The sequence below is a fragment of the Pseudomonas sp. RIT-PI-S genome (genome assembly GCF_025642975.1).
Lineage (GTDB): Bacteria > Pseudomonadota > Gammaproteobacteria > Pseudomonadales > Pseudomonadaceae > Aquipseudomonas.
Genome location: NZ_JANZKJ010000007.1, coordinates 173,015 through 259,584, shown reverse-complemented (window position 1 = coordinate 259,584; position 86,570 = coordinate 173,015). Strand labels below are relative to the sequence as shown.

Here is an 86,570-nt window from a genome sequence, read left to right as displayed (position 1 = left end):
TCTGGGGTAAATGTACCGCCTAAACGGGTTAAAAACCCTGCCCCACAAACACCATCGCCCGCTAGCGCACTGCCGTCGACAAGCGGCGCGGGGGCCGCTGCTGCATCTACACGTGCATGGATGGAACTTCCACAGTACGTTCACGTTAATTTTAGGGACAACATACGATGGATCGACGGATTACCAGAACACGAGTTTAATGCTGCTCTGCAAATCCGTTCATAGAGCTAAGGTTGATCGATGGCGCATTTCAGAACCTGCCCAATGCCCATATAACTCCACTCTCACTAACCTTGCCCGCCCCACCAAAGCCCCGCTTTGGTGGGGCGTTTTGCTTTTAGGGCCACATGGTCCGTGCCCCTCCCCCTGCAAGGAGTCCTCCATGAAACACTACCTGCTCGCCCTGCCGCTGCTGGCACTGGGCGCCCCGGCGCTGGCCAACACTGGCGTTATCAACTTTACCGGCAGTATCACCGCCGGCACCTGCCCTATCGAAATTCGCGACCCTGCCGGTGGCACCGGCGGCGAAGTGAAGATGGGGGAAGCCTTGGCTGGCAACTTCGATCGCGCCGGGATCGAATCCAATCACCGCTCCTTCACCATCGAAGTGGCCGACGCGTCCCAATGCGCGGGCTGGAACAGCAGCAGCGGTGCCGCCAACGTGGCCAAGGTGCGCTTCTCTGGCATGCAAGGCGGCGCCGACAGCGGCAACCTGTTCGCCCTCAAAACCGGCGGCGGCGCCGCTACCGGGCTGGCGCTCGGGCTGCAGGATAAAGACAAGACCCAGATCGGCCACGGCGCGATCTCCGGCGAGTACCCGCTCAACAGCGGGGGCACCCAGAGCGACCTCACCTTTACCGCCTTCTACAAATCCACGGCCGCAACCGTGACTGCGGGCACCGCCAATGCAGACGTGCAGCTGGAGCTGGTCATCAATTGACCCGTGCCGGCCCATCAGCCCCTTCCCCTTCAAAGGACTTGACCATGAAACGCTACCTTCTCGCTCTGCCCCTGCTGGCCCTGGGAGCACCGGCAATGGCCAACACTGCCGTGATCAACTTCACCGGCACCGTGGTGGCCGGCAGCTGCCCGATCACCATCACAGATCCCGCCGGGGGAAGTTCCGGCACCATCGACATGGGTAACGCCATGGCCGGCAATTTCGACCGGGCCGGCCTTGAAGTGAACCATCGGGATTTCGCCATCGAGATCACCGATGCCACCACCTGCCCAGGCTGGAGCGGTGGTGGTACCAACGTCGGCAAGATCCGCTTCTTCGGCCTGGCCGGCGGTGCCGACGGTGACGAGCTATTCGCGCTCAATGCCAGCAACAGCCCGGCTACCGGGGTGGCACTGGGCATCAAGGACGACGACGGCACGCTGGTCGGGCATGGCGATGAATCCAAGGATTATCCCTTGAGCGGCCCTGGCCCGGAAACGCTGGCGTTTACCGCTTTCTACAAATCCACCGCCGCCACCGTGGGGGCTGGGCATGCCAACGCCGACGTCTCGGTGGAGCTGACCATCAATTGACCCTATGCGGGCCGCCCAAGGCGGCCCGCCCCTGGAGGTACGCCCATGGTATTTCGCATCAGCGCCGCGGTGCGGGGCGCTGGCGTGGCAACGCTGGCCTTCGCCTGCTTACTGCCCGGCCTCGCCAACGCCGCCCTAACCCTCAGCGCTACACGCCTGGTGATCGCCGATAACAAACGCAGCGCCTCCCTGGTAGTGCGCAACCCCGGCACCAGTACCTACGCCGCGCAAGTGTGGGTCAATACCGAAACCGACGACACCACCACTGCCGTGCCGTTGATGCCGTCCCCTGGCTTGTTTCGGGTAGGTCCTGGGCAGGAACAACTGGTAACGGTCAATCGCCTGCCCGCCGACCTGCCCAACGATCGGGAGTCATTGTTCTACTTCAACTTGCAGGAAATCCCGCAGAAAACCGACGCGGCAAGCAACACCCTGCAAATTGCTTTGCGCACACGCATCAAAGTGTTCCACCGCCCCAGCCAGTTCAAGGGCGACCCCACCCTGCGCCTGAAAGAACTGCGTTGGCACCGCGAACGCGATCAAGGGCGCGACTACCTGGTGGTGGATAACCCTACGCCGTTTCATTTTTCGTTCGTGACCCTGCGCGCGCAAAGCGCGGGCAAGACGCACGCGCTTACTGTGGCGCCGATGGTCGCGCCGCTGTCGCGGCAACGTTACCCGGTGGACATACCGCTGGGCACTGACGCCCGCCTGACCGTGGCTGCCATCAACGACTACGGCGGTTTCACCGAGCCACTGGACCTTGCGTTGCCCCTGGCCCCCTGACCTACCCGCCCCGCTGGAGTGATACATGACGAGGATCAAACCGCGCCGCTACCGGCCGGTGTTTCACGCTGCCTGGCTGGGCCCGGCCAGCGCCCTGGCTTGCGTGGTGCAAGCGGCCGAATTCGAGGCGGGCTTTCTGCGCAGCGACGCGGCCGCCAGCGCGCTGGCGGCCTTGAATGAAAACGCCGACCTGCCGCCGGGCGAGTACAGCTTCGAGGTTTCGCTCAATGGCCAAGCCCTGGGCGAGCATCGGCTGGCGCTGCAAAGGGTCGAGCAACGTTGGCAGGTATGCTTGCCCCTGGCACTGCTGGAGGAGGCTGGGGTCACGCGGGCGGCGTTGCAACTGCCCAACGAGCCTGCCGGGCCGTGCGTCGACCTGGAAAGCGCCCTGGACGGTAGCCAGGTTGAGGTGAACACGCGCCGCTTCAAAGTGGTCGTTTCGGTACCCCAGGTCGCCATACGCCGACGGTTGATTGGCGCCACCGACCCCGCCGATTGGGACAGCGGTATCACCGCGGGTTTCGTAAACTATCAAGCCTCGGCACGCCAGGGGCACAGCCGTTACAGCGGCAACGACGGCCAACGTGACCTGTACCTGAACGCAGGCCTGAACCTGGGGGACTGGCGCCTGCGCACGACCCAATCCTTGAGCGATGGCGACCGTATGGGCCGGCAATGGCAACGCCTGAACACCTACGCGCAACGCGATCTCCCGGCCATCCGTAGCAACTTCACGGTCGGTGAACTGTTCACCCAGGGCGAGGTGTTTCGCAGCATGCCGCTGCTAGGGGTGCAGGTTGCCTCCGACATGGACATGCTCCCCGACGTGTTGCAAGCGTATTCGCCGGTGATCCGCGGCGTGGCACAGAGCCGCGCCAAGGTGGAAGTACGCCGCGACGGCTACCTGCTCTACACCACCTATGTGTCGCCTGGCGCGTTCGAGCTTGATGACCTGTCGGTGAGTGGCAGCGGCGAGCTTGAAGTTTCGGTGATCGAGGACGATGGCCAGATCACGACATTCACCCAGCCCTATTCCACGCTCGCCAATCTGCTGCGCGACGGGGTGTGGCGTTACAGCGCAGCCGTGGGCCGTTACGACCCGGCCTATTCCGCTACACAACGCCCGTTGGTGGCACAGGCCAGCGTGGCCCGTGGCTTGCCGGGCAATTGGACGGTCTACGGCGGCGCCATGGGCGCAAGCTTTTACCACGCCGGCCAACTCGGGCTGTCGCGGGACTTCGGCGCCTGGGGCGCGCTGGCGGTCGACGCGACCCAAGCGGCCACCGCCAGCGACGGCATCAAGGCCGGCAGCCAGGGCATGAGCTATGCCGCGCGCTACGGTAAAGCATTCGGCACCGGCACCCAGTTGCGCTTTGCCGGGTACCGTTATTCGACCGAAGGCTATCGGGATTTCGACGAGGCCGTGGCCGAGCGGGGCAGCGGCTGGCTACGCCATGGTTCGCGCCGCAGCCGCCTCGAAGGGGCGCTGTACCAAAACCTTGGAACGCGCAGCAGCCTGAGCCTTTCGGTATCTCAAGAAGACTATTGGGGCTCCAGCTACCAGCGCAAACAGGTGCAAGCCACCTTGAGCACCGTGTGGCAGGGCATTGGTGCCAACGCCTATATGAGCCAGGCGTTCGATGAGCGCAATCGCCAATACCGCCAGTGGGGCTTGAGCTTTAACATACCGCTGGGCAGCACCCGCTCCAGCGCTACCTTCGATGTGCAACGCAGCGGCGAGCGATTGAGCCAGCGCGCCTCGCTGGCCGGCTACCATGAGGACCTCAGGCTGAGCTATCGCGCAGCCTTGGCCCAGAATGGCCAGCAGGACCGCAGCGGCTCACTCTCTGCGAGCTGGCAAGGCCCGGCCACCAACCTGGGCGTCGCCGTGAGCAGAAGCGATACCTACAGCAGTGTCTCGGTCAATGCCAGCGGCTCGCTGGTGCTGCACCCGGGCGGGCTGATCGCGGCGCCACAGGTCAGCGATACCTTCGCCATCGTCGAAGTGCCGGGGATCGAGAACGTCCGCATGCGCAACGGCGCCGGGCGCACGAACACCGATGGCTACGCCATCGCCAGTTCGCTCAGGCCCTACCGCGCCAACACTGTCAGCCTGGACACTAGCGACCTAGGCCCGGATGTGCTGATCGAGAACGGTACCCAGCAAGTCATTCCGCGCCGTGGAGCGGTGGTCAAAGCCACCTTCAGCGGACGCAAGGTAGTACGGGTACTGCTGACGGCGCGCTTGCCAGGCGGCGACAACCTCGCCTTCGGTGCCGAACTGCTGGATAAGAACGGCGACTGGGTCGCAACCATCGGCCAGGGCGGCCAAGCCTTGCTAGAAAGCAACGACCAACCGCAGACATTGATGGCGCGCTGGGGCGAGAACGGCCAAGAGCGCTGCCAGTTGCGGATCGACCCGCAAGCAGCCACCCCCAAGCAGGGCTATCACCTGCTCCACGCGGAGTGCACAGGCTGACCATGCGCATACTTGTTTGGCATCTATCGCCGCGGGGGGCGCATTGCCGTCTAACCCCGCTGCCCCCGAAAAAGGCACCCACCATGAAACACCGTATCGCAGCCCTGAGCCTGCTGGCCGTAGGTCTCGCGGCCACCCCTTCGAGCTATGCCGCCCCCAACGTTCTCGAACCTAATGGCTGTTATTGGGTGCCGGATCATCCAGGCCCTGCGCAGGTCGTTTTGAATGTCCCTGACATGCATATCGCCCAGGATGCTCCGGTCGGCACCGAGGTTGCGGTAGTGTCCGATTGGGGGGTTACTAATCCGCCCGCGGTGTTCGAATGCCAAAACAACAGCAGTGGCGGCCCCATTATACCCACCGATTACAACGCAGATAACGCAGCGCCCATCGCCCAGTTGGCGAGCGGCCTGCCCAGGGTCGCACTGTCAGTGCCGGAAGACAGCATCATCGAGACCAACATCCCGGGTCTGGGGGTAAGTGTCCTCATGACAGTCGCCATCGATGGCCGTGATCCGACAATGCCCGAATTCGTGCTACAAAAAGCCGAAGCCCGGGTCCCGTTCAGGTCTACCCGCGGTTACAACAACACCATCCTTCGGGTATCGGGGCATCTATATTTCCTCACGCTGGTCAAGACTGGGCCTATCCCGGCCGGGCTGCACAGCTTAGATCCTGGCCATCAGGTGGTATTGGGCAGGATCACTCAGTCAGTAGTGGGTGGGGTAGACACCGCGCTGAACTTTTCCCTGTCGGGGAACTTGACGTCCTCGGGCTGTAGCACCGCTGCAGATCCGGTGACCCCTAACCCGGTGCATCTGGGGGATTTCGAGGCCAAGGATTTTGAGCGAGCCGGCAGCGCTAGCCCCTTGGTGCCCTTCCAATTGAACCTGGTGGATTGCAATGTACCTCCGCCCGGTAGCACCTTGCCGCGCGTGCACTTACAGCTCGACCCCGCTAACGGCTCCGCCGCGATCGATGCCACCCAGGGCCTCTTCAGCACGGGTGCTGGCTCCAGCGGCGGCGGCGTGGCATTCCAGGTGCTGCGCCAGGATGGCATACAAGCCATGCCGCTGAGCACCAAGGAGCCGATCACGACCTTGCCCTCCAATGACACAAACTTGCCGCTCAACGTAAGGCTGGTCAAGCACACCGGGCCGGTCACACCCGGCACGCTCACGGGGGCGCTGAACTTCCTGCTCACCTATGAGTGACGCCCAGCCCTAACGCCATATAGCAGCTACAGTGCCCTGTTCGGTCCTTAGCTCTCCATCACAAGGCTAGCCCTCCTGGCCCCCAAGGAGGGTAACGCGGCCAAGGCTGGGAAAACCGTGATGGGACCTCCAAATAAGGTCTTATTTCAACAGCGCGGCCCAGCCCGACCTCTGCGGTAGCCTAACAGCTATCTAACCTACCCGGCATGTGCGGGCATTACCGGTTCGATCGACCTATTAGTACTGCTAGGTTACGTCGCCATCGATTCTTCGTATATTTTTTAATACCTCCTTACACAGCGCAACGCAGCGCAACTCCCCTTCATAGTTAAGCACTATGCGCGTTGCGATCTCACTGCCAAGGCTTTAAATCGACGATCACTTAAGGGCGACCGATATGAAATTTCCGCTACTTCGTAATTTCTGTTTAACTATCCCGCTATGCATTAACGCTTCCTTAGCATTCGCCGCAGCCTCCACGGGTACGATTCAACTCGCGGACGCGGATGGCAAATCCTGCCAATTGACGGCAAGCGGCGACGGTACAACACATTTGATCCGCAGCTGCGACCTAAGCGCCAGTTTTCTGCGAGTTATGGACGTACCTTCAACAACCACGATCACGCTGTCGGCGAAGGACTGTAGCGACTCGACCGAAAGCCAGAATTGGTGGGTACGCCTGCAAGCTACGGCGCGGAGTACGTCTACAGTTCCCGAGGGGGGGCTTAATGTTACCAACATCGTGAACGAGGCGGTGAAATATCTCGCTAATCCGACCGCCGATGTTTACGTTGGACCCAACCTAAAGATCACTGGCGCCGGTGTTAAAAGGGCTGCCGGCCCCAATGAGGTGTCGAAATGTGCAGTAATGCGCCTACCGGTAAGCGAGAGCGGGCGCGCGCAGCAGGTTAAGGTCCAGTTCCTGCCCGAACACTCGGGCCAAAGTAATCTACAAGGATGTAGCGACTCTGCGCTTTTCATGAATTACTTCCCCGCCAATAACGATTCGGGGGACCCATATAAATATGGCTGGATCCAACAGTGCATGAGGCTTACCGATGCCAATGACAACCCCTTCTATACGCATTACAGAGCAAACTACGATTTTAGGGAATCCGCGAAAAACCCTACCTACTGCCCTGCAGGCCAGTTGGCTACGGGCATAGCATACTGGTCCCCCTCTAGCAAATTCTTCCTCCAGTGTGCTGCATTCCATAATTCCAAAACCGATAAGCGACTAGATACTTCATCTAGGCCCCAAGCCGGGCGGTGGGTTGAGTCTAAAGATAATATTATGATTTGTGAAAAACCAAATACCGGCGCCCCAGAGCAGTTAATCTGGAACTCCAACTCAGCTATAACGGGCTGGCACGTCAATTCGAAGTCGAAGTCCCACCAGGCATGGTGCTCCAGCTACATCCAGGAATGAACGAGTTACGGGCGCCCTATTCCCATTAAATAGTGGCGCCCAAGCACCTACAGCACTGACTGCGCGGTTTGCTATGTCAACTCGGTGGAGCGCCAGGCCGCAGGTCCAGCCCAAAAAACGACATTTTCGGGCCTGAAGCAGGCTGCGTGTCTTCACTGAGCAACAATGAGGAAATAGCTACGGTACACGCGCGCTGAGGCGAAAACCGTCACGTTTTTGGGGGTTTATTAGGGAAGGTGGCAACCCCACCAGCCACACCCCGGCACACGATGTTCCCGCTGTGGCTGCTCCCTTCCGGGCCTGACCAGGTTGACGGGTAATCATTGCGAGGGGACCGATGGGGCCGCCATAACGCACGCTTGCCGGGTTGCCCGGTGAGCGGGGGCCATTGTACAGGCTTGACGCCCGGATACAACCGGCGCCCGGAAAAAAACAACCAATTCAGGTGTTAACGTCATCTAGCGCTCGCTCGGCGCCGCCCCCTGTCTCGCCGACTTCCAAAATGTCAGCGGCTTTAGCGCTTGCCCACCCGCACCACCCCAATCGTTGCGGCTTGGCGTTCAGTGCGACCGATCATACGAACGAGTGGCACTGCCGGTGTTCATTCCACGGTGCGCCGCGATCGCTCAACTATGCGGCTGCTTGACCTTCTTTGAAATGCATTTATCACAGGTGATCTGCAATTTTTGACACGATGTTCCAAAAAGCAAATGAGCTAACACTTACTGCAAGGGAGCACCCTAAACTGCCAGGCAACAGGGCAAAAACCTCGCAATAGTGCTAGGTACACAGAAAGAAGACAATCGAATACCTTGCCTTATACCTACTTGTGAAAACGGATAAACATCATGAAACCACACCATTGCAGCCCTACGCTTGCTTTACTGTTAGGAATTCTTGGATTAGCGGGCCTCTCAACCGCTCATGCGGCAGATCCGTTGGCTGAGGTTATCGGCGCCCTGCGTATTGAGGCACCCAATCAAAATAGTTGCTCTATTGTCGCCAACGGCGAAGGAACCTCGATTTTCACCAGAGACTGTGGCAACGACAGGTCTCAAATAACCCTCGATCAAATGCCCTCTACTTCGAGAATATTGATCAGCTCACTGGATTGCAGCGAATCGGTCTCTGATCACCAAGATTGGTGGGTGACTCTGGAAACCACAGCCAGGCAAACCTCGACTTTGCCACTGAGTGTAGATGCAATAGTTAAAAAAACCGAGGCTTGGCTAGCCAACCCAGCCGATCCTTACGTTGCCCCCTATGTGCGTATTGTAAATGGGCAGATTAGAAAGACCTCCGGCCAAGCACGCTGTGCGGCAGTAACGCTTCCCGTTTCCTCACCGGAAAAGAAAAAAAATTCATTTTTATTCCATGCTGAACCCAGCCAGGAAGCCGTTGAGCAAAACGGCATGTACCACGGAACCTGCAAGTACGGCGTGATGATGAGAATCTACTCTAAAGATCCTTATGACTTTAGCTTTCAATGCTTGTCATACATCGACGGCGAGAACAATCGCTACGTCCCGTACAAATATTCTGGTTACTTTTACTTCAACTCCGACACCAAACCCTTGAGCTGCCCTAAGGACATGGCAATATACAAACTACGCATCGGAGTTAGCAAGAACCCTAGCTACTTCCGATGCGTAAGTTACAAGCACCCGGTCACCGGCGCAATCTTACATTTAGAGCGTAACAATTACGAACAAAGATATATAAACAGGAATGGGCATCATATGCTATGCGAAAACCGAAATCAAGCCGGCCCTGAGGTACTGGTGTCCGAGCCTAACAATGTCATTACAGGCTACGACATAGAAAAGAATACTCAGCAAATACAGTGTTCAACTTATAGTAATCCTTCACAATAACACCTCACTGGCGGGCGCCTTATAGTTCTAGTAACTTAAGCACGCCCGCCTCATCCATCACGCCACCCCTACTGCGGCGCCCCCGGACACGCACCGTGGTCCGTAGCCACCACCGACTCATTCCCTCCCCCCTCAATGGCCAGCATTTCATCGGCCTTCCCGCCCGCGCCTTGCACCACTAAGTGAATGAAGTGCAGTTTGACGATAACCTCGGGCGGCAGGGCGAAGGGGTAAAAGTCCGGCTGGCCCATGGCGCGGGATAGCTCGTTGAGCATCCCGGCCAGCTCGATCCAGGCATTCACGAACGCCAGGAAAGCCGAAGCGCTGGTGTGGCTGGGGTCGTACAGGTTGTTCGGCGAGAAGGGCACATAATCGAGCCCGGCGTTGTGGCCGCTCATGCCGAAGCCTTGGGCCGTATCGACCGCGTCCATCATGTGCAGGTAGTGCGCCCAGGTTTCAGCCCAGTCTTCCCAGGGGTGCATGGTGGCGTAGGCGCTTACATACTGCTGCGCCCAGGCCGCCGGTGCGCCTTGCTGGTAATGGCGCTCGAGCGCGTCCGCATAGCTTTGTTGCTCATCGCCAAACAGCGCGCGGAAGGGTTCCAACCATGTGCTGCCGGCAATCAATCGGTCCCAGTAGTAATGGCCCACTTCGTGGCGAAAATGCCCGAGCAGCGTACGGTAAGGCTCTCGCATCGCCTGGCGCACCGCTTCGCGGTGAGCGTCGTCGGCTTCCTTGATGTCCAGCGTCACCAAGCCATCGGCGTGGCCCGTGGTCGGCCGCGTGCCATCCATGCTGGTGCCCACGAAGTCAAAGGCAAGGCCGGTGGCTTCATCTTCGATCTTGGCCACCAGCGGCAGGCCGAGGTTCAGCAGCTGAGCCACCAGGCGGCGCTTGGCGGTTTCCACTTTCAGCCAGTAACCGTTGTTTTCTGGCACGGACAGGTCCGGGATGGTGCGGTTCAGGCGGCAGGCGCGGCACAAGGGTTGAGGGTCTCCCGCGGGCACCAGCCAATTGCAGGCCGCGGCGGTGTCGAAGTTGGCGCAGCGGCGCACAGCGCCGGCCTCCGGCGCGCTGTCGAGGGTCCAGGTGCCTGGTGCCTGGCCAGGGCTCAGCGCAGACACCAGGTCGTTTCCCGGCAAGTAACCCAGCGGGGCCTGGCAAGTCAGGCACAGGCTGTTGCCGAAGAACACCGCCTGGCCACAGCGGCAATGCCACAGCTTGCCGTGCCCCGTTTCAGCCGGCGCCGGTGCGAGTGCGCGCGGGCCGGCGATGCGTGAACTGATGCGGTTGAAATAGCGGTACATAGGGCGTTCCTCGGCGAGCCTGCATCACTAGATTCACCCGGGGCGGCGCAGTTCCGGCCACAAGCCAGCCGGCGTTGATCCAGGTCATCTAGGCGGGTCCTCAGGCCCGCATAGGAGCTGGCGACAGCCTGCGAAGCGGTGCGCCGTGGTTCGCGGGCTTTGCCTGTTCTGGCTATGGGCCGTGAACACCAGGCGGCGCGGGGGTGCAGATCATTCCCGGGCTCTGCCCGGGCCCACAGGTTCCCGTGGCAGGTGTGGGAGCTGGCGCCAGCCGGCCATCGCAGGGTCGCGGGCAGGCCTGCTGCTACAGGCCGGAGGGCTCGGCCAGCATGGCGGCGAACTGCGCTTCGTCCATCACCGCCACCCCCAACTGCTGCGCCTTGGCCAACTTGCTCCCTGCCCCTGGCCCCGCCACCACCGTGTGGGTTTTGGCGGACACGGAACCGGCTACCTTGGCGCCCAGGGCCTCGAGTTTGTCCTTGGCCTCATCGCGGCTCATGCTTTCCAAGGTGCCGGTGAGCACCCAGGTTTGCCCGGCCAATGGCAAGCCTTCCACCACCTTTTTTACGCTAGCCCAGTGCATGCCGAAGTCGCGCAACTGCGCCTCCACGGCCAGGGCTTCGGCGCGGCGTTGTGGGTCGTCGAAGTATTCACGCACCGCCTTTGCCGTGCGCTCGGCCACGACCTGGCGCAGGTCGAGCCAATCGGCTTGGGCGAGGGTGTCCAGGGCGCCGAATTTCTGCGCCAGCTTTTGCGCGGCGCCGGGGCCCACGTAGGGGATGTCCAGTTTGGCTACCAACCCCTCGAAGCTGGTGGCGGCGGCGAACTCGGCATGCAGCTCGCCCTCCCCTTGCAACTCGATGCCCCGCTCGAGCAGTTGGGCGATCACTGTGCGGTTGTGTTCTTCCTCGAAGAAGTGGCCGATCTCATAGGCCACCTCGTTGCCGATGTCTGGCAAATAGGTGAGCACCAGGGGTTTTGCCGCCATGATCCGTTGCAGCGTGCCCAGGGAGCGGGCGAGCACCTTGGCGGTTTCTTCGCCCACTTCGGGGATCCCCAGGGCGAAGATAAAGCGCGCCAGGGCCGGCGTGCGGCTAGCTGCGATGGCATTGACCAGGTTGCGGCTGGACACCTCGGCGAAACCTTCCAGGGCCAGCACCTGTTCCTGGGTCAGGGTGTACAGGTCCGCCGGCGACCGCACCAGGCCGGTGTCTACCAGTTGCTCGACGATCTTGTCGCCCAGGCCGTCCACATCCATGGCCCGGCGCGAGACGAAATGGATGATCGCCTGCTTGAGCTGCGCGGCGCAGGCCAGCCGGCCGACGCAGCGGTACACCACGCCTTCGATCACCGTTTGCTTGCCTTTGCTGCGCTTGATCAGCTGCGTGCGTTCCACCTCCGAGCCGCACACCGGGCAGGCCGTGGGCACCGGCACCGGGCGAGCATCCGCGGGGCGGCGGTCGGTGACCACCTGCATCACCTGCGGGATCACGTCGCCGGCGCGGCGGATGATCACCGTATCGCCGATCATCAGGCCCAGGCGCGCGACTTCATCCATGTTGTGCAAGGTGGCGTTAGCCACGGTCACGCCCGCCACCTTCACCGGCTTCAAGCGCGCCACGGGGGTAACGGCGCCGGTGCGGCCGACCTGGAATTCCACGTCCAGCAACTCGGTCATTTCCTCGGAGGCGGGGAATTTATGCGCCAGGGCCCAGCGCGGCTCGCGGGAACGGAAGCCCAATTCCCGCTGGGCGCCGATACTGTTGACCTTGAACACCACGCCGTCGATTTCATACGCCAGCGCCTGGCGCCGCGCGCCGATGTCGCGGTAGTACTCCAGGCACTGTTCAACGCTGTTCGCCAGTTTCAGTTCACGGCTGATCGGCAGGCCCCATTGCTGCAATTGCTTGAGGTTGCCGATATGGGTGTCGGCGATGTCATGGCTGACCTGGCCGATGCCATAGCAGCAGAACTCCAACGGCCGGCTGGCGGTGATGCGCGAATCCAGCTGGCGCAGGCTGCCGGCGGCGGCATTGCGTGGGTTGGCGAAGGTTTTGCCACCGGCTTCGGCCTGGGCAGCGTTAAGCCGCTCGAACCCAGCCTTGCTCATGTACACCTCACCCCGCACTTCCAGCGTGGTCGGCCAGCCGCTGCCCTTGAGCCTGAGCGGCACGTTGCGGATGGTGCGCACGTTCACGCTGATGTCTTCGCCGGTGGTGCCATCGCCGCGGGTGGCGCCGCGCACCAATTGCCCGTCCTGATACAACAGGCTCACCGCCAGGCCGTCGAGCTTGGGCTCGCAGCTATATTCCACCGCCTGGGTTTCCAGGCCGTCACACACGCGGCGGTCGAAATCGAGCAGGTCCTGCTCTTCGAAGGCGTTGCCCAAACTGAGCATGGGAATCTCGTGTCGCACCGTGGCAAAGGCAGACAACGCAGCGCCGCCCACGCGCTGGGTGGGCGAGTCTGGCGTGACCAGTTGCGGGTTATCCGCTTCCAGTGCCTTGAGTTCACGGAACAGGCGGTCGTACTCGGCGTCCGGGATGCTGGGCTCATCTAGCACGTAATAACGGTAGTTGTGCTCGTCCAGTTCCTGGCGGAGTTCGAGAATGCGGGTTTGGGCAGTGGTCATCGGGCGTGGGTCCGGCGGTCGCGGTGTTCACAAAAGGGAGAAACGAAAAGGCCAGCCCGTGTTGACACTGGGCTGGCCTTTAAACCATAGCGGGTTAGCGCTTTTGAGTGAGCGCGCGGCGCTCGAATTCAACGATACGCTGGCGGTAGTGCTCGATGGTCTGCGCCGTGAGCACGCTGCGCTGGTCGTCCTTGAGTTCACCGTCCAGCTCATGCGCCAGCTTGCGCGCGGCGGCGACCATCACCTCGAACGCCTGCTTGGGATGTCGCGGCCCCGGCAGGCCGAGGAAGAAGCTCACCGCGCGGGTGGTGAAGTGATCGATGTCATCCAGGTCGAACACGCCCGGCTTGACCGCGTTCGCCATGGAGAACAGCACTTCGCCATTGCCGGCCATGCTTTCGTGGCGATGGAAGATGTCCATGTCGCCGAAGCGCAGGCCGCTTTCCAGGATGTTCTGCAACAGCGCCGGGCCCTTGAAGCCATTGGCGTCCCGGGAAATCACGTTGATCACCAGCACCTCTTCCACTGGCGCCGGCTCCTCGCCAAAGCCGGAGGCATCGTCGAGGTTGTAGTCTTCACGGGCGGACATCCGCGGTTCGTCCGTTGCAAGCTCGGTGGGGCGTACCGTTTCCTGGCGCTTGCGCCGGCTAGGCTCGCGGCTGGGCGCGGTCATCGACGGCAGGTCGGTTTCGTCCAGTTGCGGTTCCTGGTGGGTGTCCAGCACCCGGGGCGGGCCCAGCACTTCGGTGGGCCCTTCTTCATCGGGGAGGTTGGAGAAACTGCGGTCCAGCCTGAACTTAAGCTTGCCCTTGCCGCCGCGCATCCGGCGCCAGCCATCGAAGAGAATGCCGGCAATCACGATGATGCCGATGACGATCAGCCACTCGCGCAGACCGATTTCCATGTAGTCCTGTGCCTCAAAAAAATGTCAAAAATGAAATAGGGTAAAAAACCCTTTAAAACGTAGCCCCAAGCCGCTGTTCTGGTTGGTGTTTTTGCTACGCGTACAAAAATGTGAACAATAAACTAACACGACCAAAGGCAACTTTACACCGTCGGCTGCATGTGTTTCATGAGCGACCTCAAGCGTCGACCATCGCCAGCGCTTCTTCCACGTCCACCGCCACAAGCCGCGAGCAACCTGGCTCATGCATGGTAACCCCCATCAGTTGATCGGCCATTTCCATGGCGATCTTGTTGTGGGTGATGTAAATGAACTGCACGGTCTGCGACATCTCCTTCACCAGCCGCGCATAACGGCCCACGTTGGCGTCATCGAGCGGCGCATCCACCTCGTCGAGCATGCAGAACGGCGCAGGGTTGAGCTGGAAGATCGAAAACACCAGGGCCAAGGCTGTCAGCGCTTTTTCACCGCCGGACAACAAGTGAATGGTGCTGTTTTTCTTCCCTGGCGGCCGGGCCATGATTGTGACCCCTGTATCGAGTAAATCTTCGCCGGTCAGTTCCAAATAAGCGCTACCGCCGCCGAAAACCTTTGGAAACAGCGCCTGCAAGCCGCCGTTGATCTGGTCGAACGTGTCTTTGAAGCGGTTGCGGGTTTCCCGGTCGATCTTGCCGATCACGCTTTCGAGGGTGGCCAACGCCTCCACCAGGTCGGCGTCCTGGGCATCCAGGTAGCGCTTGCGCTCGGACTGCTGGCGGTATTCCTCGATGGCCGCCAGGTTGATCGCGCCAAGGCGGTCGATGCGCGCGCCCAACCCTTGCAGCGCCTCCTCGGCGGCGGCTTCGCTGGCATCCGCGGCAAGGGTTTGCAGCACACCGTGCAGGTCGTAGCCATCCTGCTGCAGTTGCTCTTGCAGCGCCTTGCGCCGTTCGTTCAAGGCCTGCCATTGCAGCCGGTACTGTTCCATTTGCCCGCGCAGCAGCTGCGATTGCTGCTCGGCCTGGGTGCGGCGCTTTTCCGCGTCGCGCAGCTCGCGGTCAGCGTCATCCAAGGCGGCGCGGGCGTTGCGCATGTCCTCGTCGACCGCCAGGCGTTGTTCGAGCAAGGCCTCGAGCTTGAGCCGCAACTCTTCGAGCGGCGCCTCGCCCTCCTCCAGGTTCAGGGTCAGTTGCTCCTGGCGCTCGGCCAGCCGCGCCGATTGCAATTCGAGCCGCTCCAGGGCCTGGTGGGTGGAATTGTGCTGGGCCCGCAGCGAGCCGAGGCGCAGTGCCAGCTGATGCGCGCTGTCCTTGTGCTGGCGGGCGTCCTGGCGCACCCGTTCGAGGCGCTCGCGCAGTTCCTCGCGGGCCGCCATCAGGGCTTCGCGCTGGCCGGTGTCCTCGGCCATGGCGTCGAGCGCTTCTTGCAGGATAAGCCGGCACTCACCGATGGCTTCGGTTTCCATGGCGCGCTGCTCGGCCAATTCAAGGGTTTCTTCGTCGAGCCGACGGCGACGCAGCGCCAGCTGCTCGGCACGCGCCTGGCTGGCCGAGCGCCGCGCCTTGAGCTCGCCCAGTTGCCGGGCTTCGTCCTGCAAGCGCCGGCGCAGTTGTTCACGCGCTTGCTCGCTGGCCTGCTGGCGCTGGCGCAGTTGCAGCATGCGTTCGTCCAGGTGCGCTTGCGCCGCCTCGGCCGCTTCGCGGGTGGCGTTGAGGGCATCCAGCTCCTGGGCCCGGGCGAGCATACCGCCCTGGGTGTCGTTGCCACGGCTGACCCGCACGAAATGCCGGCCCACCCAAAAGCCATCGCGAGTGGCCAGGCTCTCGCCGGGCGCCAGGCCATGGCGAGCCGCCAGCGCGGCATCGAGGCTCTCGGCGGGGCGCACCTGCCCGAGCCAGGCGGAGAGGTCCAGCGGGCCGCTGACTTTTTCCAACAGGCTGCCAACAAGCGCAGGGGCGGCGATCGGTTGCGCCAGGCGCAGGTCCCCGCTTTCCAGGCCGGCAAGGCTGGCGGCGCTGGGGTCATCGACCAGCACCGCTTGCAGGTCCGCACCCAGCACGGCTTCCACCGCCTGCTCCCAACCCGCCTCCACCCGCAGCCCCTGGGCCAGGCGCGGCTGCGCTTGCCAGCCGTGCTCGCTCAGCCACTCGCTTACCCCGCCGCCAGGGTTGAGGGCGGCTTGTTGCAGCGCCTCCAGCGAGGCCAGGCGACCGCCCAGGCGCTGCAGCTCCCCCTGCCCCGCTTGTTGTTCGAGGCCCAGCGCTTGCAGCTCGCCCCGCAGCGTTTCGAGCAGTTCGGCCTGTTCGTCTTCTTCGGCCTGCAGGCTGTCGATCAACAGCTCGCTCTCGGCGAGCTGTTCGTTGAGCTCGACGATGGCCGCGTCCTCAGGGTCCGCGGCGAGGGTGGCCAGCTCCTCGGCCAAGCGCCGCTGCCGCTCGGCCAGGCGCTCCAGGGTTTGTTCCAGCTGTTGCAGGCGCGCCTGTTGCACTTCGGCCTGGCGTCGCGGTTCGGCGGAGCGGGTGTTGAACGCGTCCCACTGCTCCTGCCAGCCCTGCATGGCGGTTTCGGCCATCTCCAGTGCCTCGGCGGCGTCCTCGGCGGCGGCGCTGGCCATGGCTTGCTCGGGCTCGAGCATGGCCAATTCTTCGCCCAGGGTCGCCAGCAGGGTTTGGTCGTGCCCCAGGTGGGATTCGGTTTCCTGGCGCGCCCGCTCTGCCTCGCGCAGGTCGTCCTGCAACTGCCGCAGGCGTTGCTGGCCGTGGGCGATGCTCTGCTCGACCCGGGCGATGTCGCCGCCGACCGAATAAAAGCGCGCCTGCACTTGGTTGAAGCGCTCGGACAGTTCGTGGTGGCCGTCGCGCAGGCGCTCGATGCTGGCATCGGCGCTGCGCTGGTCGGCCACCAGCGCCTCGAAGCCGATTTCCTGCTCGCCGATGATGCTTTCGCGCTGGGCGACCTGCTCATCCAGCGCGCGCCAGCGCAAGGCCGCCAGCTGCGCCTTGAGCTGGCGCTCCTCGGCCTTGTACTGCTGGTATTTTTCCGCGGCCTGGGCCTGGCGGTGCAGGCGTTCGAGCTGGCGGTCGAGCTCTTCGCGTAGGTCGGTCAGGCGTTCGAGGTTTTCCTGGGTGCGGCGGATGCGGCTTTCGGTTTCGCGGCGGCGCTCCTTGTACTTGGAAATGCCCGCCGCCTCTTCGATGAAGTTGCGCAGCTCTTCGGGCCGCGCCTCGATCAGCCGGGAGATCATGCCCTGTTCGATGATCGAGTAGCTGCGCGCGCCCAGGCCGGTGCCGAGGAAAATGTCGGTGATGTCCCGGCGGCGGCACTTGGTGCCGTTGAGGTAATAGGTGTTCTGGCCGTCGCGGGTGACTTTGCGGCGAATGGAGATCTCCGCGTAGGCGGCGTATTCGCCGATCAGCGTGGTTTCGCTGTTGTCGAACACCAGCTCGATGCTGGCCTGGCTGACCGGCTTGCGGCTGGTGGAGCCGTTGAAGATCACGTCCGTCATGGACTCGCCGCGCAGGTTCTTGGCGCTGCTTTCCCCCATGACCCAGCGCACGGCGTCGATGATGTTGGATTTGCCGCAGCCATTGGGGCCGACCACCGCCGCCATGTTGCTGGGGAAGTTCACCGTGGTGGGGTCCACGAAGGATTTGAACCCCGCCAGGCGGATGCATTTGAGGCGCATGCTAGCCCGCGCCCAGCGCGGCCAGCACCAGCTGGCAGCTCAGCTCGCCATAGGCCTTGAGCTGGCGGCGAATGCTGGCGGGGTCCCGCGCGCGCACGGCGACCAGCAACCCGTCGAACAGCGCCAGGTAATCCGTCATGGCCGCCTTGCGCTGTTCCAGGGCCAGGTAATAGTTACGGCTGATCGCCGGCTGCAGGTTTTCGACCGTCTCCTGCAGGTAAGGGTTGTTGGCGAAGGGGTACGCCGCGCGCATCACATTGAAGCTATCGTCCACGAACGCCTGGATGGCGTTGGCCTGGGCGCTTTCGCGCAGTTGCTGTTGCAAGGCCAGGAACGGCCGCAGGTCGGCTTCGCTGCGCCAGTGCTCGGCCACCGCGTTGCCCAGCAGGATATACAGCTCGCTCATCAGCGTGCACAGGCTGCGCACATGGTGGGCGTTGAGCTCGCTGACTTGGGCGCCCCGGCGCGGCAGGATCACCACCAGGTGCCGGCGTTCGAGGATCAGCAGCGCTTCGCGCACCGACCCCCGGCTGACGTTCAGCGCCTGGGTCACTTTCTGTTCCTGGATACGCTCGCCCGGGCGCAGCTCACCGCGCACGATACGGTCGGCCAGGTGGCGGGCAATCTGCTCGGCGAGGCTGTCCAAGGCCTTGAAGGTCATGATGATCTCTGCAGGTACGGGTGAATGCGCAAGGTCGCGATTGTATAGCAAATGTTGCCCGGCTGAACGAGGCGAACTGGCACGGAATAAGCTTACGTATCCCAGGGAGAAGTTCAGCGCACAAAGCTGACCCGAAAGTCAGAGAATTCTTGACCTGTTGGTCAAGCCACTACTACAGTCGGCGAGCCACTCCCGCCGCCGACTCACGCCTTTGCGAGGCCGCCCCGTGATCCAGTTCCTGCTTGACCGCCAACTGCGCACCGAAGACGACCTGGACCCGAACCTCACCGTGCTCGAGTACCTGCGCGAACGCCTCAACAAGCGCGGCACCAAGGAAGGCTGCGGCAGCGGCGATTGCGGTGCCTGCACCGTGGTGCTCGGCGAGCTGGCAGCGCAGCCCGACGGCACGCAGGGCTTGCGCTACCGCAGCATCAACGCCTGCCTGACCTTCGTTGCCAGCCTGCACGGCAAGCAGCTGATTACCGTGGAAGACCTCAAGCACCAGGGCCGCCTGCACAGCGTGCAGCAGGCCATGGTCGACTGCCACGGTTCGCAATGCGGCTTTTGCACGCCTGGTTTCGTGATGAGCCTGTTCGCGCTGCAAAAGAACTGCCCTGGCGCCGGCACCCCAGCCATCCACGAAGCCTTGGGCGGTAACCTGTGCCGCTGCACGGGTTATCGCCCGATCGTGGAGGCGGCTACGCAAGCGTGCGCGGCGCCGGCGGCGGATGCGTTCGACGCGCAGCGCGCCTCCACCGTCGCCCAGCTGCAGGCCATCGCCGCGCAAGGCCCGGGTGAATTGGGCGGCAGCCGCGCCCGCTGCCTTCTTCCTACCAGCGTGGACGCACTGGCGGCCGCTTATGCAGCCGACCCCGAAGCGCGGCTGTTCGCCGGCGGCACGGACCTGGCCCTGGAAGTGACCCAACAACACCGCCCGCTACGGTCGATGATCTACCTGGGCCAAGTGCCCGAGCTGCGCCAGGTGACGGTCAGCGAGCATTGCCTCAACATCGGCGCCGCCACCCCGTTGAGCGATTGCTACGCCGTGCTGGCCGAGGATTACCCAGACTTCGGCGCGCTGCTGCACCGTTTTGCTTCATTGCAGGTACGCAACCAGGGCACGTTGGGGGGCAATATCGGCAATGCCTCGCCCATCGGCGATGCACCGCCGCTGCTATTGGCCGCGGGCGCTTCGCTGGTGTTACGGCATGGGGATGAACGGCGGGAATTGCCGCTGGACGCGTTCTACCTGGACTACCGCGTGACCGCGCGGCGCCCAGGCGAATTCATCGAAACGGTGCGGGTGCCAAGGCCGGCCGAGGGGGCGCTGTTCCGTGCCTATAAGGTGTCCAAGCGCCTGGACGACGACATCTCCGCAGTCTGCGCCGCCTTCAACCTGACCCTCGAACAGGGTCGGGTCGCACAGTTGCGTATCGCCTACGGCGGCATGGCGGCGATCCCGAAGCGTGCCGTTGCCTGCGAGGCGGCCCTGCGCGGCCAACCCTGGGCCAGCGCCAGCGTGGAGGCAGCATGCCAGGCGCTGGCCGAGGACTTCACCCCACTGAGCGACCTGCGCGCCAGCAGCGAATACCGCTTGCTGGTCGCACAGAACCTGCTGCGCAAATGCTTGATCGAAACCCTCACGCCAGACCTTCACACCCGGGTGGCCGCTCATGTCTGAATCCCATGCCCCAGCGCTGACCGAGCAACAATTGGCCGAGGCCTTTCGCCAGGGCCTGGCCACCGGCGTGGGCCGCAGCGTGCGCCACGAAAGCGCGGAAAAGCACGTGAGCGGCGAAGCGCTGTACATCGACGACCGCCTGGAATTTCCCAACCAGCTGCATGTGTATGCGCGGCTGTCCGAACGCGCCCATGCTCGCCTGGTGAAGGTGGACACCACGCCTTGCCTGGCCATCCCCGGGGTGCGCCTGGTGATCACCCATGAGGACCTGCCAGCGCTCAAGGACATCGGCCCATTGGTGCCCGGCGACCCCCTGCTGGCCATCGACAAGGTGGAGTACGTGGGCCAGCCGGTGCTCGCCGTGGCCGCGCGGGACCTGCCCACCGCGCGCCGCGCTGCCATGGCGGCGATCATCGAATACGAAGACCTGGAGCCGGTGCTGGACGTGGTCGACGCCCTGCGCAAGCGCCACTTCGTGCTGGACAGCCATACCCACCAACGCGGCGACAGCGCAACGGCGCTGGCTTCGGCCCCGCACCGCTTGCAGGGCACCCTGCACATTGGCGGGCAAGAGCACTTCTACCTGGAAACCCAGGTCGCCTCGGTGATGCCTGGTGAAGACGGCGGCATGCTGGTGTATTCCTCCACCCAGAACCCCACCGAAGTGCAGAAGCTGGTGGCCGAGGTGCTGGGTGTGCCGATGAACAAGGTGGTGGTGGACATGCGCCGCATGGGCGGCGGCTTTGGCGGTAAGGAAACCCAAGCCGCCGGCCCTGCCTGCCTGTGCGCGGTCATCGCCCGGCTCACCGGGCAGCCGACCAAGATGCGCCTGCCGCGCGGCGACGACATGGCCATGACCGGCAAGCGCCACCCGTTCTACCTCGAATATGACGTCGGCTTCGACGACAGCGGCCGCCTGCACGGTATCGCCATGGCGCTGGCCGGCAACTGCGGGTATTCGCCCGACCTGTCCGCGTCCATCGTCGACCGCGCGATGTTCCATGCCGACAACGCCTATTACCTGGGCGATGCCACCATCCACGGCCACCGCTGCAAGACCCACACCGCCTCCAACACGGCGTACCGCGGCTTCGGCGGGCCGCAAGGGATGGTCGCTATCGAAGAAGTGATGGACCGTATCGCTCGTCACCTGCGCCTAGACCCGCTCGCGGTGCGCAAGGCGAACTACTACGGCAAGACCGACCGCAACATCACCCACTACTACCAGACCGTGGAGCACAACCTGCTCGAAGAAATGACTGCCGAGCTGGAAGCGAGCTGCAACTACGCCAAGCGCCGCGAAGCGATCCGCGCGTTCAATGCCAGCAGCCCGGTATTGAAAAAAGGCCTGGCACTGACCCCGGTGAAGTTCGGCATTTCCTTCACCGCCAGCTTTCTCAACCAGGCCGGGGCGCTGCTGCACATCTATACCGACGGCAGCCTGCAGCTCAACCATGGCGGCACGGAGATGGGCCAGGGCCTGAACACCAAGGTGGCGCAGGTCGTGGCCGAGGTGTTTTCGGTGGATATCAGCCGCATCGAAATCACCGCCACGCACACCGGCAAAGTGCCCAACACCTCCCCTACCGCCGCGTCCAGCGGCGCCGACCTCAATGGCAAGGCCGCGCAGAATGCCGCCCTCACCCTGCGCCAGCGGCTGGTGGAGTTCGCCGCCCGGCATTGGCGGGTCAGCGAAGAAGACGTGGTGTTCAGCAACGGCCTGGTGCGGGTGCGCGAGCAGCTGATGACCTTCGAAGCGTTGGTGCAGTTGGCGTATTTCAACCAGGTGTCGCTGTCGAGCACCGGCTTCTATAAAACCCCAAAAATCTTCTACGACCGCTCCCAGGCCAAGGGCCGGCCGTTTTATTACTTCGCCTTCGGCGTAGGCTGCAGCGAAGTACTGGTGGACGTGCTGACCGGCGAATACAAACTCACCCGCGTGGACATCCTCCACGACGTGGGCGCCTCGCTGAACCCGGCCATTGACATCGGCCAGGTAGAGGGCGGGTTTATCCAAGGGTTGGGCTGGCTCACCTGCGAAGAGCTGGTGTGGAACGACAAGGGCCGCCTGCTCACCAATGGCCCGGCCAGCTACAAGATTCCTACCGTCGCGGACGCCCCGGCCACCTTCAACGTGCGCCTGGTGGAGAACCGCAAGAACCCCGAAGACACCGTGTTCCACTCCAAGGCCGTGGGCGAACCCCCCTTCATGCTGGGCATCAGCGCCTGGTGCGCGATCAAGGATGCGGTCGCCAGCCTGGCGAACTATCAGGTGCAGCCGCCACTCGATGCCCCCGCCACCCCTGAACGCGTGTTGCGGGCCTGCCAGCACCTGCGCCTGGCCACGGTCAGCGCCGTTGCGGCCGAACAACCGGTGGAGGCCTGAGCCATGAGCGACTGGATTGGCGCGTTGGCGCGGCTGCACGCGGCGGGCGAAGCCTGCGTGCTGGTCACGCTGATCGAGGAACGCGGTTCCACGCCGCGCAACGCCGGGGCAAAAATGGTAGTCACGGCCAATGCCGCGTTCGACACCATTGGCGGCGGCAACCTGGAGTTCAAGGCTCTGGGCATCGCCCGCGAACTGCTCGCCGACGGCAGCCGCCAGTCGCGCCTGGAGCGCTTCAGCCTCGGCGCCAGCCTGGGCCAATGCTGTGGCGGAGCCGCCGTGGTGTTGTTCGAGCCCTTGGGCCAACCCCAGGCGCATATCACGGTCTTCGGCGCAGGCCACGTGGGCCGGGCGCTGGTGCCGCTGCTGGCCAGCCTGCCGTGCCGAGTGCGCTGGGTAGACGCCCGCGCGGAGGAGTTCCCTACAGCGTTGCCGCCGGGGGTGGAAGCGATCGTCAATGATGACCCGGTGGAGGAAGTCGAACGGCTGCGCCCGGGCAGCTACTGCCTGGTGATGACCCACGACCACCAGTTGGACCTGCTATTGAGCGAGGCCATTCTGCGCAGGGACGACGTACACTGGTTCGGGCTGATCGGCTCGCGCACCAAGCGAGCCCGTTTCGAGCACCGCCTGCGCGACCGCGGCGTGCCCCCCGAAGCGCTGTTGCGCATGCGCTGCCCGGTCGGGCTGGCGCCGGTCAAAGGCAAACTACCGATAGAGATCGCGGTCTCGATTGCCGCGGAAATCATTTCCATCTACAACGCAAGTTTCGGCCAAGACTGCCAGGGCAGCGAGGCCCTTACCCGCCTCACGCCACAGTCTCGGCGCAACTCCTCGGTACGACAGAGCATTCCATGAAGCCAACCCGCAAAGCCTACCGCGCCAGCCTGCTGCATAGCCTTGGCGATCCCACCGAGGTCGGCATAGAAGCCTCCTATGAATACATCAGCGACGGCTTGCTGCTGATCGAAGACGGCAAGATCGCCGCCCAGGGCGAAGCGGCGGCGCTGCTGCCCACCTTGCCGGAAGGCACGCCGGTCGAACACTTCGAACGGGGCCTGATCACGCCCGGGTTTATCGACACCCATATCCACCTGCCGCAGACCGGCATGATCGGCGCTTACGGCGAGCAACTGCTGGACTGGCTCAACACCTACACCTTCCCCTGCGAGCGGCAGTTCGAGAACAAGGCCCACGCCGACGACGTGGCGGCACGCTTCCTGGCCGAGTTGCTGCGCAACGGCACCACCACCGCACTGGTGTTCGGCAGCGTTCACCCGCAATCCGTCGATGCCCTGTTCGAAGCGGCGCAACGCCTGGACCTGCGGTTGATCGCGGGCAAGGTGATGATGGACCGCAACGCGCCGGGCTACCTCACCGATACCGCCGAGAGCAGCTACGCGCAGAGCAAGGCGCTGATCGAGCGCTGGCATGGCAAGGGCCGCCTGCACTACGCGGTCACCCCACGCTTCGCCCCCACCAGCACGCCTGAGCAACTGGCAATGGCCGGCCGCCTGTTGGCCGAACACGACGGCCTGTACCTGCAAACCCACCTGAGCGAGAACGCCAAGGAGATCGAGTGGGTGAAGGCGCTGTTCCCCGAACGCCAAGGCTACCTGGACGTCTACGACCACTACCATCTGCTGGGCGAACGCTCGGTGTTCGCCCACGGTGTGCACCTGTGCGAAGAAGAGTGCGCACGGCTGGCCGACACCGGCTCGGCCATCGCCTTCTGCCCGACCTCCAACCTGTTCCTGGGCAGCGGCCTGTTCAACCTGCCCATGGCCGAGCGGCACAAGGTCAAGGTCGGGCTGGGGACGGACGTGGGCGGCGGCACCAGCTTTTCGATCCTGCAAACCCTTAACGAAGCCTACAAAGTGATGCAGCTCCAGGGCGCGCGGCTCAACCCGTTCAAGTCGCTGTACCTGGCTACCTTGGGGGGCGCGCGCGCCCTCTCGCTGGACCGCCAGATCGGCAGCCTGGAAGTGGGCAAGGAGGCAGACTTCCTGGTGCTGGACCTCGCCGCCACACCGCTGCTCGATTACCGCCTGCAGCAGTGCAAGGACATCGCCGAAACGCTGTTCGTGCTGATGACCCTGGGGGACGATCGGGTAGTGCGGCATACCTTCGCCATGGGGCAAAAGGTGCATAGCCGTTAGCTACCAGGCGCCGGGGCCCGGGCGTTGCCGGGCCTTCGGGGGCACGGACCTGCGCCTACAGGCCCTTCACCTTGGAAAACACCTCTTGCAGGCCCGGCGCCGGCTTGGCCTGGAAATCGAGCTTGGCGTCGATATGGTCCATATGGCTCATCATCAATGCCACGGCCTGTTCAGCGTTCCGGGACTCGATGGCATCGATCAAGGCGGTGTGCTCGTTGAATGAGCAGTGGTTGCGCTCGCCGCTTTCATACAGGGCAATGATCAGTGAGGTTTGCGATACCAGGCTGCGCTGGAAGCTGATCAGCGGCTGGTTACCCGCCGCCTCGGCGAGCTTGAGGTGGAACTCGCCGGATAACCTGAGGCCAGCGCCACGGTCGCCGCGATCGAAGCACTGGTGTTCATCGGTGACCAGCTGGCGCAGCTCGGCCAGATGAGCCTCGGTGGCGTGCTCCACCGCCAGTTCCGTCACCGCGCGCTCCACCAGGCGCCGTGCCAGGCAAACCTGGCGGGCCTCGGCCACACTCGGGCTGGCAACGATCGCCCCGCGGTTGGGCCGCAATGCCACCACACCTTCATGGGCCAGCCGCGACAGCGCCCGGCGAATGACCGTTCGGCTCACGCCGAAGATCTCGCCCAGGCCTTCTTCGCTCAAGCGCGTACCCGGCGCCAGCCGTTGCTCGAGAATGGCCTCGAACACATGGGCATAAACGCGATCATCGCGGGTCGCGCCGCGCACCGCCTTAGCGGGGTGCCTGGGCTGCTTCAAGTCGGGCAACTGTTCGTTCATAGCCACTCGTAGCGCAAAAAAGGGAGGCGGATTGTACCTTAGCGTTGTAAGAAGCAGACGACGCAAGGGTTGCCAAACCTGTATGCGAGCGGATAATTCCTACACTTTCCGCCGCTGTGCATGAGCCTCGAAGCATGAACCCCAAAGCATGAACCTGGAAACCTGGACGTTGTTCGCCGCCGCCGCGCTTGTGGTGATCGTTATCCCCGGGCCGCTGTCCTTGCTGATGGTCAGCAACAGCCTCAACTTGGGGATCCGCCGCTCATGGCCGGCGTTCGTCGGCGGGGTCAGCGCCTCGCTGTGCCTGCTCAGTGCGTCCGCCTTGGGGCTCGGCGCCTTGCTGGCGGCGTCCGCCGGCTTGTTTCAGGCCCTGAAAGTGGCCGGCGCGCTTTACCTGTTCTACCTGGCTTGGGCGAGCTGGCGCCAGGCTCGCCAGCAGGCGATCCCCGCGTCGCTGGCCGCCCCAGGGCAGCAAAGCCTGGGCGCGCTGTTCGGCAAGGCTTTCGCTTTGGGCGCCAGTAACCCGAAGGACATTCTGTTTTTCGCCGCCTTCCTGCCGCAGTTCATCCGCGCCGATCATCCCCTCGGCCAGCAACTGCTGGTGATGGTCGCCACTTGGGCGGTACTGGACCTGTGCTGCAAACTGGCCTACGGCTTGCTGGCACGCGGCGCCGCCGGCTACTTGCGCAGCGGCCGCGGCCAGCGCTGGTTCAACCGCTCCAGCGCGGCACTGTTCGCCGGCGCTGGAGCGGCCGCGCTGTTAAGCCGTTAGCTGCCGCGGTAGGTCGAGTAGCTATAAGGCGACAACAGCAGCGGCACGTGATAGTGCGGTTGCTGCGCGTCGATGCCAAAGCGCAATACCACCTCATCGAGAAACGGCTGCTGCGCCAGGGGCACGCCTTGGGCGTGGTAATAGGCGCCGGCTTCGAAATGCAGCTGGTATACCCCGCTGACATACCTATCCCCCTCCAGCAGCGGCTGATCGCAGCGGCCATCGGCGTTAGTCACGGTACGCAGCAGCAGTTCCAGGCCCTCGCCCTTTACCCGGTAGAGCTTCACTTGTATGCCGCTGCCTGGGCAGCCTCGGCTTGCGTCCAATACGTGGGTGGTCAAACGCCCCATGAGGCCTCCTCTATGAACTCTGATGCACTGCTTTGGCGCGGCGCTCGCTTGGCCTGCCGCCCTGAGCCCGCCAGAGCGGCCAATTTTAAAAGCTGACCACCCAGGCAAGTTTCTTGCAACGCCGCGGTTGTCGAGGCAGGATACAAGCCAGCTAGATTGATGCCAATGCGATTAGTGCTTTGTATACAACCAACCAGCCCGCAATGCCTGCCAAAAGGAACCCGCCGTGAGCGACCATTACCCTCGCAACCTCATTGGCTATGGCGAACACCCCCCACATCCGCAGTGGCCTGGGCAGGCCCGTATCGCCTTGTCATTCGTGCTCAATTACGAGGAAGGCGGCGAGCGCAACCTGCTCCACGGCGACCAGGAATCCGAGGCGTTTCTCTCGGAGATGGTCGCCGCGCAACCGTTGCAGGGCGCCCGTAACATGAGCATGGAATCTTTGTATGAATATGGTAGCCGCGCGGGCGTCTGGCGGATCCTGCGGCTGTTCCGCCAGCAAGGCATACCGCTGACCGTGTTTGCCGTGGCCATGGCGGCGCAGCGCCATCCGGACGTGATCCGCGCCATGGTGGCCGCGGGGCACGAAATCTGCAGCCATGGCTACCGCTGGATCGACTACCAGCACATGGACGAAGCCCAGGAACGCGAGCATATGCGCCAGGCGATCGAGCTGCTCACCGAACTGGCCGGCGAGCGGCCCTTGGGCTGGTATACCGGCCGCACAGGCCCCAACACGCGGCGGCTGGTGATGGAGGAAGGCGGCTTCCTGTATGACTCCGACACCTATGACGACGACCTGCCCTATTGGGAACCCGCCACCCCCACGGGCAAGCCGCACCTGGTGATCCCCTACACGCTGGACACCAACGACATGCGCTTCACCCAGGTGCAGGGCTTCAACACGGGCGAGCAGTTCTTCCAGTACCTCAAGGACGCCTTTGACGTGCTCTACGAAGAAGGCGCGCAGGCGCCGAAGATGCTGTCCATCGGCTTGCACTGCCGGCTGGTCGGCCGGCCAGCGCGGCTGGCGGCGCTGCGCAGGTTCATTGAATACGCCAAGGGCCATGAGCAGGTATGGTTTGCCCGGCGGGTCGACATCGCCCGCCACTGGCACGCCACCCACCCCTTCCAGCCGGAGGTGGCGCAATGACCGTGTTCGCCACGCTGGAGCCCGCGACGCTGGGCCGAGAAGCCTTTATCGCGGCCTTCGCGGACGTCTACGAACATTCGCCCTGGGTGGCCGCGCACACCTGGGACCGCCTTGGCGGGCAGGGCTTGGAGAGCATCGAGGCCGTGCATGCGGCCATGAGCGCGACCCTGCTGAGCGCCGATCACGACCGCCAGCTGACGCTGATCCAGGCCCACCCGGACCTCGCCGGCAGGGCCGCGATCGCCGGCCAGTTGACCGCCGCCAGCAGCAGCGAACAGGCCGGGGCCGGCATTCACCTGTGCACGCCAACGGAGTTCAGCCGCTTCACCGAACTCAACGCAGCCTACAAAGCGCGCTTTGGCTTCCCCTTCATCATGGCCGTCAAGGGCAGCGACCGGCACCAGATACTCGCCGCCTTCGAAACCCGGATTCACCATGCCAGGGGGGTGGAGTTCCGCTGCGCCCTGGACGAAATCAACAAGATCGCACTGTTTCGCCTTCAAGCCCTTTAACCGTTCAAGGCCTACCCGATGAAAGCCTACGCCGCGCCCTTCGAAAAGTACCTCAACCTGGCCGACGCCCGCCTCGGCACCCGCGCCCTGTCGGTGAGCGATGACTGGTTCGCCGACGTCAACCGCCTGTTCCAGCCGCACCCGGCGGTGTGGAAAGAAGGCGTGTTCGACGACAACGGCAAATGGATGGATGGCTGGGAATCACGGCGCAAGCGCTTCGAAGGCTATGACCACGCAGTGATCCGCCTGGGCGTGCCAGGTACGCTCAAAGGGGTGAACATCGACACCTCCTGGTTCACCGGCAACTATCCGCCCTCGGCGTCGTTGGAAGCCTGCTACCTGGCCGCGGGTGACCCAGACGAGCACACTCAGTGGCTCGAAGTGCTACCGGCGGTGGAACTGCAAGGCAACAGCCAGCACTACCATGCCATCGAACACGACCAGCCCGTGAGCCACCTGCGCTTCAACATTTACCCCGACGGCGGCGTGGCGCGCCTGCGCGTGCATGGCATTCCCTTCGTCGAGTGGGCCGGCGCGGGCGATCAGCCGCTGGACCTGGCCGCCGCGCTCAACGGTGGCCGGGCCTTGGCCTGCTCGGACCAGCACTACGGGCATATGGGCAACCTGCTCAACCCCGGCCGTGGCGTGAACATGGGCGACGGCTGGGAAACCGCGCGGCGCCGCACGCCTGGCAACGATTGGGTGATCATCGCCCTCGGCCACCCGGGCACCGTGGAGCAGATCGTGGTCGACACGCTGCACTTCAAGGGCAACTACCCGGACAGCTGCTCGATCCAGGCGGCGTTCGTGAAGGGCGGCACCGACAGCCAGATCGAAACCCAAAGCCTGTTCTGGCGTGAACTGCTGCCCAGCCAAAAACTGCAGATGCACCAGGAGCATCACTTTGCCGAGCAGATCCGCGACCTCGGGCCTATTACCCACATTCGCCTGAACGTGTTCCCCGACGGCGGCGTGAGCCGGCTGCGGATCATCGGCCGGCCAGCGCGCTGAAATGAACGTGCCCCTCCTCCATTCATACGGGCTATCGCCATGCGCCAACTGCCTATCGAGCCGCTGAGCCGCGAGGCCTTCGCACCCTTCGGTGACCTGATCGCCACCGAAGGGCGCGAGCACTTTCTGATCAACAACGGCTCCACCCAGCGCTACCACCGCCTCGCGCAGGTGCAGCTAAGCGGGCCGGAAGACACCGGCATCATCAGTATCTTCCGCGCCCAGGCACTGGCCATGCCACTGGTGATCAGCATGCTCGAGCGCCACCCCCACGGCAGCCAGGCGTTCATGCCGCTGCTGGGGCACCCGTTCCTGATCGTGGTGGCGCCCCCCGCCGATACGCCAGACCCGCAAGCCATCCGAGCGTTTTTCAGCGACGGCCGACAAGGGGTGAACTACCACCGTGGCGTGTGGCACCACCCAGTGCTCGCGCTACAGCCGCAGGACGACTTTCTGGTGGTCGACCGCAGCGGGCCTGGCAATAACTGCGACGAGCATTTCTTCCCCGTGGCGCAGCAATGGCTGCTGAACCCAGAGCAGGCTCTGGCACACGCCGAATCTCGAGGTTAACGCGTGCAAGCACACCTGATGGAGTGGCTGAACCTTGGGGTTCGCTGGATTCACATGATCGTGGGGATCGCCTGGATCGGCGCGTCCTTCTACTTCGTGTGGTTGGAAAACAACCTGGACCGGCGCAACCCGAAAGAAGGGCTTGCCGGCGAGCTGTGGGCGATCCACGGCGGCGGCATTTACCACTTGACCAAGTTCAAGCTGGCGCCGCCGCAAATGCCGGAACACCTGCATTGGTTCAAGTGGGAGGCCTATACCACTTGGCTCTCGGGGGTGGCCCTGCTGTGCGTGGTGTTCTACGCCAACCCGGCGCTGTACCTGTTGCCGCCAGGCAGCACCTTGAGCCCAGCGGTGGCCGTGGCCTTTGGCCTGGGCTCGTTAGCGGTGGCCTGGGCGGCCTATGAAATCCTTTGCGACAGCGCCCTGGGCGAGCGCCCCGCCCTGCTCGGGTTGGTGCTGTTCGGGCTGATCGTGGCCGCCGCCTATGGCTTCAGCCAGGTGTTCAGTGGCCGCGGCGCCTACCTGCATGTGGGGGCGATCATGGGTACCATCATGGTGGGTAATGTGTTTCGGGTGATCATGCCGGCGCAGCGGGCATTGGTCGCGGCCATCGCCGAAGGCCGCACGCCAGACCCAGCCCTGCCCGCCAAAGGCCTGTTGCGCTCGCGGCACAACAACTACTTCACCCTGCCGGTGCTGTTCATCATGATCAGCAACCACTTCCCGAGCACTTACGGCAGCGCCTATAACTGGCTGATCCTCGCCGCCATTGCCGCGATCGCCGTGCTGGTGCGGCACTACTTCAATACCCGTCACAACAGCCAACGCTTCGCCTGGGCGCTGCCGGTGGGCGCGCTGGCGATGGTCAGCCTGGCGTACGTCACCGGCCCCGCGCCGCTCGCCACCAGCGCCAGCCTCCAGTACCAGCCGCTGCCGGAAACCGCCCTCGGTGGGCAGCGTTTCGACGACCGGCCGGCCACCCAGCCGGCAACGCCAGAGCCGGCCGCCAAAACCGCCACGCCTCCGGCAACAGCCGCCGCCACCCCGGCCGCCCAGCCAGGCACCGGGTTCGACCGCGTGCACGGCGTGATCCAGGAACGCTGCGCGGTGTGCCACTCCGCCCACCCCACCAGCTCGTTGTTCAGCAGCGCGCCGGCGGGGATTCTCTTCGATACACCAGAGCAGATCCAGCAACTGGCACCGCGCATTCAGGCGCAGGCGGTCAGCAGCCAGATCATGCCGTTGGGCAACATCACGCAGATGACGCCCGAGGAGCGCAAGCTGCTGGGGGACTGGATCGCCGCAGGGGCGAACATACGCGAGTAACCCTCGCCTGCGCTGCCCTGCCTATGGGCTAACCACAGCCTAACTTCTTCGAAATCGCCCCGTCCTGGGGCGATTGCCTTTCACATTGCGCCTCTTTATGCTGCGCGCCCTTTTGCGAGCTTCCGCTGCAAGCCTGGGCGTTTTCAGCCTCAGACGCGACCATTCAGGCCTCACGGCTTTTTTTGATCACTCAGACAGCTATTTATCGCTGGCAGCAGGCGGCTGGCGCAGCAATTGCTAAAGGGTTGTGGCGGCCAGCAAACCTGACCGCCCAGACAGCACTTTTTATCCAGGTAGCGCCAACGCAGCGCCGCCGTACTCACCAGGAGCTTTGAATGAACCGTACCTTATCCAGCCTTCTGGTCGCCGGCACTGCGCTGGCGGCAGGCAACGCCCAGGCCGCCGGCGATTGGCTGCAATGGCAAAGCAACAGCCTGACCTACCTGAACGGCCGGGACTTTACGGTCGATCCAGAAATTCAACAGACCTTCACCTTCGAACATGCCGATTCCTGGAAATACGGCGACAACTTCCTGTTCGTGGACAAGATCTTCTATAACGGCAAGGCCTCTTCCAGCGCAGGCAACAGTACCCTCTATGGCGAATTCAGCCCGCGCATCTCTGCCGGCAAGATCCTCGACCGCCCGATCAAGATCGGCCCGGTCAAGGACGTGCTGCTGGCCATGACCTACGAGTTCGGCGAGGGTGACAACGAGTCTTACCTGATCGGCCCAGGCTTGGATTTCGACGTGCCAGGCTTCGACTACTTCCAGCTCAACTTCTACAAGCGGTTCACCCGCGGCCCGCGCGCCGGGGACAACGTGTGGCAGATCACCCCGGTGTGGTCCTACACCATCCCCGTGGGCAAATCCGACGTGCTGATCGACGGCTTCATGGACTGGGTCGTGGGCAATGACAGCAACAACCGCGGCACCTATCACGCCAACCTGCACTTCAACCCGCAGATCAAGTACGACCTGGGCAAGGCGCTGAACATGACCGAGCGCCAGCTGTATGTGGGGATCGAATACGACTACTGGAAGGACAAGTACGGCATCAAGGACACCCCGTACTTCGATACCGACCAGAACACCGCCAGCTTGCTGGTCAAGGTGTTCTTCTAAGCCGATAGAGGTTGTGCCCTGCGGGAACGGGAAAAGCCCGCGAAAAAATCGCGCAGGCACAACCCTCGCGGCGTTCGGCAACACTGGGCAAACGCCTACCCAGCCCGGCACAATAGCCGCCATGACCACCCACACCTTTCACCCCGCCTGCTGCACGCCACTGGACTGGCACTGCCCGCTGCCGTTGCCGGTGGCGGGCAGCCTGTTCGCCAGCTGCAGCTTCCAGCCTTCGCGATTGGCCCCCGAGGACTTTCCCGGAACCGGCATCGCCAAGCCCGCGAGCATCGAGCGCTCGGTGGCCAAGCGTCAGGCTGAATTCCTGGCCGGCCGCCTGTGCGCCCGCTCGGTGCTGTCGCGCCTGGGGCTGCCGGAGTGCGAGGTGCCGATTGGCGAGGACCGCGCGCCCGTGTGGCCTGCGGGCATCCGTGGCGCCATCACCCACAGCGATGGCTGGGCCGCCGCCATTGCCGCGCCAGCACACGCCCAACGGGGGCTGGGGCTGGACGCAGAAACCCTGCTCGCCCCGGACCGCGCATTGCGCCTGGCCGGGGAGATCCTCACCCCCGCCGAGCTGGAGCGGCTGCCCGCCGACCCCGAGCGGGCGGCGCTGGCGGTTACCTTGACTTTCTCGTTGAAGGAAAGCCTGTTCAAGGCGCTGTACCCACTGGTGCTCCAGCGCTTTTATTTCGAGGCTGCGGAGTTGCTGGAGTGGTCCTGCGAGGGCCAGGCACGGCTGCGCCTGCTCACTGACCTGGGCGCAGGCTGGAAATCGGGTACGACGCTTGCAGGGCAATTCACAGTGTTGGAAGGGCATTTGTTGAGCTTGGTCAGCGTTCCGGCCTGACGTGACGAGTGGCCATTTCCTAGGGTAATTCCTACAACCCGCGAGGCACGGGGCTCTCAGGTTTACCCCACATTTTGCCCACACCTTATCCACATTTCTCGATGTTGCAATGACCAGCGAACCGCATTATCGTGTAGCCCGTCAGCGCGAGACCCACTACATGTAGTGGTTAGCTGCTTTAACGCAACACAATTCTCATAAAAACTTCAAGCCTTTTCGTTGGGAAGTTTTTATCAGCGAAACGGGCAGCCAAACGTCGTTGGCGCCTTGGCTATTCATGCCCAGCTATGCCATGGAGGCGCCCACCCGCGTCTCCCTTATTCGTCATGAAGTCGCTGTATTCCGGCCAAGCCGGCTGATGGTCGTCGTGGCCAGGTCGCCTTCGTCGGTTGTCGTGCTTCATATGGAACGGTGGCCACCCCTACCGCGCCTAAATACACATAGAGATCGTGGAGAACCCCATGCACATCGACACCACTCGCGAGAACCCGCAAGGCCAGGCGCCCCAGGGCGTGGGCTCCGCTCAGGAGCTGAGCGCCACCGCCCCCGGCCAGCTGCGCGTGATCAAGCGTAACGGTACCGTCGTCCCTTACACCGACGACAAGATCACCGTGGCCATCACCAAGGCGTTCCTCGCAGTGGAAGGCGGCACCGCCGCCGCGTCTTCGCGCATCCACGACACCGTCGCGCGCCTGACCGAGCAGGTCACCGCGACCTTCCGCCGGCGCATGCCGTCCGGTGGCACCATCCATATCGAAGAAATCCAGGACCAGGTCGAACTGGCCCTGATGCGCGCTGGCGAGCAGAAGGTCGCCCGCGACTACGTGATCTATCGTGACCAGCGCGCCAAGGAGCGTGCCAGCCGCAGCAGCGCCGGCCAGCCCGCGCAGCCGCACCCGAGCATTCGCGTGACCCGCGCCGACGGCAGCCTCGAGCCGCTGGACATGGGCCGCATGAACACCATCATTTCCGAGGCCTGCGAAGGCTTGCAGGAAGTCGAAGGCGAGCTGATCCAGCGCGAAACCCTGAAGAACCTCTACGACGGCGTGGCCCTCAAGGACGTCAACACCGCGCTGGTGATGACCGCCCGCACCCTGGTGGAGCGTGAGCCCAACTACTCCTTCGTGACCGCACGCCTGCTGATGGACACCCTGCGCGCCGAAGCCCTGAGCTTCCTCGAAGTGGCCGATAGCGCGACCCACCACGAAATGGCCGACCTCTACGCCAAGGCGCTGCCTGCCTACGTGGCCAAGGGCGTGGAATACGAGCTGCTGAACCCGGAACTGGCCAGGTTCGACCTGGCCAAGCTGGGCGCGGCCATCGATCACGAGCGCGACCAGCAGTTCACCTACCTGGGCCTGCAGACCCTCTACGACCGTTACTTCATCCACAAGGATGGCGTGCGCTTCGAGCTGCCGCAGGTGTTCTTCATGCGCGTGGCCATGGGCCTGGCCATCGAGGAAAGCAACCGCGACGAACGCGCCATCGAGTTCTACCGCCTGCTGTCTTCGTTCGACTACATGGCCTCCACGCCGACCCTGTTCAACGCCGGCACCCTGCGCCCGCAGCTGTCCTCGTGCTACCTGACCACCGTGCCGGACGACCTCTCGGGCATCTACGGCGCGATCCACGATAACGCCATGCTGTCCAAGTTCGCCGGCGGCCTGGGGAACGACTGGACCCCCGTGCGCGCGCTGGGCTCGTACATCAAGGGCACCAACGGCAAGTCCCAGGGCGTCGTGCCCTTCCTGAAGGTGGTCAACGACACCGCGGTCGCGGTCAACCAGGGCGGCAAGCGCAAGGGCGCGGTGTGCGCCTACCTGGAAACCTGGCACTTGGACATCGAGGAATTCCTCGAGCTGCGCAAGAACACCGGTGACGACCGTCGCCGCACCCACGACATGAACACCGCCAACTGGATTCCAGACCTGTTCATGAAGCGCGTGTTCGAAGACGGCAAGTGGACCCTCTTCTCCCCGTCCGAAACGCCAGACCTGCACGACCTCACCGGCAAGGCCTTCGAAGAGCGCTACGAGTATTACGAAGCCCTGATCGAGTACGGCAAGATCAAGGTCTACAAGACCCTTCAAGCCAAGGACCTGTGGCGCAAGATGCTCTCGATGCTGTTCGAGACCGGCCACCCGTGGTTGACCTTCAAGGATCCGTGCAACCTGCGCAGCCCGCAGCAGCACGTGGGCGTGGTCCACAGCTCGAACCTATGCACCGAGATCACCTTGAACACCAACAAGGACGAGATCGCGGTCTGCAACCTGGGCTCGATCAACCTGCCGAACCACATCGTCGACGGCAAGCTGGATACCGCCAAGCTTTCGCGCACCGTCAAGACCGCCGTGCGCATGCTCGACAACGTGATCGACATCAACTACTACTCGGTGCCGCAGGCCCGCAACTCCAACCTCAAGCACCGCCCGGTAGGCTTGGGCATCATGGGCTTCCAGGACGCGCTGTACCTGCAGCACATCGCCTATGGCTCGGACGCCGCGGTCGAGTTCGCCGACAAGTCCATGGAAGCGGTGAGCTACTTCGCCATCCAGGCTTCTTGTGACCTGGCCGACGAGCGCGGCGCCTACCAGACGTTCGACGGTTCGCTGTGGTCCAAGGGCGTGCTGCCGCTGGATTCGCAACAGATCCTGATCGAGGCCCGTGGAGCCAAGTACATCGACGTCAACCTGGACGAAACCCTGGACTGGGCGCCGGTGCGCGAGCGTGTGAAAAAAGGCATTCGCAACTCGAACATCATGGCCATCGCGCCGACCGCGACCATCGCCAACATCACGGGCGTGTCGCAGTCCATCGAGCCGACCTACCAGAACCTGTACGTGAAATCGAACCTCTCCGGCGAGTTCACCGTGATCAACCCCTACCTGGTGCGCGACCTCAAGGCACGCGACCTGTGGGACTCGGTCATGATCAACGACCTGAAGTACTACGACGGTTCCGTGCAGCAGATCGAGCGCATTCCGCAAGAGCTCAAGGACCTGTACGCCACCGCGTTCGAAGTGGACACCAAGTGGATCGTCGAAGCCGCCAGCCGTCGCCAGAAGTGGATCGACCAGGCGCAATCGCTGAACCTGTACATCGCCGGCGCGTCGGGCAAGAAGCTGGACGTCACCTACCGCATGGCCTGGTTCCGTGGCTTGAAAACCACCTACTACCTCCGTGCCCTGGCCGCGACCAGCACCGAGAAGTCCACCATCAGCACCGGCAAGCTCAACGCCGTGAGCAGCGGTGGCGACGGCGCCCTGCAAGCCGCCCCCGCGGCCGCCGCGCCAGCCGGCCCGGCCCCGGTGCCCAAGGCCTGCGCCATCGACGAGCCGGATTGCGAGGCTTGCCAGTAACACCGCCGCGCCAGGCGCCTGCCCCTTCAGGCGCCAAACCGGCCGGCAACGAGGCCCGACGGCCTCATTCAGAAAGGCTGCTCGCCGCCAGGCGGGCACCACTCACACCAAGTTCACTGGGCGCCTGCCTGGTGATCTTCAAAGCAGGAGATACCCACCATGCTGAGCTGGGACGAATTCGATAAAGACGACGGCGAAGCCGCCGTAGCGGGCATTGGCGCCCAGGCTGAAGCCACCGCCATGGATAAACTCGACAGCGCCGGTGACGCCGCTGCCCTGCAAGCCCGCGAAGTGACCGCTGACGACAGCGCCGCGGTAGCCCGCGCCAAGGCCGCACTGAACAGCCTGGACATCGCCGAGGGCCTGGCCGAGCTGGAAGGCTCGGCTACCCGGGTGAAGGTCGATGAAAAGCGCATGATCAACTGCCGCGCCGACCTGAACCAACTGGTGCCGTTCAAGTATGACTGGGCCTGGCAGAAGTACCTCGACGGCTGCGCCAACCACTGGATGCCGCAAGAGGTCAACATGACCGCCGACATCGCCCTGTGGAAGAGCCCGGAAGGCCTGACCGACGACGAACGCCGGATCGTGATGCGCAACCTGGGCTTCTTCTCCACCGCCGACTCGCTGGTGGCCAACAACCTGGCCCTGGCGGTGTACCGCCTGATCACCAACCCCGAATGCCGCCAGTACATCCTGCGCCAGGCGTTCGAAGAGGCGATCCACACCCACGCCTACCAGTACTGCATCGAGTCGCTGGGCATGGATGAAGGCGAGATCTTCAACATGTACCACGAGATCCCGTCGGTCGCGAAGAAAGCCGCCTGGGGCCTGAAGTACACCCGCGCCATCTCCGACCCGCAGTTCAACACCGGTACACCGGAAACCGACAAGGAACTGCTGCGCAACCTGATCGCCTATTACTGCGTGCTGGAAGGGATCTTCTTCTACTGCGGCTTCACCCAGATCCTCTCCATGGGCCGCCGCAACAAGATGACCGGCGTCGCCGAGCAGTTCCAGTACATCCTGCGCGACGAATCCATGCACCTGAACTTCGGCATCGACGTGATCAACCAGATCAAGATCGAAAACCCGCACCTGTGGGATGCCGAGCTCAAGGAAGAAGCCACCCAGATGATCCTCCAGGGCACCCAGCTGGAGATCGAATACGCTCGCGACACCATGCCACGCGGCGTGTTGGGCATGAACGCGGCCATGATGGAGGACTACCTCAAGTTCATCGCCAACCGCCGCCTGTCGCAAATCGGCCTGAAGGAAGAATACCCAGGCACCACCAACCCGTTCCCATGGATGAGCGAGATCATGGACTTGAAGAAAGAGAAGAACTTCTTCGAGACGCGGGTGATCGAGTATCAAACGGGCGGCGCGTTGAGCTGGGATTAACGTGTATCAACGGTGTTTCTCACGCAAAATTGAAAGCTTCTCGGATACCTTAAATACTTGCACCATAATCGTTCACAATAAGACTAGCTGATGCCGTCTGCGACTTGCCTTCGAACTAAGCCTTGGCTGCGCAGAAATGCCGCCCCGCTCATTTATCATGAGCGGGGCGCTTACCATAATTAACACGTCCACCTTTGCCGAGCGCCTTAGCGACAGCGTTCATGGTGCCGCTGACCTGATCACGGACTTCGATGTGACCCAGGACAAGATCGACGTGGCGGCCCTGGGCTATACAGGCCTAAGGGATGGCACCAATGGCACCTTGAAGCTGGTGTACGACACAGACCTGCACCGCACCTATCTCAAGGACTACGATCTGAATGCCGAGGGCCAGCGCTTCGAAATCGCTTTGGAAGGCGGCTACACCAGGACATTCACCGCAAACAACCTGGTCGTTGCGAGCACCGTTTCAACGGCTGAGCACTCCCCTGATACCGCTATTGAACTTGTAGGCGTTGCGCCAAGCGATGTCCACTGGCAGGCTAATATATTAATTCTACAGTGCCGCTCGCCTCGGTTTGTGAAACAGAAGCGAGCTAAATTGTCTAAATTCCGACTTTCTATTACCGTCTTTACTGCCAGCCATTAGACCTGAGCAGTGCGGTGCTATAGCATATCTAATATTTATTTTGGATTGATAAGAAATTATAAATAGTAAATAGAATGATTCAATAGCTTTAACATCAGTGTAAAATTATCGATAAAAATTCGCCACGCGTTAAGATTCGGCGCATCTAGTTAAATTATAATTTATTATACGGCCAGTTCGCCACGGGCATCTGCATCGTGACCACCCTGGATCCGCTGGGCCAGCCCACTGGGCTGACAGTCAGCAGTTTCAATTCGGTATCGCTGGAGCCCGCACTGGTACTATGGAGCCTTCGCAAGGAATCCTGGAGCGCAGCGGCCTTCCGGGCAGCCAGCGGCTTCGCCATCAATGTGCTTTCCGGAGGCCAGCGGGAGGTTAGTGACCGTTTTGCTCGGCCGATGCCAGACAAGTTTCATAACGTCGAATTCACCCTGGGCAAGTACAACATGCCGCTGATCCAGGGTGCCATCGCCCAATTCGAATGCCAGAAGTACCGTCAATTAGACGGAGGGGACCATTGGATCTTCGTTGGCGAAGTGCTTGACTTCCATCAAGCCCAAGGTGATCCACTGATTTTCCACGGTGGCCGCTACGCTACGGCTTACCCTGCAGTCACGCCAGCCTAAAACGTCCCCGGGGGTAGTAGATTGACCCCGCCCCCTTTGGCGTAAGCGGCCTGGACGTCCTCGCGGGCCGCGATGCGCGCCACGTAACTGGCCAGATTGGGTAATTCACGGATATCAACGTTGAATTGATCGTGGATGCGCAACCAGGGATAGATGGCCATATCGGCAATCGAGTACGCGGGGCAGATGAATTCGCGTCCGGCCAAGGCCTGGTCGAGTGTTTTAAACAAGTGAAGCGTCTATGCCTGATAGCGCGATCTTGCGTACTGGTTGCCTTCGGTATCTTGATGAATGAAATGATAGAGCTGCCCGGCCATTGGTCCCAAGCTGCTTACCTGCCAGGCTAGCCAGTGAAGCACTGCGTAGCGCTCGGCCCCCGTAGGCGGCAGGAACTGCCCGTGTGTTTCCGCGAGGCACTGAAGGATGGCCGCAGACTCGGGCAATGTCACCGCCTGCTCCTCGTCGATCAACAGCGGGATCTTTCGATGAGGGGTTAAGCGAGCAAACTGCGGTTGGTGTTGCTCACCCAGCGCGAGGTCAATCCGTCGAATCTGGTAGGGCACGCCGAGAGCTTCCAGCATAATCAGGATCTTGTGACCATTAGCCGTCGGCGCGAAATAAAGTGTGTACATGGCAGCGGCTCGCAGCAGACCGCGCATGGCGGAGGGGGAATCGGTGCGGTCGAGCTCGACTCGAACCGCCCCGAGGATCAGGCAATCGGGTAACGCTTGAATACGTCAGTCTGTTCCAAGCGAACTGCATGGGCCTTGAGGGCCGGGAAGTCATCGGCCTTGACCACATCGGGCAACATAAGCTGCATGAACGACCAAGCCACCGCATTTGTGATCGCCGCCTGGTCTGGTCGAGCGCCTAGGGACGGTTGCGCAGCCAATTGCTTGTCCAGTTCGGCACATGCTGCCAGCAGCTGTCCGGTGACGCGTTCGACCCATGGCAAATGAAGCTTTTCCGCCGGACGAAGATTATGTTCATAGACGATCTGAACGGTCTTTTCGCATGCGGCCAATGCCAGCCCCAGTGTACGCAAGGCGGTGGCCAATTCCTGGGACTTCTGGGGCAACAACTTGCTGGGGGGGGCGCTGAGAGTCTCGAAGTAATCAATGATCAAGGTCGAGTCCATGAGCACAGAGCCGTCATCCAGAACCAGAGTCGGCGCCTTGACCACCGGGTTGATCTTGGAAAAGGCCTCGAAAGCGCTGAACACCGACAGCGGCTCATGCTTAAACTCGATCCCCAAAAGGTCCAGGGAGATCGCCACCCGGCGAACATAGGGTGAATCCAGCATGCCAATGAGCTTCATCCATCATTCTCCTTAATCAATATTGATTTCCAGCACCGCTGGCCGACGCTTGTACATATCGCTGAACAGCCATGAAAGGGGCTGGCGCGGTTCCTTCGCTTTGGCGGGAGCAAGCTGCAAAATACCTTCACCATCAATGAGGGCCAGCCCGGGAGGCAGCTTCACACGCTCGCCAGGTCCAATCAAAAGGTCAACACCGTCCGAGCTGATCCAGTGCCTGCCACTCACTGCGCGAGCGTAAATGTCGCAGCCAAAGCGCACTGACAGCAACTGCGCCCTGAGCAACGAAACCTGCAACCATTTGCGATCGTCACGGGTAGGCCTGCTGAGGGTCATCTCTAGCGCATCTCCTACATTGCCCATGGCGCAGATCCTCTTGCTGGCTTACGACTTTACTATCTCTTACATTAATGAGAATCTGCGATCCAATATATCTATATTTTCTGAATTTATACGAAAGAAATACTTACATGTCGAGCATTCCCCCCATCACTTGCCTGCGCAGTTTCGAGTCTGTTGCACGGCTGGGTAGCGTCACTGCTGCTGCCAAGGAGCTGCATGTCACCCATTCAGCCATCAGTCAGCAGATTAAGGTGCTGGAGGATATGATCGGGGTTACCCTCTTCGTCCGCGAAGGTCGGGGTCTACGGGTGAGTGAAGACGGCCGGCTCTATGCTTTGCAGATCCGTGAATCATTGAGCGGTATCGCCGAAGCCACACGGCTGATCAAGTCTCAGCCCAAGTCAACTGAGTTGGTGGTAGCCGTTCTTCCTTCGTTCGGTCTCAGTTGGTTACTGACTCGCTTGCCGCGCTTCCAGCAATTACAGCCACACATCAGCATTCGACTGCAGGCCAGCTTGGCGGTGTCAAACCTGAGTAGAGAATCTGTCGACGTCGGTATCCGTATGGGCAAGGGTGACTGGGATGGAGTCGAAAAACAGCTGCTGTTTAACGACGAAACGCTCGTAGTTGCTGCTCCTCATTTCAATCAGGGGGGGCTGCCGCTCACCCCTGAGGAAATCATTGGCAGCAACATAATATTCAACATGGAGTCGTGGCAGCCCTGGTGCCAGGCCGCAGGGCTCGATATTGATGTCCCCCGCGTTGGCCTGTGCAGCAATGACTCCAATCTTGTCCTGCAAGCCGTGCGGCTTGGCCAGGGCATCGCGCTTGAGCGCCGTAGCCTTGTTCACGACGCGATCAATAGAGGAGAACTGGTGCAGCTGTCGCAGGTGACGGCGCCCTACCCCTACCCCTATTGGCTGGTGTTGCCCAATCGAGAGCGCTCGGAAGCCAAGCAACGTGTGTTCACCAGTTGGCTGACCGGAGAAGTCGCTGAGTATCTAAACGAATTAGATCAAGGCAACGAGGAAAAGGAGTGAAAATGGACCGGCATCTGGATGGCAACGCGTGATTATCACTGGTGGTAGCAAAGGCATTGGGCTGGCCTGTGCTAAGGCCTTCGCGGCAGAGGGCGCACGGGTGGCGATAATCTCCCGAGATCCCGCAAACCTTAGGGCCGCCCAGGTCAAGCTCGACCAATGTGGCTATTCAGTGACTGTGCACACACAGGACCTGGCCTCGGCCGAAGGTTGCGAACGAGCCATGGCCATTCTTAAGCGTGAGATCGGGCCGCTAGATATCCTGCTCAATTGCGCAGGAGCGGCGAAGAAGTACCCTCTCAACACCATGGTGCCGGCCCACTTTCTTGAAGCCTTGCAAGCCAAGTTCACCCCCTATCTCAACATGCAGCACCAAGCACTACGCTCGTTTGCACGCCAACGTGCCATATTCCCGCGGCAGGACAAAGCCATGTGAATATCATCGGCATCGGCGGTCGCCATGTCATGGCTAATCACCTGGCTGGCGGGCTGGCCAACGCTGCATTGCTGTTTCTCAATGCCGGCTTGGCCAATGCCCATGCAGGCAGCGGTGTCCGCATCAACGCCATTAATCCCGGACTGATCCTTACCTCTCGGACGGAACAGACGTTGGCCTTCGAGGCCGAGGTTAGCGGATCGACCGTTCAGAAAGTACTTGAAGCCAAGGAGACGGCACTGCCTATTGGACGGCTGGCCAAACCAGAGGAAATCGCCGACGTCGCCCTCTTCCTAGCCAGTTCCAGAGCAAGTTATGTAACCGGCGCGGTGATCGACATGGACGGAGGCCTGCACCCCTCCCTATAAAAGGAGTTAGGCGTAGTGGTCAACTGATCCCGGACACTGCGTTAGTTTTTCCTCGGTATCGGCTGGCGTGAATAAGTTGAACACTTTAAAAGCCGTCAGCGCTCCGCCTGAAGTCGCCTCGGGGTCAAGGCGGCTGCGCGCTCTGCCACTTCCAATCAGGTGGCAAGGTCACGCCAGGTAAGGTAAACCCGAAGGTCGAACTCTAATTGGTGATAACCGGGCTGCATATATTCGCAGAGCTTGTAGAAAGCCTTGTTGTGGTCGGATTCCTTCAAGTGCGCCAGTTCATGCACCACGATCATTTTCAGAAACTGTGGTGCGGCTTCCTTGAACAAGGAGGCGATACGAATTTCTTTCTTAGCCTTGAGCTTGCCGCCTTGCACCCGGGAGATCGCCGTGTTCAACCCGAGCGCGCGATGGGTCAGGTCGAGCCGGTTATCGAACAGCACCTTGTCGGGGCTGGGCGCGTTGCGCAGGTGCTCCTGCTTGATGTCCAGTACATAGCCATACAGCGCCTTGTCGCTTTGTATAGCGTGCCGCTCCGGATAACGCTGCTGCAGGTAATCGCCCAGGCGTTGCTGCTCGATCATCTGGCGCACCCGAGCTTGCAGGTCGGCGGGGTAGGCTTGCAGATACTTGAGCGGGGGCATGGCGGCAACACATTGAAAAAGGCGGCGGCCAGTGTATCTCAACCGTTCACGCCGCCCCAGTCGAAGCGCTTGGGGAAAAGCCCGGCACTGGCCAAGGCCACGGGCTACTGTGAAGCATGTGGCCTGGTCGAAAGGCCGAGGCTTTGTGTTTATGAGGTATCAATCGCTTCAGGCCGCGGCATCGGACCTGGAGCAAGCCAGGGCAACCTGCGCATGGACGGGGTACTACACACTCATCAGCAGTCCGTAGCTCGCTGGGGCTGACGCCCAAAAAACTGCAACGTAACTCGCCTTATCAGCCACCCATTACCCTTTTGGGCCGGGTGGGCGTCACCCGCATCCTGCAAGGCAAGGGCGCGGCCTGCGGCTTGGCGCAAGATGCCATCGAGCGCTCCATCGAAGCGTCGCGGATGGTGGCGTCTACCGGCTTGGTGGCTCATCCGCTGAATGAGCGCCTCGAAGACTTCTTTACCAGGATCGGATTTGAGCGCCTGCCTGAGCTGTCGCAGGCAACCATGCTGTTGAGTTTCTATTGAGTCACCGTTCCTGCCAGCGACCTACCTCCCCACATCCCGCGCCGCCTTGCACAGCAAATCCTCAAAACACTGCGCGGCCGGGGTCAGCAACACGCCAGCGCGGCGTACTACATAAATGGACGGCGCCACCATGGTTTCGCGCACTGGCGGCGCTGCGCTACCGCAATGTGCCACTGAACATCATCGGCATGTTCTGCATGCTCACCAGCCTGTTCGTGCTCAGCGTGATGATGCCCAACTACCTCACCGATTATCTGCACCTGGAGGTGCAGCAGATGGGCTTCGTGATGTCGGCCATTGGCCTGGTGGCTTTCTCGGCCAGCTGCTGATGCCGGCATTGTCGGACCGCATCGGGCGCAAGCCCGTGGTGGTGCTGTCATTCATCGCCACGGGGATGTCCATCTGGCTGTTAAGCCGCACCGGCGCTCAACCAATGGTGCTGTTCACGCTGCTGTTCGCCACTACCTTTTTCAACTTCAGCATGATCTGCATGACGGTCGGCCCGCTCACGGCCGAATCGGTACCTGCCGCTCTGACCTCCACTGCCACCGGCCTGGTGATCGGCATCGGTGAAGTGTTTGGTGGCGGCGTGGCACCGGCGCTCGCGGGCTTTATCGCCCAGCACCACGGTATCGAGAACACCTTGTACCTGGCGCTGGCAGGTGTGGCAGTGGGGTTGGTGGTGGCGCTGTTCCTGCGCGAAACCGCGCCGCTGCGTGTGCAGCCCAAAGCCCAGGCCAGCGCCAAGGTCGTGTGATGGCCTAGCGGCTGCCGCTTAACGCTCCAGGATCTGGAAGGCATCATCAAGCGGTGCATAGCCCACCGCTTGCTTGGTCTGCTCGATCGAAAGGCGTTTGTAACGGTTATCAGACACCCCATGCACAACCGTGAAGCCGGTCAATTCGGCTTCCACGCATCGGCCAAGCAACGCCGTCACATCCCGCTCGCTGATAAATGCCGCTACGTCCCGAGGGCTATGTCGTTCCCCGGGGCTGAACCGGGCAACATTGGCGATACGCACCGCAACAGTGACCATGCTGCCATCGTTGGCATGCAGCGAGGCGAGCGCTTCCCCGCAGGCCTTGCTCACCCCATAGAAATTTCCAGGCCTGGGGGGCATGTGCTCATGCACTTGAACATCGATTGGGTAACCCTCGATCGCTTGCGCGCTACTGGCCAGAATGAACCGCTTGCAGCCTTGCGCCTTCGCGGCCCGCAGCATGTTATAGGTGCCCACGATATTGACCGGCAGCAGTGAGGTCATGAAATCCGCATCGGGATTGGGGTCGGCCGCCAGGTGAATAACCGTATGGATACCTTCGCAGGCCGCTAGGCAGGCCTCCGGCTGGGTGATATCCAGCGCAACGCTGTCTGCCGATGCCGGTAGGTTTCGAGTGTTCACATCCGCCAGGCGCAGGTCCATCGTGGCCGCATAGGCCTGCCAGAACGCGGTGCCGATCCGGCCGGCGGCGCCCGTTACCAAGACTTTTCCCGCTGCCATATCCGTAGGCCTCATAGAAGAAACGCTTGAGTCTAGCCGGCGTAGGCGCTCATGCCCTCACCAACGCAACAACCGCGGCCCCAATGCTGCCCCTGTCACCGTAGGCACCAGCATGCCCAGCAGGTACCACACGCCCCAGAACGGCATGTCCATTTCCGGGCAATGCAGGCAATAGGCAACGGTAGCGGTGGCGCCGGCGAGCAAGCCGCCCGCGGCACCGGCCTGGCGCAGGTGGGTTGGGGCGAGGCCGCGCAGGGCCCAGAACACACCGGCGAAGGTAGGCACGGACAGCAACGTGATGTTCAGGGCACAGGTGTGCCAGGTGTGGCCGAGTACCAACCCAAGCCGCGCATCCGGCGGCGCATTGGCCAGCGCCAAGGCGCCACCCAGCCATACCAGCAGCAGCGGCACGGCCAGCGCCAGCCACACCGCGCCGCCGCGCATGCCCGGCCGTGCCAGGCGGCTGGCGAGCCATAACCCCAGCAGTGCGAGGCTACCGGGCAGCGCCACCTTGGCCCAGAACAGCGGCGTGCGCCCCACCACTGCGATGTCGGCGCGCACGCCGTATAGCGTGGCCATCAGCAGCACAGCACCCAGCCCGCCGGCAACCAGCGCGATCGTAAAGCGCCGACGCAGCGCCAGCCGATCTACCGCGGTGTCGCCAGCGGCCAGCAGGGAGATCAACTCATCGGTGTTCATGGTTTTGCTTTACCTCCAATCATGCCCGCCAAGGCTTTGAGCCCACGGTGGATGCCCACTTTCACCGCCGAACTGGACAGCCCGGTGAGGCGCGCGGTGTCCTCGACCGAGCGGCCTTCGAGCTTCACATGCATGATGGGCAAGCGCTGACGGTCCGGCAGCCGTTGCAATAACAGCCCCAGATCACGGCTGGCCTGGGCCGGCTCATCGTCGCTGAAGGCGAACAGCTCGGTATCTTCATCGTGGTCCAGGGGCTGATGCAGCGCTTCACGGCGGGCGAACGCCCGAAAATGATCGGCCAGCTTGTAGCGCGCAATAGCTTGGACCCAGGCCGTCAGCGGCTGATCGTCGTGGTAGGTGTGGCGGGCGTTATGTACCGCCAGCAGCACTTCCTGCAACAGATCTTCGACCTCGGCGGGCCGCTGTGCCAGGCGTCGGCGCAGGTAGCCGCGAAGGTGCGCGCCCAGGCTGGCAAGGAATTGGCGATAAGCGCCCGCGTCGCCCGCCATGCCGCGCAGCAGCAGCGCTCGCAGCTGCTCTTCACGTGCGTTCAACTGCTCCTGGCTGGTAGTTCGTTGCATGGGCCGCCTTGGTTACACGGAGAATCATTTTCCACGCCGCGCAGTGGCAGCGAGGGCCGCCATTGCCCCAGGAAGGCTGCACACCATAAGGCGCTACGAAATAAATCTCAAAAAATTTGTACTCAGGTGTAACCGGATCGTTGTAGTCGGCGAATTGGTCGATGAGCCGCTGCTGATTCACGAACGGCTACCCCTTATCCCTCTGGAGATCGCACCCATGAAAACTCTCGCTATCGCTACCGCCGCTATCGCCCTGGCCTCACTGGCCGGCGCCGCCATGGCCGACGACATGAACACCAGCAGCGGCGCCGCCATGGAGAAATGCTATGGCGTTGCCATGGCGGGCAAGAACGATTGCAAGGCCGGGGCCGGCACCACCTGCGCCGGTAGTGCCAAGATGGACTACGACGGCATGCACTGGAAGAACGTGCCGGCCGGCACCTGCACCTCGATCAAAACGCCCCACGGCATGGGTTCGCTCAGCCCGATGAAGTCCTGATCGAAGGCGCCGACCATGCATACCTCCAGAACACTCTCGGGCGCGGGGCTTAGCCTCAAGGCGCAGCACTATGCCGACGCTGAGCGCTGCGGCGCCAATGGCCTGTGGTTCGAGGTTCATCCGGAGAACTACATGGTCGGCGGGCCCCGCCTCGCCTGGCTGGAACGGGTAGCGGCGAACCACCCACTATCGTTGCACGGGGTTTCGTTATCCCTGGCGGCCGATGCCGAGCCCGACCAGGCTCACCTGCAACGGCTGCGCGGCTTGATCGAACGCGTGCAGCCGGTGCTGGTGTCCGAACACTTGGCGTGGTCTAGCTGGGGTGATCACTACCACCCCGACCTGCTGCCTTTCCCTCGCAGCCACGAGGCCCTGGCGCGGATCGCGGGTAATATCCAGCGCACCCAGGACGCCCTCGGCCAACGCATCGCCATTGAGAACCCCAGCCACTACCTGCGCCTTGATGACCATGACTGGGATGAAATCGACTTCCTCGCTGAGCTGGCCGGCCGCACTGGCTGTGGTTTGCTGCTCGACGTCAATAACGTGCACGTCAGCGCACATAACCTGGGGTTCAACGCGGCCAGTTACATCGATCGTTTTCCGGCCGCTGCAGTGCTTGAAGTCCACCTCGCCGGGCACAGCCAAGACGACGCTGGCGACCTGCTCATCGACTCCCACGACGCCAACGTCGCCGACCCGGTGTGGGCCTTGTATCGCCGGCTGATCCAGCGTATCGGCCCGCGCCCTACGCTGATCGAGCGCGACGATCGCATTCCCACCTTCGACGTGCTGCTGGCCGAGCGTGAAACCGCCCAGGCCGTGCTCGACCTGGCGAGGGCGCCCACATGACGCTGAGCCTTGGCAAGTTTCAGCAGGCCTTCATCAAGGCGCTCTATCGGCACGAAGCGCCCCAACTGGCGGCACTCACCGCGCAGCCTGGGTTCCAGGTGTATCGCAATACTATTCTGAAAGGCTGTGTCGATGCTCTTTGCGCGAACTTTCCCACCGTCGAGCGGCTGGTCGGCTGCGAATGGCTGGCAGCCGCCGCCAGGGTGCATGCCGATCACACGCCGCCGGCTGACGGCCGGCTGATTTACTATGGCGCAGCATTTGCGGATTTCCTGGAAACCTTCGAACCCGCCCGCCAGATGCCCTACCTGGCCGAGGTGGCGCGCCTGGATTACCTCTGGCTGGAGGCCTTCGCCGCATTCGACGAGCCCAGCCTGGCACTGGCCGAGCTGGCCGGCATGACCGCCGCCGACCTTGCCCGCTGTGGCCTGCGGCCACGCGGCAACGTGCGCTGGCGCTGGTTCGCCGGGCAGCCGATCTACAGCCTGTGGCGCTACAACCGCGAAGCCCTGGTGTTGCCGGACTCGCTGCCCTGGCAGGGTGAAGGTGTGCTGCTGGTAGGCGGTACCGAAGGGGTCGCCTGGCAGCAGCTGGAGCCAGGGGCCTGCGTATTCCTCGATGCCTGCGCTGCCGGCCACGACCTTGCCAGCGCCTCGGCCCTGGCTCTGGCGGCCCAGGCGGACCTGGATTTCAACGTTCTGCTCGGCCGCCTGCTGGCGGCCAGGGTTTTTGCCCCTCTTGCCCTGCCACACTGAGGCCCCCCACTATGGCCACGACCCACTCCAACACCGCCGAGCGCGGCCTGCGCCCACATTGGAACCGCCTGGCCGAACGGCTGCAGCGGCTGATCGGCGACCCCTTGCTCTGCTTGATGGCGCGCGTGGGCATCGCGTCGGTGTTCTTCCTCTCGGGGCGCACCAAGGTGGAGGGGTTGCTGACCATCACCCCCAGCACCTATGAACTGTTCCAAAGCGAATACGCCCTGCCGCTGGTGCCGCCCCATCTGGCCGCGCACCTGGCCACCTATGCCGAACACCTGTTCCCCATACTGCTGGTGCTGGGCCTGTGCACCCGCCTGTCGGCTCTGGCATTGCTGGCCATGACCACGGTGATCGAGGTCTTCGTGTACCCGGACGCCTGGCCAACCCACCTCACCTGGGCCGGGCTACTGCTGTTGCTGATCGCCCGCGGCGGCGGTGCTTGGTCGCTGGACCGGGCCTTGCGGCTGCGCTGACACCACCCCCCACATCACCCGCCTGATTTGCTTGCAAAACCCAGCACGTCCATACAAGCCCCTGCTGAACCCGAACCTTATCGTCGCCTCAGCCTGCTTACGCAAACGGCTAGCGGCGCGCCCCGGCTGTGGGCGCCACGCCTAAACACTCGGCGATCACTCAGGTACAGCGATGACCAACGTTCACTCCAGGCGGCACTTTCTCAAGGCGGGGCTGGTTCTGGTGCCTACCGTGACCGTGGCCGCTCATCATGTATTAGCCCCGCCGGCGAAAGGTGCGGCGTCGGACAACCCAGGCGCCGCCGACGGCAGTGCCTATGCGCCAAGGTTCTTTACCGACGCCGAGTGGGCATTCGTGCAGGCCGCCACCGCGCAATTGATACCCGAGGACGACCTGGGCCCCAGCGCTGCGGACCTGGGCGTTCCGGAGTTCATCGACCGGCAAATGGAAACGCCCTACGCCGAGGGCGCGCTCTGGTACATGCACGGGCCATTCTTGCCGGACCTTGGCCCGGAGCTGGGCTATCAACAGCGCTTCACCCCCCGGGACATCTACCGCTTGGGAATAAAGGGCTGTGATGACTGGTGCCTGAAAACCTACGGCAAGCGCTACCCCCAGCTGGACCCGTCGCTGCAGGTCGTGGTGCTCAAGCGCTTGGATGAAAACAGCGTGCCCATGGACGGCGTGGGTGGGGCGCTGTTCTTCGCCCAGCTGTTAACCAATACGAAGGAAGGGTTTTTCGCCGACCCCCAGTACGGCGGCAATGTAGGCATGGCCGGTTGGAAGATGCTCGGCTTCCCAGGTGCCCAGGCGGATTTCATGGACTGGATCGACCACCCGAACACGCCCTACCCATTGGGGCCAGTGGCCATTGGCGGGCAGCGAGGTGAAGGCCGATGAGCAGCCCGAAAGGCGCACAGGACGTGGTCATCGTCGGCTTCGGCTGGACCGGCGCCATCATGGCCATGGAACTGAGCAAGGCCGGCCTGAATGTGCTGGCGCTCGAACGAGGCCCTGCGCAAGACACGGCGCAGACGGCCACCTACCCCAAGGTCATCGATGAACTGGCCTACAGCGTGCGCGGCAAACTCTTCCAGGCGCTGGCCAAGGAAACGGTCACCATCCGCCACTCACCAACAGGGACCGCGGTCCCCTACCGCCAGCACGGAGCGTTCTTGCTAGGCACCGGCGTGGGGGGCGCGGGTTTTCACTGGAACGGGATGTCCTGGCGGGCGTTCTCGGCCGACTTTCGCTTAAGGTCCCATTACGAAGAGCGCTACGGGAAGAGCTTCATTCCCGCAGACATGACCATCCAGGACTACCCCGTTTCCTACGACGAACTCGAGCCGTACTTTGCCAAGTGGGAAGATGTGGCCGCGGTGTCCGGCAAAGCCGGCGTGCTCAACGGCCAGGTGGTTGCCGGCGGAAACAAATGGGAGGCCTCGCGCAGCAGCGAATACCCCACGCCGCCGCTCAAATCTGTGTACGGCGCGACCTTGTTTGCCGCAGCCGCCGCGCAAGTGGGGCTCAATCCGTTCCCGGTACCGGCGGCCAACGCCTCGCAGCCCTATACCAACCAGTACGGCGTGCGGCTGGGCCCCTGTAACTTCTGCGGGTTCTGCGAAGGCTATGGCTGTTACATGTATTCAAAGGCATCGCCGCAAACCTCCATCTTGCCGGCTCTTCGAAAACAGCCGAACTTCACCCTCAACACCAGCTGCTACGTTACCCAGGTCAATACGGACAGTTCCGGCAGCCAGGCGACTGGCGTTACCTATATCGACCCTCAAGGGCGGGAAGTCTTCCAACCCGCGACCATGGTTATCCTGTGCGCCTTCCAGATGCACAACGTGCGCCTGCTATTGCTGTCGAACATAGGCGCGCCCTATGACCCACTGACGGGTAAAGGCGTAGTGGGTAAAAATTACGCCTACCACATGAACAGCAGCGTCAACGTGCTCCTGCCCAAGGGCACGAACTTGAACCCTTATATAGGGGCCGGCGCTGCGGGTACTGCGGTGGATGACTTCAACGGCGATAACTTCGACCACGGCCCTTATGGCTTCGTGGGCGGCGCCAGCGTTTATCACCTGCGGCCCGGCGGCCGGCCGATACAGCAAACCCGAACCTTCGGCAAGGCGCCTACGTGGGGCGCCGGCTGGAAGCAAAGCCTGGCGGACGCCTACCAGCGGCTGCTGCCGGTGTATGCCCAAGGCTCCGTGATGGCCTACCGGGACGTATACCTGAGCCTGGACCCTACCTATAAAGACGCGTTTGGCTTGCCGTTATTGAGGATGACTTTCGACTGGCACGACAATGAATTCAGGATGATCAAGCACGCCATCGAAGGCGCCGAGAAAATAGGCAAGGCCATTGGCAATACCACGGAGGTGATACTGCGTCAGCCCGGCTCGCACTTCGATACCCGGGCCTATCAAAGTACCCATACCACCGGGGGCGCGATCATGGGCAGTTCCCCGGCCGATAGTGTTGTGAACCGGTACTTGCAAAGTTGGGACGTGCATAACCTCTTTGTAATGGGCGCCTGTGTATTCCCGCAAAACATCGGCTACAACCCCACCGGCCTGGTCGCGGCGCTCACGTATTGGTCCGTCGACCACATCATCAAGCACTACCTGAAAAACCCCGGCCCGTTGGTCCAGGCGTGAGGGCGTTCGGATGAAACCCTATCTCTTGGCGATGAGTTCAATGCTAGCGCTTGGCGCAGTCGACGCAGCCGCCGCGCAGGTCAGCGGGCACGGTGAATACCTGGCACGCGCGGGCGATTGCATCGCATGCCATACCGCACCCGGCGGCCAGCCCTATGCGGGCGGGCTTGGCCTGAAAACGCCGTTGGGGATCCTGTACTCGACCAACATCACGCCAGACCCGCAAACAGGGCTGGGCCAGTACTCGTTCGAGGATTTCGACAACGCGGTCCGGCGTGGGGTACGCAAGGACGGCTCATCCCTCTACCCCGCCATGCCCTTCCCTTCGTATGCCCAGGTCAGTGAGGCGGATATGCGTGATCTGTACGGGTACTTCATGACGGGCGTGACGCCGGTGGCGCACGCCAACCGGTCGCCAGACATCCCCTGGCCACTGTCGATACGCTGGCCGCTGGGCTGGTGGAGCTGGATGTTCGCGCCCAAGCCGGCCGTGGTCGAGGCGCCACCGGCGACCGAACGAGCGGCCCGCGGTGCCTACCTGGTGGAGGGGCTCGGCCATTGCGGTTCGTGCCATACGCCCCGGGCGCTCACGCTCGAGGAAAAGACCCTGGCCGACGACCGCAGCAAGGCCTACCTCTCAGGCGGTGCCCCTATCGACGGCTGGATCGCCAAGGACCTGCGCGGCAGCGCCATGACGGGCTTGGGAAAATGGAGCGAAGCCGACCTGGTGGAGTTTCTTAGAACCGGGAAGAACAACCAGAGCGCCGCGTTCGGAGGGATGAAAGACGTGATTGAAAACAGCCTGCAATACCTGAGCGACGAAGACCTGCACGCTATTGCGCAATACCTCAAATCCCTCAGCCCCGATGAGGCCCCGCTTCACTCGGGCGCCGACGCCCAGGCGAGCACCACAACGGCGGACCTGCACGCCCTGCGGGTTGAAAGTGACGGGGCACGGATATACGCCGATAACTGCATGGCCTGCCACCGAAGCGATGGCAAGGGCTATGAGAAGACATTCCCGGGGCTGTCCGCCAATACCGTACTCAACGACCCTCAGCCTGACTCGGTGATCCGGATCGTGTTGGCGGGCGCTACCGGCACGGCAACCGATGCCGCGCCCACGGCCTATACGATGCCGGCGTTTGCCTGGCGCCTGTCTGACCCTGAGGTCGCGGCGGTTGCAAGCTTCATTCGCAGCGCCTGGGGGAACACTGGCAGCGCGGTCAGCGCAAAGGACGTAGCGCACGTTCGGCACGACCTCTCCAGCGCGGGGCAGTAGCACAAGGCGTCTATCCGGGCCTTTCCATCCCCGTCACAGTGCTGATCGATACGCTTCATCCCAACGGAGCCCCCGATGGAAGTCTTGTTCAATGTTGTGCTGCCTGTATTCGCATTGGTGGGCGCCGGCTGGCTCACGCGAACATACGGGCTGCTCGGCGACGCAGCGGCGTTCGAGCTGAACCGCTTCGTGGTCTATCTGGGCATGCCGGCGCTGCTGTTCCAGGTGATGGCCACGGCCAAATGGGCGGATCTGCACCAGCCGGGTTTCGCCGCGGCGTTCGCCTTCGGCAGCGCGGTGGTGTTCGGCTGCACCGCCTGGCTGCGGCGGTTTCAATCATCCCACTTGGCCGATGCCAGCCTCGATGGCCTCAACAGTGGCTATGCCAACGTAGGCTTCATCGGCTTTCCGCTATGCCTGGCGGCATTTGGACCCGCCAGCCTGCCCCTGGTGACGATCTGCGCCATCATCACCGTGAGCATCCTGTTCGGCATTGCCGTGCTGATGGTCGAGATCGCTCTGCAGCCAGAAGGCAAACTGCTTTCCACCGTCGGTAAGGTGGGCTATTCGCTGCTCAAGAACCCCATGCTGCTGGCGCCCTTGCTCGGGGTGCTTTATGCGGCCTTCGCGCCGCCACTGCCCATGGGGCCAAATCGTTTTCTGACGCTGCTGGCCAATGCCGCAAGCCCCTGCGCACTGGTGTCGCTGGGGGCGTTCATCGCGGAAACGAAATTCGAGATTCAATGGCCGCGGTTGTCGAGCATCGTTGCCCTCAAGCTGGTCGCCCAACCGCTGCTGACCTGGATCGCGGCCACTTACATGTTTGATCTCAACCACGAATCAACCGCCATTGCGGTGGTCGTAGCCGCGCTCCCGACCGGTACTGGCCCATACATGCTGGCGAACCTGTACAGCCGTGACGCCAGTATCACGGCCGGTAGCGTATTGGTCAGCACCGTCGTTTCCATGGGCACCATCGCGCTCTTGGTTTCGGTATTCACTCGGCACTTATCCTAAGCGAGGCGCAGGATGAAAAAGTACACCGTAACAGCCAACGGTATTCGCCAGTTCGTTGTAGAAGAAGGTGACGGCCCGCCCGTGGTGTTGCTGCATGGCTTTCCGGAAACCAACTACGCGTGGCGGTACCAGATTCCCGTGCTTGCCAAGCACTATCGGGTGATAGCGCCAGACCTGCGCGGCTATGGCGAGACGGACAAACCCGCAGCCGGCTACGACAAGCGCAACATGGCCAATGACATTCGCGGGCTGCTCGATGCGCTGAACATCAAAAAGGTGGCGCTGGTCGGCCATGACCGTGGCGCCCGGGTCGCGACCCGTTTCGCCAAGGACCATCCGCACCTCGTCGACCGCCTGGTGGTCATGGATAACGTGCCCACGCGGATCGTTTCTCGCGACCTCGACGCTGCCGTGGCCAAGGCCTACTGGTTCTTCCTGTTCCACCTGGTGCCCGACCTGCCCGAGGCCCTGATCGCCGGCAAGGAAGAAGTGTGGTTGCGGTATTTCTTCTCGGACTGGTGCTACGACCCGACGACCATCACCGGCGAGGCCTTCGACACCTACGTGCGCACCTACAAGGCGCCCGGCGCGGTACGCGGCGCCATGGCGGATTATCGCGCCAACGCGGTGGACGTTGCCCAGGACCAGGAGGACGCGCAGGTGAAGATCGCCTGCCCGGTCATGGCGTTATGGGGCGCGGACTTCCACGCGGTGGGCAAGCTGTTCGACATGGCTAAGGTCTGGGCGGAGATGGCGGAAAACCTCGAAGCGCACCCCATCGAGAACAGCGGCCACCTGCCCCAGGAAGAGCAGCCCGAAGTGGTCAATGAGCTGCTGCTCAAGTTCCTGCAAACCTGGCGCGGCTGAGCCAGCCGACAAGCGAGGCAAGACCATGAAACTATTGCGCGTAGGCGAGGCAGGCAATGAGCGCCCTGCCCTTGTGGATGAACGCGGCGTGCTCCGGGATCTGTCCGGCAGCATGGAGGACCTCACCGCGCTCGAACTTAGCCCGGTGCGGCTGGCGGCGTTAAGCGCGCTTGACCCGGCGCAGCTTCCAGCCCTTAGCGGGGACACTCGTATCGGCCCACCCCTGGCCGATTTCAGAAGAATCATCTGTGTGGGCCTGAACTACGTAGACCACGCGCGCGAAGTTGGCCTGGACCCTCCCGCCGAGCCCACGCTCTTCATCAAGGGCTGCGTGCCCACCGGCGCCTTTGACCCCGTGACGCTACCGCGCGGCTCGGAGAAATCGGATTGGGAGGCCGAGCTGGGCATCGTCATCGGCACCGGGGGGCTGTATATCACCGAGCAACAGGCGGCGGATCACATTGCCGGTTATTGCGTGGTCAATGATCTTTCTGAGCGCGCCTATCAGATGGAGCGCGGCGGGCAATGGACCAAAGGCAAGAGTTTCCCCGGCTTCGCGCCTGTCGGCCCGTGGATAGTGACCTCGGATGAAGCAGGCGACATCGGCAACAAGCCTATCTGGCTATCGGTGAATGGGCGGCGCTATCAGAACAGCAACACCGCCAACCTGATATTCAATGTTCGGCAGATCGTGGCGTATGTGTCCAACTTCTTCGAGCTAGAACCCGGCGACCTTATCGCCACCGGCACCCCGGCCGGGGTTGGGCTTGGGCACAAACCCCCGGTTTTTTTGAAGGATGGCGATGTTATTGAACTTGGTATAGAGGGCTTGGGGGCTCAGCGACAACGCGTTCACGCCTGGCCGAAATAGGGCTGACCGACGCAGGCGGCGTGCTTGAAGGGGCTGCACACTGGACCGACAGCGCGGCGCTGACCGCCACCAGATCCCTGGCCGCCGCCAGGGTATCGCTCAACGCGGCCCTCGCCTGGGCGATATCCGGCACGTCCCGCTCGAGCCAGCGGACCGCGGCCTCAAGGTTACAGGCGACGCTGGTGAGGCGCTCATACAACTGGTGGATCAGCGCCTGAGAGGTGTGCGCCGCCCCGGCAAGCGAAAGGTGGCTGAAGGGCTCGATGCGCAGGAAGTGTGGGGGCTGTGCCTGGAAGTGGGTCATTGGCGTAGTCGTCTCGTCTATGCTTTCGTACGCGACGCTAACCTGCCGGCAAGGGCGGGGTCTTGAATAATCCTGCACGGCTGCATTCGGCGGCCCGGCGGGCTGGGAAGCAAGCCTACTGGCTTGGCCGCGCAACGGGAACGCACCATGGCTGATGATTTCGAAAGCGAAGGCGGCAAGAGCCGCGTGCGCGTCTGGACGATGAAAGACCTTTACGATGCCGAGCTGTTGAAGGGCGCCTATTTCGACCATCGCTACCCCTGGCATTCCCATGAGGAGTTGAGCCTGGGGATCGTGCTGGCCGGTGGAGTTCACCTTCAAACGCGCACCTGCGAAGGGATCGCCAAGCGCGGCAGTTTCGTACTGGTGAACGCCGACGAACTCCATTGCGGCCGGCCCGGCGCGGACGGCTGGCTGTGCCGCACCCTGCATATACACCCCAGCGTGTTTCGCAGCGTGGCGCAGGAAAGCTTTGGCTCGGGGTTGCCGGTGTTTACCAGCCCGGTGATAGAAGACCCCGTGCTCACCAACGCACTGCTCGCCCTTCACCGCCTATCAGAGGTGCCCTGCTCTTCCCTGGAGCGGCAGTCGCGCATTGTCGCCCTGATCGTGCGGTTGCTGACGCACCATGGCCGCCGGCTGGAATTGCCGCTGTCGGGTTATAGCGAATCGGCAGCGGTGGCCCGCGCCCGGGCGTACCTGGATGAAAACCTGGGCGACAAGGTGACGCTCGATGACCTGGCGATCATCGCGGGCATACCGCCGTTCCGGGTGCTGCGTGCGTTTCGCCAGGCGTGGGGCATCACCCCTCACGCGTACCAGTTGCAGGCGCGAGTGCGGCAAGCCCATAAGCTCTTGAAAAGCGGCCTGGCGCTGGCCGAGGCGGCAACTGCCGCGGGTTTTGCCGACCAGCCCCACCTTACCAGGGTGTATAAAACCGTGATGGGCGCGACCCCAGGCCAGTTCAAGGACGACAGGCGCAGGCCCGATGATTCCACTGGGCTGGCGGCCCACTTCGAGCCCATGGAGCAGAGCGCACTGTTGAGGGGTTATTCCACTGACCAACGCCCAGCGTAAAGCCATGCAGGGCCAGGTTGCCCTCGCCCTGCAAACACCCGCCTAGGCTTCACTCAGCCAACGGCGCCAGACCTCAAGCCAGGTGCTGGTCGTGCGCCGGGTCCGTAACGCCAACCAGGCTGACCTCCGCCGGCTGGGCGAAGACCATGTCCCGGTTGTGCAGGTCGTATTCCCAGTCCCCCGTAAGGGCGATCTGGAACTTATGCCCCTGGGCGTCCGCTTCCACGTCCTGAAGGTAGGTGCGGTTCAGTTCGCTGTTGTAGGTCAGCTTGAGCGTAGTGCCCGTACCGTCGCCAAAGCCGGTGTAGCCCAGCGCCGACACATCGATCTTGTCGCTGCCCCGCGCGAAGTTGACGATCAGGTCGGTAAAGCTCTGGGTGGCGGTGCGGTAGCTGTCTTCAGCGGAGGTGTAGAGGAACACATCGTTGTTATCGGGCGAACGGGCATAGATCACCACATTCTGGTCATCGCCACCGTTCAGTTGGTCGGCGCCCGCACCACCGATCAGCACATCGTTGCCGGCGCCGCCGTTGATCCGATCATTGCCAGCCAAGCCACGGATGATCTCCGACATTGCGCTGCCGTTGATCACGTCCCTGCCCGCGGTGCCTTCGACCGTAGGCGCGGTGAACACCAGGTTGGTGCTGTTCAACTGCCCCACCAGGTCGCCGTCCAGGGTCAGTTCGAACCGGTGCCCGGAGGCGTCGGCATCGAAACTCTTGAGGTAGGTGCGGGTGCCGTCGGCGTTGGCCTGCACCGCCAGGGTGCCATGGTGGCCGTCGCCAATACCGGTAAAGCCCAGGGCGGTGAGGTCGATCCGATCCTGGCTGGCGTCGAAATCGAGAATGCGGTCGCTATGGCTTTCGGTGGCGGTGCGGTAGCTGTCGCTTGACTGCGCGAAGCGGAAGATGTCTGCGCCGGCGCCACCGAGCAGCACGTCGCGGCCGCCGTTGCCTTGCAGCACGTCGTCACCGGCCAGGCCATGGAGGATCTCGGCAGAGTCCACGCCCAGCAGGCGGTCTTGGCCGCTGGAGCCATCCAGATGCAGCTTGCCATCCTGGCTGCCGAAGGTGGTATCCAGGCTGCCATCGGCGTTCAAGCGGATGATGCCGAAGTCCGAATTGTTGTTGAGCACGCCTTGGCCAGCCACAAGGATGTGGCCGTCCGGCTGCACCGTGACCGCCAGCGCGTCGTTGGAGCTACCCAACCCGACGGCGACGGGGATGGTCACTTTGCCGTCAGTACCAAAGCTGGTATCCATAGAGCCATCAGCGTTGAGCCGCAGCACGGTGAACGCATCGTAGTCGCCGCCCTCGCCCGCCACGATGATCTTGCCGTCGGCCTGCACGGTGACCGCGGAACGGTAACCCAGGTCCAGGGCCGCGTCGAAGTGGAGCACACCGTTGTCGCCAAAGCGGGTATCCAAGGCGCCGTCGGCGGTCAACCGCTGCAGGCTGTAGACCGGGTCCCCTTGCACATGGATGCCACTGGCCGGGTCGGTGTAGCCGCCTACATAGAGCCAGCTGCCCAGGAGGATGCTGCCGTCCGGCTGCACATTGGTTGAGACGTTGCCGTTTTCGTAGTCGCTACTGGGGTGCAGCGTGATCACGCCATGGTCGCCAAAGCCATTGACCAGGGTGCCATTGGCGTTGACCTTGGCCACCTGGGTTTGCCCTACGGCGCTGCCAGTGAGGTACAGGGTGCCGTCTGCATTGACGGTAATGGCAACGGCTTCCAGGCGAGCGCTGACAGGCAGGGTGATGGTACCGGTGCCACCGAAGCTGGTGTCCCGGGTGCCGTCGAGGTTGAAGCGCTCGACTGTCACGCCACCGGATATGTGGGCTGAAAGCACCTTGCCGTCGGCCTGCACGGCCATGACGTAATCCGAGTCGGTGTCTATCTCCGCCGGCACGATGGCGATGCCGCTCTGGGCGAAGCTGGTGTCCAGGGTGCCATCGGCGTTGAGGCGGACCACTGCATGGTCATCGCGAGTCGCGTAGGTTTCCCCCTCCGACCCGGGGTAGCCGTTGAAGATATGGCTGCTGTAGCCGCCCACGAGGATCTTGCCATCGGCCTGGAGCGTCACGCTGCTAGCCGTTTCGTCGCCACCGGTGAGGTCGACCATTACAGTGCCGGCGCCGGTTCTAACGGTATGGGTGGAGGTGACATTGTTGTCGGTCGTTGCCATGGGTTAATCCTTTAGGGAGGCTGGGAGGCCAGCTCACTGTAGTAGAGGGCTGGGCTTTGCATCCTGATGGACAACTTACGGGCTGATTGTATTGGCAGCGTTACCTGGCTTTGGCGACGAGCGGTGCGCTTTCGCGCGCAAGCGGGTTGCAGGCCAGTCGGGGCCGGCCGATACTGCCGCCGCATTCCCCGAAGAAGGTGCCCGCCAGGAGGACCCAGCATGGCAACCGGAAACAAACGGCCCAACAAGGCCAAGCGCATTGTCGCCCAGCCCCTGTTCCGCTCACGGCAAGAGCGGCCAGCCAAAGGCAAAGGCAGTTACCGCCGAGACGGCTCCCACAAATGGGAGCCGTCGTCGTTTCCGGGGTTGGAAAAGTTGAACGTCGCTTGAGGCGAACTAGCCGTGCACGCTGTAGCACACCGCATCGGCCGGCATCGGCAGCTCGTCGACGGCATGAATGACCGACGCCGCCATGGCTTCTTCAGCGTTGAGGATGCGCGGCGCCGCGATCAGGCAGGTGGACACGTCCAGGGGCACGTCGGCCCCATAGGTGCGCTCATCGACGATGCGCGAATAAAGCTCCAGGTCGTAGTCCAGGCTCATGGCGTACTCGGACATCCGCGCATGGTCGACCGAGCCGTGCAGGTTCCAGTGGAAGGGGTGGAACAGGAACTTGCTGTGCTTGCAGGCGGTGCGCCGCTCGCCAGCGAGAAAGATGATGTTGCCCATGGACTCCACCGTGCCCAGGTTATGCGTATGCACCGGGATCGGCAGGGCGATCAGGAAGTTGTACAGCGAAAACCCATAGCTGCATTCGCCGCCCATGGTAGCGATCTTGATCACGATCTCCGAAGCGCCCTTTTGAACCGCCAGCGAGCACTTTTCGATCAGCTCGCCGGTGGAGGTGGAATTGATCGAGGAGGTGAAGTGCACGATATGTGTAGTCATGGATGACTGCTCTCCATGCGGCAATGTAAAGCCACGTAAGGTTGTTACGGGTAAAGCATAGGCGCTGCCCTACCTAAATGTGGAACCGGCCCCCCGCCGCGCAGTTCAGGGTGGTTGCCTTCAGGGGACGAACGGTCGATAAGCTTGTGCGATAGATACTGGCTCGCAACAGGTGAGACAGCAGCCCTGTTCGGAAGAAAAGCGAGAAGGCCCCGGCAAGTTTGTAGGAGAATTCGCCAAACCACTGTTCCCCCTGCTTGGAGATTTTCAGCAATGCCATTGCCTCGCTCGCTTGCCTGGCCGCTCTGCCTTGTTGCGTTGTGCACGTTCACGTCCATTGCTGTAGCGGCGGCGCCCAGCGCCAAGCACGCCCACCAACAGCCCCAGGCCAGCAAGGACATCGGCGTTTCGCTGCTCGCCGGCAAGCTGCGGTTCAAGCTGCCTGAAGGTTACCAAGGCACGGCGCTGCCGCCGGGCGATGCCAGCACGGGCACCGCTGGCGCGCAGGGCACGCTGTACATGAACGAAGCGCAGAAGCGCATCGTTGTGGCCACTCAAATCCCTCTGCACAACGGTACCGATGCTGGCGAGAACGATGATGCGTTCCTAGCAGGCGCCAGCGCAGGCTTTCTCACGCAACAGGCCCAGGCGCTGCCAGACTTCCATAAAACCCTCGAGAAGCGAGTTAGCCTCGGCGGGCTCGAGGCGCAGCAGATCGATGCCACCGCTACCATGGGCGGCGGCAAAACCCTGAGCACCTACTTCATCACCGGCGCCGGGCAGCAAATGGCGGTGGTACAGGTGATCTCCCGCGAAAGCGATCGCGCCGGGCATGAGGCGATGGTCCAGCGGATAACGGCCGGCGCCCCGTAACGCTGAAAACAAAAAGGGCGACCCTTTCGGATCGCCCTTCTAGTGCCCGGAAACCGGGGCTTTAAGCTGGTAGGCACAATTGGACTCGAACCAACGACCCCCACCATGTCAAGGTGGTGCTCTAACCAACTGAGCTATGTGCCTGCTGTGGCGCGGCATTCTACGGATATTCGAGCAGCTGTCAACGGTTATCGCCAGTGCTGCCCGAGACACATCACTGTCATAAAGCCATCATCTTGGCTTGTTACAACGCCCTGTCTTTATCCCGCACAGGCCGCCTTCGTGTTCAGATTCTTCCGCCGTTCCCCTTCCCGCCCTTTTTTACGCAGGTTCCGCATCGGCCTGCGGCTGTTCGGCGGCTTCGCCGTGTGCGCGTTACTGCTCAGTGGCCTGGGGTTGTTCTGCTTGAGCGAGATTCACGCGGTTCGCCATCAGGCGGAGGTGATCGAACAGGGGCCGCTTTCCAGCATCGCCCAGGCCGACGCCATTGCGCTGGACCTGGCCAAGCTGCGCACCGAGGCAGCCTTGCTGCTCAGTTCAGCCAACGATCCGGGCGAGAGGGTCAACCGGCGCATTGCCCTCGAACAATTGGCCAATAGCCTGGACTCAGCCTTCAGCAGTTACCTGGGCAGCCTGCAACCGGGCACCGAGCGTGAGGCGGTGGAGTTACTGCGCAGTGCTTATGCGCCTTTTCTGGCGGCGCTCAAGGAGGCGGCCTCGCTGATCGAGCAGCAACACGTTGCCGAAGGCATGCAAAAAGCCACCGACGCGCTCGGCCTGCAGGGTGGGCTGATGGACATGCAGGTGCAGCTGCTGCGCGAGCTCAACAAGCAAGCCAGCGCTGACGCCGTGCAGCAGGCCGCCGCTGCCGCGCAGCGGACCGCGCTGGTGGTGCCGGCCGTTACCGTGGTAGCGCTGCTGCTTATGCTGGTGCTGGCCTGGCGGATGACCCTGAGCATCACCGCACCGCTGCGCCAGGCCGTGCAGGTGGCACGGGCGATCGCCCAGGGCGACCTGCGTGATGCGGTCCATGGCGAAGGCAATGATGAGAGCGCCCAGCTATTGATGATGCTTGGGCACATGCGCGACCAGCTGCACGGGCTGCTCAGCCAGCTGGGTGACAGTGTGGATCGGCTCAACGGCGCCGCGCGGGACATGGGCGCGGTGATGCAGGGCAGCGCCCAGGACCTGAGCCTGCAGTACAGCGAAATCGAACAGGCTGCCACCGCGGTCAACCAGATGAGCACAGCCGTTGAGGCGGTCGCCGCCAATGCCCTGAGCACCTCGGATGCCTCGCGCAGCTCGGCCAGCGCCGCCTCCGCCGGCCAGGCTCAACTGGACGCGGCCATGGGCGACATCGACGTACTGGCCGGCCAGGTCGAAAGCGCCGCGGCCCAGGCGCGCAAACTGGCCAGCCAGACCCAGCACATCCACAAGGTGCTGGATGTGATCCGCAACGTCGCCGAGCAGACCAACCTGTTGGCCCTCAACGCCGCCATCGAAGCCGCCCGGGCCGGCGAGGTCGGCCGGGGCTTTGCCGTGGTCGCCGATGAGGTTCGTGGCCTGGCCCACCGCACCGGCGCGTCCACCCGGGAGATCGAACAGATGATGGGCGAGATCCGCGAAGGCACCGAGCTGGCCGTGCAGGCCCTGGCCGAAAGCGCCGCCCAGGCGGGCCGCACGCGGGCGCGGGCACTGACGGCGCGGGACACCTTGGGCAACATCTGCGAGGCCGTGATGGGCATCGACAGCCGTAACCAGGTGATCGCCAGCGCCGCCGAACAACAGGCGCAGGTGTCGCGGGACGTGGACGGCAAATTGCTGAAGATCCGCGACCTCTCGCTGCAAACCGCCACCGGCGCCACCGGCACCCGCAGCGCCAGTGAAGCCCTTGGCCGGCTGGCGGCTGAGTTGAAGCAGATGATGGGGCGCTTTGCATTGTGATCGACACGCGCCGCCTGTAGAGCGTGCGAAGCCCGCGAGCGGGGGAGCCTAGGTCCAAGCTCCGCCTGCTTCCACCATTCATCTCGATGCGGAGCCTGGCAACGACCATTGGCCCGGCCTCCCCCTGGGTTTCGCCGCCGACCTATAGGAGCATGCGAAGCCCGCGAACATTGGAACACCACCGATTCGCAGGCGTCCCCAGCTCCAACGGGCTTACAGCTCCACCCAACGCCCTTCGGCGGCGGAGGCACGGGCGGCATGGGCCAGGCGCTCGACTTCCCAAGCCTCCTGAAAGTCCACGCCGGTATGGCTGCCGTTGCCGGCCATGGCTTCGAGCAGGGCCCGCACTTCGAGGGTTTTTAGCTCGTTGTAACCGAGCTGGTGCCCCGCCGCCGGGCAGAAGGCGGCATAGCCCGGCAGCTGAGGCCCAGCCATCAGGGTACGGAAGCCCTCCAGGCCCGGCGCGGCCCCGGCCTGATAGAGCTTGAGCTCGTTCAGCCGCTCCTGGTTGTACAGCAGGCTGCCCCGGGTACCGCACACCTCCACCACCAGATGATTCTTGCGCCCATGCCAGAGCCAGCTGGTGCTCAGGCTGCCGCTGGCACCTTGGGCGAAGCGCAGCAGCACGTGGGCCTGGTCATCGACCTCGACCACCCGCAGGCCGCCCTGGTGAGGGCGGCGCGCATGCACCGTGTGCAGGTCGGCGCACACCCGCGCCACTGGCCCGAGTAGATAACGCGCCAGGCACAGCGCGTGGCTGCCTAGGTCGGCCAAGGCACCGCCGGCTTGGCCAGGTTCGCAACGCCAGGTAAAAGCGCCCTGTGGGTCAGCCATGAAGTCTTCGCTGAATTCGCCGCGAAACGTGGTGATCTCACCCAGCTCGCCGCTGTCGATCAGCGTCTTGGCCAACTGCAGCATCGGGTTTTGCAGGTAGTTATATCCCACCCGGGTGACGACGCCGGCCGCCCGCGCGGCGTCGCGCATCTGGGTGGCTTGCTCGAGGGTCACCGCCAGGGGCTTTTCGCAATACACCGCCTTGCCCTGGCCCAGCGCTGCCAGACCCATGGGGCAATGCAGCTGGTTGGGGGTAGTGATGGCAACCAACTGCACCTTCGGGTCTGCCACCAGCTGTTCCCAGCCAATGGCCTGTTCGAAGCCCCAGTTCCGAGCGCAAACGGCCGCCCGGGTGGGGTCTGCATCAGCCAGGCCGACCAGCCTGGGGCGCAGGGGTAGCTCGAACGCGCTGCGCGCGTGGTGGAACGCCAGTGCATGGGCTCGCCCCATGAACCCGGTACCGATCAAGCCAATGCCGACCTCATGCATGCTGCCTCCTGCGCCTAGCGCTTGATCTTGCGGGTATTGCGGTACTGGTCGATCACCACGGCGGCGACGATGATCACGCCCTTGATGATGTCCTGGATGTAGGCATCGACCCCCAGGAAGGTAAACCCACTGGCCATCACACCGAGAATGAGCGCGCCGATCACCGTGCCGGTGATGCGCCCTACCCCACCGGCCAGGCTAGTGCCGCCGATCACTGCCGCGGCGATGGCGTCCAGTTCATAAGACATGCCCATGCCGGCCTGGCCGGTGGCCGCCCGCGCCGAGGCGACGATGCCGGCAAGCCCCGCGAGCAGCCCGGCAATGCTGTACACAATGACCAGGTGGCGCTTTACGTTGATCCCCGACACCCGTGCCGCCTGCATGTTGCCGCCGATGGCATAGGTGTACTTGCCGTATTTGGTGTAGCGCAGGGCAATGTGGAAGATCACCGCTACCACCAGGAAAATGATCACTGGCGTGGCGCCGCTGCCGATAGCGGTGTAAGGGTCGGACAACATGCTGATGGGCTGCCCTTCGGTGTAGTAACGAGCCAGCCCTCGGGCAGAAACCATCATGCCCAAGGTCACGATAAACGGCGGAATGCCAGTGGCAGCGATCAGGCTGCCGTTGACCACGCCAGCCAGCAGGCCAACCCCAAGCCCCGCCATCACCGGCACCCAGACCGGCATGTCGGTCAACGAAGGGAACACCGCCCGGCTGAAATCCGAGGTCTGCGCAAGGCTTGCCGCGACCATCGCCGACAGGGCCAATACCGACCCGGACGACAGGTCGATGCCGGTGGTGATGATCACCTGGGTGACCCCGATGGCCAGCAAGCCAATCACCGACACCTGAAGGATCATCAGCACCAGGCGCTGGCCGTTGAGCAGAAAGCTTTGGTCGCGCAGCACCCAGCCGAACGCCTCGAAGGCCAGGCCGATACCTACCAGCACCAGCAGGATGCCCAACTCCGTGGGCAAGCGCCGCCGGCTGCGTGGAGCAGCGGTGGGGGCAGGGTTGTTTTCCACAATGGCAGTCATGTCGTGCTACCTCGGTTAGCGGTTTCGCCGGGTTTGCGGGCGGGCGCGGCCGCCCCGCCGTGCTTGATTCAGTGAAGCGCGCCCAGGCCGGAGGCCAGGTGCATGACCCGCTCCTGGGTCGCTTCGTGTCGATCCAGAAAGCCGGTGACACGGCCCTCGTGCATCACCATTACGCGGTCGCTCAGGCCCAGCACCTCGGGCAACTCCGAGGAAATCATCACCACCGCCAGCCCTTCAGCCGCGAGGTTGGCGATCAGCCGGTAGATTTCGGCCTTGGCGCCCACGTCGATGCCGCGAGTGGGCTCGTCGAGGATGAGAATCCGCGGGTGAGTCATCAGCCAGCGCGCGAGCAGGGCCTTTTGCTGGTTGCCCCCGGACAGGTTGGCGATGCATTGGTCCAGCGAAGGGGTTTTCACCCGCAGCTGCTTGCGCATGTCCTCGCACAGGGCGTGCAGGCGAGTGCTCTGGATAAACCCCGCGTTGGCAAAGTTGCCCAGCACCGCGACCTCCATGTTCTCGCCCACCGACAGGCAGGGAAATATCCCGCTCTCCTTGCGATCCTCGGTCAACAACGCCATGCCGTGGCGGATGGCCAGGCAGGGATCGTTCATGATCACCGGCTCGCCATCGATCAGGATGTGGCCAGAGGTCGCCGGGGTAATACCGAACAGCGTTTCCGCCACGTTGGTGCGCCCTGCGCCCATCAGCCCGGCGATCCCTAGCACCTCTCCGGCGTGCAAATCGAAGGACACGCCGCTGAACACGCCCTTGAGGGCCAGCTCCCGCACCGACATCAGCACCTGTTCCCGCGGCGCGGCGCGCTCCGGGAACATCTGCGTCAGCTGGCGCCCGACCATCATCGCCACCAGGGCATCGCCGTCCATGCTATCGGCCCGTTGCAGGCCGATGTAGTGGCCGTCCCGGAACACCGCCACCTCGTCGGCGATGCGAAAGACCTCGGCCATCTTGTGGGTGATGTAGATGATCCCTTTGCCCTGGGCCTTGAGGTCTTCGATGATCGAAAACAGATGGGCGACTTCCTTTTCGGTAATCGCCGAAGTGGGCTCGTCCATGATCAGCACGCCGCTGTCGTAAGACACCGCCTTGGCGATCTCCACCATCTGCCGGCCAGCGATGCTCAGGGTACCCACGGTGTCGTCGGGGTCCAGGTCGATGCGCAAGCGGTCCAGCAACGCCTGGGTCTGCCGGCGCATCCGCCGGTGATCCACCAGGCCCAGCGCATGTGTCGGTTCCCGCCCCAGCCAGATGTTCTCGGCGATGGTCATGAAAGGCATCAGGTTCAGTTCCTGGTGAATCATCGCGATCCCCGCCTGCTGCGCCTGAAGGGGGGCATCGAAGCGCACCGCAACGCCATTGAGGCGCAACTCGCCAACATCCGGCTGGTAGAGGCCGGCGATGATTTTCATCAAGGTCGACTTGCCGGCGCCGTTCTCCCCCATCAGCGCCAACACGGTGCCCGGCCGCAAACGCAATTGAACATTGGCCAAGGCTTTTACGCCGGGGAACGACTTGCTCACGTTGACGACTTCCAGCAGGTACCCCTCGCCGGCCGCCGGCAAGGGAGCGTTCACGGCGGGCGCCGTTGCAGAGGGGGCAGCAAGCATTCGCGGGATCTCCTCGCGGGTGTCAAACCTAGGCTCGAAGGGCGTTGCGGGGCATCAAGGCTTGTTGAGCGCCTGGAACTCGCCAACGTTATCGGGCGTGATCAGCCGGTAGGGGATCACCACGTGCTGCTCCACCGCCTGCTTGTTGATCAGCTTTTGCGCGGCGTCGAGGGAGCCTTCGGCCTGGCCCTTGGCGTCCTGGAACACAGACACCGTGAGCAGGCCTTTCTTGATCGAAGCCAGGCCGTCCGGGGTGCCATCCACCCCGCCCACGGGCACATCGGTGCGGCCCGCCTGGCGCAGCGCCATTGCGGCGCCAATCGCCATTTCATCGTTGTTGGAAAGAATGCCGTCGAGTTGCTTGCCGGCGGTCAACCAGTTGCTGGTCAGGTCCATGCCCTTGTCGCGCAGCCAGAGGCCGGTCTGCTCGTCGACGATCTTGATGCCGGGGTATTTGGCCAGCACTTCCTTGAAGCCCGCGGTGCGCGCATGGGTCGAGTTGTTGGAAAGTTCTCCCAGCAAGATGGCGACCTGCCCTTTGCCATTGAGCTTCTTGGCGATGTATTCCGCTTGCAGGCGCCCTGCTTCGTTGTCGTCCGAGGTCACCGTAACCACACCCTTGGGCAGGTTAGGGTCATCCGGGCGGCGGTTGATGAACACCAGCGGCACGCCGTGCTCGGTCGCCTCCTTGATCAGGGTGCCTGTCGCGGCGGTGTCCACCGGGTTGACGATCACCGCGGCCATGCCTTGGTTGACGAAGTTCTGTACCTGGCTCTGCTGCTTGTTCACATCGTTGCGGGCATCTTCGAATTGCAGCTGCACGCCGTCGGCCTTGGCTTTGCTCGCCAGGTATTCACGCACGTAGGTGAGGTAATTGTCGTCGAAGCTGGACATGCTCACCCCGATGCGGGTATCGGCGGCGGCCGTGCCGGCAGCGGCACTGGCGACGAGCAGTGAGAAGGCCGCCAGAACGAGCCGGGGCTTGAAGGGCATGAAGCGAGAAAGGTGGTTCATCGAGCGGTACCTGTCTTGTTGTTGTTCGATACGCGGCCGGGGCGCGCGTGACGGATCAAGGTTACCTGTGATGCAGGTTATTGGAATATATTTTCCATTTCAATCATTTTTCGTATAAATATTCTTTTTAGAGGCTTGAATCGGCGCGTAGAACGACGGCCGTTCAGGCAGGCTGATAGGTATCACAGCCGCCTGCTGCTGGGCCTGCACGCAGGCGTCGGCAGTGACCGCTGCCAGGTAGCCGTCCCACGCCGAGGGGCCACTCAACGCGCCGGTTGCCAGGTCGTCGACGAAGGCCTGCAACTCCACGTCGTAGGCGGCGATGAAACGGTCTTTCCAGTCCATGAGGATCTCGGTCGAGCGCCTCGCCTCGCTGCGCAACTGCACCGCCGAAGGCTCCGGCAACCGAGCGATGCCCTCCTCGCCCACCACTTCGCACTGGATGTCATAGCCATAACGGCAGTTGACGAACACCTCCACGTCGATGCGCACGCCCTTGGCGGTTTCCAGCAGCACGATCTGCGGGTCGCGCAAGGGCTCCCGCGCCTGTGAAGTACGGCGCGGGAACACCACTTGGGCGCTGACATACTGATCGTCGAGCAACCAGGCGAGCACGTTGATTTCGTGGATCAGCGTGTCGGTAATGGCCATGGCGGTGGTGTAGTTGGCCGCCACGGTGGGGTTGCGGTGGGCGGCGTGGACCATCAGCGGCGTACCGATGCGGTGGCTGTCCAGGATGGCCTTGAGCTGGCGGTAGCCTGCGTCATAGGGGCGCATGAAACCAACCTGCACCAGGCGCCTGCCGTGGGCCATTTCGGCCTCCACGATGCGCTGGCAACCCTGTGCGCTGACCGCCAGCGGCTTTTCGCAGAACACCGGCTTACCGGCGGCGATGGCGGCCAGCACGTACTCCTCGTGGCTGGGGCCCCAAGACGTCACCACCACCGCTTGCACCTGGCTCGAGGCGATCAGCGCGTGGCCGTCAGGGTATAGCTCAGCGGTCAGGCGTTGCTCGGCCACCACCTTGGCGGCCTGTTCCAGGTTGATGTCCGTCACCGCCACCACGCGGCTGCCGCGTAGGGTCTGGGTCAGCCGCCGGATGTGGTCCTGGCCGATGGCCCCGGTGCCGATAACGCCGATGTTCAAGGTCATGTCGCTGCTCTCTGTGCAGTGTTGTGCTTGTTCGCTGATCAGGTGTCAGTACTGCCGGGCGCGAGCGGTGTTCTCCTCAAGCAGGCGGGCGACGGCGGCGATGCGCTCGCTGCGCGACACCTGCGCCCCGCCCACGCGCCACCAGGAGAGGTAGCCATGGATCATGGTCTTGGGCAGTACCTTGACGTCGATCAGCGTAGAAACCGTTTGCTGGCGGGCATCGGCCAAGGCCGCCTCCAGTTCTTCGAGGGTGCGCGCACGGTAGGTCTTGCAGCCGTAGGCGGCGGCGCTCATGGCGAAGTCCACCGGGATCAACGGGCCGTCCAGCCGGCCGGTTTCAGGGTCGCGGTAGCGAAACTCGGTGCCGAAGCTGCCCATGCCGTGCCCCATCTGCAGGTTGTTGATGCAGCCGAACGCCATGTTGTCGAACAGGATCACGTTGATCTTGCGCCGCTCCTGGATCGAGGTGGCCAGTTCCGAGTGGAGCATCTGGTAGGAGCCATCGCCCACCAGGGCGTACACCTCCTTGTTCGGTTCGGCCAGCTTTGCGCCTAGCGCGCCGGCGATCTCGTAGCCCATGCAGGAGTAGCCGTACTCCACGTGGTAGGTGTTGACCCCTTGGCAGCGCCAGGCCCGCTGCAGGTCGCCCGGAAGGCTGCCAGCGGCGGCGACGATGATCGCGTCTTGCGCCAGCTGCTGGTTGAGCAGCCCGAGCACGCTGCTTTGGGTCAGGCTGGAGCCCGTCAGGGCGATAAACTCCTCGAACACCTCGGGCGGCAGGCCGTCGTTCACCTCCGGCACATACCCTTCGCCGCCGTAGCGCACGGCATACACGCGGTCGACTTCTTCCCGGTAGCGCGCCTGTGCATCGCTGACCTGCGCGCCCCAACCCGCCGTGTAACCCTCCGGCTGGAGCACGGCGGTCAGTGCTTCCAAGGCTTCACGGGCATCGGCCACCACCGCCGTGGCGTCGAGCTTGCCGGCGTCGAAGGGCGCGACGTTGATGTTCAGAAACGCCACTTGCGGGTGCTGGTACAGCCATTTGGACGAGGTGGTGAAGTCCGAATACCGGGTGCCCACGCCGATGATCAGGTCCGCTTCGCGGGCAAGGGTGTTCGCTGCAAGGCCGCCGGTTTCGCCAATGCCGCCCACGTTCAGCTCATGGCTGGAAACGATAGCGCCCTTGCCCGCCTGGGTTTCGGCGAAGGGGATCCCGAAGCGTTCGGCGAAGCGCTGCAGCGCCTGCGCCGCGTCGGAATACTTGACCCCGCCACCGCAGATCAGCAACGGCTTGCGCTTGCCGCGCAGCAAGCGCGCGGCGGCTTCGATGGCTGCCGTGGCCGGGGGCCGGCGATCCAGCCGATGCACCCGGCGGGCGAAGAAATAATCTGGGTAATCCCAGGCCTCACCTTGTACATCCTGAGGCAGCGCCAGGGTCACCGCGCCGGTGTCCGCCGGGTCCGTCAGCACCCGCATGGCGTTGATCGCCGCGCTCATCAACTGCTCGGGCCGGGTAATCCGGTCCCAGTACTTGCTCACGGCGCGGAAGGCATCGTTGGTGCTGATCGTCAGGTCGTGAAACTGCTCGATCTGCTGCAACACCGGGTCTGGCTGGCGGCTGGCATACACATCGCCCGGCAGCAGCAACAGCGGGATACGGTTGGCCGTGGCGGTGGCCGCGGCGGTGAGCATATTGGCCGCGCCCGGGCCTACCGAAGAGGTGCAGGCATAGATCTGCCGGCGCAGCTTCTGCTTGGCGAACGCCGTGGCCACGTGGGCCATGCCCTGTTCGTTGCGGCCCTGATGCACCACCAGTTGGCCGGGGTCTTGCTCCAGCGCCTGGCCAATGCCCAGCACGTTGCCATGGCCGAAGATCGTGAACACGCCGGCCACGAACTTGCTCTCCACGCCATCGATGCTGATGTACTGGTTATCGAGAAACTTCACCAGGGCCTGGGCCATGGTCAATCGGAGGGTAGTCATGGGGCACCTTTCCTTGCCAAGGCACAGCCTCGCGCCTGCCGGTTCATCGCTGCAGCAGCCACTCGTGCCGAGGGTCGTTGTGGAATTTCCAGGCGCGCACCGGCCCGGCCATCACGTTGAGGTAGTAAGACTCGTACCCGTAGGGCACGCACACCGGGTGATAGCCCCGGGGCACCAGCACCGTGTCGTGGTTCTCCACGGCCATGGCCTGGTCCAGGCTGCGGTCGTCGGTGTATACCCGCTGGAACACGAAGCCCTGCTCCGGATCGATGCGGTGGTAGTAAGACTCCTCCAGGTAACTCTGCGCTGGCAGGTTGTCCTCGTCATGGCGATGGGGTGGGTAGCTGGACGAATGCCCGGAGGGGGTGCGCACCTCCACCACCAGCAACGAGAACGCAGGTTCGGTGTCTGGCAGGATGTCGCACACATAGCGGGTGTTCGCACCTTTACCCCGGGCCGAGCGCTTCATGCTGGCCGGGGTGATCAGCCGCGGCGCCAGCCACGCGCTTCGGTCAGGGTTGCCCGGGGCCCTGCACAGCGCCACCTCCGCCTGGCTGCCCGCCCGTAGCTGGCCCTCGCTGCCGGGAGGAAGGTAAGCGGCGTAGGGGGAGACGTCTTCGAACACGCTGGCGCGCCCGGGCAGGCTGGGCCAGGCGAACGCACCGTGGTCCGGGTGATCGCCGGCGATACTCGCCGTACCGCTAAGCAGCACCACGCACAACTCTTGGCCGCCCGCGGCCAGGGGCAGGCTGTCGCCCGGTTGCAGGCGGTGCGCGCTGAAGCCCACGTAATGCAGGGCGTTTTCCGGTACCTGTACGAGGTCGCGGGCTGCCGGGTTTGCTTTGACGAGCAGGTTCATCAGGGCCTCCTCAAGCCGGTATCAGGCAGTGGCCTGGGTGAGCAGATCGCGCAGGGTGCGGTAGCCCAGGCTTGCGTATTCATAGGCCGGCGCCACGGCCGGGTCCTGCTCGGCCTCGACCACCAGCCAGCCCTCGTAGCCATGGGTGACCAGCACCTTGAGCAGCGCGGCGAAGTCGATATCGCCGTCTCCGGGCACGGTGAAGGTGCCGTTGACGATGCAGTCCGGAAAGCTCCATTGGTTGTTGCGGGCCAGGGCCACCACCGGCGCTCGCACGTCTTTGAAATGCACATGGCACACGCGGCCGATATGCTTTTGCAGCACCGTCAGTGGGTCGCCGCCACCCATGTAGCAATGGCCGGCATCGAACAGCAGGCCCACGGCCGGGCTGGTCAACGCCATCAGCCGGTCCACGTCTGCCGGAGCCTCGACATAGGCACCCATGTGGTGGTGGTACGCCAGGCGCAGGCCGCGGCTGGCGGTGAACTCAGCCAGGCCATCGAGCTTCTCGGCATACGCCTGCCATTGCGCATCGCTGTGAAAGCGCGGCCGCTCGATCAGCGGCACCCGCCTGCCCTGGATCGAGCCCGCGACCTCGCCATACACCAGCACTTTGGCGCCGTTCTGCGCCAGCAGCTCCACATGAGGCTCGATGGCTTCGATTTCCGCGGCCAGCTCCCGATGAGCCAGCTGGCTGGAATACCAGCCTGACACCAGCGCCAAGCCATAGCGCCCGAGCAGCTCGCCCAAGGCCTTGGGCTCGGTCGGGAACTTGCCGCCGAGCTCAAAGCCTTCGAAGCCGATCTGCCGGCCCTCCTCCAGGATGGTACCCAGCGGCGTGTCGCCCCCCAGGGAGGGCAGATCATCGTTGGCCCAGGAGATCGGGTTGATGCCGATCCGCAACCTGTGTTCGCTCATGTCAGCTGCACCTGTTCTTGTTCTGGTCGTTGCTCAGTGGGGTCAGGCACGCGCTTGGCGCCAGGCCTCGATGAGGAATTCAAAGGTAGCGCGCACCTGCGCCACCAGCTCGCGGTCATTGATCTCGTTAGCCAGCCAGGCCCGCGCCGGCTGCGCGAAAATCGTCCGCCCCACGGCAAAACCACGGCACGTGGTGCTGGCCGCGGCCTGCCGGAAGCCCTCGGCCAGCGCTTCCCCGGCGGCGTTCAAGCCCAGCAGCACCACCCCGTGACACCAGGGGTCGCGCTCGTTGATCAAGGCGTCCAGGCGCGCCCACACCTCCGTGGGCTGGGCCTCGATCTTCCACCAGTCGGGGAACACGCCGATGTTGTACAGCCGCTTGATAGCCCGCAATAAGGCGTCCGGCCGTGCCGTGGGATGGTTCTTGGGCGGGATCACCTCCAGCAACAGCTCATGGCCGCTGGCCTTGGTGGCGTCATATAACCCCTTGACCTGCGCCTCTTGCTCCAGACGCAGCAGCGGGTCGTCGTCTGGGTGAAATTGCACCAGGCATTTGACGATCTGTTCCTGTGGCCAGGCGAGCAGTTGGCTGCCCACCGAGCGGCCGTGTTCGAAGGCCAACGGCCGAGACTGCTGCAACTCCACCGGCCGGCCGATCCACCAGCCCCTGCCGGTGGCGGCATTGAGCGCGTCCAGGCCGAAGCGCTCATCCGCCAGCAGGCCTACGTCTGCCGCCACGCCACGGGCCGCGAGGTCGGCTTCCACCGCTTCGATGGCCCTGACGAACAGCTGCTTGAGCAGCGGAATCCGCGCGGGGTCCGCGCCCGCCTGGCGCGCGGCGTCGAGCAGCTGGAAGCGGTGGTCGAAAGCGAAGATAAACAGCTGCCGCCAGCGCCGCCGCGGCACGCTCACCCGGTGCAAGCGCTCCAGGGTGGGGTCCAGGTCCGGCCGGGTGATGGCCACCGGGCTGTGCAGCAGGTAATCCAGCTCCGCCAGGGTGGGCATTGCCGGTGCGCAGCCGTGGCGCGACACCACCAGCGCGCCGCAAGCGTTGCCCAGACGGCAGCAATGTTCGTCATCGCCACCCGTGAGCCAGCCGCGCAGAAAACCGGCCATGAAGGCATCGCCCGCCCCCAGCACGTTGAGCACCTGCACTTGCACCCCTTGGTGCAGGCCTGCTTGTTCGAGGCGATCGGGGATTTCGTCGTGCAGCACGCAGCAGCCGCGTGGGCCGAGCTTCACCACCAGCGTCGCGGCCGTCAGTTCACGCACCCGGCGCAGCGCCTGGAGCAGGTCCTCGCCGCCGCCGGCGATGAGGAATTCTTCCTCGGTGCCTACGATCAGGTCGAAGCGCGGGAGAATCCGCTGCACGTGGGCGCTCACCTGGGCGTTGGCGATAAACCGGGTTTCGCCGTCGGCCTTGCCGGTCAGCCCCCACAGCACCGGGCGGTAGTCGATGTCCAGCACGCGTTTCACGTTATGCCGCTCGGCGCAGTCCAGCGCCTTGCTGCTGGCCGCGTACACGCTCTCGGTGGAGAAGTGAGTGCCGGTGATCAACAGCGCCTTGCTGCTGGCAATGAAGGCCTCGTCCACGTCGGCTTCGCACAACGCCATGTCGGCGCAGTTCTCCCGGTAGAACACCAGCGGGAAGGTGTCGCGGTCCTTGATACCCAGCAGCACCATGGCCGTGAGCCGCTCGCGGTCGACCTTTATCGCGCGGGTGTCGCAGCCTTCGCGCTGCAAGGTTTCCAGCAAGAACCGCCCCATGTGGTCGTCGCCTACCCGGGTCAGCATTGCGGACCTCAAGCCCAGCCGGGCGGCGCCAAAGGCGATGTTGGCCGAGGAGCCACCGAGGTACTTGGCAAAGCTGCTGGCATCTTCGAGCCGGGCGCCGATCTGCTGTGCATAGAGGTCCACACCCAGGCGGCCCAGGCAGATCACATCCAACTGGCGCCCGCTGGCAAAAGCGACGTCACCCATGGTGGCTCCTTGTTTTTGTTTTGGGCCCTGCACCGCGGGCCGCTCAGGAATGAGCCAAGGCTAGATCGGCCCCAGGCAATTTTCAAATAGAATTTCCAAAGTTTTTTATATGGAATTTAGTTTCTATTTTTACCGAGCCACGGGTACACTCCGCGTTGCCGCCGACCGTCTCCCCGGTCCCCGCCGAATGGGTTAACGTGTGGCGCCGAGCCCTGCCGATAGAGGTCCGCATGCCGTCCGATCCGCCCATCGACGCTCCCGCACTGCCCGCCAGCGTCGATGAGTTGCTACAGCTCATCACTCGGGATTTCGAGAGCCTGCCGCGGCAGCTCAAGCGGGTGGCTGCTTACGTCAACCAGCAAAGCGACCGGGTGATGGTCGACCGCATCAGCGATATCGCCGAACAATGCGAAGTGCACCCCTCGGCAATCGTGCGGTTTTGCCAGCGCTTTGGCTTCAAGGGCTTCAGCGAAATGCAGGCTTTGTTCCGCGAGGCCTACACGCACAAGGCCACACCCGTACAGAACTACCAGCAACGCATCCGCAGCATGATCGCCAACAAGGCCCAGCGTGCAAGCAGCGCCGACCTTGCCCGCGAGTGCATCAATGCCACGCGCTCGGGCCTGGATCGGCTTGGCGAAGAGTTGGACGACCGCGCGTTCGACACCGCGGTCGACCTGCTGGTGAACGCCGATAGCATCTATGTGGTGGGCGTGCGCCGCTCCTTCGCGGTGGCCGATTACCTCGTTTACAACCTGCAGCACACCAACAAGCGCATCCACCTGATCAGCGGCCTGGGCGGCGGCTACCGCGAGCAGATGCGCAGCATCGGCGCCAATGACTTGCTGATCGCCATCAGCTTCACGCCCTACGGCAAGGAGAGCCAGCAGTGCGTGCGCATCGCCCAGCACAACAAGGCCAAGACCCTGGTCATCACCGACAGCACCCTCTCGCCCCTGGCCAAGCGTGCTCACGGCCTGTTGCTGGTGAACGAGGGCAGCGCCTTTGCGTTCCGCTCGCTCAGCGCCACCCTGTGCCTGTGCCAGGCGCTGTTCCTGGCACTGGCTTACCGCCTGGAACTGAAGATGGACCAGATTCAGCCCGCGCAGGATGACGAAGACGAGTGAGCGGGGTTCGCCGTGGCCCCGGATGACAGCCCGGGCCCACGGCCAGCCACCAGGCGCAGCGGCAATTGCTCCAGCGCCCCGGCGCCGATCAACGCCCACAGCAACAGGCGGCATTTGCGCGGGCATAGGTGCCCGGCCATATGAATGCCGCGCCGGCGCAAGTCGATTTCCCCTCCGGCAAAACCATAGGTATTGGAAGCCGTGCTCCCAGCCCCGGTGCGGCTGGCAACGATCACCGGCATCTGCCGAGCGGCCCGTTCCAACCAAGGCGCCCAGCAGGCCGCCACATGGCCGGCACCGAAGCCAGCTATGACAATGCCCTCATAGCCGCTACGGCATGCGTGCTCTATCCATTCAGGCCCTTCGCCAAGGCTTGCCTCGAACAGCGCAACCCGCTGCCCCAACCGCTGGAGGCGCAGCCCGGCAGGCAGCGCTGCGGCGGGAAATTGGTAACAGACCTTGCCGTGCTCCAGGTAGCCTAATGGCCCGCCTTCGGGAGAGGTGAAGGCGTCCAGGGCCAGCGTGTGTGCCTTGCGTACGGCACTGGCGGCATGAACCTGAGCGTTCATCACTACCAGCACACCACGGTCGCGGCTGTTGGCAGCCAGTGCTACCTGCGCCGCGGCGATCAAGTTAGCCGGGCCATCGGCGCAAGGATCGTCGGCCCCACGCATCGCCCCGGTCAATACCAGGGGTACGGCATGGTCCCAAAGAAGGCTAAGCAAGTAGGCCGTTTCCTCAAGGGTGTCGGTTCCTTGCGTGATAACCACGCCGGTTGCCCCGCCGCGCACCTGCCCTTGAGCCCAGGTCAGGGCGGTCATTACCTGATCGAAACCCAACGAAGCGCTCGGCAGCAAGCACAGGGTTTGCAACTGGACCGGAGCAAGCTGCGTCAACGTGGGCAGCCGCTCAGCCCAGGCGCAAGCGTCGACCATCGGCACTATCCCGGCCTCTCCGGGGCGGGCCGCCATGCTGAGTGTGCCGCCCATTGCGGCCAGCGCCAGGCGGGGCTGCTGAGGTTCAACAGCGGTCATGGCGCCACCAGCCAGCCTACGAGAGGCACCAGTATCAGGACACCGGCGGCCATAGACAGCACGTTGCCGATATAAGGGTGGCAATGCGCAGGCAGGCGGTCGCTGATCGCCACTGCCAATGGCGGCGTCAGTAGCGCGCCGAGTAACCCGCTCAATGCAATCACAGCAGGGGCCGGACCATGCACCAGGATGCTGGCGGGCACCACTGACACCAAGGGTATGTAGGTGGGATACCAGCCGCGTTCGACCCAACGCCGGTGCCACACCCACACGCCCACCGCGGACGCGAAGGCCTGCCCAACCAGCAGCTGCGCAAGCCAGCCAGACCCATAGAACGGGCTTTCCGGGTTAAGTGCATGGGCCAGCAGCGCACCGCCAATCAAACCCAGGCTCGCCCACTCGTTGCCATAAAAAGGCGCTTCGGAAAAATCTGCCAGGACCCGTCGCAACCCCCAGCCGAGGCCGTAGCGCGGCGCGATCGGAGCCTCCATCGCAGCGCCGCGCGTGGCCTGGGCCGCTGGGCGGACCAGTGCTGGAACCCACTGGCACAGGTAAAAAGCCAGCAGGCTTGCGGCGGCCATGCCTAGCACGTTGCCGACCACCGCCGGGAGTTGTAGCGGCAGGCAAACCGCCGACACCAGTAACAGGCTGGCAGGGGTGACCAGCAGCGCCCCCATCACCCCGCCGCTCAGGGCGATCCGCCAGCCAGGGCCGTACAGCAATACCATGGCCGCTGGCAGCGATACGAAGGCGACGAAGGTCGGTTGCCATTGTCCCGCGGTCAACGTCCAACCCCAGATCAGGTTGCCCAGGACTAGGCCCAGCGTCGACGCTAGCACCAGCCATGGCCAGCGCCCGCTGCCATAAGCGATCGGAAAACCTTGCCAACGTTTGCCGGCACGGCCCGCCCACCAAGCCAGCAAACCGCCGCCCACCAGCCCTAGCGAAGCGAATTCATGTTTGTAGAAGACGACCTCGCTCATGTCCCCGATCAGCCAGCGCCAGCGGCCAGCAGGTTCATTCAACTGCGCCATCATGTCTGCATAACCGGACCATGCCAGCGCCGTACCCGCCTCACTCGACAGTATCCCCGCGCTTAACACGCTGAGCGCCAAGGTGACCAACAGCGCGGCAGGCAGCAGCGGCGCGGACTTTATGCGTACAGGAATCATCGGCGGTCTCCTATCGAGGCATCATCGGATGCAGCCGGTAGCCCAGCATCGAGTCATAAAGGTCAGCGCGGCGATCCCTTGGCAGGTCGTTGAGGCTGTTCCAAATAGGTGCGCTGCGGGCGCAAACCACGTCGATATCGGCCTGGAGGATGGTCTCCTCCTCCGCGCCCGCGACCTTGCCGATCGGCCAGCCGTTGGTGCCCGCGATCAACGAGCAGCCGAGGAAGCGGTCGCCGCGATCGCTGCCAACGCGGTTGGCGGCAGCGATGAATACGTTGTTGGCATGGGCCGCCGTCATGGTGAGGTACGAGGCCATACATTTGCCGGTGTCGTCGAACAACGGCGGGGGCGTCCATACCCAGTTGTTCAGGCTGCAAATGATGTCCGCGCCTTGCAAAGCCAATAGCCGAGGCACTTCCGGAAACCACAGGTCCCAGCAGATCATGAGCCCGATGCGGCCGATGGGCGTTTCGAAAACAGGGAACCCCAGGTCACCCGGGCAGAACCAAAGCTTTTCGCAATTCCAAAGGTGCGCCTTGCGATACTTCCCGATAAAACCTTCAGGCCCCAGCAACACCGCGCAGTCATACAACCGCATGCCATCCCGCTCGGCGATCCCTGCGGCCAGGTACACCCCGTGTTTGCGTGCGAAAGCCTGCCACAACTGCACAGTCGCCCCATCGGGCACTGCCTCGGCAAGGGCATAGGCCTCGGTACGGCCGCGGTAGGCATAGCCGGTATTACACAGCTCGGGAAGCACGATCAACCGAGCTCCATCGGCAACGGCCCGCTCGGCAAGGGCCAGGCCGTGCGCGACATTGGCGGGAAGGTTGTCGATTCCACATTGAGGATCGAATTGAACGACGGCCACGCGGACGGGGCTGATGCAATGCGGTGATGGAGGAATCATTTGCAAGCCTTTTTATTCGAATGGATGTCTTTACATATGAATACCATCCATTCGAATATTAAAGCCGGCAGTTTCCTAAGTGCGTGTGTGAAATTTCTAGCGGAGCGCTGGCTTCCTAGGGCTAACGCTACTTCCGCTGGTAATACTCGGGGTAATCGCCCATCGAGAATCCGCCATGAAATCTCGCCCCTGTGTTGTTGCATAGGTTGATAACGGCGTCCAAAGCGCCACGCAGGGCTGGCTCTGTCCACCCCGCATCTGCGGAGTACCCTTCGCCGGCAAGGTACAAACGACTCTTGCCTGAGTGATCTCGGTTGAACGCCATCAATCGCACTACATCCTGATAGGTACCCGGCCGATACAATCGGGCACATCCGTGAGCATTGGGATCATTTAACCAGCGCTGCACGCGAGCCTTGGATATATCGACATAAGGAGAAATTGCCAGCCCAACGTTGGTACAGCGCAGCAAAATACGGTCAAGCTCTGCCAGGCACCTTTGAGCTAACTCGCTATCGGTGAAGGCACATAGTTTGTTTGCATCATCCTCCCAAGTGTAACTTAGCAAAATACAGTCAGCTTTATAGCGCTCACTGTATCGATATGCATAAACATCATGCACGAAGCTGTCGGTCACAAGAATTTGCGGGATAGCAATTTCTTTTTCAAAAAAAGCTTTATCTAGTGGAGCGTAGACCTTGCAACTGCTTTCCCAATGAGCATGTTTCCAAGCATCGATAATCTCAAAAGGTAGGGTTTTTTTATCGAAACCTATCAGCTCGACGCATGTTTCCAATATCCATGAAGGGATGGTGACAATGAGCTCATCAAAAAGCAGCCGCTTGACACCCTCATCATTCTTAACAGTGACGCTGAGTTCGCCAGCCGAGCGTCGCTCGATCCGGGTGACCTTGGATCTCATCAAAAGGCCATCCGGCTTTGCTACCAACGTTTCGTACATCGATCGATGTAGCTCGGCGATAGGCAAATGCATCAGGCAATCGTCCAAGGCGGCGATTCCGAGATAAGCCGGGGCATCGAAATCGTGCCCAGCTGAATCCTTTATTTGCCTTGCACCAATGAACGGAGCTGGCAATGGTGCATCGTTTGCGTCAACCCGCCCGTGAACGAGTTGAAGATGACTGCTGAATCCAAATATCGCGGTCCGCAAGGGGTACAGGCAGCAGACATCATAGAATGCCCCCCAACTGCCGTCCCCAATGCCGATAGCGTAGAAAATTCGAGACTCTTCTTCAGTCATGCCGAGGCCGCCAAAGTCCGAAGGGTCTGGGTGGTTCTGAAGCGCCTCCTCGAGGTGCACAAGATCTCTGAAAGAAAGCGGCGAATACCGCTCCACAATAGCCGCCCATAACATCGGCCACCGGGCGGTTCCGTAGTGCAGGGACACTACCGCACTCATTCGCTTGGCAAACCGCAGCCACTTTGTAAAAACTCTTTGTAGAGTATCTGAAGGCGGTGGCTCTTCTCCGGTCGCGTTTGTCCAGATCAACAGCTGTGGCGTGTCACCAAGCAGACAACCTTCCCGTAAATAGATACCTGTGGCATTTACCCAGGAGGTACCCGGATTGGGAAAATTCGAGAGTTTTAAGTCGAAGAGGCCAGCAAAGTAGGCCATCAATGACCGCCCGGCCTGGGGCGGCTCACCCGTGCGGTTAAAAAAAGGGATGCGCATGGCCCCCATTTCGAAAGGAGCACCCCCATCTGGGCCGGCAACCGTAAGATGTCGGCCGCCTATTCGGCTGGACTGCTCGATCAACGTCACGTTTTTAAAGCCTGCGCGTAGGAGTTCGCGTGCGGCGCAGAGCCCAGCCACGCCCGCGCCAATAATACCAATCCTACGCTCGGGCTCTTTTGCCTCGGCTATACCACCGCTGAGCTCTACTAGTTTGCGGTAATCGAAGCAGAGATCAGGGGGGTTAGGGAAGCGCGCGGCCCATGGCGCGGCGCGGGTGCCAGGAGAGGTGAGATCAGCAGGATGATCAAAGCTAGAACCGATTGTCATTGCAGGCTTCCTAGAGTGCCGATGTGCGGCGGAAACCCGTTATAGGCGGACCACATATCCAGGCTGGCTTAGGTAAATGCCGCCATAGGAATGCGTTGTTTGACCTAGGTAAGGCGTCGGACTACGCCGGTTCGCGTGCAGTGCAGGTCCTACAGTGCATACGACGACGTAGGCTTTTTACTAATGTGCTGTAAAACCATTCCCAACAGGCTTTGGCAGGGCTCGCTCATGTGAAGAGGTAGTGTTAAATGCTCCCTCCCACCTCGAAAGGCTCCAAGCATGCTGCCAGCGCACGTCAGGACAATACTTATCTTCCTCAATAGTTGCAGGGCTCATACAGTCCATGCGCAACGGCCTTTCCTGGGCCTCACTGAGCGGCTCGGACGACGCTGTTTCTGGGCCAGTATTACGATGTTCATCCCCGCTCTGTGTGTTGCCGGCTGGGCCCGGGCCGGGCAGCCAGTTAGCGACACTGCACAACTAGCCGGGGCCGTCAGCGGATTGCTCGGCCTGGTACTTCTACTTATCGCTTTGTGTTTTCCAATCATCGCGGCCATGTCCGAACTGCGTCACTGGCGCGACGACACCCTAGCGCAGCTGCTTGGGCAATTCGATACAGAAGCAACCTACGTACAAACGTTGCTGAAATATTCCACCGAGGAACTCAAGCACGCCCATTTGCTGTTGAGCCAAAAAGTCGCCCGCTATGAGCGGCGCGTTACTCTCATAGCTGGAGACAAGATAGCTGTCCTTACCTTGGTAATAATGGGGTTTTCCTCCGTACAAGTGCTGAGTGGCTTTGAAACGGTGCGCCGTGCATTTGCCGAAAGGTTGATAGAGCATCCCCTCAACCTGGCGCCGCTACTCGGGCTGGCGATACTCGTTGGGTTTGCCCTAGGTAGCCTGCTTCTGAAAATGCTCAACGACCGTCACCGCTATGAAATCGAGCTGCTAGACCGAGCGCTGCATGTACGGGAAGTTGGTGAAGGTTCCGCATGACCAGTGGTGTGATGATCAGCGGCCTTGGAAGCGCACGGCCCATCAGACGCCGCCGGTGCGCTACTGTGCACCCTGTCCGCTGAGCCAGGGCCTTTACGGTGCCCCGGCCGCAACCCGGCCGCCGCGGCGTAGTCTCATCTACACCTCTTCGCCTTTGCCAGGTACCCGCCAATGGCCTTATCAAGCGCTTTTCGCCGCCGCGGCTGGCGTGCCCTGGCCGTTCTCGCACTGGGGGTGGCGGTGGGCCTGCCCTATGGCTGCTCGCGGCTGGCGTACAAGGAGCGGGAGCTGATCTTCAACATCGAGCCGGGGCCGGCGAGCTGGTTCAGCGGCTTGCCGCCCGGGGTAGTGGAGATGGACATCCCGGCGGCAGCGGAGTTGACCGGCACGCGCCAGTACGTACACGCCTGGTGGTGGCCGGCGCCCACGCCGGGGGCGCCCGCTGCGCTCTACCTGCATGGCACGCGCTGGGACCTGACCGCACAGCTGCGGCGGATCGGCCAGTTGCGCGCGCTGGGGTTCTCGGTATTGGCCATAGACTACCGCGGCTTCGGCCAGAGCCGCGGTGCGCTGCCTTCGGAACGAAGCGTGTACGAAGACGCCGAAACCGCCTGGGCCCGGCTGGTGACGCTGCAGCCCGATGCCGGCAAGCGCTTCATCTATGGGCACTCCCTGGGCGGCGCCATCGCCGTGGAATTGGCCGAGCGCATTGGCCAGGGCGAAGCGCCGCCCGCCGCCGGGCTGATGATCGAATCGACCTTCACCAACATGGCCGATGCGGCCCAGGCGGTGATCGATACGTCGCTGCCGATCCGCTGGATTCTCTCGGAAAAATTCGATTCCGTGGACAAGATCGGCAAGGTCCGCATGCCGGTGTTGATCGCCCACGGCACCGACGACAAGTACGTGCCCGACCGCTTCAGCCGGGAGCTGTTCGCCGCGGCCCAGGCGCCCAAGCGGCTGTTGCTGATCCCGGGTGGCACGCACAACAACAGCCTGGGCATCGGCGGCCGGGAGTATGCCCTGGCAGTGCGGGAGCTGTTTGGCGTGAGCGCGGCCCGCAACTAACGAGACGGCCGGAAGTCAGTAGCTCAACTCTGGAGCACGCCTGATGACCGAACCAAGCCACCACCATAAAGAAACCCCTGGCCTGTCCCAGGATGAAAAACAGGAAGTCGACGAAAGCAAGGCGCCGCGCCCTGCGGTGCTGCACGAGATCATCCGCAGCGAAGGCGATCATGAGCTTGAACGCAGCGTGGCGGCCCTGTTCTGGTCAGCGCTGGCAGCCGGGCTGACCATGGGCCTGTCATTGATGGCCATGGGGCTGCTCAACGCCCGCCTGCCCGACGGCGACCCCAGCCATGTGATCGCCAGCTTCGGTTACTCGGCCGGGTTCCTCGCAGTGATCCTGGCGCGCCAGCAGCTGTTTACCGAGAACACCCTCACAGCGGTGCTGCCGGTGATGACCAAGCCGACCCTGGGAAATTTCGGCCGGTTGCTGCGGCTATGGGGGGTAGTGCTGGGGGGCAACCTGGTCGGCACGCTGCTGGTGTCGTGGGTGATGCTGCACTTGCCGATTTTCGACGCCAACACCGATGCCGCCTTCCTGGACATCGGGCGCAAGGTCATGGAAAACGCTCCGTCGCAGATGTTCTCCAAAGGCGTGATCTCCGGCTGGATGATCGCCACCATGGTGTGGATGATCGCCGCGCTGGATAGCGCCCGCATCTGGGTGATCGTGATGGTCACCTACCTGATGGCGCTCGGGGACTTCACCCACATCGTGGTGGGCGCCGCGGAGGTTTCTTACCTGGTGTGGGCAGGCGAGCTGCCCTGGAGTGAATTCTGGCTCGGCTTCGCCGGCCCTACCCTGGCCGGCAACATCATCGGTGGCAGCTTTATCTTTGCCCTGATCAGCCACGCGCAGATCCGCAGCGACGCCTCCGGCCGCAAGGCGCCTTGATCAACGTGGGTACGCCGGCTCCGCCTCGCTGAGCGCCAGCGCCTCGCGCCACCACGGCGTGCCGCGCTGCGGTTGCAGCAGGTCGAGCCGCTCGCCCAGGCGCGGCGTGGCCAAGGGCATTCCCGCCGCCTCGGCCAGCCGGGTGATGCGCTCGAATGGTTCCTGCCAGGCGTGGATGGATAGGTCGAACGTGCCGTTGTGGATGGGCAGCATCCAGCGGCCCTTGACGTCCTGGCACGCCTTGAGGCTTTCCTCCGGCTGCATGTGCACGCTAGGCCAGGCCACGTTGTAGGCGCCGGTCTCGACCATGGCCAGGTCAAACGGCCCGTAGCGCTCACCGATACGCTTGAACCCATCGAAGTAGCCTGAATCGCCGCTGAAGAACAGCCGCCAGCCTGGAGCGATCATCACCCAAGAGGCCCAGAGCGTCTGGTTGCTGTCGAACAGGCCGCGCCCGGAAAAATGCTGGGCCGGCGTGGCGGCGAAGCGAATGCCGGCCAGCTCGGTTTCTTGCCACCAGTCCAGCTGGCGAACCTTCGCCGCAGGGATGCCCCATTGCACCAGGGTGTCGCCCACCCCAAGCGGCGCCAGGAAGTGCTCGGTAGTCGCGGCCAGCGCCATCACGCTGGCGTGGTCGAGGTGATCGTAGTGATTGTGAGAAATGATCACCGCGGCCAGCGCAGGCAGCTCGGCGAGATCGAGCGGCGGCGCATGGAAGCGCCGCGGCCCAGCCCACTGAACGGGTGAAGCGCGTTCGGAAAACACCGGGTCAGTGAGGTAGAACTGCCCGCTGGCCTTGATCAGCATGGTGGAATGCCCAAGCCGCCAGAGGCTGTTATCCGGCGCGTCGAGCAGCGCCTGGCGTGACAGCGGCTGCACCGGTAGCGGTGCACTGGGGCGAGTGTTCGCAGGCTTGCGCAGCAACAGGTATTTGAAGCCGATGCGCAACTTCTTCAGCACCCCGTCGCGCGGCAGCACGGTGAGGTTGTGGTAGCGGCCTTCCGCCGAGCGAGAGCTTGGCAGTTCGGTGGGTTGTTCATTCGCGTGCAATGGAGGCAAAGCCATCAGCAAGGGCACTCCCTTCGGGTTGAGGGCGCGCGACATCAGCCTGGCGCCGTTCGGGCCAGCATACAGGCGCTCAGTGTGCGCTGCATCGCTGGCAGCGTTGGCCCGGCGCATTAGCCAGACGGTCGGTATGTCAAGGTGGGAACCTCTGACCGCCGGGCCCCGTCGAGATGTCATCGGACCCCGCGTGCGCTGGGTCGCATTGCCCCTCGATAAGGATATCGACCGTTTTTGCAAGCTATGGGCAATGAGCGGCAACGGCTTTGCACAAGGAACCGGCCGAAACATGGAAATGAGAGCGTCCGCGCCTGGCACCCAGCCCCAGTTCTTGCGTACTCGGCGATTCTTGCTGATCGTAGGTGCCATTTTCGCCGTTATTTTCGCCGTGGCCCTGGTCGCGCTCTTCACCCTGGCCAACCGCCTCGACACCGCCGAGGCCGAGCAAAGCCGGTTTTTCACCGAAAAGGCCTTGGAAGCGAGGGTCGCGGCGAACATGGCCGTGCTGCTCACCAACGCCATCTGGGACGCGGGCTACCAAGAGCTCGCCGCAGGGCCGTTGGACCGCCAGTGGGCCTATGACGAACGCAACATGGGCAGCACCCTGTACACCGCCTCGGGGTTCGAGGGGGTATTCGTGATCGACCGTCGGCTGACGCGCTACGCCTTATATAAGGGCCTGCCAAGCGAAGCGCAGTTCGCTTCATTCAGCGACGCCGCCCAGGCAGACCTCGTCGATGCCGCTCGGGCGGCCGCTCCCCGGCGTGAAGGGGTCAGCCGCTATGTGCTGTTCAACGGTTGGCCTGCACTGCTGGTGGCCGCGGTGATCCAGCCGGACAGCCATCCCTCGAACCTGGACCTGCAGCAGCTGCCGGTGCTGGTGTTCGTCGATCAACTCACTCCGGAAAAGCTGGCGTTGATGGGGGAGAACTTCAGCCTCAAGAACCTTAGCGTCGACCGCCAGCCGGGCTCCCTAGCCAGCATGCAGCTGGACCACACCGGCTTTTATCTGACCTGGACTCAAGGCCAGCCAGGGCGCGAGCTGCTCTGGAGTGTGCTGCCGGGGCTGTTGACCATCGGGGTGATCCTG

General features: G+C 63.0%; 78 protein-coding genes, 1 tRNA gene, 1 other RNA gene and 2 pseudogenes (1 of these 82 cut by a window edge). 48 read left to right on the top strand and 34 right to left on the bottom strand.

Annotation, left to right across the window (positions count from 1 at the left end):
• Positions 1-382 precede the first annotated feature (382 nt).
• From OGL93_RS12680 to OGL93_RS12655, 6 genes are all read left to right on the top strand, one after another.
• Positions 383-940: a fimbrial protein gene (locus OGL93_RS12680; RefSeq protein WP_263263001.1), complete on the top strand. Its 558-nt coding sequence runs from the start codon at positions 383-385 to the stop codon at positions 938-940.
• 44 nt (positions 941-984) lie between these two features.
• On the top strand, positions 985-1,533 hold the full coding sequence (locus tag OGL93_RS12675; RefSeq protein WP_263263000.1) for a fimbrial protein: 549 nt from the start codon (positions 985-987) through the stop codon (positions 1,531-1,533).
• Between the two features lie 45 nt (positions 1,534-1,578).
• Positions 1,579-2,319 carry a molecular chaperone gene (locus tag OGL93_RS12670; RefSeq protein ID WP_263262999.1) on the top strand — a complete coding sequence of 247 codons (741 nt, stop codon included), beginning with the start codon at positions 1,579-1,581 and terminating at the stop codon, positions 2,317-2,319.
• Positions 2,320-2,344: 25 nt separating this feature from the next.
• Positions 2,345-4,798, top strand: coding sequence for a fimbria/pilus outer membrane usher protein (locus OGL93_RS12665; protein ID WP_263262998.1), 2,454 nt, complete (start codon positions 2,345-2,347; stop codon positions 4,796-4,798).
• Positions 4,799-4,881: 83 nt separating this feature from the next.
• Entirely contained in the window at positions 4,882-6,012 is a 1,131-nt protein-coding gene (locus OGL93_RS12660; protein ID WP_263262997.1) for a fimbrial protein, read from the top strand.
• A 397-nt stretch (positions 6,013-6,409) separates the two neighbouring features.
• Positions 6,410-7,441: a hypothetical protein gene (locus OGL93_RS12655; protein ID WP_263262996.1), complete on the top strand. Its 1,032-nt coding sequence runs from the start codon at positions 6,410-6,412 to the stop codon at positions 7,439-7,441.
• 243 nt (positions 7,442-7,684) lie between these two features.
• Here the strand turns inward: OGL93_RS12655 and ffs are convergent.
• Positions 7,685-7,781: signal recognition particle sRNA small type (gene ffs, locus OGL93_RS12650), an RNA gene on the bottom strand.
• A gap of 508 nt (positions 7,782-8,289) precedes the next feature.
• On the opposite strand from ffs, the gene OGL93_RS12645 reads away from it, so the two are divergent.
• Positions 8,290-9,315 carry a hypothetical protein gene (locus OGL93_RS12645; RefSeq protein ID WP_263262994.1) on the top strand — a complete coding sequence of 342 codons (1,026 nt, stop codon included), beginning with the start codon at positions 8,290-8,292 and terminating at the stop codon, positions 9,313-9,315.
• A 137-nt stretch (positions 9,316-9,452) separates the two neighbouring features.
• Here OGL93_RS12645 and OGL93_RS12640 read toward each other — a convergent pair.
• From OGL93_RS12640 to OGL93_RS12620, 5 genes and pseudogenes are all read right to left on the bottom strand, one after another.
• Positions 9,453-10,622 (bottom strand): annotated as a pseudogene (locus tag OGL93_RS12640) (putative zinc-binding peptidase); the annotation flags it as partial.
• Between the two features lie 304 nt (positions 10,623-10,926).
• On the bottom strand, positions 10,927-13,254 hold the full coding sequence (gene ligA / locus OGL93_RS12635; protein WP_263262990.1) for an NAD-dependent DNA ligase LigA: 2,328 nt from the start codon (positions 13,252-13,254) through the stop codon (positions 10,927-10,929).
• A gap of 94 nt (positions 13,255-13,348) precedes the next feature.
• Complete coding sequence (zipA, locus tag OGL93_RS12630) at positions 13,349-14,158, bottom strand: cell division protein ZipA (RefSeq protein WP_263262988.1); 810 nt, start codon at positions 14,156-14,158, stop codon at positions 13,349-13,351.
• Positions 14,159-14,336: 178 nt separating this feature from the next.
• Positions 14,337-17,822: a chromosome segregation protein SMC gene (smc, locus tag OGL93_RS12625; protein ID WP_263262987.1), complete on the bottom strand. Its 3,486-nt coding sequence runs from the start codon at positions 17,820-17,822 to the stop codon at positions 14,337-14,339.
• A 1-nt stretch (position 17,823) separates the two neighbouring features.
• Positions 17,824-18,483 (bottom strand): GntR family transcriptional regulator, encoded by a 660-nt coding sequence (locus OGL93_RS12620; protein WP_263262986.1) that lies wholly within the window; start codon positions 18,481-18,483, stop codon positions 17,824-17,826.
• A 226-nt stretch (positions 18,484-18,709) separates the two neighbouring features.
• Here OGL93_RS12620 and xdhA point away from each other — a divergent pair, with 226 nt between their 5' ends.
• The 4 genes from xdhA to guaD are packed head-to-tail and all read left to right on the top strand — an operon-like array spanning position 18,710 to position 24,709.
• Positions 18,710-20,164 (top strand): xanthine dehydrogenase small subunit, encoded by a 1,455-nt coding sequence (gene xdhA / locus OGL93_RS12615; protein ID WP_263262985.1) that lies wholly within the window; start codon positions 18,710-18,712, stop codon positions 20,162-20,164.
• Complete coding sequence (xdhB, locus tag OGL93_RS12610) at positions 20,157-22,550, top strand: xanthine dehydrogenase molybdopterin binding subunit (protein ID WP_263262984.1); 2,394 nt, start codon at positions 20,157-20,159, stop codon at positions 22,548-22,550. Before xdhA ends, xdhB begins: the two co-directional genes overlap by 8 nt.
• 3 nt (positions 22,551-22,553) lie before the next feature.
• Positions 22,554-23,408 (top strand): xanthine dehydrogenase accessory protein XdhC, encoded by an 855-nt coding sequence (gene xdhC / locus OGL93_RS12605; RefSeq protein WP_263262983.1) that lies wholly within the window; start codon positions 22,554-22,556, stop codon positions 23,406-23,408.
• Entirely contained in the window at positions 23,405-24,709 is a 1,305-nt protein-coding gene (guaD, locus tag OGL93_RS12600; RefSeq protein ID WP_263262982.1) for a guanine deaminase, read from the top strand. Before xdhC ends, guaD begins: the two co-directional genes overlap by 4 nt.
• A gap of 55 nt (positions 24,710-24,764) precedes the next feature.
• Here guaD and OGL93_RS12595 read toward each other — a convergent pair whose 3' ends face one another.
• On the bottom strand, positions 24,765-25,496 hold the full coding sequence (locus OGL93_RS12595) for a GntR family transcriptional regulator (RefSeq protein WP_346659645.1): 732 nt from the start codon (positions 25,494-25,496) through the stop codon (positions 24,765-24,767).
• A 148-nt stretch (positions 25,497-25,644) separates the two neighbouring features.
• Here OGL93_RS12595 and OGL93_RS12590 point away from each other — a divergent pair, with 148 nt between their 5' ends.
• The gene (locus tag OGL93_RS12590; protein ID WP_263262981.1) at positions 25,645-26,268 is read left to right on the top strand and encodes a LysE family translocator; all 624 of its coding nucleotides are present in this window, start codon (positions 25,645-25,647) and stop codon (positions 26,266-26,268) included.
• Here OGL93_RS12590 and uraH read toward each other — a convergent pair.
• Positions 26,265-26,618 (bottom strand): hydroxyisourate hydrolase, encoded by a 354-nt coding sequence (gene uraH, locus OGL93_RS12585; RefSeq protein ID WP_263262980.1) that lies wholly within the window; start codon positions 26,616-26,618, stop codon positions 26,265-26,267. The two genes, OGL93_RS12590 and uraH, sit on opposite strands and share 4 nt — an antisense overlap.
• A gap of 226 nt (positions 26,619-26,844) precedes the next feature.
• Here uraH and puuE point away from each other — a divergent pair, with 226 nt between their 5' ends.
• The 11 genes and pseudogenes from puuE to OGL93_RS12530 all read left to right on the top strand — a co-directional run.
• Positions 26,845-27,774: an allantoinase PuuE gene (gene puuE / locus OGL93_RS12580; RefSeq protein ID WP_263262979.1), complete on the top strand. Its 930-nt coding sequence runs from the start codon at positions 26,845-26,847 to the stop codon at positions 27,772-27,774.
• A complete protein-coding gene (gene uraD, locus OGL93_RS12575; RefSeq protein ID WP_263262978.1) occupies positions 27,771-28,286 on the top strand; it encodes a 2-oxo-4-hydroxy-4-carboxy-5-ureidoimidazoline decarboxylase in 516 nt (171 codons plus the stop codon). The genes puuE and uraD overlap by 4 nt, the downstream gene beginning before the upstream one ends.
• An 18-nt stretch (positions 28,287-28,304) precedes the next feature.
• Complete coding sequence (gene alc, locus OGL93_RS12570) at positions 28,305-29,297, top strand: allantoicase (protein WP_263262977.1); 993 nt, start codon at positions 28,305-28,307, stop codon at positions 29,295-29,297.
• Positions 29,298-29,336: 39 nt separating this feature from the next.
• Positions 29,337-29,867, top strand: coding sequence for an ureidoglycolate lyase (locus OGL93_RS12565; RefSeq protein WP_263262976.1), 531 nt, complete (start codon positions 29,337-29,339; stop codon positions 29,865-29,867).
• A gap of 3 nt (positions 29,868-29,870) precedes the next feature.
• On the top strand, positions 29,871-31,193 hold the full coding sequence (locus tag OGL93_RS12560; RefSeq protein ID WP_263262975.1) for a urate hydroxylase PuuD: 1,323 nt from the start codon (positions 29,871-29,873) through the stop codon (positions 31,191-31,193).
• A gap of 335 nt (positions 31,194-31,528) precedes the next feature.
• A complete protein-coding gene (locus OGL93_RS12555; RefSeq protein ID WP_263262974.1) occupies positions 31,529-32,317 on the top strand; it encodes an outer membrane protein OmpK in 789 nt (262 codons plus the stop codon).
• Between the two features lie 121 nt (positions 32,318-32,438).
• Positions 32,439-33,161 (top strand): 4'-phosphopantetheinyl transferase superfamily protein, encoded by a 723-nt coding sequence (locus OGL93_RS12550; RefSeq protein ID WP_263262972.1) that lies wholly within the window; start codon positions 32,439-32,441, stop codon positions 33,159-33,161.
• A 461-nt stretch (positions 33,162-33,622) separates the two neighbouring features.
• On the top strand, positions 33,623-36,520 hold the full coding sequence (locus OGL93_RS12545; RefSeq protein WP_263262971.1) for a ribonucleoside-diphosphate reductase subunit alpha: 2,898 nt from the start codon (positions 33,623-33,625) through the stop codon (positions 36,518-36,520).
• A 159-nt stretch (positions 36,521-36,679) separates the two neighbouring features.
• Positions 36,680-37,924: a ribonucleotide-diphosphate reductase subunit beta gene (locus OGL93_RS12540; RefSeq protein WP_263262969.1), complete on the top strand. Its 1,245-nt coding sequence runs from the start codon at positions 36,680-36,682 to the stop codon at positions 37,922-37,924.
• Between the two features lie 253 nt (positions 37,925-38,177).
• Entirely contained in the window at positions 38,178-38,573 is a 396-nt protein-coding gene (locus OGL93_RS12535) for a hypothetical protein (RefSeq protein ID WP_263262968.1), read from the top strand.
• Positions 38,574-38,755: 182 nt separating this feature from the next.
• Positions 38,756-39,199, top strand: a pseudogene (locus OGL93_RS12530) (flavin reductase family protein); the annotation flags it as partial.
• Here the strand turns inward: OGL93_RS12530 and OGL93_RS12525 are convergent.
• The 4 genes from OGL93_RS12525 to OGL93_RS12510 all read right to left on the bottom strand — a co-directional run bounded on the left by OGL93_RS12525 (position 39,196) and on the right by OGL93_RS12510 (position 40,880).
• A complete protein-coding gene (locus OGL93_RS12525) occupies positions 39,196-39,429 on the bottom strand; it encodes a glutathione binding-like protein (protein ID WP_263262966.1) in 234 nt (77 codons plus the stop codon). The pseudogene OGL93_RS12530 and the gene OGL93_RS12525 overlap by 4 nt on opposite strands.
• Positions 39,430-39,438: 9 nt before the next feature.
• Positions 39,439-39,831 carry a glutathione S-transferase N-terminal domain-containing protein gene (locus OGL93_RS12520; RefSeq protein WP_263262964.1) on the bottom strand — a complete coding sequence of 131 codons (393 nt, stop codon included), beginning with the start codon at positions 39,829-39,831 and terminating at the stop codon, positions 39,439-39,441.
• Between the two features lie 77 nt (positions 39,832-39,908).
• Positions 39,909-40,517: a glutathione S-transferase gene (locus tag OGL93_RS12515; protein ID WP_263262963.1), complete on the bottom strand. Its 609-nt coding sequence runs from the start codon at positions 40,515-40,517 to the stop codon at positions 39,909-39,911.
• Between the two features lie 12 nt (positions 40,518-40,529).
• Positions 40,530-40,880 (bottom strand): hypothetical protein, encoded by a 351-nt coding sequence (locus OGL93_RS12510; protein WP_263262962.1) that lies wholly within the window; start codon positions 40,878-40,880, stop codon positions 40,530-40,532.
• Between the two features lie 107 nt (positions 40,881-40,987).
• Here OGL93_RS12510 and OGL93_RS12505 point away from each other — a divergent pair, with 107 nt between their 5' ends.
• From OGL93_RS12505 to OGL93_RS12495, 3 genes are read left to right on the top strand one after another with little or no spacing between them, the layout of a single operon-like run.
• Positions 40,988-41,899 carry a LysR substrate-binding domain-containing protein gene (locus OGL93_RS12505; RefSeq protein ID WP_263262961.1) on the top strand — a complete coding sequence of 304 codons (912 nt, stop codon included), beginning with the start codon at positions 40,988-40,990 and terminating at the stop codon, positions 41,897-41,899.
• A 28-nt stretch (positions 41,900-41,927) separates the two neighbouring features.
• Positions 41,928-42,335, top strand: a complete 408-nt coding sequence (locus tag OGL93_RS12500) for an SDR family oxidoreductase (protein ID WP_263262960.1) — start codon at positions 41,928-41,930, stop codon at positions 42,333-42,335.
• Positions 42,332-42,703, top strand: a complete 372-nt coding sequence (locus OGL93_RS12495; protein ID WP_346659644.1) for an SDR family oxidoreductase — start codon at positions 42,332-42,334, stop codon at positions 42,701-42,703. Before OGL93_RS12500 ends, OGL93_RS12495 begins: the two co-directional genes overlap by 4 nt.
• A 155-nt stretch (positions 42,704-42,858) precedes the next feature.
• Here the strand turns inward: OGL93_RS12495 and OGL93_RS12490 are convergent, their stop codons facing one another.
• Positions 42,859-43,353 carry a M48 family metallopeptidase gene (locus tag OGL93_RS12490; protein WP_181122238.1) on the bottom strand — a complete coding sequence of 165 codons (495 nt, stop codon included), beginning with the start codon at positions 43,351-43,353 and terminating at the stop codon, positions 42,859-42,861.
• Between the two features lie 323 nt (positions 43,354-43,676).
• Between OGL93_RS12490 and OGL93_RS12485 the strand changes: the two genes are divergently transcribed.
• The 3 genes from OGL93_RS12485 to OGL93_RS12475 all read left to right on the top strand — a co-directional run bounded on the left by OGL93_RS12485 (position 43,677) and on the right by OGL93_RS12475 (position 44,646).
• A complete protein-coding gene (locus tag OGL93_RS12485) occupies positions 43,677-43,889 on the top strand; it encodes a hypothetical protein (protein WP_263262959.1) in 213 nt (70 codons plus the stop codon).
• A gap of 167 nt (positions 43,890-44,056) precedes the next feature.
• Positions 44,057-44,218, top strand: coding sequence for a hypothetical protein (locus OGL93_RS12480; protein ID WP_263262958.1), 162 nt, complete (start codon positions 44,057-44,059; stop codon positions 44,216-44,218).
• Positions 44,218-44,646 (top strand): MFS transporter, encoded by a 429-nt coding sequence (locus OGL93_RS12475; protein WP_263262956.1) that lies wholly within the window; start codon positions 44,218-44,220, stop codon positions 44,644-44,646. Before OGL93_RS12480 ends, OGL93_RS12475 begins: the two co-directional genes overlap by 1 nt.
• Before the next feature lie 18 nt (positions 44,647-44,664).
• On the opposite strand, the gene OGL93_RS12470 is transcribed toward OGL93_RS12475, so the two are convergent.
• From OGL93_RS12470 to OGL93_RS12460, 3 genes are read right to left on the bottom strand one after another with little or no spacing between them, the layout of a single operon-like run.
• Positions 44,665-45,390 (bottom strand): NAD(P)-dependent oxidoreductase, encoded by a 726-nt coding sequence (locus OGL93_RS12470; RefSeq protein ID WP_263262955.1) that lies wholly within the window; start codon positions 45,388-45,390, stop codon positions 44,665-44,667.
• Between the two features lie 57 nt (positions 45,391-45,447).
• Positions 45,448-46,089 (bottom strand): DUF1109 domain-containing protein, encoded by a 642-nt coding sequence (locus OGL93_RS12465; RefSeq protein ID WP_263262954.1) that lies wholly within the window; start codon positions 46,087-46,089, stop codon positions 45,448-45,450.
• Positions 46,086-46,670, bottom strand: coding sequence for a sigma-70 family RNA polymerase sigma factor (locus tag OGL93_RS12460; RefSeq protein WP_263262953.1), 585 nt, complete (start codon positions 46,668-46,670; stop codon positions 46,086-46,088). Before OGL93_RS12460 ends, OGL93_RS12465 begins: the two co-directional genes overlap by 4 nt.
• Positions 46,671-46,887: 217 nt before the next feature.
• Between OGL93_RS12460 and OGL93_RS12455 the strand changes: the two genes are divergently transcribed.
• The 10 genes from OGL93_RS12455 (at position 46,888) to OGL93_RS12410 (ending at position 55,962) form a co-directional block, all read left to right on the top strand.
• Entirely contained in the window at positions 46,888-47,169 is a 282-nt protein-coding gene (locus tag OGL93_RS12455) for a DUF2282 domain-containing protein (RefSeq protein WP_263262952.1), read from the top strand.
• 15 nt (positions 47,170-47,184) lie between these two features.
• Entirely contained in the window at positions 47,185-48,021 is an 837-nt protein-coding gene (locus OGL93_RS12450; RefSeq protein ID WP_263262951.1) for a DUF692 domain-containing protein, read from the top strand.
• Complete coding sequence (locus OGL93_RS12445; RefSeq protein ID WP_263262950.1) at positions 48,018-48,776, top strand: DNA-binding domain-containing protein; 759 nt, start codon at positions 48,018-48,020, stop codon at positions 48,774-48,776. Before OGL93_RS12450 ends, OGL93_RS12445 begins: the two co-directional genes overlap by 4 nt.
• Positions 48,777-48,787: 11 nt before the next feature.
• Positions 48,788-49,255 carry a DoxX family protein gene (locus tag OGL93_RS12440; RefSeq protein WP_263262949.1) on the top strand — a complete coding sequence of 156 codons (468 nt, stop codon included), beginning with the start codon at positions 48,788-48,790 and terminating at the stop codon, positions 49,253-49,255.
• A gap of 172 nt (positions 49,256-49,427) precedes the next feature.
• Positions 49,428-50,156, top strand: a complete 729-nt coding sequence (locus OGL93_RS12435; RefSeq protein WP_263262948.1) for a gluconate 2-dehydrogenase subunit 3 family protein — start codon at positions 49,428-49,430, stop codon at positions 50,154-50,156.
• Positions 50,153-51,925: a GMC family oxidoreductase gene (locus OGL93_RS12430; RefSeq protein WP_263262946.1), complete on the top strand. Its 1,773-nt coding sequence runs from the start codon at positions 50,153-50,155 to the stop codon at positions 51,923-51,925. Before OGL93_RS12435 ends, OGL93_RS12430 begins: the two co-directional genes overlap by 4 nt.
• A 10-nt stretch (positions 51,926-51,935) precedes the next feature.
• A complete protein-coding gene (locus OGL93_RS12425; protein WP_263262945.1) occupies positions 51,936-53,207 on the top strand; it encodes a cytochrome c in 1,272 nt (423 codons plus the stop codon).
• A gap of 75 nt (positions 53,208-53,282) precedes the next feature.
• Positions 53,283-54,224, top strand: coding sequence for an AEC family transporter (locus tag OGL93_RS12420; RefSeq protein WP_263262944.1), 942 nt, complete (start codon positions 53,283-53,285; stop codon positions 54,222-54,224).
• Positions 54,225-54,236: 12 nt separating this feature from the next.
• The gene (locus OGL93_RS12415; RefSeq protein ID WP_263262943.1) at positions 54,237-55,091 is read left to right on the top strand and encodes an alpha/beta hydrolase; all 855 of its coding nucleotides are present in this window, start codon (positions 54,237-54,239) and stop codon (positions 55,089-55,091) included.
• Between the two features lie 25 nt (positions 55,092-55,116).
• On the top strand, positions 55,117-55,962 hold the full coding sequence (locus OGL93_RS12410; protein WP_263262942.1) for a fumarylacetoacetate hydrolase family protein: 846 nt from the start codon (positions 55,117-55,119) through the stop codon (positions 55,960-55,962).
• On the opposite strand, the gene OGL93_RS12405 is transcribed toward OGL93_RS12410, so the two are convergent.
• Entirely contained in the window at positions 55,898-56,266 is a 369-nt protein-coding gene (locus OGL93_RS12405; protein ID WP_263262941.1) for a hypothetical protein, read from the bottom strand. The genes OGL93_RS12410 and OGL93_RS12405 overlap by 65 nt on opposite strands.
• Positions 56,267-56,413: 147 nt before the next feature.
• Here OGL93_RS12405 and OGL93_RS12400 point away from each other — a divergent pair, with 147 nt between their 5' ends.
• Positions 56,414-57,343 (top strand): AraC family transcriptional regulator, encoded by a 930-nt coding sequence (locus tag OGL93_RS12400; RefSeq protein WP_263262940.1) that lies wholly within the window; start codon positions 56,414-56,416, stop codon positions 57,341-57,343.
• 73 nt (positions 57,344-57,416) lie between these two features.
• On the opposite strand, the gene OGL93_RS12395 is transcribed toward OGL93_RS12400, so the two are convergent.
• Entirely contained in the window at positions 57,417-59,531 is a 2,115-nt protein-coding gene (locus OGL93_RS12395) for a M10 family metallopeptidase C-terminal domain-containing protein (RefSeq protein WP_263262939.1), read from the bottom strand.
• Between the two features lie 219 nt (positions 59,532-59,750).
• Between OGL93_RS12395 and arfA the strand changes: the two genes are divergently transcribed.
• A complete protein-coding gene (gene arfA / locus OGL93_RS12390; RefSeq protein ID WP_263262938.1) occupies positions 59,751-59,921 on the top strand; it encodes an alternative ribosome rescue factor ArfA in 171 nt (56 codons plus the stop codon).
• Positions 59,922-59,927: 6 nt separating this feature from the next.
• On the opposite strand, the gene OGL93_RS12385 is transcribed toward arfA, so the two are convergent.
• On the bottom strand, positions 59,928-60,479 hold the full coding sequence (locus OGL93_RS12385) for an ATP-dependent Clp protease proteolytic subunit (RefSeq protein WP_263262937.1): 552 nt from the start codon (positions 60,477-60,479) through the stop codon (positions 59,928-59,930).
• A 273-nt stretch (positions 60,480-60,752) separates the two neighbouring features.
• Between OGL93_RS12385 and OGL93_RS12380 the strand changes: the two genes are divergently transcribed.
• Positions 60,753-61,352 carry a hypothetical protein gene (locus OGL93_RS12380; RefSeq protein ID WP_263262936.1) on the top strand — a complete coding sequence of 200 codons (600 nt, stop codon included), beginning with the start codon at positions 60,753-60,755 and terminating at the stop codon, positions 61,350-61,352.
• A gap of 67 nt (positions 61,353-61,419) precedes the next feature.
• Here the strand turns inward: OGL93_RS12380 and OGL93_RS12375 are convergent.
• Positions 61,420-61,496 (bottom strand) — tRNA-Val (locus OGL93_RS12375).
• A gap of 138 nt (positions 61,497-61,634) precedes the next feature.
• On the opposite strand from OGL93_RS12375, the gene OGL93_RS22245 reads away from it, so the two are divergent.
• Entirely contained in the window at positions 61,635-63,296 is a 1,662-nt protein-coding gene (locus OGL93_RS22245) for a methyl-accepting chemotaxis protein (RefSeq protein ID WP_263262935.1), read from the top strand.
• A gap of 213 nt (positions 63,297-63,509) precedes the next feature.
• Here the strand turns inward: OGL93_RS22245 and OGL93_RS12365 are convergent, their stop codons facing one another.
• The 9 genes from OGL93_RS12365 to iolC form a co-directional block, all read right to left on the bottom strand.
• Positions 63,510-64,619, bottom strand: coding sequence for a Gfo/Idh/MocA family oxidoreductase (locus OGL93_RS12365; RefSeq protein ID WP_263262934.1), 1,110 nt, complete (start codon positions 64,617-64,619; stop codon positions 63,510-63,512).
• Between the two features lie 14 nt (positions 64,620-64,633).
• Positions 64,634-65,659, bottom strand: a complete 1,026-nt coding sequence (locus OGL93_RS12360; RefSeq protein WP_263262933.1) for an ABC transporter permease — start codon at positions 65,657-65,659, stop codon at positions 64,634-64,636.
• Positions 65,660-65,727: 68 nt separating this feature from the next.
• Entirely contained in the window at positions 65,728-67,284 is a 1,557-nt protein-coding gene (locus OGL93_RS12355; protein ID WP_263262932.1) for a sugar ABC transporter ATP-binding protein, read from the bottom strand.
• Positions 67,285-67,338: 54 nt separating this feature from the next.
• Positions 67,339-68,298, bottom strand: a complete 960-nt coding sequence (locus OGL93_RS12350; protein ID WP_263262931.1) for a sugar ABC transporter substrate-binding protein — start codon at positions 68,296-68,298, stop codon at positions 67,339-67,341.
• A 99-nt stretch (positions 68,299-68,397) separates the two neighbouring features.
• Complete coding sequence (locus OGL93_RS12345) at positions 68,398-69,450, bottom strand: Gfo/Idh/MocA family oxidoreductase (RefSeq protein WP_263262930.1); 1,053 nt, start codon at positions 69,448-69,450, stop codon at positions 68,398-68,400.
• Between the two features lie 45 nt (positions 69,451-69,495).
• Positions 69,496-71,433 (bottom strand): 3D-(3,5/4)-trihydroxycyclohexane-1,2-dione acylhydrolase (decyclizing), encoded by a 1,938-nt coding sequence (gene iolD, locus OGL93_RS12340; RefSeq protein WP_263262929.1) that lies wholly within the window; start codon positions 71,431-71,433, stop codon positions 69,496-69,498.
• Between the two features lie 43 nt (positions 71,434-71,476).
• Positions 71,477-72,292 carry a 5-deoxy-glucuronate isomerase gene (iolB, locus tag OGL93_RS12335; RefSeq protein ID WP_263262928.1) on the bottom strand — a complete coding sequence of 272 codons (816 nt, stop codon included), beginning with the start codon at positions 72,290-72,292 and terminating at the stop codon, positions 71,477-71,479.
• Between the two features lie 21 nt (positions 72,293-72,313).
• Positions 72,314-73,210, bottom strand: a complete 897-nt coding sequence (iolE, locus tag OGL93_RS12330; RefSeq protein WP_263262927.1) for a myo-inosose-2 dehydratase — start codon at positions 73,208-73,210, stop codon at positions 72,314-72,316.
• Between the two features lie 42 nt (positions 73,211-73,252).
• A complete protein-coding gene (iolC, locus tag OGL93_RS12325; RefSeq protein WP_263262926.1) occupies positions 73,253-75,190 on the bottom strand; it encodes a 5-dehydro-2-deoxygluconokinase in 1,938 nt (645 codons plus the stop codon).
• 230 nt (positions 75,191-75,420) lie between these two features.
• Here iolC and OGL93_RS12320 point away from each other — a divergent pair, with 230 nt between their 5' ends.
• Positions 75,421-76,317 (top strand): MurR/RpiR family transcriptional regulator, encoded by an 897-nt coding sequence (locus OGL93_RS12320; protein WP_263262925.1) that lies wholly within the window; start codon positions 75,421-75,423, stop codon positions 76,315-76,317.
• On the opposite strand, the gene OGL93_RS12315 is transcribed toward OGL93_RS12320, so the two are convergent.
• The 4 genes from OGL93_RS12315 to OGL93_RS12300 all read right to left on the bottom strand — a co-directional run bounded on the left by OGL93_RS12315 (position 76,287) and on the right by OGL93_RS12300 (position 81,456).
• A complete protein-coding gene (locus tag OGL93_RS12315) occupies positions 76,287-77,351 on the bottom strand; it encodes an asparaginase (protein ID WP_263262924.1) in 1,065 nt (354 codons plus the stop codon). The genes OGL93_RS12320 and OGL93_RS12315 overlap by 31 nt on opposite strands.
• The gene (locus tag OGL93_RS12310) at positions 77,348-78,523 is read right to left on the bottom strand and encodes a hypothetical protein (protein ID WP_263262923.1); all 1,176 of its coding nucleotides are present in this window, start codon (positions 78,521-78,523) and stop codon (positions 77,348-77,350) included. The genes OGL93_RS12315 and OGL93_RS12310 overlap by 4 nt, the downstream gene beginning before the upstream one ends.
• Before the next feature lie 10 nt (positions 78,524-78,533).
• The gene (locus OGL93_RS12305; protein WP_263262922.1) at positions 78,534-79,433 is read right to left on the bottom strand and encodes a nitrilase family protein; all 900 of its coding nucleotides are present in this window, start codon (positions 79,431-79,433) and stop codon (positions 78,534-78,536) included.
• A gap of 127 nt (positions 79,434-79,560) precedes the next feature.
• Positions 79,561-81,456 carry an NAD(P)/FAD-dependent oxidoreductase gene (locus tag OGL93_RS12300; protein ID WP_263262921.1) on the bottom strand — a complete coding sequence of 632 codons (1,896 nt, stop codon included), beginning with the start codon at positions 81,454-81,456 and terminating at the stop codon, positions 79,561-79,563.
• Positions 81,457-82,011: 555 nt separating this feature from the next.
• Here OGL93_RS12300 and OGL93_RS12295 point away from each other — a divergent pair.
• The 3 genes from OGL93_RS12295 (at position 82,012) to OGL93_RS12285 (ending at position 84,418) form a co-directional block, all read left to right on the top strand.
• Entirely contained in the window at positions 82,012-82,455 is a 444-nt protein-coding gene (locus OGL93_RS12295) for a hypothetical protein (RefSeq protein ID WP_263262920.1), read from the top strand.
• Positions 82,456-82,626: 171 nt separating this feature from the next.
• Positions 82,627-83,523 carry a lysophospholipase gene (locus tag OGL93_RS12290; RefSeq protein ID WP_263262919.1) on the top strand — a complete coding sequence of 299 codons (897 nt, stop codon included), beginning with the start codon at positions 82,627-82,629 and terminating at the stop codon, positions 83,521-83,523.
• A 43-nt stretch (positions 83,524-83,566) separates the two neighbouring features.
• Positions 83,567-84,418 carry a formate/nitrite transporter family protein gene (locus tag OGL93_RS12285; RefSeq protein WP_263262918.1) on the top strand — a complete coding sequence of 284 codons (852 nt, stop codon included), beginning with the start codon at positions 83,567-83,569 and terminating at the stop codon, positions 84,416-84,418.
• Here OGL93_RS12285 and OGL93_RS12280 read toward each other — a convergent pair whose 3' ends face one another.
• A complete protein-coding gene (locus tag OGL93_RS12280; protein ID WP_263262917.1) occupies positions 84,419-85,483 on the bottom strand; it encodes an MBL fold metallo-hydrolase in 1,065 nt (354 codons plus the stop codon).
• A gap of 286 nt (positions 85,484-85,769) precedes the next feature.
• Between OGL93_RS12280 and OGL93_RS12275 the strand changes: the two genes are divergently transcribed.
• Positions 85,770-86,570 carry the 5' end (the start) of an EAL domain-containing protein gene (locus tag OGL93_RS12275; RefSeq protein ID WP_263262916.1) on the top strand. It continues 1,785 nt past the right edge of the window, so the window shows 801 of its 2,586 coding nt (coding positions 1-801); the start codon lies at positions 85,770-85,772; the stop codon falls past the right edge of the window.

Excerpts from the sequence above, each read along its gene's own strand:
- OGL93_RS12435 (WP_263262948.1), top strand. The coding sequence starts at position 49,428 with ATGACCAACGTTCACTCCAGGCGGCACTTTCTCAAGGCGGGGCTGGTT.
- OGL93_RS12515 (WP_263262963.1), bottom strand. The coding sequence starts at position 40,517 with ATGAAGCTCATTGGCATGCTGGATTCACCCTATGTTCGCCGGGTGGCG.
- guaD (WP_263262982.1), top strand. The coding sequence starts at position 23,405 with ATGAAGCCAACCCGCAAAGCCTACCGCGCCAGCCTGCTGCATAGCCTT.
- OGL93_RS12540 (WP_263262969.1), top strand. The coding sequence starts at position 36,680 with ATGCTGAGCTGGGACGAATTCGATAAAGACGACGGCGAAGCCGCCGTA.
- OGL93_RS12440 (WP_263262949.1), top strand. The coding sequence starts at position 48,788 with ATGGCCACGACCCACTCCAACACCGCCGAGCGCGGCCTGCGCCCACAT.
- OGL93_RS12550 (WP_263262972.1), top strand. The coding sequence starts at position 32,439 with ATGACCACCCACACCTTTCACCCCGCCTGCTGCACGCCACTGGACTGG.
- OGL93_RS12680 (WP_263263001.1), top strand. The coding sequence starts at position 383 with ATGAAACACTACCTGCTCGCCCTGCCGCTGCTGGCACTGGGCGCCCCG.
- OGL93_RS12295 (WP_263262920.1), top strand. The coding sequence starts at position 82,012 with ATGTCCGAACTGCGTCACTGGCGCGACGACACCCTAGCGCAGCTGCTT.
- OGL93_RS12565 (WP_263262976.1), top strand. The coding sequence starts at position 29,337 with ATGCGCCAACTGCCTATCGAGCCGCTGAGCCGCGAGGCCTTCGCACCC.
- iolC (WP_263262926.1), bottom strand. The coding sequence starts at position 75,190 with ATGGGTGACGTCGCTTTTGCCAGCGGGCGCCAGTTGGATGTGATCTGC.
- uraH (WP_263262980.1), bottom strand. The coding sequence starts at position 26,618 with ATGGGGCGTTTGACCACCCACGTATTGGACGCAAGCCGAGGCTGCCCA.
- OGL93_RS12620 (WP_263262986.1), bottom strand. The coding sequence starts at position 18,483 with ATGACCTTCAAGGCCTTGGACAGCCTCGCCGAGCAGATTGCCCGCCAC.
- OGL93_RS12660 (WP_263262997.1), top strand. The coding sequence starts at position 4,882 with ATGAAACACCGTATCGCAGCCCTGAGCCTGCTGGCCGTAGGTCTCGCG.
- iolE (WP_263262927.1), bottom strand. The coding sequence starts at position 73,210 with ATGAGCGAACACAGGTTGCGGATCGGCATCAACCCGATCTCCTGGGCC.
- OGL93_RS12345 (WP_263262930.1), bottom strand. The coding sequence starts at position 69,450 with ATGACCTTGAACATCGGCGTTATCGGCACCGGGGCCATCGGCCAGGAC.
- OGL93_RS12385 (WP_263262937.1), bottom strand. The coding sequence starts at position 60,479 with ATGACTACACATATCGTGCACTTCACCTCCTCGATCAATTCCACCTCC.
- OGL93_RS12425 (WP_263262945.1), top strand. The coding sequence starts at position 51,936 with ATGAAACCCTATCTCTTGGCGATGAGTTCAATGCTAGCGCTTGGCGCA.
- OGL93_RS12445 (WP_263262950.1), top strand. The coding sequence starts at position 48,018 with ATGACGCTGAGCCTTGGCAAGTTTCAGCAGGCCTTCATCAAGGCGCTC.
- alc (WP_263262977.1), top strand. The coding sequence starts at position 28,305 with ATGAAAGCCTACGCCGCGCCCTTCGAAAAGTACCTCAACCTGGCCGAC.
- OGL93_RS12590 (WP_263262981.1), top strand. The coding sequence starts at position 25,645 with ATGAACCTGGAAACCTGGACGTTGTTCGCCGCCGCCGCGCTTGTGGTG.
- arfA (WP_263262938.1), top strand. The coding sequence starts at position 59,751 with ATGGCAACCGGAAACAAACGGCCCAACAAGGCCAAGCGCATTGTCGCC.
- OGL93_RS12280 (WP_263262917.1), bottom strand. The coding sequence starts at position 85,483 with ATGGCTTTGCCTCCATTGCACGCGAATGAACAACCCACCGAACTGCCA.
- OGL93_RS12455 (WP_263262952.1), top strand. The coding sequence starts at position 46,888 with ATGAAAACTCTCGCTATCGCTACCGCCGCTATCGCCCTGGCCTCACTG.
- ligA (WP_263262990.1), bottom strand. The coding sequence starts at position 13,254 with ATGACCACTGCCCAAACCCGCATTCTCGAACTCCGCCAGGAACTGGAC.
- OGL93_RS12290 (WP_263262919.1), top strand. The coding sequence starts at position 82,627 with ATGGCCTTATCAAGCGCTTTTCGCCGCCGCGGCTGGCGTGCCCTGGCC.
- OGL93_RS12555 (WP_263262974.1), top strand. The coding sequence starts at position 31,529 with ATGAACCGTACCTTATCCAGCCTTCTGGTCGCCGGCACTGCGCTGGCG.
- OGL93_RS12505 (WP_263262961.1), top strand. The coding sequence starts at position 40,988 with ATGTCGAGCATTCCCCCCATCACTTGCCTGCGCAGTTTCGAGTCTGTT.
- OGL93_RS12450 (WP_263262951.1), top strand. The coding sequence starts at position 47,185 with ATGCATACCTCCAGAACACTCTCGGGCGCGGGGCTTAGCCTCAAGGCG.
- OGL93_RS12285 (WP_263262918.1), top strand. The coding sequence starts at position 83,567 with ATGACCGAACCAAGCCACCACCATAAAGAAACCCCTGGCCTGTCCCAG.
- OGL93_RS12520 (WP_263262964.1), bottom strand. The coding sequence starts at position 39,831 with ATGTACACACTTTATTTCGCGCCGACGGCTAATGGTCACAAGATCCTG.
- OGL93_RS12470 (WP_263262955.1), bottom strand. The coding sequence starts at position 45,390 with ATGGCAGCGGGAAAAGTCTTGGTAACGGGCGCCGCCGGCCGGATCGGC.
- uraD (WP_263262978.1), top strand. The coding sequence starts at position 27,771 with ATGACCGTGTTCGCCACGCTGGAGCCCGCGACGCTGGGCCGAGAAGCC.
- OGL93_RS12350 (WP_263262931.1), bottom strand. The coding sequence starts at position 68,298 with ATGAACCACCTTTCTCGCTTCATGCCCTTCAAGCCCCGGCTCGTTCTG.
- OGL93_RS12365 (WP_263262934.1), bottom strand. The coding sequence starts at position 64,619 with ATGCATGAGGTCGGCATTGGCTTGATCGGTACCGGGTTCATGGGGCGA.
- OGL93_RS12395 (WP_263262939.1), bottom strand. The coding sequence starts at position 59,531 with ATGGCAACGACCGACAACAATGTCACCTCCACCCATACCGTTAGAACC.
- xdhC (WP_263262983.1), top strand. The coding sequence starts at position 22,554 with ATGAGCGACTGGATTGGCGCGTTGGCGCGGCTGCACGCGGCGGGCGAA.
- OGL93_RS12595 (WP_346659645.1), bottom strand. The coding sequence starts at position 25,496 with ATGAACGAACAGTTGCCCGACTTGAAGCAGCCCAGGCACCCCGCTAAG.
- OGL93_RS12305 (WP_263262922.1), bottom strand. The coding sequence starts at position 79,433 with ATGATTCCTCCATCACCGCATTGCATCAGCCCCGTCCGCGTGGCCGTC.
- iolD (WP_263262929.1), bottom strand. The coding sequence starts at position 71,433 with ATGACTACCCTCCGATTGACCATGGCCCAGGCCCTGGTGAAGTTTCTC.
- OGL93_RS12420 (WP_263262944.1), top strand. The coding sequence starts at position 53,283 with ATGGAAGTCTTGTTCAATGTTGTGCTGCCTGTATTCGCATTGGTGGGC.
- OGL93_RS12320 (WP_263262925.1), top strand. The coding sequence starts at position 75,421 with ATGCCGTCCGATCCGCCCATCGACGCTCCCGCACTGCCCGCCAGCGTC.
- OGL93_RS12670 (WP_263262999.1), top strand. The coding sequence starts at position 1,579 with ATGGTATTTCGCATCAGCGCCGCGGTGCGGGGCGCTGGCGTGGCAACG.
- OGL93_RS12510 (WP_263262962.1), bottom strand. The coding sequence starts at position 40,880 with ATGGGCAATGTAGGAGATGCGCTAGAGATGACCCTCAGCAGGCCTACC.
- OGL93_RS12315 (WP_263262924.1), bottom strand. The coding sequence starts at position 77,351 with ATGACCGCTGTTGAACCTCAGCAGCCCCGCCTGGCGCTGGCCGCAATG.
- OGL93_RS12675 (WP_263263000.1), top strand. The coding sequence starts at position 985 with ATGAAACGCTACCTTCTCGCTCTGCCCCTGCTGGCCCTGGGAGCACCG.
- OGL93_RS12655 (WP_263262996.1), top strand. The coding sequence starts at position 6,410 with ATGAAATTTCCGCTACTTCGTAATTTCTGTTTAACTATCCCGCTATGC.
- OGL93_RS12400 (WP_263262940.1), top strand. The coding sequence starts at position 56,414 with ATGGCTGATGATTTCGAAAGCGAAGGCGGCAAGAGCCGCGTGCGCGTC.
- OGL93_RS12545 (WP_263262971.1), top strand. The coding sequence starts at position 33,623 with ATGCACATCGACACCACTCGCGAGAACCCGCAAGGCCAGGCGCCCCAG.
- OGL93_RS12490 (WP_181122238.1), bottom strand. The coding sequence starts at position 43,353 with ATGCCCCCGCTCAAGTATCTGCAAGCCTACCCCGCCGACCTGCAAGCT.
- OGL93_RS12645 (WP_263262994.1), top strand. The coding sequence starts at position 8,290 with ATGAAACCACACCATTGCAGCCCTACGCTTGCTTTACTGTTAGGAATT.
- OGL93_RS12430 (WP_263262946.1), top strand. The coding sequence starts at position 50,153 with ATGAGCAGCCCGAAAGGCGCACAGGACGTGGTCATCGTCGGCTTCGGC.
- iolB (WP_263262928.1), bottom strand. The coding sequence starts at position 72,292 with ATGAACCTGCTCGTCAAAGCAAACCCGGCAGCCCGCGACCTCGTACAG.
- smc (WP_263262987.1), bottom strand. The coding sequence starts at position 17,822 with ATGCGCCTCAAATGCATCCGCCTGGCGGGGTTCAAATCCTTCGTGGAC.
- OGL93_RS12360 (WP_263262933.1), bottom strand. The coding sequence starts at position 65,659 with ATGACTGCCATTGTGGAAAACAACCCTGCCCCCACCGCTGCTCCACGC.
- OGL93_RS12415 (WP_263262943.1), top strand. The coding sequence starts at position 54,237 with ATGAAAAAGTACACCGTAACAGCCAACGGTATTCGCCAGTTCGTTGTA.
- OGL93_RS12465 (WP_263262954.1), bottom strand. The coding sequence starts at position 46,089 with ATGAACACCGATGAGTTGATCTCCCTGCTGGCCGCTGGCGACACCGCG.
- OGL93_RS12475 (WP_263262956.1), top strand. The coding sequence starts at position 44,218 with ATGCCGGCATTGTCGGACCGCATCGGGCGCAAGCCCGTGGTGGTGCTG.
- OGL93_RS12310 (WP_263262923.1), bottom strand. The coding sequence starts at position 78,523 with ATGATTCCTGTACGCATAAAGTCCGCGCCGCTGCTGCCTGCCGCGCTG.
- OGL93_RS12355 (WP_263262932.1), bottom strand. The coding sequence starts at position 67,284 with ATGCTTGCTGCCCCCTCTGCAACGGCGCCCGCCGTGAACGCTCCCTTG.
- OGL93_RS12460 (WP_263262953.1), bottom strand. The coding sequence starts at position 46,670 with ATGCAACGAACTACCAGCCAGGAGCAGTTGAACGCACGTGAAGAGCAG.
- zipA (WP_263262988.1), bottom strand. The coding sequence starts at position 14,158 with ATGGAAATCGGTCTGCGCGAGTGGCTGATCGTCATCGGCATCATCGTG.
- OGL93_RS12410 (WP_263262942.1), top strand. The coding sequence starts at position 55,117 with ATGAAACTATTGCGCGTAGGCGAGGCAGGCAATGAGCGCCCTGCCCTT.
- xdhB (WP_263262984.1), top strand. The coding sequence starts at position 20,157 with ATGTCTGAATCCCATGCCCCAGCGCTGACCGAGCAACAATTGGCCGAG.
- OGL93_RS12300 (WP_263262921.1), bottom strand. The coding sequence starts at position 81,456 with ATGACAATCGGTTCTAGCTTTGATCATCCTGCTGATCTCACCTCTCCT.
- OGL93_RS12665 (WP_263262998.1), top strand. The coding sequence starts at position 2,345 with ATGACGAGGATCAAACCGCGCCGCTACCGGCCGGTGTTTCACGCTGCC.
- OGL93_RS12380 (WP_263262936.1), top strand. The coding sequence starts at position 60,753 with ATGCCATTGCCTCGCTCGCTTGCCTGGCCGCTCTGCCTTGTTGCGTTG.
- OGL93_RS12405 (WP_263262941.1), bottom strand. The coding sequence starts at position 56,266 with ATGACCCACTTCCAGGCACAGCCCCCACACTTCCTGCGCATCGAGCCC.